Consider the following 115343-nt stretch of genomic DNA (forward strand, 5'->3'; position numbering starts at 1 on the left):
GCTAACTCATCGCTCGGTTAGTGTGCGTGTGGCAGTGCAGCAGGATATGGAAAGCGCTTTCGAGCGTCTTTACGGTAGCGGCAAGACGTCGATGGGGGAAATTGTCGGCGACATCGAAACCCTCGAGGAAGAAGGTGCGAGCGACGATGTGCAGCATCTTAAGGATCTTGCCAGCGAGGCGCCGGTTATCCGTCTGGTTAATTTAATTATTGGCCATGCGCTGGAGGCGCGCGCATCCGATGTTCACATCGAGCCATTCGAAAATCGTCTGATCGTGCGTTACCGGGTAGACGGGGTGATGCACGAGGTAGAGTCGCCGCCGCGGCGCTTGTCCGCTGCCGTCATATCGCGGATTAAAATCATGGCAAGCATGGATATTGCGGAACGGCGTCTGCCACAGGATGGTCGTATCAAATTGCGAATTCAGAGCAAGGAAATTGATTTGCGTGTTTCCACTGTGCCTACCATGCATGGTGAGAGCGTGGTTATGCGGATTCTAGACAAGAGTGGTACTACCCTAAATTTTGCCGCGCTGGGGTTTGATGATGATGTGCTCAAAGTATTCATAGATGTATTGCAGCAACCCCATGGCATTATTCTGGCCACCGGCCCTACTGGTAGTGGCAAAACTACCACGCTCTACACCGCATTACAAACGTTGAACAAATCGGATGTGAAGATACTCACGGTGGAAGACCCGGTTGAATATCAGATGGAAGGCGTAAACCAGATTCAGGTCAAAGCACAGATCGGTCTTACCTTTGCCAACGCCCTGCGCTCTATTGTGCGCCAGGATCCAGACGTTATCATGATCGGCGAAATCCGCGATTTGGAAACGGCACAAATTGCCGTACAGGCCGCGCTTACTGGTCACTTGGTGCTGTCCACCCTGCACACTAACGATGCTGCCAGTACGATCAACCGTCTACTCGATATGGGCATGGACGATTACCTTCTGACATCCACTGTGATTGGCATTCTTGCGCAGCGCCTGGTGCGCACATTGTGCGAACAATGTCGTCAATTGCGAATTGTGCTGCCCGAAGTGGTCGATGAAATGGAGTTACATCGCTTTACCGAAGCGCGTCCGATTGAACTTTATCATGCGGTTGGCTGTCCACATTGTGGTCACACTGGCTATATTGGTCGCGTCAGTATTGTGGAAATACTTCCGATGAGTGATGGTATTCGCAGTTTAGTGATGCAGCACGCAACTGCGGGGGAAATACGCAAGCTGGCAATCGATCAAGGTATGAGAACCATGTTTGATAATGGTTTGCGCAAAGTGATGGCAGGAGTTACGACCATTGAGGAAGTATTGCGCGTGACGCGGGAGGCTTGATTTTGCCGGTGTTTCAATACAACGCAGTTAGTGCAGACGGCGAAGCGCTGGAAGGCGAGATGGAAGCCCGTACTAATGAAGCGGTCGTAGATCGTTTGCAGGCTATGGGCTATATTCCGATTCAAATTGAACTAGCGCAGCTGGAACGAACTGCCGGAAACACCTCATTCGGATGGCTACGCTCCAGTCGAGTGAGTCAGGCAGAAATTGGCGTATTCACGAGTGAAATTGCAACGTTATTACATGCAGGTTTGCCACTTGATCGCGCATTGGAAATTCTGGTCGAGCTATCGGAAAACGATAAAGTGCGTAACCTGCTGACGCAGGTACGCGACGATGTGCGTGGTGGTGCTTCGCTTTCCGCAGCGATGGAAGCGCAGAAAGGCGTGTTTTCCCGTTTCTACCTCAATATGGTGCGTGCTGGCGAGGCTGGGGGCGCACTTGGTCCGGTGCTGACGCGTATCACTGAATTCATGGAACGCGCCAAAGCACTCAAGCAAACTGTTACATCTGCATTAATCTATCCCGCCATCCTGATGTTAGTGGCGGCCAGTTCGGTGATGATGTTGTTGATATTCGTTGTGCCGCAGTTTTCCCTGATGTTTCAGCAATCCGGTAAAACCCTGCCGCTGCCAACGCAAATCGTCATTGCCGCTGGTGACTTTCTACGCCATGACTGGTGGATGTTGCTGATTGGTGCGCTAGCCATTTATGTGCTGCTGCGACAGCAAATGCAAAACCCTACCAGCCGCTACCGCTGGGACGGCATTTTTCTGCGCCTGCCGCTGGTAGGCGACCTGGTGGCCAAGATCGAGGTGGCCCGCTTTAGTCGCAGCCTAGGTACTTTGCTAGGCAACGGAGTGACTTTATTGAACGCGCTCTTTATTATCAAAGAAACCTTAAATAATAGCGTCATGGCTGAAGGACTCGATAGTGTGGCGAATCAGCTCAAGCAAGGGTTGGGGTTGGGCAAACCAATGATGGAAACGGGTTTGTTTCCCAAGCTTGCGGTTCATATGGTAGTCGTTGGGGAAGAAACGGGCCAGCTTGAAGAAATGCTGCTGCGCGTTGCAGATGTGTATGACAATGAGGTGCAAACAACGGTCAAGCGCATGTTAAGTCTAATGGAGCCGGTACTGATTTTGGGGCTGGGGCTGTTGATTGGCGGTATCATTATGTCAATTCTGCTTGCCATCCTCAGTGTCAACGACTTGGCGATGTAATCAGAGATTGAGAGCCCGACTACATGGCGTGCTTAGCATTGTCGTAGCCCATCATAAGCAATGATGTGGTCAGGAAGCATGGGAAACATAGGAAAATAGAAATGGTACATTTTTGGAGAGAGATATTATGAACAGGATGAATCGGGTACGCCGGGAAACAGGATTTACCTTGCTCGAGTTGCTGGTAGTGCTGGTAATTCTAGGCCTGCTGGCTGGCTTGGTGGGACCAAAAGTAATGGATTATCTTGGTACATCGAAAAGCAAAACGGGTAAGCTGCAAATCGAGCAGCTTGGACAGAGTCTGGAATTGTTCAAGCTGGAAGTAGGACGCTATCCCACTTCACAGGAAAGTTTGTCGGCATTGATCGAGTCACCCACTGGTGCGACCGGTTGGAACGGACCTTATATTAAGGGATCGAAAATGGTGCCAAAAGATCCGTGGGGCAACGATTACCATTACGCTTCGCCGGGACAGCACAACAAAGATTTTGATATCAGTTCACTTGGCCTTGATAATCGTGAAGGTGGCGAAGGCGAAAACAAGGATATCAATAATTGGGGCGAATAAAATCGCGTGCCAGCGCCGGTTTTACCCTGCTTGAATTACTGGTGGTGCTGATGCTAATGGCGATGGTATATGCCTTGGCGGTACCGATGATCTCTGCCGGCCTGCCCGGCACCGAACTAAAGGGCGCGGCGCGTCAGCTGGCGGCTGGCTTACGTCAAGCGCGCAACCAAGCAGTCACGCGAAAAGAAGAATCGACATTGACACTGGATGTTGAAAAGCGAAATTTCAAAGTGAGTGGCGACCAGCGCCGCTATGCCTTGCCTACAAAGTTGGAGATCAGCCTGTTTACAGCGCAGTCCGAACTACTGCCCGACAAAGTCGGTGCGATTCGCTTTTACCCGGATGGAAGCTCCACCGGCGGTCGTATCACGGTAACATCGGGTGTCCGCAAATACGATATTAATATCGATTGGCTGACCGGCCAAGTCACCATTCTCAATTAAGAGCTGTATGTGAACCTGGACGATTTGGAAATTTTGGCTGTATCTAATGTAAGCGGTCGTTGATATGACATTGCATCATTATAAGACCGCGAAAATATCCAGGTTATTTGCTGACAATCCCCTTCGGCATGTATAAATTCAGTCGTGGTTTTTCTTTGCTTGAAGTGCTGGTGGCATTTGTAATTCTGGCACTGATATTGGGCGTATTGATGCAGATTTTTTCTGGCGGCTTGCGTAATGCCAGTCGTGTTGACGAATATCAGCAGGCAATGTTGCTGGGTCAAAGCAAGTTAGCATCGATTGGCATCGAGACACCATTGAAAGTAAGTGAGAGCAATGGCGAGTTTGATGCCTTTTACCGTTGGCATGTCAGTATTCGACCCTATCCCGTGGCTCCAACACAGACGAGCGACCAGACTGGATTGCCAGTGCCGATTTTGCCTGTGTCACTGCTGGAAGTGGAAATCCAGGTGCTATGGGGCGGCAGCGACCAGCCGCGTTCGGCCAGCCTTAAAACGCTGCGACTGGTGAATGGAGTTGCGTTGTGAACCAGGACAAACACAGAATTACCGGCTTCACCTTGCTGGAACTTCTAATCGCCATGTCTTTGCTCGGTTTTATCCTGGCCTTGCTGTTTGGTGGCATGCGTCTAGGCGCACGCAGCTGGGATGCCGGCGAGATACGTGCTGAAAATTCGACACATTTGGCTTTGCTGCAAGGATTTTTGCGGCGTGAATTAAGTCAGGTAACTCCATTTCACTGGAAGAAAAAAGCAGATATGAATCTGGCGTTCATCGGTCAGCCAGACAATGTCAAGCTGGTGGCTCCGATTGCCGTGCGATTGGGTACCGGTGGTTTGTTTCTGATCAGCCTGGAGTTGGTGCAGGAAAATGATGTTGGCCAACTGGTAATGAGGCGTGCTATTCCAGAGGCAGACAGTATTGATTTTACCGCATTGGAAAATGCCGAAAAAATCGTGCTGGCGGACCATGTGGCGGAATTAAGCTTTGCCTATTTTGGTGCTGAAACCAAAGATGCCGAACCACAATGGCGGGACCAGTGGGGAAATCGGGATACTCAACAGCGGTTACCCTACCTGATTCGTGTTCGGGTCAAGTTCAGTAATGGCCGTGTTTGGCCGGATTTAGTGGTCGCACCGTTGATCGGTTCTGATACTGGCTGTATGTGGGACAGCTCTACCAATCGATGCGTGAGTGAATGAAGGCCGTGATCAACAAAAAACATCAACATGGTATTGCATTGGTGCTGGTATTGTGGGCAACCACACTGTTGACGGTAATTGCTGCCAGTTTCGCTTTCAGTATGCGTACTGATACGCTGCTAGCCCAGAATTTAGCAGCTGCAGCACGCGCCCAGGCGGTGGCTGATGGTGGCATGCAGCGTGCGTTCTACGAAATGTTCAAACCGGCCAGCGATCTGCAGCGATGGAAGGGCGATGGCGTGCCACATCAGTGGGAATTCGGGGGTGCCAAGCTTAACATCACGCTCCTGGATGTGTCCGGTAAAATTGACATTAACAGTGCATCGGACGATTTGCTGAAAGGCTTGTTAAAAAGTGTCGGCCTTAACGATGAAGAAAGTAATGTCCTGCTGGATGCTATTGTGGATTGGCGCGACGGTGATGATTTGCCGCGTCCTAAAGGTGCCGAGGTTGCGGAATACAAAGCTGCCGGGTTGAAATACCGCCCGGCTAATGCACCGTTTGAAACGGTTAATGAATTGCAGCGGGTATTGGGCATGACACCCGAGTTATACGCAAATCTGGCAGATGCACTGACTGTAGATTCACATCAGGCGGGGATAAATGCAGCCATTGCGCCAAGAAAAGTTTTGCTTGCACTACCCGGTGCTAATGTAGCGCTGGTTGACGCTTATCTTTTAGCACGTCAGGAGGCCTTGCTCAAAAATTTACCGCCACCGCCGTTTGCGCCGGCTGCCGCTGCTGTAGCGGGTGATGACGGTTCCGTGTATAGTGTTCGTGCCGAAGCGGCATTACCAGATGGTACAGTGTTCATACGTGAAACTGTGGTAAAAGTTGATCAAGGCACCGTTCGTAAGTTCGTTTTTTTTTCCTGGAAGGAAGGGGAAGCGACTCCAAAGCCAATCGTTGAAGAACAAGCAGCTATTAACTAATAGATTGTGTGTGATTAATCCACTTTCCATTTGCGCGGAGCGATGAGTAAGAGAGCTGATCGCGCAATTTCCATCAAAATTAATGATTGCCTAAACATTCCAATATGGAATGTTGTATATCCATTATCAACGTATGCTTTCTGAGGGTATTTGAAGTTCAGGCGAAAAACTCAAATGACAGTGCCTTGATGGATACATTATTCTAAATTCTAATTTTTTATAATTAAGTATAAAGCTTTGATTGAACTTAACGATAATTAGCTAACTCCAACCAATCTTTGGGTGCGTCGTTGCGTATCCATGTACTTAGTAACTGCACCTTAGAATAACCCGATGCTGATAAAGACAGAGCGAATTATAGTAACAATTGATTATCATGCGCTTCTTCTGTCATTAAGGCAGAACACATTACTCTTAAGCCTCTCTTTGCCAGGATGAGAGGAACGCTACATGCGCACTGCAGTTTTACATGACAAATAAAATTCAAACTGCGCGCCAGTCGCGCTTTACTTTTGACAAAAATTCTCCACTTGGGCACTTTTGGCGTTGGTGGTCGGGTGAACTCATTGCGCTCGTGCCGCAATGGTTGCGGCAATCCAGTGCAAACGCCGCTAATGGACTGCTGATAGAAGTTACTCCTCAAGCCGTTATATTGCGGCGCTGGCTGAAAGACAGCTTGACCGTGCAAGGTCGAGTCGATAGGCAATCTGGCGAGCATGATACCCAAAGCATTGCCTTTCAGGCACTTTTTAGCAAGCTACATAAACGCGATGAGCAGGTTGCGTTGTGTCTCACTGATACTCAATGCCTAGTCAAACAGGTCGAACTGCCTCTGGCGGCAGCTAAGAATCTGCGCCAAGTGCTAGGTTTTGAGATGGATCGCCATACCCCATTCAAAGCTGAGCAAGTTTATTTTGATTTCCGTGTGTTGCGTGTGGAAAACCAAAAAAACCAGCTTGTCGTGAAGCTGGTGGTTGTACCACGCTCAGCGGTGGATGGCGCGCTTGACCTGCTGGAGCGTTGGGGTGCGCCGGTCAATGCCGTGTATGTTGCTGGCATTGCTGTGCCGGACGGAGATGCCATCAACCTGATGCCCACTGAGCGTAGCACTACCCAACCTTCCAAGTTGCGTGGAGCCAATGCTGGGCTATTGCTGCTAACGTTGATACTGGCAATGATCGCCATAACCATCCCAATCTGGCAGAAGCGACAAGCCGTGATTGCGCTGCTGCCGATAGTTGACCGCGCCAAGCAGCAAGCGAGAGAAACCGACGCGTTGCGGCGTGAACAAGAGAGGCTAGCCGCAGAATTCAATTTCATGCTAGATAAAAAGCAGGCAGCCCCGCCACTAGTAATCTTGATGGACGAATTGTCTCGCCTGTTGCCGGACGATACCTGGGTACAACAATTCAATCTCAAAGGTAAGGAACTGCAAATCCAGGGGGAAACCGGCTCCTCGTCGAAATTGATCGCCTTGATTGAGAGCACCAGGATTTTGCATGACGCCAACTTTCGCTCGCCGCTAACCAAAGGAAATATGCCAAACAGTGAGCGTTACCATCTGGCGGCAGAAATTAAGGCAGTGGCGACTGCCGAAGTCATTATGCCCGCGCCCAAACAGTCTGCATTACAACCACCATCGCCCGCTATCGAGCCTGAATCAGGCAAATTCGATAACGGCGCTAGTAAGTCAGAACAATCTATATCTGAATCCAGCAAGCTTGAAGCGGAGAAATTTAATTCGCCATTGCCGCTACGAGTCCCAGCCCTTAAGCCAGCGCCGCCAGCTTCGAATACGCCAGTTAAACAGGCAATAAAAGCGGCGCCATATTCAAAGGCTCAACCCTGATGCGTGCCCTCACTAAAAATCAAAGTCGTGGCTTGGCCATTGGGTTGTTAATATTGTTCCTGACGATTGGTGTGTTGCTGCTGTTCATCCCGATTAACATGTTGCATCGCCATTACGATCAGTCGCTGGATAGTCTGGCCGATTACATGGGACGTTACCGGCACGTTGTAGCGACCCATGCCGAAGTTCAGTCGGCACTCGATCAGGTGAAGCAAAAAAATGGTCGCCAACATTTCCTCAGAAATACCGGCGTCGCATTGGCCGCCTCGGAAATTCAGGAAACCGTAAAAAACCTGATCGAGACCAATGGGGGCAAACTGGTCAGCATGCAGGTGGTGCCATTCAAGGATGACGGCGGTTATCGCCGTGTTACGGTCAACATCCAATTTACCAGCAACCTGCCCACGCTGAGAAAAATTCTTTATGCAGTAGAAACAGTTCAGCCCTATTTGCTGCTTGACAATGTCAGCATACGCTCGCAGGCCAATGCTTTGAATAAGGGCGCACCCGTGACAGAGCCGGAACTAATAACGCAGTTTGATGCATCTGGCTATACGTTGGTAGCAGATAGAAAATGAAATTGCCCTTCGAACCTCGCCATTTCACAACCCTATTATTGTTGGCGTTGATCTTATTTCTGACAGGGACGATTGGCACCGAACTTGGTTGGGGTAAGCGCGTCAACCTGCCCGTGCCGCCGCCAAAGCCGCAAAAAATCAGGCCGGCAGTGCTGCCATTACAGTCGGAGTTCGCTTTGCGGTCACTGGACAAATCCTATACGGAGATATTGGCACGGCCACTGTTTGTTTCAAGCCGCCGCCCACTGCCGCCCAAGTTCGTGCCTGGTCAGCGTTCGGCATCGTCTGCGTCTACTCGCCGCTCACTGTCTCTGTCGCCGCCGCCATCCCTGCCGCTTGTGCCTGTTGTGATAGAGCCTCCCAAACCAACCATGCGCAAAGGGCAGTTTATCTTGGACGGCATCATTATTACCAAGGACAAAAACATTGCGTTGTTACGAGAAGTCGCTTCTCGCAAGATGGTGCGTGTCGAGCTGGGCCAAGAAATCAACGGCATGCAAGTTGAAAAATTGGAGCGTGATAAAATCACCTTCAAACAGGGTGATGAGCACGAGGAAATAATATTGAAAATTAAGACAGTGCCGGGGCCGCCAGGAAAGTCTGGAAGTCCGCATCCGGCGCAACTTGCCGCACCCGCTGTGCCACTGCCTGGAGCGCCAGTTGCAGCTCCGGAGCAGAACGTAGGTGATCCACGGTCTGTTTTTGAACGCCGCCGTGCATTGCGACAACAACCGCCGGAATAACAAACAAATTTTATTGAGAAATCAATATGCTATTACAAAGAAAGAGAACGGCATGAATAAAACTTACCTGCGTTGGATACTGGTTATGATTACGCTCCCTGTTTTGGGAGGGTGTGCTACTTTTTTCAAGACGTTCGAAATGAAAAAAAGCGATGAAAAGAAAAACGAAGGGATCGTGAAGCCATTCTTTGTTACGCAGAATATTAGCGATGCGGGGACCAAGAACAAAAAAGAGGAGAAACTTGTCGTTGTCGATGGCTCGGAGAAGGTCAAGTTGTATCCCGGTACTGGCGTATTTGTCAATGCGCCGGTGCCGCCAGTTGCAAGCGTGGCCAAACCAGCTGCAGGAGACGAAATGATGCTCAATTTCGAGGGTGCTGACTTACGCGAGGTTGTCAAAGCAATTGTCGGCGATATATTCAATGAAACTTACATCATTGATCCCAAGGTGCAAGGAGTAATCAATTTACATACCAGTAGCCCCCTTCAGCGAAAGGATTTACTGCCAACACTGGAAACGCTGTTGCGCATGAATGGGGCAGCGATCATCAGGGAAGAAGGGATTTACAAAGTGGTGCCAGCTGCTACTGCCACGCGCGGTTCAATCACCCCGCAATTAGGAGACGACAAGGTGATATTGCAAGGTGGCCGCGGTTACAGTGTTCAGATCGCGCCGTTGAAATTTATCGCCGCCAAGGAAATGGTAAAGATTCTTGAGCCATTTGTTACTGAAGCGAATGCTGTGCGTATTGATGAAGCCCGCAACCTGATTATTCTTTCCGGTACCGAACGCGAATTAAAACATTTACAGGATACCATCGCCATGTTCGATGTGGATTGGCTGTCTGGTATGTCAGTCGCCTTGTTCACATTGCAAAGTGTTGATGTGAAGACTGCCGTAGCTGATCTCAATAAGATTTTTGGCGCTCAGGCGCTAAGCCCGTTGGCCGGCGTTGTGAAACTGGTACCCATCGAGCGCCTTAATGCTATTCTGGTTATCACCCAGCAACCCAAATATCTGGAGCAGGCCAAAATTTGGATTGAACGTTTGGATCACACGGGCGGGGTCGGTGGCGGTATGCGCTTGTTCGTTTATCCGGTACAGAATGGAATGGCTGAGAAACTGGCGGCATTGCTCAACAATGTTTTCAGCAAATCAACAGCCTCAACTTCGCTCCCACCTGCACTTGCCCCTGGCTTGGCTCCGGCAGAGGTAAAGTCGACAGAAACTCCCGCGGATGCAACTCCGGAACAGCAAGCGGCGGCTGGCGATAGTGTCGCGGTTAAGGGGGACGTTCGCGTGCTCGCCGACAAGGACAATAATGCCCTGTTGATTCTGGCCTCGCCAGCCAATTACGAAAAAATAGAAACCGCCATTCGCAAGCTTGATGTGCCACCGCGACAAGTTTTAATTGATGTCACCATCGCCGAGGTAACGCTAACAGGTGATTTGAAATTTGGCCTGGAATGGGCCTTTAATAATGGAAGGCACGGCAGCGGCAAGCTCGATACTGGCGGCCCCGGGATTAGTGCGTTGGCTCCTGGTTTTTCCTATATATTGAGTAATTCAAACGTGGCAGGAGGGGTGGCCTCTGCGCTCAATTTGTTGGCAACTGATTCGCGCGTCAAGGTGATTTCCTCGCCGCATATAATGGTTACCGACAATCAGACCGCCAAGATCCAGGTTGGAGATCGGGTGCCAATTACCAGCCAAACCCAATCTGTTTTAGGCTCTGCCACAGGGCTTATTGCCTCAATTCAATATATTGATACCGGAATTTTGTTAACGGTTACGCCACGTATCAATGCCGGTGGCCAAGTTACGATGGAAATTAATCAAGAGGTTAGTGCGGCCTCAATAACCACAACATCTTCAATTAATTCACCTACCATCAGCAAACGCGCGGTAAAAACCACGGTGGTGGTTAAATCCGGCGAAACGATGGTATTGGGCGGATTAATTACGGATAACAAAACCGTAGCAAGTAGCGGATTGCCATATCTATCGAAAATTCCATTTATCGGTGGATTGTTTGGTGCTCAGACTTTTAATAATACCCGCACCGAACTGGTCCTTCTGATTACACCGCGTTTGGTGGCTAATAATCAGCAGGCGCGTGATGTTAGCGAAGAATTCCGAAAAAAACTTAGCGGATTAGGGGATCTTTTGGAAAATGTCGGAAAATCTAGTGACGTGCCAAAGAAGCCTGCCGGATTGAATGAGCTTCTGGAAAAAGTTGGGAAGCCTGGCGACATACCCAAACAAATGGATAAGCAAGTTAAATAAATTTATTTTCTCAGGTAGCTTCCTGTTTGCATTAAAAAACTTTGGCGTGCCCTAAAGTATTTCTACGCCTTGTCGTAAAGCGATAGGTATGATGAACAACAAGTAATGGCCGGGAAAATCCATTTATCCTTCGATAAGCTCAGGATGAATGGAGTGCAGGACGAACGGATTTATTTGTTAGCGAGCGATTGAAAATTGATTACACACTTTATCTCACATAGAATACTAATTATTGTTGGATACTGGAGCCATATACAATTCAGTAGTAACAAATATAAAGGAGCTAATTCTATTTATCAACCTCCACTTGTTGTAAAAAAGAGACATCCTGATAAAAGAATTTAGATTGTTCTTGACAGCATATTAACGCAAAGGTGACTATAGTCAAAATAAAAAACTATAGATATTTTGGGTGAGCTTTTGAAAAAACGGATGTGCGGAATGGTTTGTGAATTGCAGAGGGGGGCGGCAGCGCTTATCTTGAGTATGGGAATGATGGGTTGTGCGGGATCGGGTGGTGGCTTAGCTCAGTCCGTACAGGTAGAGCCGCAAAAGATGGTTGCCGATCTGGCTGCTGCTCGCTGGGAAGCATTAATAAAAGGGGACTTTGCCAAGGCATATAATTACCTAAGTCCGGGCTCGCGTGAAGTTATGTCGCTCGATGTATATAAAGCTAAAATTCGCGGTGGCAATTGGAAAAAAGCAAATGTAGATTCTGTTTCTTGCGAGCAAGACCAGTGCAAGGTGTTAATGGCAATTGAGTATAGCTACCGTGATATTAAATCACTTGAGACCCGTCTGGACGAGAAGTGGATGCGTCAAGACGGAAAATGGTGGTACGTCCAGCGTAGATAATTTGTAGTTATGGAGTTAATTGTAGTTATGGATTTAAATAGGAGGATTATGTGTATAAAAAATCACTTGTAAAATGAAACAACTATGATATACAATAACATCGCAGTAATTTCTAAAGTCGACTGTAGTAATTATTGGAGTAATACTTTATAAAAGTAATAAAAATCTTTTCTTGAAGTCAAGCTTCAAACATTTCGTAACAAAATATAAGGAGTCTAGCGATAATGCAAAAATTTAAAAGAAAATCACTGTATCTTGCTTTGGTAGCAGCGGTAAGCTCGGTTGGTATTGCGAATACAGCAAGCTCTGCAGTACATGTAAATTCAAATGGCTTGGGTCAGGTTTTGATTTACCCTTACTATACCTCACGCGCTGGAATGGACACTTATTTGTCCGTAGTGAATACTACAAGCTCTGCCAAGGCCGTAAAAGTTCGTTTTACCGAGGGTAGGAACAGCCGCGAAGTACTTGACTTTAACCTCTATCTGTCAAAGAACGACATGTGGACCGGCGCAGTTGTGAATACGGCTAACGGTGCAAAGCTTGTAACTGCCGATAAATCTTGCACTGCCCCAGCGATTCCTGCTGGCGGCAAAGAATTCGTGAATTTTGCATATTCAGGTGCAAATCTTGAAGGTATTGTGGGAAGTGGAGGGGATGGTGAAACCACTTCGCTGGATCGTACACGTGAAGGCTATTTCGAAATTATTGAAATGGGCACTATTACAAACACAGCGATCGAAGCGGCGGTAACACACGTAAGTGGCGTGCCTGCAAATTGCGCAGTAGTTCAGACCGCAACCATGGATATGGGAGTGAGCAGTACAGTTATTGTAGGTGGGCAATCGGCTAGAGCCAATCCGTCAACCGGTGGCTTGGCAGGAACAGCCTCCTTGGTGAACGTTGCAGGCGGAACCGATTTTGGCTATGACCCTGTTGCTTTGGATGCTTTCGCTCCAACTAATGTGCAAAATATATGGAATCCACCGGGCAGCATTTTACCGGATATGAGATTTGCAGATCACACTGGTGTTGTATTCAATGGCGGGAACACTGTAACAAGCTCTTGGAGTAGTGGTGAGGATACTGTGAGCTCGTTGCTGATGCACAACAATATCATCAACGAGTATGTTCTGGATGCGGCTACTCTGTCTGGCACCGACTGGGTAATTACAATGCCGACTAAACGGTACTATGTTCCTGTCCATAACCCGGCATTGTCAACAGATGCAACTCAACTTTTCAGCCCATTTACCCATAAGTTCTGGCTTGGTGGTGCGTGCGAGCCTGTTTCCATTAGCTACTGGAACCGCGAAGAAGGCAATGTCCTTATTCAAGACTTCTCTCCACCACAAGCAATCGGCGGAACATCGCTATGCTGGGAAAGTACTGTTATGACATTCAACAATAGCGCCGTGTTGGCATCCGCCAACGGAGTTAATGTTCCAGTTAACTTCGACAATGGCTGGTTGAGGATGTCTTTCTCCGCTACCAACGTGTTGGTCTTCAATGGACAAGACGATGCGAATGGCGATCATCATAACGATGCGTCGCATTCGATGACGAGTTTAGACGACGATACTTATTTCGGATTGCCTACCGTTGGTTTCATGGTGCAAGATTTTATTAACCAAAATGCGGCGCCTGGAATTTTGGCAACATATGGCGGCAATTTTAACCACAAATATACGGTTTCTATATCTGAGGCTAATTAGTATTTGGTGTGATTCAATGCGCTGCAAGTGGGCGTGTTAATTAAGATGAGAGCACGGAAGAAATTCCGTGCTCTTGTTTTTTGGTCGGGCCGTACCACATAAGATTCTTTGTTTATTCAGACAATTTACAGATTATCAATGTAAATATTGTGTACAATTGCCATCTGTCCCCCGATTATGACCATTTGGCGTAATAGACTCGTTATTATTATCCGAGTGTTATATAGTCCAAATGTAGTCAGATTTTTTGTTTTGAGATGGGTGCTTCTCTAGAACTAGAAAAGGTCACTAATTAATACCTAAAAATAATATTAATAGCCTGAACAGTACCAGGAGCTTTAAATGAGTAAAACGGAACAGCTACGATATTACTGAACAAATAAATTGAACATATGTATGATTGTTTTAAACGAATCTTTTGTTGTCATGTGCTGAAAATGTTTCCACTTTATGGAATACAGCGCCCTCACGAAAGAATAACTAATTCCATTATATGGAGGGTAGTATGAACACGAAATTAATTAATACAAGAAGTGTAGTAATGGGTTTGGCTTTGCTGACGTTCAACGTAGGGTCAGTTTGGGCAAGCTCGATAACCTTAAATGGGGTAGCGGGGAATTCATGTGATTATTCTATCGTTTCCGTCGATTCCAGTGGCAATCTGACGGCTACGTGTGTTGTAACATCACCCACATTAACGCCAACGTGCAGTCTGGTTGCGTCGCCATCTACAATTAGTGCAGGTTCAGGATCAATATCTACGTTGACTGCAAGTTGTAGCCCCGCCGCCACTTCGTATGCATGGACTGGAGTCGGTACAACTAACTTTACATCTGGCGGCACCGTTACACCAACAGCAACCACCACCTATACGGTGAGAGGTGCTAATGGAGATGGATCGGGAAATACTGCTTCAGCGACTGTGACAGTCACGACAACGCCACCGCCGTCGACAGGTGGTGGCGGGCAAGCTCCAACGTCATCTTCACCTCTTGCAGAAATTAAACGATGGAACTATGCTTTTGAAACTGTTAACAAATATCCTTTCCATGATTCGAAACAATCACCAGTGGCGTATATGGCGTACAATAAACTGATACAGTCAAATAAACCTACAATAATTTTCTTGCCGACTTCTTGGTAAAATTCAGCCTGGCCTGAAAGAGTTTTCGTGCATCCCCTCCCCCATCAGTGAAGATGGGGGAGTTTTTTATTTGCAATTATTTATAGAGGTTGTAAGGATAATGAGATATATGTATTTAAAACATTATGCGGCGCTAGTTGTGATGGTTTGCTGCACTGCCCCAGCATTAAGCGAGGAGCAGCAGGTATTAGTCGAGTCCAAACAGGCCCAAGTTACTAGCTTGGACTTTGAAGCAGAACTCATGCGTATTCCGATCGAACATCGCGCGGAAGTGCTGGCGAGCAAGACCCGTATTGCTAAACTACTGGAAAATCTGCTAATTAACAAGACGCTAGCCGTACAAGCGCGGAGCGCCGGTATTGATCGAGAGCCCTTGATCAGCAAGCAAATAGAGCTAGCATCTGACAAGCTTCTGGCGCAGGAGCATATCGCTCGGGCCACCAAGGCGGTTACGATACCAAACTTTGACGCGCGTGCTCGCGAGCTTTACCAGGTAGATATTGAAAAATATACTTTGCCAGCGAAAGTACATGCCTCACATATTCTTGTAGACACCAAAGCTAGAACACCGGAAGAGGCGTTGCAACGCATTCGACAAGTCCGTGAACAGGCACTTGACGGCAAAAAATTTGAAGAGTTAGCCTTGGAGTACTCAGATGATCCAAGTGCTAAAGGGAACAAGGGCGACCTTGGTTTTTTTGAAGAGGGGAAAATGGTTAAGCCATTCTCAGACGCGGCTTTTGCTATTAACTCCCCGGGCGATATCAGTGAACCGATAAAGACAATTTTTGGCTATCACATTATCCAGCTTCATGAAAAACAACAAAAACAGGTGCGTTCATTTGAACTGGTAAAGGAAAAAATAATACAGGGGGAGCGCGAGAAATATCTTAACGAATTCCGCTCAACTCTTTTTGGAGGCATACTCACTGACCCATCGCTGAAATTAAATGAAGAGGCCGTCAATCGCTTTTGGACAAACCTTGATTCGAAATCTAGCGATGTTAAACCATTAGAAATAAACAAGCCTGAGGCCGTAAAGCATTAACCCATGCAGATCAGAAATCTGTGGCCATATCGCTGGCTACTGCTTAATTTCTTATCACGAGAGATTAAAAGCCGATATGTAGGCAGCGTCAGCGGAATTTTCTGGGCACTACTACACCCGTTGGCGCTGCTGGCGGTGTATGCGGTGGTGTTCACGGCTATTTTCAAGGTGAAATTTCCTGAGCTGGAAGGCCACAGCTTTATCCTGTTTGTTGCGGTAGCGCTGTGGCCGTGGTTATGCTTTCAGGAAGGTACGCAGCGTGGTGCGCTGGCAGTACAAAATGGTGGAGGCCTTATCAAGAAGGTCGCTTTCCCGCACGAGCTGCTGGTGTACGGTGCTGTTATTTCCACTTATGCTGTCCATGTGGTCGGTTTTTTATTGGTGATTGCGGTGCTTGCGCTCACCGGCAATGATCTGTACTTCTCATCTCTGCCATTGGTATTGTTGCTATTTTGTATGCAGCTACTATGTACCAGTGGCCTAGCGCTGATTCTTGCTGCCTTGCAAGTGCTGCTTAAGGATGTTGAGCACTTTCTTACGCCGCTGTTCATGATCTGGTTCTACGCTACCCCCGTTCTATATCCGGCAAGTTTGGTGCCGCAGCAGATACAACAGATCATTGCATTGAATCCACTATCTTTTTTTATTACCAGAATTCGTGAGCTATTGATGACTGGCAATAGTCAGATTGGCTGGAAGGATGCGGTAATGCTGGCTGGTAGTGCGTTGATTTTTTTGGCCGGGCGCTGGTTCTTTAATCGCTTGTCACCCTATTTTGAGGATTTCATTTAGTCCCTATATTTAAAATTGATCACAATTTGTACGCTATCAATCAGTGATATTTTCTGAAAGACAGTTGGTTCTTGCATTACGGGAAACTAGTTTCATTGAATAGTTAAGATTACGAATTCCGCCAAATTTGCATTTCCCCTTAACTTGTTACCGACACGAATATTGTGCGAATACCTCTTATCAGCCTAACTAACATCGGCAAGAATTATCCCAGCGTAGCCACTGGTGGGAACCGGTTGCGCACGATTGCTGCCTTGCTGTTCAAGCGTGGTGAGGTGCCCCATTTCTGTGCACTACAGGGGGTCAACCTGGAACTGAAAGCAGGCGAGTCGCTTGGACTGATTGGCGAAAATGGTGCTGGTAAATCCACGCTGTTGAAAATCATTGCCGGGGTGGTCAAGCCCTCCACTGGCCAAGTGGTGGTTAATGGACGTATCGGTGCTTTGCTGGAACTGGGCAGCGGGTTCCACCCCGAATATAACGGCTTGGAAAACATCCATCTGGCGGCCGCGCTGATGGGTATGAGCAACGCAGAAATCGACAGCAAACTGGATTCCATAATTGAATTCGCCGATATTGGTTCCCATATTGCGGAACCGATCAAGCATTACTCGTCGGGCATGGTGGTGCGGCTGGGTTTTGCCGTAGCAACCGCCATGCAACCGGATATTTTGATTACTGACGAAGTGCTGGCTGTGGGCGATGAGTCGTTTCAGAAAAAGTGCATTCGCTGGATCGAAGGTTATTTGAGTCAAGGCGGGACATTACTGTTGTGCTCGCACAGTATGTTCCATATTCAGACGCTGTGTCAGAAGGCAGTATGGATTCATGATGGGCAGTTGCATATGTACGGCGACAGTTTTGACGTTACGCGTGAATACCTGACCTACCACGAAGAAAAGAATAGCAAAGCGGCGCATTTGGAACGTGTGGTACAGCCAAGTGGAATATACACAATTCGCAAATTTTGGTTGGAGAATGATGTGGGTGTGGTAACTACGGTGGCTGAGATGGATGGCGTATTGCGTATTTGTGGTGTGGCACATTCTCCCGATGATCGGCCGCCAGTGATTCTGTTTGGTATCGTTCGAGTCGATGGAACGCCAGTTTACGGTACTCATTCAAACGAAACAGCGTACCTTCCAAATAAAATTGCGCCCTCGCAATATGGTTTTTGTATTCGTCTTTCTAATCTTCAGTTATTGCCAGGAAAATATACCATTCGCGCTCATGCAATGGATCCTGAAGGATTGCGACTCTTTGATACCGTGACTACTTCGGTGCGAATCACCGGGCAGACCCGCGATTATGGCTTATGCCGTTTAGAACATGAGTGGATGCCCGCAAGAGAGGATTTTATTGCCATGGAGGATAATTAAACTTGAGTGCAGGAGCTGTGTTTGTCACTTCTGCCACATTTTTATTTTGGAATAATGTAAAAATAATGACCTTGTATGATTATTCTGGCTATTCAATACGGATATGCTGAAAATACTGTGGTAGATGTTCATTGAGAAGCTGGTCAATTTGCCCGGCTTTGGGTTGGTAGATAAAAGGACGCCGTGGATAGATTCGATCATTCATCCACTGAATCGACCAATTACTTGTGGTAACAAGACACTGCCTGGCAAAATCTTTTAGTTCAAAACGTTGTTCCAGTTCCAGGCAGCCGGATAAGAAAATATCCACATAGGACTGAACAATGGGATAGCGTCTGTTCGCTGTAGCAATGGTGTCTGGTTTATTGACGTAAATCCAGGTTTGTCCGGGCGACAGTGGAATATCTTGCTTAAGTAATGAAAAGTTTTCGGATCCCACTGCTAATCGACAATAAGAAAATTCTCGCTTATCCATAGTGCTGATTTCTGTTACATCAATAGTATAAATGGCGGCATTCAGCGCACTCTCTTTACTTTGTACCACACCCAAAAAAGTGGTGCTAAACCCAACCCCGCTACCTTTAGTAAACCAGCCACGTTGATACCCATTGACTTTAACGGGATAAGAAATATTGGCATTAGGCGTCGTTCGTCGACGCGATTCATCTTGCATCAAGCTGCCATAGCCAATAATGTATTGCATTTTTGCAGGGTCAGGCGCGGCATTACAATTACCACTATGGTTTTCAGCCAGTTTTTTTAATTCATCATCCGCCATGATCAGGGTTTCTTGAGCAGGCTTTTGTATGCCTGCCCCTTGAGGTTGCCGAACGTCATATTCCTGAGATTTATTCATAGGTGTTGCATTTGCGCTGGTTGCAAATAGGTATATTGTTAATGTCCAAAGCAGTGCAGGGGAATTTGATTTATTCATAAACTTTCGTCTTTGTTAATTAAAGGGCCAGATTTTTAATCTGTCTCCGCACTTTGAAGTTTAGCTAAAATTGTTTGCGCTTGTAGAGGAGGCTACGAACTTATTCGTATTTTGGTTATTTGCTGTTCATTATCCAACAATCGATGGGTGAGGGTCAGCACAAAAATTCTTTGTTGCTGACTACCGACGGTATTTTGAAGTTGCCAATTTAAATAGTTTCGCTCCATTTTTTCTATTGCATGCATTACAAAAATTGCCTACAGTGAATTAGAATGGTCAACCAGTCTGACCGGATTTTTACTGTGTGTGCTACTGCACAGCGCTGCTACCATTTGCTGGCTCATTATTGAAACTGCTGCATATCGGAAATTGACCAAGTATTATTTAGAACCCTTACCTGTATTGGCTTTCTCTATGATTGGGTAATGATTTTTATTTGATAATAAAAAATTTCAATCATGCCAATACTCGGAAAGCGTAAAGACTCCTGGAGATAATTTATGTTGGTAACGTTCACATCCAAAGCATATCCTGATATAACCATGTTCGGTGAGGCAGCGCTACACTTGATCAAGATGATGGGGCACAGTGGCGTAGTGCCCAGCGCTATCATGGCCGAGGATGTCCCTGCAGCACTTGAGCGCTTGAAAAATGCTATCCAGTCGGACAGTAGATTGCCGCCCCCGGCAAAGTCTAGCGATGTCCAGGATAAAGAATCCCATGAGCAAAATGTGAGCCTAAAAAACCGGGCTTTACCTTTGATTGAATTACTCTCAGCGGCCGCCAAAGAAAAATGTGATGTGATGTGGAAAACAATATAGGTGTTACGGCACTTTTCAGCTGATCAGGGATATCTTTTTTTCAGGCTTGATATTTTCAATGCTGACTTCAGTAGCATGAGTAATATATAAGATATGCGTTTGCAATCTGTAAATAAACTCGGGAATAGCAAATCGCAGCAAATTATATGCCAAAAAAATATAGTGAATTGACCATTCCATATTGAAACAAGCAAATATAATTTTTATTCAGGTGGTTATAAACTGCTCATTGCTTATTCTGGTTGCCACATATTTATGTTTTCCCCGTGATTTTTGAAGTTCAGGAGATGTGAAACGATGAACCTTGATACCTATTTTTCGACACCTGTTTGGTGGGATAAGCTGGATATTGATGCTGATGCCATTTTTAATTTTTGTCATCGATTGAAGCAATCCGATCCACGTGGACATGATGTTAGTAATGTTGGGGGGTGGCAATCCAAAGAGTTTTACTATGGTGACCATCCGGAATTAACTCCTTTATTAAATGAAATTTTACGTAGGTCAAAAAAATGTTTATCTGATTTTGGATATGATGAAGTAAATTTTGAAACTTATATGGATAATGTATGGGTAAACATTAATAAGTTAAATAATTACAATAAAATTCACATTCATTGCTCATCGTTTATATCTGGTGCTTATTACGTTACCGACTCTAATGCTCAAATAGAGTTTTACAGGAATTTTCAAGAGCAGTATTCCATAGAATCTCTAGCGCCCATTTCAGAGCTTAATGCAATTAATGCGCCAAAGTTTTCATATCCGGCAAGAAAAAACCATCTAGTAATGTTCCCGTCCTGGTTGCCCCATTCAGTCGAGCCAAATCAGGAAGACATTGAAAGAATATCAATATCTTTTAATATAAGAATAAGAAAAAAGGAACGGCAGGATAAAAGTTGAATCCGAATTCAATGCAGTTAGATGTCCAGGTTGGGTTTGTGGATAATTTTCAGAGCATCCGCCACAGTCGAATAGAGCAACATTATTTTCAGTTCGCGTTTCATGCGCGTGTTCGTCAGGCGGCGTGATTCATTCATGAACGAAAGCAAGGTTTTTGGCAAGGTCTGTTGTGCCTGCTCACGGCTGATACGTGGCGCATGCGGTAAACCAAATGCATCTGCCACACTATCAAAATAGTCCCCCATCTTTAGTTCGCTGTCATCACTGGTGTGGTACACCCGATTCGGTTTTGCATGGCGTAATGCCGCAGTCACGATACGCGAGAGATCGTCTGCATGAATGTGATTGGTATGGCTATCTTCTGCTGCCATGATTACTGGTGTGCCTTGCTGCAAGCGATGCAGCGGTAGCCGATCCGCCGCATAGATACCTGGTACACGTAGGATAATGGCACGCACGTTGGTGCGTTTTGCCCAGCTGCGAATTTTATTTTCCGCGTCCACTCTGCGCTGAGCGCGCGCAGTTTGCGCATTCAGTGTATGGGTCTCCGTGACTGACTCCCCAGCGCAATCGCCATATACCCCGCTAGTGCTGATATATAGAATACTCCCAGGTAGTGTGCCGCGCGATAAAACGGCTAGCAAATTGCGGGTGCGAGTATCGCTTTGGCCAGTATTCGGCGGCGGCGCAAAATGCAGCACGGTGTGCGCCAGCCCGGTCAGTCGACGCAGGCTACGTGCATTATCCAGATCGCCCGGCAACGGGGTGATGCCTGCCGCGCGTAATTCAGCGAAACGTGCAGTATTACGTAGCAGTCCAAACAAGCGGTAATGGCCGTTTAACAGGCGCGCAACCCGCATGGCGATATCGCCGCAGCCAACAATCAAGATTCGTTTCATTGCATGATTATGCGTTAAAATTGCCGCTTTTGCGCATGTGGCAAACGAGATATACATGGCATTCAACGTTCTTATTAAACCAAGCGATCATAGTTTCATCATGGAAGCCGACGAAACCATCCTTGAGGCGGGACTGAGGCATGGCTTTATTTTGCCTTACAGTTGCCGGGACGGCGTATGCGGGACATGCAAGGGTTTGTTGCTGCAAGGCACAGTGGATTACGGCAAGTACGAGGACAGTATATTGAGTGAAGCAGATAAAGCAGAGGGTATGGCCCTGTTTTGCTGCGCCAAACCTACGTCCGATCTGATTATTGAGTGTCGTGAAGTGAATGCTGCAAAAGACATTCCGGTGAAAACCCTGCCCTGCCGCGTACACAAGTTGGAACGACTTGATGACGTAATGGTGCTTTACCTCAAGTTGCCTGCCAACGAGCGTTTGCAGTTCCTTGCGGGACAATATATCGATATTCTTATGAAAGGCGGTAAGGCGCGCAGCTTCTCACTGGCCAATGCTCCACATGATGACGAGTTTCTGCAGCTACATGTGCGAAACATTTCAGGTGGCGAGTTCACAAAGCATGTTTTCATGCAAATGAAAGAGCGTGACATCCTGCGTTTCAAGGGGCCGCTAGGTTCTTTTTTCCTGCGTGAAGATAGCAGCAAACCTGTGGTGTTTGTCGCCAGCGGCACCGGCTTCGCACCAATCAAGTCTATCATCGAACATGCACTGTACGTTGGGGTGAAACGTTCTATGCATTTTTATTGGGGGGCGCATAAATTGAGTGGTCTCTATATGCTCGATAAAGCCAGGGAATGGGAAACTCATGGCATAAAATTTACACCGGTCTTGTCGGAAGCGTTGCCAGCGGATGAATGGCAAGGCAGGACGGGCTTCGTGCATGAGGCTGTACTCGAAGATTACCCCGATTTGTTCGGCTACCAAGTGTATGCCTGCGGTGCACCAGTAGTCGTGGAAGCAGCACACCGTGACTTTACGACCTTGCGCGGATTGCCCAACGAGGAATTCTTCTCTGACGCGTTTACTCCCGCACCCAAAGCTTAATTTTCAGGCACTCGCAAGGGCACGCCATAAATCCAAGTTCCTATTTGTGCCCTTTTTCTTGAGGGTTGATGTTGGCAACAAATAAATTTGTTGCCAACATCATGAACACTTAGCTCTAGCTTGCGAATACGCCGAACGTATTGATTATCCCGGATTGTCGCGGGTAATATCATTCCACATGAATTGGCTACGGTGCAGCTGTGCGTACACATCCCCCTTGGCAAGCAATTCCTGGTGAGTGCCGATTTCAACAATTTCGCCTTTTTGCAATACAACAATTCTGTCGGCTTTTTCAATGGTGGACAAACGATGAGCAATTATCAGCGTGGTACGCCCCTGCATTAGGGTTTCTAGCGCAGCTTGTACATGACGTTCAGATTCGCTATCCAATGCGGATGTGGCTTCATCCAGAATAAGAACAGGTGCATTTTTGAGAATAGCGCGAGCAATGGCAATGCGTTGGCGCTGTCCGCCAGACATGCGTACCCCCCTTTCACCCACCAGTGTTTGCAAACCTTGTGGCATTTCACTAATAAATTCCATTGCATGGGCGGCCTGCGCGGCGGCAATGATTTCTGTCTCCGGTACTTTGCGCATCTGGCCATAGGCAATGTTGGCTGCAACGGTGTCATTGAATAGCACCACATCTTGACTTACCAGTGCGATATTAGCGCGCAGGCTGGCCAGCGTAAGCTCCGCAAGGTCATAACTGTCCAGTGTGATGTGTCCGTTATTCGGGGAATAGAAGCGCGGCACGAGGTTGGCCAGAGTGCTTTTGCCACCGCCTGAGGCACCAACCAGCGCGACTGTCTGCCCTGCAGGAATTTCCAGGTTAATGTCACGCAATGCCAATTTTTCGTCTTTCTGATAAGAAAAGTTTACATGTTCAAATTTTAGCCGGCCAGAGGCGTGAGTAATTAATTTCTTGCCGGTATCTATTTCACTTGGCGTATCAAGCAACTCAAACACGCTTTCTGAAGCCGCCAGTCCGCGCTGCAAATGCTCACTGACGCTGGCGAGCCGTTTTAGCGGCGGGGTCAACATCAACATGGCTGTAATAAAGGAAAGGAAGCCACCCACCGTGGTTTCATCGCTGCGCGATTGCTCGGTAGCGAGATAAACGATGGCTGCAAGTGCCACTGCTGCCACCATCTGCACGATGGGTATGTTGGCGGCGGCGGCGGTGGCCTGTTTCATGGTGTGACGGCGTACCCAGTTAGCCTGGCTGCTAAAGCGCTGGCTTTCATATTGCTGTCCACCGAAAAGTTTAACCACCTTGTGCGCGGTCACACTCTCTTCAATCACTTGGGTGATGTCTCCCATCGCGCGTTGCGAATTGCGGCTGGTTACACGCAAGCGGCCGCTGATGGTTTTCATGATAAAGATAATGACAGGCGCCATGATCAAGCTGAGTAGAGTGAGCTTCCAGTTGAGGTAAAAAAGCCAGCCCAGCAGTCCCGCAATCATGAGGGAATCACGGATACCAATGGTCACTACGGTTGTAGCGGCAGCTGTTACCTGGGTTACATCAAAGGTCAATTTTGAGATCAGGTTGCCAGTCGTATGGTCATCATAAAAGCGCGCAGGCAGGGAAAGCAACTTGCTGAACATTTTATCACGCAAGTCCATCACTACCTTACTTCCCACCCAGGTGATAGTGTAGGTGGCAACAAAAGTAGCCAACCCGCGAACAAGAAAAATCGCCAAGATGAACAGAGGGATCAATCGGATGATAGTTTCATCTTTATGCACGAATGTGCCGTCTAGCATGGTTTTGAGCAAAACCGGCAGTAGCGGCTCAGTAGCCGCAGCCACCACCATGCCAAGGATGGAAAGTGCAAATATACGCCAGTAGGGTTTGATATAGTTGAGCAACCGCAAATAAAGCTGTGAACTGGTCATATTTATAGCGCGTACGCTAGGTTTGCAGTGTTATTAAATTCTTTTCGACCTGATTTGCATTGCACCGCAAGTTGTCACTCAGTTTCTGAGGCGGGTATGCATAAATAGTGTGCTGCGAGAGAGCCGGCTGATAATGGACCTAAGAAATACTGGTACATTGTTTCAACCATTTTATGGCCGGCTATCATTCGCTTACCGTAAAGAGCAGTCGTTTTGCTGCATTTCCTCCCACCTTATCAGCTCTTGCTTTCTGCATCGGTGTCAAAGAAAAGAAGCGCATGCAGACTTGCGTGCGCCCAGTGGGGCAAACCCGTAAACTGTGAATGATCAGCCCTGTTCAATAAGTTAGGGCTGCATTAACATGTCTACCTACATTAATTTGGCTTGTTAATGCCTGGTGTAGGAAAAGGCCAAATCGCAGCCGGGCGCACCGATGCCGGAGTTGAAGCTGAAGGAGCCGGAGCTGTCTTAACTTGGACAGAGGGTTTTTTTTCAGGAATGGCTGTTTTAGCCGCAGGCTTCTTGGCTGCCACTGCTGTTTTAGCCGCAGGTTTCTTGGCTGCCACTGCTGTTTTAGCCGCAGGCTTCTTGGCTGCCACTGCTGTTTTAGCCGCAGGTTTCTTGGCTGCCACTGCTGTTTTAGCCGCAGGTTTCTTGGCTGCCACTGCTGTTTTAGCCGCAGGTTTCTTGGCTGCCACTGCTGTTTTAGCCGCAGGCTTCTTGGCTGCCACTGCTGTTTTAGCCGCAGGTTTCTTGGCTGCCACTGCTGTTTTAGCCGCAGGTTTCTTGGCTGCCACTGCTGTTTTAGCCGCAGGTTTCTTGGCTGCCACTGCTGTTTTAGCCGCAGGTTTCTTGGCTGCCACTGCTGTTTTAGCCGCAGGTTTCTTGGCTACCACTGCTGTTTTAGCCGCAGGTTTCTTGGCTACCACTGCTGTTTTAGCCGCAGGTTTCTTGGCTACCACTGCTGTTTTAGCCGCAGGTTTCTTGGCTACCACTGCTGTTTTAGCCGCAGGTTTCTTGGCTACCACTGCTGTTTTAGCCGCAGGTTTCTTGGCTACCACTGCTGTTTTAGCCGCAGGTTTCTTGGCTACCACTGCTGTTTTAGCCGCTGGTTTCTTGGCTGCCACTGCTGTTTTAGCCGCTGGTTTAGCTTTCTGTACTGCTGCCATTTCAACCTCCTTTGGTAATCAAAGTTCAAAGAAATACAACACTAACAACTACTACCTTCCCCAGTACACACTGAATACAGCGTGGTAACCGAAGTCTGTTAATCCCAAGATAATGCGCCCCCTGTCTGATATTCGGTAACGCGCGTTTCGAAGAAGTTTTTCTCCTTCTTGAGATCAATTATTTCCGCCATCCACGGGAACGGATTACCAGCTCCTGGATATAGCACATCCAGCCCGATTTGCTGACAACGGCGGTTGGCGATAAAACGTAGATATTCTTTGAACATGGATGCGTTCATGCCAAGCACGCCACGTGGCATGGTGTCCTCGGCATAACGGTATTCCAGCTCCACGCCTTGCTGCATAAGGCCGCGAATTTCTTCACGAAATTCAGGTGTCCACAGGTGAGGGTTTTCCAGCTTGATCTGATTGATTACATCCACACCGAAATTGAGGTGCATGGATTCGTCGCGCATGATGTACTGGTACTGTTCGGCGGCACCGGTCATTTTATTCTGACGACCAAGCGCTAAAATTTGCACGAAGCCGACATAGAAGAACAGTCCTTCCATGATGCAGGCGAACACAATCAGACTGCGTAATAATTGGCGATCCGTTTCTGGTGTACCTGTCTTGAAGTTCGGATTGGTCAGGGTATCGATAAAGGGCAGTAAAAATTCATCTTTTTCACGTATGCTGGAAACCTCATGATACATGTTGAAAATTTCGCCCTCATCTAGACCCAGGCTTTCAACGATGTATTGGTAGGCATGTGTGTGAATCGCCTCCTCGAACGCCTGGCGCAGCAGGTACTGGCGGCATTCAGGGTTGGTGATGTGGCGGTAGGTGCCGAGCACGATGTTGTTAGCTGCGAGACTGTCTGCTGTGGTGAAGAATCCAAGATTGCGCTTAACCATGAGGCGTTCATCATCGGTCAGCCCGTTGGGGTTCTTCCACAGCGCAATATCGGCGGACATATTGACCTCTTGCGGCATCCAGTGGTTGGCGCAGGCGGAGATGTACTTCTCCCAAGCCCATTTATACTTGAATGGCACTAGTTGATTAACGTCTGCATTGCAGTTGATGATGCGCTTGTCTTCCACGCGTATCCGTCCAGCTGAGCTGGACGCAATGGTATAGTCATTCATTGGCATGACTCGCATTCCGGGTTGTCAATTGCGCACATCTGCACCGCATTCAGTTCGCCAGCGCGCGAGGTAGATTTCTCCGTAGAAGTCGCGCCCATTGTGCGTAGATAATATGTAGTCTTCAGGCCGCGCAGCCACGCCAGCTTGTAAGTTTCATCGAGCTTGCGCCCCGACACGCCAGCCATGTAGATGTTCAGTGATTGTGCTTGGTCAATCCATTTCTGGCGCCGTGCTGCCGCTTCTATTACCCATTGCGGCTCAATCTCGAATGCGGTTGCATACAGGCTGCGCAATTCGGCCGGGATGCGATCAATTTTGGCAAGGCTTCCATCAAAATATTTTAGGTCGGCTATCATCACCTCATCCCACAGTCCCAATCGCTTGAGGTCATTCACCAGATATTCGTTGATGACGGTGAACTCACCGGATAGGTTCGATTTTACAAACAAGTTCTGGTAAGTAGGCTCGATGCAGGCCGATACGCCAATGATGTTTGATATAGTCGCAGTAGGCGCAATGGCCACGCAGTTTGAGTTGCGCATGCCGTACTGCCTGATGCGCGCGCGCAGTTTGCCCCAGTCCATGCTGGCGGACATATCTACCTCCACATGCCCGCCGCGTGACTGACGCAGGAGTTCCAGCGTATCCTGCGGCAATATGCCCTGATCCCACAGGCTGCCATTATAGCTCTCGTAGCGGCCTCGTTCTTCGGCCAGTTCTGTGGATGCCAAATAGGCGTAATAGCACACTGCTTCCATGGAGCTGTCGGCAAATTCGACTGCTTTTTTCGAGGCATAGGGTATCCGCAGTTCATGCAGGCAGTCCTGAAACCCCATGATGCCCAACCCAACCGGGCGGTGTCGGAGATTGGAGTTGCGCGCCTTTTCAACGGCGTAATAGTTGATGTCGATTACGTTGTCCAACATACGCATGGCCGTGGTAATGGTGCGCTTGAGTTTTTCATGGTCAAGCTGGCCGAATGCGTTCAGATGCGCCTTGAGATTGACCGAGCCAAGGTTGCATACCGCGATTTCGGATTCAGAAGTATTCAGCGTAATTTCAGTGCATAAATTAGAGCTATGCACTACGCCGACGTGTTGTTGTGGCGAGCGTATGTTGCATGGGTCTTTGAAGGTGATCCACGGGTGGCCGGTTTCAAACAGCATGGTTAGCATTTTGCGCCACATGTTGGCTGCCGAAATTTTTTTGAATAGGGTGATCTCGCCGTTTGCTGCTTTGGCCTCATAAGCTATGTAGGCACGCTCGAACTCCGTGCCGAATTTGTCGTGCAGGTCGGGGCAGGTTGATGGCGAAAACAGTGTCCATTCCCCGTCTTCCATGACGCGTTTCATGAACAGGTCGGGTATCCAGTTAGCTGTATTCATATCATGGGTACGACGGCGGTCGTCGCCCGTATTCTTGCGCAACTCAAGAAATTCCTCGATATCCAGATGCCATGTTTCCAGATAAGCGCATACCGCGCCCTTTCTTTTGCCTCCTTGGTTGACTGCCACGGCAGTGTCATTGGCGACTTTCAGGAACGGCACCACGCCTTGTGATTTGCCGTTGGTGCCCTTGATGTGCGCGCCCATAGAACGTACGGGTGTCCAGTCGTTGCCAAGGCCGCCGGAGTATTTGGCCAGAAGAGCGTTTTCCTTTACCGCTTCAAAGATACCCGCCAGGTCGTCCGGAACGGTAGTAAGGTAGCAGGAAGAAAGTTGCGAACGGATCGCCCCGGAGTTGAACAGGGTAGGCGTTGAACTCATGAAATCGAAGCTGGACAGCAGATGATAGAACTCGATAGCGCGTGCATCGCGGTCACTCTCCCTGAGCGCCAGACCCATAGCCACGCGCATAAAAAATGCCTGTGGCAGCTCGATGCGGTTTTCATTTATGTGCAGGAAGTAACGGTCATATAGGGTTTGCAGGCCAAGATAGCTAAACTGCAAGTCACGGCTTGCAGTTAGTTCATTAGCCAATCGCGGCAGGTCAAAATTCGCCATGTCACGGTCAAGCAGTTCGGCCTCAATGCCGCGCTTAATAAATGAGGGAAAATATTCAGCATAACGCGTTGCCATGTCGGCGTCTTCGCCAATAACATCACAGCAAATGTTGTTCAGCAGCAGGCGAGCGGTAACGAAGCTATAGGCCGGGTCATGTTCGATCATCGCACGAGCGGCAAGGATGGCACACTTGCGTACCTCTTCAACGGGTACGCCATCATAAAGATCACGTAGTGTCAGCTTTAGAATCGGGTCTGCACTTACCGCGTTGCCGAGTCCTTCACAAGCTGCCGTGATCCGTGCCGCAAGTCTTGCCTCATCCAGCGGGCGAAGCACACCCTTGTCGTTGACTTGAAGAACATGTGCAGGCGCGATTTTTTCCTTGGCCCGTTCACGCGTGCGTTCCTCGCGGTAAAGCACGTAGGAGCGGGCTACATCGTGTTCCCCGGAACGCATCAGAGCCAGTTCGACTTGATCCTGTATATCTTCGATATGCAGCGTCCCGCCGTACGGGTGGCGGCGCAACAGCGCATTAACTACAGTTTCGGTTAATTGGTTAACCAGTTCGCGCACGCGCGCGGATGCTTCGCCGTTTACGGCGATAAATGCCTTGGTCAACGCAATGGAAATTTTAGTTGCTTCAAAAGCAACTACGGAACCATTGCGGCGGATCACCTTGTGTTGGTCAAAAGGAATGCTGGCAGAAGTCGTGGCGTCGTCGGAAATGACGTGTGCCGACACTGGAGAGGAGGACAAACCTAACATAATAATTATCGCTCTATTTAGTGATTAGACCGTATCAAAACTACTATATATAGTATTTAATCGATTTTACAGTAGCGATTGTAGTAGGAAGCAATTAAACAAACAAGTATAAAAAAGCAAGAACAGCACAACGTGTTTCAATCAGAGCGAATATAGTTATGTATTCCATATTGCTACTCGCTTTCAATCACTCCCTTGCAAGATAACGCGGCCAGTCAAATTCATGCCCAGGATCTGTCTTCCGTCCCGGTGCAATGTCTGAGTGCCCTGCAATTTCACGAATCGGATAGGCACGTTTGAGCACTCGCGTCAGCCGGATTAGTCCAGCATACTGTTGATCGCTGAATGGCAGGAAGTCTGTGCCTTCTAACTCTACGCCTATGGAAAAATCATTACAGGCCGTGCGTCCGTGCCACATAGATACACCGGCATGCCAGGCGCGCTTGTTGCAAGGCACGAACTGAGTAATCTCGCCCGTGCGCTGTATTAAAAAATGAGCAGAAACTCTCACCCCTTTGAGTTGAGCAAAATAGGGATGTGCATCCGTATCAAGAGTATTGGTAAATAACTGTGCAATCGCCTGGCCACCGAACTCACCCGGTGGCAGGCTGATATTGTGAATCACCAATAAGTCTATGGTGGTACCAGACGGACGAAAATCACAGTTGGGCGAAGCAAGACGGCGCATACCGCTGACCCATCCATTTGCGCCAACTTTCACTGCTTATTCATCCTTATCGGTGATGCCCAACCGGTCCATGCGATAGCGTAAGGCGCGAAAAGTCACTCCCAGCACCTTGGCCGCAGCTGTGCGGTTGAAATTGGTCTGCTGTAATGCCTCTAGAATAGCTGCGCGTTCGACGCTATCCAGATAATCGGTAAGCGGGTATTTGCCAGCTACACTTGGTTTGGCGGTCATTCCAGAAAAATCAGTGGGCGTTAGCTGCAAATCGGCTGGCACGATAATGCCGTCCGAACATAATGCAAGGGCGCGCTCGATTATATTTTCCAGTTCGCGCACATTACCCGGAAAATCGTATTGTTGAAGTGCCTTCAAAGCTGACGATGCCAATTCGACTTTCGCATCACCACACAAACGAGCTAAAAAATGGTTGGCGACCTCGGTAATGTCATCGCGCATTGCGCGCAACGGTGGCATAAGCAAGGTAATCACATTCAAACGATAATACAAATCCTGACGGAATTTCCCCTGCTGTACTTGCTCTGCCAACGCGTTGTGGGTGGCGCTGATGATACGCACATCCACCGGCTCTTCCTGCGTAGCGCCCACCTTACGCACTTTTTTTTCCTGGATTACCCGCAACAACTTTACTTGCATGGAGAGAGGCAGATCGGCCACCTCGTCTAGGAATAGAGTGCCGCCATTGGCAGCTTGAAATAAACCCTCGCGATCCTTTTCTGCACCGGTGAATGCACCCTTGCGATAACCAAAAAATTCGCTTTCCATGAGCGTTTCCGGGATTGCACCGCAGTTTACCGTGATGAAGGGTTGGTCGCGCCGAGCACTTTTTTCAACGATCAGTCGCGCAGCCAGTTCTTTTCCACTACCTGATTCGCCACTGATATGTACCGGTGCCTGGCTACGTGCCACCCGATCGATCAGGTCGCGCACCTTTTCCATGGCCGGGGAGAGTCCCAGCAATGTTCGCACGCCTTTCCGTACGGTGGCAGACGGTGGCGGCAGTTTGAGCACAGCATTGACCAAGGCACGCAACTGAGTCAACGCAACTGGCTTGGGGAGGTAATCGAAAGCGCCCGCCTTAAGTGCAAAAATCGCATTTTCCATGTTGCCATGCGCGGTAATCACCGCGACTGGCACATGCATGTTACGAGCAATAATATATTGCACCACCTCCAGTCCTTCTCCATCCGGCAGACGCATATCTGTCAGACATAGCTGATATGTTTTAGTATTTAATTGTTGCAAAGCTTCTTGCACATTACTAGCGCGGTCAACCTGCAATCCCATGCGTAGCAGCGCCAACTCGATCAACTCCAATATATCCGGCTCGTCATCCACTACCAAGACGCGCGCAGTGCTGGCCTGTCTATCAACGTTCATTTTGATCTCCAAACACAATACGGAAACAGGCACCGCCATTTGCTGGCTGCCTATATTCAAGCGTTGCCCCGTTAGCCTCGCATAGTTCGCGTGCAATATATAGGCCTAAACCGGTGCCACCGGCCGTCATGGTAAAGAAAGGCTCAAATAATTGTTGAACGGTCTCGGGGGCAACTGGAGGCCCGTCGTTCAGAATTTCCAGTATCGTCCTCCCATCATTGGAGCACCATGCACACAGTTGCACACTGCCTGCCAGCTTGCTGCAATAACGCAGAGCGTTGCGGCATAAATTCCACAATACTTGATCGAGATGGCCAAGATCAAACCTGATTACGCAAGCTGAGGTAATCTTAATTAAAAATATCTCCTGCGACACGCCTTGGGTATGACGCAACCCTTCAATATAGAGGGGCAGTTTTTCTGTTAAATTATAATCTTCACTTTGCACCCTGTCGCGCCGGTTCAACTGCAGGACATCTTCCACGATGTGGTTCAACCTTGCGGCATTGTCCATAATGATCTGAAACAAACGAGTCTGCCCCGGATCGTGCTTCTCTTCTTGTAGTAGTTCAGTTGCGTAGCTAATAGCCGACAGTGGGTTGCGCACCTCATGGGCAATGTTGGCGGTCAATCGTCCCAGTGCTGCGAGTTTGATCTGCTGAGCCTGCGCCTGAACGCGTTGCATATCCTCAAGAAAAATTATCGCGCCCCAAAATCCCTCGCGCTCTACTGGCAGGAAACGCACACGCACCTGATGATTGGTTATAGGTAAACGTAATACTTCATGTCCACGCCCCTGGTGCAGCCGCCAAACGGCGAATCGATCTGCCAGTAGAGGCGCACAACTTTCCAGCGTGGCATTGTCAGTATTTGAAAACGTGTACCCAAGCAAACGCTCCACACCAGGATTGTACTGCTTGACCATTCCGCTTTCATTCACCACCAGCACGCCGTCTGGCATATCCTGAATCACCAGTCTGTTAGTTTCCGCCATGTTGGCCAGATCTACACCGCGCAGAGCGGCCAAATTTTCGCTGGCAATGGCATACTTGGCCATGGTATGTGCCAGCCAGGCAACGGCAAAATAAGCGGTGCTCAATAATCCGGCCTGCATATATTGGGCTACCGCCGCATCTTGGGTAAGCACTGCATAAGAATGCTGCAATAACACTGCAATGCTGGCAAGTGCCGCGAAAAACAGAGTAATCTTGCCACGGCTGATCAATCCTGTAGCGGTCAGTGATACTAGTAGCAACACGCCTAAACCGCTTTGTATGCCCCCGCTGGCGTGCGACAAAACTGTTATGCAAACAATATCTGTTCCCACCTGAAATGCCAATTGCAAGTCAAATCGTGGCCGACGTAACTTGATGGTTAGAAGCGAGATCAAGGTCATTACGATGTATACGAGACTGGTGCGAAAGAACAGCGATGGAGCGCTTGAACCTAACGACAGGGCATCACCAAAAATGCTCACCAGAAATACAAATAGTCCGCTCAGGGTCAGCCGGTACAGATTGAAGAAGTAAATTGAGCGCCACATGGCGTCCGGTGCTGGCGCAGAATAAGATCTTAGGCGCAATGGATGCCACGTGGAGAGGGGTAGGTTATCCCACATCAAAACTCATCTGGTATTAGAGATTATTCAGGTTCGTCAGTGTGTGCATGGCGATGCACCTCACTGCAATAATGTTTGTGATCGACCATAATGCTCTCACCTTTAGGCAGATGCACACCGCAGTGCGCACAACGCACCATATTTTCTCTGTGCTTTGATGTATCTTCACCCAGTACATCTTTTTTTGGCATCTGCTTGCGATAGTACTTGAGCAGCAAATAGATAACTATGAAGATAACAATTACAATTAATATGCGACTCATCCCACCTTAACTCCAAAAAAACCGCTCATGAGCAGAAATTAAAAGGTAAACAGGAATCTCCCCGTTTTATGGGGAAGCAACCGTCATGCTATCAGCTCCTCTATGACTGGCGATCAATCGCCGGATCAGGAGCAATGAGGATAAACCCAGCAGGTCATTAATAGAGGTATGATCTTCATTATTGTAGCAATATGGATATATTGCGCGTACTCATTGGGTAAGCTGGATAATGTGATAGTCATGTATCTATAGATACTGCCGTTGAAAGTTAAGAATTCAGGCGGTGTGAATATCGATTGCTTTCGATATCGTCGTTCTGAAATCTATCTGCTCACACTTTCGTATTGTGCCATAGCTTTTCGATTTGAGCCTGTGTTGGGCTTTTGGGTAAAAATAAATCCCAACAATTGCTTTCTATCCGAGCTGAGTTTGCTTACCATTACTCCTTGCTTTTTGCCAAGCGTAGCAATGCGATTTTCAGAGGTGAATCTTGCAATTTTACGGTGAAGTCAACCAGCTGCTGACGTCCTATGGTGCTGAGCGAGGTGGAGCGAGGGGGGCGTGTGTTGATCGGTAAGGCAACTTGCACCCTAATCTGAATTCCAGTAATCTCGTAGCCCCCGTTTTGGAATAACTGGGTAAATCCTGGGGCAAGTTGACGTAATTTTGCTGCCACCGTGCCATTATCTGCGGCAATAACGAGAGTTTGCTGGTCAATTTGCATTACATGGCTAGTGCGTACCAGGGAGGATGGTGCGATCTCTTCATAATGCCGCTGCAATGCGAGAAGTTCGTCTACCTTATGTGATAGTTGGCGCAACTCTTGGCTGGCATTGAAATATGAACTTAATCGATTTGACACAATATCAGGTTAATTCAGAAATGGAATCACGAATATTATTCTGATTTTCATGGCTTGTAAAAGTTCGTAGCATCTGCGCGGTAACAATGCGCCATCAGGAATTCGTGTTGTTTTTAGAGTTTATGTTGACGGGATTTTTCACTGTTAGGGATGGATTATGGTCAATAAAAAACTGCTCTACTTCCAGTGAATGGAGTTTTAATGCTGAGAAACATTTTTAATGGTGGTATAGGCCCGAGATATTTGGAGGGTATTCAGATTACCAAGAGCATTATGATAATATAATAAAGGTTGATCATGGCAATAGATAATCTTCAAGTCTGCGCAGGTTGTAAGTCTGCTGGTATCTGTTGTGCCGGTCATACTAGTGGAAGTTGTTGAGGTGAACAGATTAGCACTGCTTTGCTTGGTTTTCCCATGATTGTAGAAGTGAGATATTCAAAAGTGTCGCATACAAGCATTTTTTTGAAACGTTGAGAATCGATAAACATTGGGTTTTGTACAAGGGTGAGGTGGCACTTCACCCTTTTTGCTTGGTGTAACTGACAATGAATTAAAGCTTAGACATTTAAATTCAGCATTAAAACCCAAAATTAAAATCTCAGAATTGAAACCTAGAAAAATTAAAAAATGATTTCTACTTTATTAAAAAGTGTTTTTGGCAGTCGTAACGATCGCCTCCTCAAACAATATCGCCAGACAGTGGAGACGATTAATGCTCTTGAGGCCGAGGTGGGAAAGCTTTCAGATGAGGCATTGCGTCTTAAAACTGACGCTTTCAAGCTGCGCCTTGACCAAGGCGAAGCACTGAATATATTGTTACCCGAGGCATTCGCCGTGGTGCGTGAAGCGGGGCAGCGCGTACTGCAAATGCGCCACTTTGACGAGCAGCTGATCGGCGGCATGGCACTGCACCACGGTAAAATTGCGGAAATGCGCACCGGCGAGGGCAAAACTTTGATGGCGACTCTGCCCGCATATCTCAATGCGCTTTCAGGTCAAGGCGTGCATGTGGTGACGGTCAACGACTATCTGGCGGCACGTGATGCTGAATGGATGGGTCGGCTGTATCGCTTCCTTGGATTGTCAGTGGGGGTAATTCTTTCGCAGATGGACCATGCCGACAAGCTGGCTGCTTACAATGCAGATATAACCTACGGCACCAACAACGAATTTGGCTTCGATTATTTGCGCGACAATATGGCTACCCATGCGGGTGAGCGCTTCCAGCGCAAGCTGAATTATGCCATCGTGGATGAGGTGGATTCCATTCTGATCGATGAGGCGCGCACCCCGCTGATCATTTCTGGCCAGGCTGAAGACAATGTGGACGTCTATGTCCGCATGAACAAACTGGTGCCGCAGCTTGTGCGTCAGCAAGAGGAAGATGGCCCCGGCGATTACAGCGTTGATGAGAAAAACCGTCAGATTTTGTTGACGGAAAGCGGGCATGAACATGCTGAAGAATTACTGAGTCAAGCAGGACTCTTGCCTATTGGGGGCAGCTTGTATGACCCAGCCAATATCATGCTGATTCATCATCTGTATGCTGCGTTGCGCGCGCACGCGCTGTATCTTCGCGACCAGAATTATGTAGTGCAGGACGGCGAAGTGATTATTGTAGATGAATTTACTGGTCGCATGATGTCAGGAAGGCGTTGGTCCGAAGGCCTGCACCAAGCGGTAGAGGCCAAGGAAGGGGTAGCTATCCAGAAGGAGAATCAAACACTAGCCTCCATTACCTTCCAGAATTACTTCCGTCTATATGGCAAACTGGCCGGCATGACCGGTACGGCAGATACCGAAGCGTTTGAGTTTCAGCAGATTTACAGTCTGGAAACCGTTATTATTCCGCCGCACCTTCCCACTATCCGTAAGGATATGATGGACAAAGTTTATCTTACGACGAGTGAGAAATATCGAGCAGCAATTTTGGATATTCAGGATTGCTACAAGCGTAACCAACCTGTGTTGGTTGGCACTACCTCGATTGAAACATCGGAACTATTGTCGCAATTACTGGAAAAAGAGAAGTTACCCCACCAAGTTTTAAACGCCAAGCAACACGCGCGCGAAGCTGAAATCATAGCGCAAGCGGGAAGCCCAAAGATGATTACGATCGCTACCAACATGGCCGGGCGTGGCACTGACATTGTGTTGGGCGGCAACGTGGAAAAGCCAATCGAACTGATGCGCATGGATGAGAGCTTGGATCATGCCACACGTAATCAGCGTATCGCCCAGTTGCGTGCTGAATGGCAACCGATACATGACCAGGTTGTGAAGAGCGGTGGTTTGCATATCATTGGTACCGAGCGCCACGAATCGCGTCGTGTGGATAACCAATTGCGTGGCCGTGCGGGTCGTCAGGGTGATCCCGGTTCAAGCCGTTTTTATTTATCGCTGGAAGATCCGTTGTTGCGGATTTTTGCCTCCGACCGTGTCGCAGCCATCATGAACCGTTTCAAGCTGCCCGAAGGTGAAGCGATTGAGCATTCTTGGGTCACCCGTGCCATTGAAAATGCACAACGCAAGGTCGAAGCGCGAAATTTTGACATGCGCAAGCAGATTCTTGAATACGACGATGTCGCAAATGAACAACGTAAGGTAATCTATCAGCAGCGCAATGAGCTGCTGGAGAGCGTGGATATTTCCGAAACGATCAATGCAATGCGCGAAGGGGTAATGCAAGACATCATTAGTGAATACATCGTGCCGCAGAGTATGGAAGAGCAGTGGGATGTCCCGGGGCTGGAGAAGGTATTGGCTGCCGAATTTCAATTGATCCTACCGCTTACGCAATGGCTGGAACAAAATAAGCAGCTCGATGAAACTGGCTTGCGTGACCATGTAGTGCAGGCTGCTCAGCAGCAGTATCAGGCCAAGGTGGAGCAAGTTGATGCGGAAATGATGCATGGATATGAGCGCATCATTATGTTGCAAAGCGTGGATACCCACTGGCGTGAGCACTTGGCAGCGTTAGATCATCTGCGTCAGGGCATCCACCTGCGTGGTTATGCACAAAAAAATCCTAAGCAAGAGTATAAGCGTGAAGCATTTGAATTGTTTTCCAGCATGCTTGACTCAATCAAGCGTGATGTCACGCGGACACTGATAAACGTTCGTATCCGCAACGAACAGGATATTGAAGCGGTAGAAGCACCTCACGCCCCGGAAAATGTGCAGTACCATCATGCTGATTACGAAGAGGCCTTGGCTACGGAGGACGGTGATGCAGAACACAAACCATTTGTACGCATTGACAAAAAAGCCGGACGCAATGATCCATGCCCCTGTGGTTCTGGCAAAAAATACAAGCAGTGCCACGGCAAATTAAATTGATGTAGTTATTATTGGTGGGAGATCACGATGACGATGGATGACCTGATTTTGCAGACCCTGCGTAACTCCACGCTGACTGAAGAGTTGCGAGATGCCGAGATTGAAGAATTGGCAAATATTATTACGGTGCATGAATACAACGCGGGTGAATATCTCCTTCAGCCTGGTAACAGCACGCTCAGAAATACACTTATGATCCTTGCTACAGGTGAAGTTGAGGCGACCGCCACTCTTGGTGGAGAAAAAGCGACCTTGCATCTGCTACAGCCCGGTGATTTGGCGGGTATTATCACGTTTGTTGGTGGAAGTGCCGCGCAGATCAGTGCTACTGTGGTAGCCAAGACAAACAGCAAGATGTTATTGCTAGACCGTTCCCGTCTAGAGTCTTTTCTCAGCACAAATCCCGCCATCGTGTACTACGTAATGCGCGGTGTCGTGCGTCATGTGCACGGCATTGTGAGGCGCATGAATATGCAATCCGTAGAAATGAGCAACTACATTTATCAACAAGGTGGTCGCTACTAGCGACCGAATGGTTTAATTGGGAAATGTTTTCATGCAATATATTGTTCAGCTCATTATATGAATATCCACACTGCTCATTCATATTTTTACTTGGTAAATAATGCCATGCTCTCATCGTACGAATTTATGGAACGTATGGGCTACAGGCATGCCAGTTAATCTGCAATCTCCTGTTTCAAGTGCTCTGTTGCCTGTTAAAGGTGTGCTACTGGGCACGGCGGAAGCGAACATCAAGAAGTCCGGGCGTAAGGATTTGTTACTCATGCACCTGACTGCGCAAGCCACGGTGGCTGGAGTATTCACGCAAAATCGTTTCTGTGCCGCGCCGGTTATTGTGGCACGCGAACATCTGGTTGCGAACAAAAGCGTGCGCGCACTTGTGGTTAACACGGGAAACGCTAATGCTGGTACCGGTGAACAGGGGTTGGCTGCGGCTCGTGCCACCTGTGCCGAAGTAGCCAATCTGCTGGACTGCGAGGCAGAGCAGGTGCTGCCGTTCTCTACTGGTGTAATCATGGAGGCGTTGCCGCTATCACGGCTGGTCTCAGGACTGCCAACCTGCGTTGCCGAACTACGCGAGGATAATTGGCTTAATGCCGCGCAGGCCATCATGACCACTGACATCGTTGCTAAAGCGGTGTCCAAACAAATCACACTCGATGGTGTAACTATCACTATTACCGGCATCGCTAAAGGTTCCGGCATGATCCATCCCAACATGGCTACGATGCTCGGCTATATTGCCACCGATGCGGCGGTGGCGCAGCCGCTGTTGCAACAGTTGGCGGCTCACGCCAGTGATGCTTCGTTCAACTGCATCACCGTGGATGGCGATACATCTACTAATGACGCACTGATGGTGATCGCCACCGGCATGAGCAGTGCGCAAGCAATAATTGATGTGAAAAGTACGGCATTCGCGCAATTGCAGGCGGCAGTTACGGATGTTGCCATATTGCTGGCGCAAGCCATCGTGCGTGATGGTGAGGGTGCGACCAAATTTATCACTGTCCAAATTGAAGGGGGCAAGAGCGTGGCGGAGTGCAAGAAAATCGCCTATGCCGTGGCACGCTCCCCCTTGGTCAAGACTGCATTTTTCGCTTCTGATCCCAATCTTGGGCGCATCCTCGCTGCTATTGGTTATGCCGATGTGCAGGATCTCGACGTGCATCGTCTCAAGCTATATCTTGACGATGTGTTAGTAGCTGAACATGGTGGACGCGCCGCCAGCTATATTGAGGAAGATGGTCAGCGCATCATGCAACAAAGCGACATTACCATTCGGGTCACGCTAGATCGCGGCACGTCAGTTGCCACAGTATGGACTTGCGATTTCTCTTATGACTATGTCAAGATCAATGCCAGTTATCGCAGTTAGGGCGATATAAGATCCGATGCAGTCCAATAAAGCCTGATCGTAGCTGGGCGGTCTGAAAAAAAGCCGAAACGGTGACGACCATATTACCTTGATCAGCCTCACCAATTTCCTCGCGCCGCAAATAGCCCAGTATGCGCACCGCGATGTCGGTCGGGCTGCGATAACCTTCTGGTGCATTGGAATAGGCGCTTAGTGCCTACTCGTTCTTGCAATCATGGAACAAATTCACATTGTGATTGATGCCCTTGGATGTGTCGGCCATCAATACCGCCAATCCTTGGCACCCTCTGTCCGACAAACTCGCGCGCCCTGATAGGTCGCCACGACTGAGGGTAATAATGTGCCGGTGAATTCTTCGACTGGAATAGGCTGACGCAGCGACACGCCCTCCGGGTCGTGTGGGGGATGTTGCGCCTGCGGGCGCGTCGAATTGGTCGTGCCCAGATCGATGTCCCAGGCAACAATGGTTTCATCAGGTATCTTGCTCATGCGTCCTCTCCACTGCCCAATTCTCGCTCGATCTGCTCGATGCTCGGCAGGCTGGTTTGCAATTCGGCAGGCAACGCTTCTACGAGCTGATATTCGGCTCCGCCTATCGGTTTATTCGAATCTCGCAGCGCATATTCGGCAACCACGCGGTTCTGGCTCTTGCACAGCAGCAGGCCGATGGTGGGATTATCCTGTTCGGCCTTCATCTGGGAATCTACCGCGCTCAGATAAAAATTCAGTTGCCCGGTGTGTTCGGGTTTGAAGTCCCCCGCCTTGAGTTCCACCACGACATAGCATCGCAGCTTGAGGTGATAAAACAGCAAGTCGATGAAGAAATCGTCACCGCCTACTTCGATATGCACCTGCCTCCCGACGTAAGCGAACCCGGCACCCAGCTCAATCAGAAACTGGGTAATGTGCTGGACGATGGCAGATTCAATGGCGCGCTCTTCGGCATCCTCGCCCAGACCGAGGAAATCCAGCCGGTAGGGATCTTTCAGCGACTCACGCGCCAGATCGGAGTGCGGACGAGGTAATTGCATCGCGAAATTGGAGACCGCATTGCCGGTGCGCTCACGCAAGCGCATTTCAATCTGAATCACTTAAACATTACGTGACCATTTGTGCTCAATGGCCTTTGCTGCATACCAACGACGCTCATCCCCTGAGCGCAACTTATCTAGCAGAGCCAACTGATGATACCAAGGCAATTGTGCAAGCACCCCTTGCACAAATTCACTATCCGGCCATGCCTCGGCAAACGCACGCATGTATTTGAGATTACGCGGGAAAAACCCCTTCATGTCGGGAAATGCCGTGCGCAGATCATGCGCCAGCCGCTCGATCACTTTGGCACCCCAGCCCTGTTTGGCCTGCCGCTCCAAAATGTCGCCCCCGATCTGCCAGTAAAGCAGTACCAGCTCGCGGTTCATCACCAGCGACGCACGCTGCTGGGCAGTGTGGATACGGGTCTTCAGGTCGGCCAGCCAGTCGCCGTAACCATTGGGAGGTTCAATCAGTGCTGCTGGAATGTCGGTATTTTTGCTCATAGATTTACCTCGAAAAGCGATGCGGCGAGCGGGCTATCAGGTGCAATATAAGGAACAATAATTTCTGTTGTCCATGCGATGACCAAGCGATTGCGTGCGCAGCCAACCATGCAGCGCGATACGCTCTGTGGAAAACGCTTTCTGCACGCCGCTGATAAAAATACGCAATGGCTTCATGCCAAACGAACTTTTCCGGTGAACAAGTTGTGCGTCATGCTTTGTTTGAGTGACCGGGTTTTTGCGAGCTCCATCTTGAGGACTGCGATCTCAGTGTCGAAGGGTGATTTCGTAGGTAATTCGTTGCTTACCATTTTCCTATTCAGGACCATAGACTCTTTACTTATTACTTGAAAACCCACCCCAATCACCCTCCGCGCGAACAACTCGCTAGTAAAAATATTTCAATTCCATGAAGCCCTGTTTGGAAACGAGTAGGGCTTTTTATGGAGCGTTATAAAACGTGAAGTGCTGTTGATGTGGGTGCCGCTGAGCAATCCCCACTTCGCTCCTTACGGTAGGAAAATTAGATTAGTCGGATCACGCCACTCTCGATAGTGAACTTGCCGGTACGACTGAGCCTCTCCAACTCGGATTCAAGTCCTTTTCGCACATTGCTGCCGAGACGCTGGAACCCTTTGGCCTTGGCGAACTCGCGCAAGAAATCATCCAGTGGTGCCATTCCACCCAAACTACCAAGAAGTAACTCGATTTGTCCATGATCGAAGTCATCGGGATCGGGATTGGCAGCAAAGCCACCAAATTCACTTTGGTTGCCGCTACCAGCTATTAAGTCGGGTGCGTCAGATACTAGGGCTTCCTGTTCCTGCACTTCTTCGACATTAACCCCTTGTTTAATCATGGCGTCCAGTTCATGTACGAGCGTCATGTCGGACACGGGCTGTTCATCCGCATTTGCCTCTGGCGGTATCTCTAGCTCTGCCAGACGTGTAAACACCGGCCTCATAGACAGTTCTTTGTCACGGTAGAAGGCGCATCCTCGGATGCGAACGAACTGCCAGCCCAGCCTCTCAAGAATGGTTTGGCGATCCATATCCTTGGCTAGTTGTTCCATCGGGTGATAACGGTCGCCATCACATTCCACAGCAAGGCGCTTGCCGCCACCTTCAACAACTATATCGATCCTGAAATAGCCAACCTGCCATTGTGTCTTGACCTTAAATCCAGCGTCGGTCAGGCGCTTTAGCACTTCTCGCTCAAACGGTGATTCGGTGTTCCCTTCTTCCTGATTAAAAGCGCGAAGCGAGGCCAGTGGATCTTTGACGTGCTGGAGTAGTTTGAATCTAAGATCATCGATATTGAGGTGTAGTGCAGGATCGAAGGAGTGTACGACCCATAGCTGATCTTTTGCTCGGCTCACCGCCACGTTGTACCGCTTTTTGGTTTGCTCAAATGCGCCTACACCCACGGTCCGCAACGTTCCTACAACAGACGAACTATCAACCATGGATAGAAAGATAATGTCACGCTCGTCGCCTTGAAACTCGCCAGAGATACCGGCCTGAATACGGCGTTTTTCGATTTCTATGCCTTCAACTTCTTTATGCAGCATGGACTGTATGAGCACCGCTTGGTCGTTACCCAGCATGGAGATGATCCCGATGGACTTGCCCGCGTACATGGGGTGCCGAATCATCGCCTTGATCGTAGCAATGATCCGTTCCGCTTCGGCCTTGTTGGTATCGCCTTCCCGTATGCCACCATCCACGCGGCAGGCCACACATGCTGGCTTGATGTTAGTCGAGTTGGATTCCCGCAAAGGAAGAATCTCACCGTCATAGGAAAGCTTGTTGCTGAAAGCTATGATCTCTGGGACACAACGAAAATGCTCGACCAGTCGTACCCCTTCGCCGAACGACTGGCGTCCGATGTCATAGATTGAGGACATGTTATCGAACAGGTGCGCGAGCGGAATGTCCTTAAGCATCGATTTTATGAGGTTGTTCAAAATGGCCTGGCCCTTGCCCACGCCCAGCGGGGTCACCTGCTCATGGTCTCCGACGATGATCACTTGCTTGCCCATGTAGAGCGGAATCAGCGCATTGAGATCGGCCTGACTCGCCTCGTCGATGATGACCACATCGAATCGTGTTGTCCGTGGATCGAAGCTTTCTGCCATGATCGAAATCGGCATAATCCAGACTGGCACGGCATCCACACACTTCTTCATCAACTGACGTGCTTCGGACTGAAGTGTTTGACGCCTATCAATCTGTCTAACTGAGCGGAGGAGCCTCATCGTGTCGCTCCAACCCACCAATGCTTGCCGAATCGTGTGATTACCTTGAAGCCGCTCAAGTTGCTTTCCCCATGCCTTGGCGTCAATAAGACGCAGGGTTATCTGACGTAGTATGTCACGAATTTTCTCGATCTCTCGTTGCAGCTCCTGTGCGTCGAGCTTGTCTCGTTCGGCGAGTGTGTCGTGTAACTGACGCCAAACCCAAGCCGAAACAAAATCTCCGGGCACCTGCCCTTGATGATGCGGTGATACTCGATGAATGATGTGCTCTGCCCAACCTGGAGCAACCAATAGTAGCTTTTCGGCCAACGCATCACGCTCCACAACCAGCGGTTTCACGGTATGAAGCCGCCTATTGATCCGGCACGAATTATTCATGAAGCCGCGTAGGCGACTTTTGGGTCGCGGAAATAACGGCGCACGCGTTCGGGGTTTTGCTCAAGCATGATCATGTGATCAGTCGCAGCAGCTCTGAGTTTTGCCTTGGTGCGCACTGGCACCTTTGAAGTGATGACGTGTTTGAGATCCGCATTCAGTCTTTCTTCGGGGTTGAGTTCAGGGCTGTAGCTGGGCAAGTAGAACAACTCGATTTTCTGTGCGTTCTCGGCAGCCCAAGCCTTTACAGGTTTGCTGTGATGAACTCTCAAGTTGTCCAGTATCAGAAACACCTTGCGGTCTGTATCCTTGATGAGCGCCTCCAGAAATTCAATGAGCTTGTCGGAGTTAAATGCCTCATCAATAATCATCCAGCGCGTTTTACCCTGATTGGTTACCGTCGCAATCATCGATAGCTTGTGGCGCGTGCCGCCTACTGCGAACGTCACAGGTGTCTTGCCCACCGGCGCATAGCTCCTGCCTCTGACATCCGTGTTGACTAGCGCCGTCTCGTCGCCCCAGTGAATTTCCGCACCTTCTGTTTTTGCTCTGGCTTCAATGGCCGGATATTGTTCATCAAGCCAAGCCTGGACGGCTTCAGGCCGCTGCTCGTATGCTTTTTTAATGGGTTTTTGTGGTGTAAAACCCCAACGTGCCAAGTAGTTGCCTACTGCCCGAATAGACAGCTTGATACTGTGCGCCAGCTCAATGTGCTGGCGCACAGCGGGCCTGCTCCATAGCGCAAAATCCATCTTGAGTTGTTCGGGGCGTCTGTCGCAGATGGTTTGTTGAATCGCCAGCTCTTGGCTAATCGTCAAGCGACGTCCACTGCCAGGTTTTTTACCCCGAACGCCGGGCTTGAGTGCCCCCGAACCTTCAGCCTTATACAACCGCAGCGCCGTATTGACTGCCGTCCAGCTCAGTCCCGTTTGCACCACGATCTCCATCACCGCCATGCCTTTGCGGTGCATACGTATGACTTGCTTGCGTCGTTCATGCAGTACTTCTCGCGACTGCTTGCGGGCATCTTCTTTTTCCATACTCCATAGACATCGAAAACCAATAAAAATTCATTTATAAATCGTGCCGGGTCTATAGCGTATTCCAGCGCAGCCGAATAGCCTTCTGCATTTCGTGAACGGACTGCGGCGATAATACGGCCAATGCAACCCCTGTCTGGAGAAGTTGGATCAACTTGAGCTGATAGATCAGCGAGCCGATCAAACCCGGCTTCGCACTCCTTGATTTTCCGCCGACCCGCTTCGGCGACCAACAGGGGCGGAATCACAGATGATGCAAGGCGTTCGATCAGCAGATACTCGGAGACCTGACTTGCTTCACGTGGGAGAGAGGCAAGCAGATCGTCTAGCCTCAACCCCTCTGCCTTGAGCTTGATCCCGAGTGGTTCCCATACCGTCGAATGCCAAGCAAGGCAACGGCGAATCTCAGGAATCAAAGCACGACAAGCGAGTTCTGGTGCTGCACTCATCGCCTTGAATAGGGAGCTGATGTGCTGACCGATCAGTGTGTTCCACAGGTCTTCAAGTTCAAGGCGCATGGATTCCAACTCGGCGAGGTATCCAATCGCCTCGAAGTGGGTGCGGTGATTTGGCTGGCCTGCAGTGACTGAAACCGTATTGATAAACTGACGCCACTCGGATCGAGTGGCAAGCTGTAGGAATCCAAGTTTTCCGCCAGTGTCGATATGCTTGCAAATTTCCACCACGATTTGTCGTTGCTTGTGGATCGGCAAGGTCTCTGAGAGCCGTGGCCGATGATGGAGCACCAACGCATGTTTTGAATTGGCTTCTGACGCTTTCTCGATGTTGGTGATTAGTCGTTCCCATACTTCCATTTCAGTGCCACCATGAATACCAGCGACAATGGCGTAGGGCCGCCATGATTGACGCTTTATGTCGCCAGCGAACTCAGCCTCAAGTTTATTGGCGAGCGTTTCCACGGCGTCGCTGCCGTTGCCGCCAGATTGCCATTTATCTGAACCTACCGTTAGATCACAGGTCAGTAGATGTTGATACTCCGAAACCATGACCTGAAACTGTCGCTCGGAAGGCAACTCGGCCATTTCTGGCAAGGGGTGTCTCGCATCCTGTTCTTCTTCTGCCGAATGCGATGTACCAAGGGCATAGAGCCGCACTAGCTCTTGCTCGGTGAGGCTTGGACTGGCTCCCAGTTTGATTGGAGCGGGGATCCATCCGTGCACATCACGATGGTTTGTAACGAATCGAGCCGCATCGGATGGCGAGAAATGCCGGTCGCCGACAACAATCTCACGATATTCGTTCTCAAGCGCCTCTCGGAGCTTATGGTTTAGTTTTTTGGATTGACGAAGCAGTTTCTTCCGTTCATCTTCAAGCTGAGTGGCCGTATGCAGCAAGGTGTCGCTGGTATCGCTGGTCAGCCGCTTGGTGATAGAGCTGATTGAGGACCCCAGTTGCCCCTCGCATCGTTGTCGCTACCCAGTACCGATACGCACAATGGCTGGAGCTCTTTTGGAACTTCACCTAGCAACACCCTAAGTGCTTTTGCGGTCTGGGCAGTAACCAGAATCGATTTGCCCTGTGCCAATAGGTGGCCTATCAGATTGCCGATGGTGTGGGTTTTGCCTGTTCCTGGGGGACCTTGAACGAGCACCGAGCCACTGTGATTCAAGCGCCGAATGATCTGAAGTTGCGCATCATTAGCTTCCTTGGCCAGCAGAATATCGTCATCGTTAAAAACAACAGGCGGGATTACCGCTGCTTGTTCAGTACCACTTCCAGAGCCACCCAACCCTTCGCTCAGTCCAGAGCCTTCCCACGAATCCATCGTCCCGGTTATTTGTGCGAGCGATGACGGAAACATACTCCGGTGGTCGATGTCGTCGATGATCGCATCGACGGCGTTCGCAATGCCAGCTACCCGCTTCCGTAGCAGGAGAACTGGATCACGCCATAACCGAGGCGTTGTCGAGGCAGCCTCCGTAGAGGGCTTATTCAAAAACTCGCCATTGAGGGGCGAGACTGTCTGAATAAACGCCTTCAGAAAGGCCTCAGTATCCTCCCAACCCAATGGGTGGTACCCAGAACTTTCCAGATCGCTCTTGCGGTTCTGGAGTGTGGCTGGCGCAATGTCCTGGAGGTCAACAAACAGGCTGCCATACAACTCGGCTTCACGATCAGTCTCATGGATCGTGAATTCAGGAACATTAGGATCGAACCGAAGCTCAATACGCTTCAGTAAAACGGGATGATCAATGACGATCAGACCATCAACCCCAGAAGTTGTCTGCCAAGAGAAATGCCCATCAGCCACCAGCAGCTCAAGTTGCTCGCCATCTTTTTCAATAGTCGAGTAAATGTCGTAGAAGACCTCGAAAAATCGCATTGCCTTGCGAGCCGCTAGCTCTGGAGCAACCCATGCATTCCGTAGTTCGATCCAGTCAGCGTAGTCCGAAACACGTTGCTCATCATCATCGAACAAAATGGTGATTGTCTTATCATCATCGTCGGTGGCGTTCAGGCTCTCAGCATAGGCCACCGCTTTCGACGGATCGTCCCAATTAGGTAGCAACCATGAGGTAATCGTTTGTGGCGGAGCGGGGCAACGTGTGGTTGTGGGCCGCTTAATGCGAAGCAATGTATCTGGGATTTCTGGCGTATTCTCCACTCGCACAGGTCGAAAGACCTGCATGGAAGGGTGGCTCGGCATATCCGCTAGCCTCACGACCTTTGGTTGCTCGCCGAGAACCCTTACTGGTCTGAACCGGAGTTGATTTGCCTCTTTCAGAAAATGATAAAGCTGGCGAACCTTGCTCTTGATTACATTACTCACTCCCGTACCTCCTGTGCCGCAGTACGCCAATTTTTGTACGGAGTATTGGGCATGGCAACCGCTCGGAATAGCATTGCATCAATCACTCTCATTGTCTCTTGACCTTGTCGGAAGGAACGGGGGCAAGCACGAGGCCCACCCGCTCGCAATGGTTCAGAATAATCACTTCCATTATGTTCGCGATGGAGCAGCGATCATTAGTTTCCCGTCGGTGAAATTTGGACGGCGCGAGTGCGGTAATGTACTGTAATGTCCAGCATAATCCTACCGTTTAATTCCACCACCAGAGAAGTGAACAGATGGCACGACACTACACAAACAAAAATTTCTTCCAGCAAATGCCGAGTGCCCTATTTGCAGCGCAGCCGGGTATGACATGAGTGGCTTCAATTCCCTCACCTCGGCCCTGACACTAAAAAACCGATTCAGGAATGGGTTGTATGGGCATAGCAGCAAAGTTGGGACATTCCCAGCTATTCTCGTGCTTTTGAAAATATCGCCCGCACTATCATTGCGGGCGGTTATAACATCCGATGCAGTCCAACATAAACGATAAGCCCGCAGATATGCGGGCTTATCGTTTATGTAGCGCCAATAGCGTCACGGTGAATGATGGGCAAGCTGTGACGACTGTGTCGATTTATCCAAATAGACTGAATCGTTTGGTCACTCCAATATTGAACCCATAGCTACGTTGTTACTGATCGCGTGTAATTATTTCGCCCTCAAGAGCCATCGCTATTTCTGTTGGAGTCGGAAACAAATTACGATAGATAGCGTACATTGAGCTAATCATCACGGGCAGTAAAACGAGCCAGCCCAGCATCACTGGCATGGTGGCAATCATCATGAAAAGTAACATCATCCCGCCATACAACGACAGCGGGAGAATATTCCGTAGACAGGCTAACAGGCTGGTTTTCAGCGCGTCAATAGGCGACATTTTCTCAAAGATTATCAACATTGGAGCAAACTGCATCGACATCAGTAGCACGCTGAACAAGGCCATGCCCAACATCAGTGCAATGCCCGCGCCCGTAGCGGCTTGCGCTAGTATTTCTGGGTTGTTCACTGGCTTGCCGCTCATCAGGATACTTACCAGAGTAGCGCCGCCGGCGAGCATCATTACGCCTAATATCAGCATTTGGCTAATCAAGCTGATACCGCCTAATGTGACTAATTGCGAAGTATTGTTGTGAAATCCAGCAAACAAATGCGATAGCTCTAGTTCTTTGTCATGCTCCAGCGCATGGCAACCACACATATAGCCCGCGAGTAGTACTGGGAATAGTAGTGTGGCTAAAGGATCGCCGATCACCGGGATGGTGGAAATGCCGAGTAGCCCGGTTACCCCGATGGTTGCTAGAACCACCCACAGTACCGGACTTTTTTTGAACAGCCAGTAGCCCTGCTTTATCCATAGCCAGCCATTGGCAGCATTTACTTTGCGTGCTTCCATTTTTGCCTCGCTATAGCCAAATAACATTACTGTTCGCGGCGATGTGCCGTTGCAGAATGTATTTAAATTGATCTGGATTGTGTGCGTGTATCAGTTCATTTTCACGGGGCAAGTACATATCGTACAGGCGCGACAGCCAGAAACGCAGCGCTGCTGCACGTAAGGCAATTGGCCAAGCAATATATTCTTTTTTTTGCATTGGCCGCACCGCATGGTAGGCCTGCAACAGGGCTTGAGTGCGCGCCTCGTCCAGAATACTGTCTACGCCCATGCACCAGTCATTTACGGTAATGGCCACATCGTACAAGAGGCTATCGTTACAGGCGAAATAAAAATCGATCAGGCCGCCGATACGTGCACCCTCAAACAGTACGTTGTCGCGAAATAGGTCAGCGTGGATCACGCCTTGCGGTAGCGCGGCAAGCGTGTGTTTCTCGTGGAATGCGACTTCGCTTTCCAAGAGCGCTACGTCGGGCGGCGATAGAAACGGTGTTACCTGTGGCGCGGCACGCGCACGCCACATTGCATCATGTGCGTTGGGCATGGTTTCCGCAAAGTTCTGCGCTGCATTGTGTAATCGGCCCAGCATCCCGCCTATAGCGGCACAGTGGATCACCTCTGGATTCATCAACGACTTGCCTGACAAACGACTGACAATGCACGCAGACTTGCCATTCAGTTCGCTTAGGAATTGGTTATGCCGATTGGCTACTGGGCTGGGGCAAGGAATGCCGTGACGGGCCAAATGAGACATCAGATTGAGGTAGAACGGCAGTTCGCTGGCAGCAAGTTTTTCGAACAGCGTCAGCACGAAACGACCATTGCTGGTAGTGACAAAGTAGTTGGTGTTCTCGATACCCGAGGCGATACCTTGCAATTCCAGTAATTGGCCTAGCGAATAATCGTCCAGCCAAGAGATAAGTTCTGGCTCAGTGACACGGGTAAAAACTGCCATATTTCGGAACTCGTATCAGAATCTATGGATAACCCAGCGGGGTGGACGAAAACCTGGATCCAGATTTTGATAATGTGAAAACTTGCCATCGCCAAGGTCATCCACCAAATAATAGGGTGGTCCAACTTTCGGGGTAATCTTGATCATATAAAGTTTTCCGCCCATCCGGAATTCTTCAACGGTCTGTTCAGCCGGCTTGGTGGGGGTAATTTCGTTACCTAGAGCAGCGTCCGGTTCGTCGTCATCAACGGGCAATTTGGGCAACTGGAGTGGCAACGGCAACAGATTAGCGTCATGGGCGTTGCCATCAAGCGGGGGCGGCGGTGGCAATGGTTGCAGACCGGGCAGCTGAAGCGGTGCGGCGGAGGCTGCGCTGAGCAGGCCGCTCAGGAATAAGGTGATAATCAGGCGCATCATATTCCCTCGGAGATTTTCCATGGCTGCATTCTAGCCGATAAGAAAGAAAAAGACTTCTTAAAACGTCCCATTCCTTGAGCTTGTTCCTACATCTTTGCGCCCTTCACAGGTTCAACTGCATTTCACGCTCAGCCTCGGAAAGCTCAAAGCCGCGGGTTTCATAATGATTGAAAATGGCGCTGACTACTTCTGCTGAATTATCGATCACCTGAATCAGGTCCATGTCCTGCGGATTGATCATGCCTTCGGTGAGCAATGTTTGTCGGAACCAGTCCAGCATGCCGCGCCAAAATTCACTTCCCACCAGAATGATGGGAATGCGGCGTGTCTTGCCGGTTTGCACCAGAGTGAGTGCTTCCATCAGCTCGTCCAGCGTACCGAAGCCGCCAGGCATGACTACATAGGCACTGGCAAATTTAACGAACATGACCTTGCGCACAAAAAAGTGCTGGAAAGTCTGGCTGATATTTTGGTAGGGATTATTGTGCTGCTCGTGCGGTAATTGGATGTTCAGCCCTACACTGGGTGACTTGCCATAGAATGCGCCCTTGTTGGCCGCTTCCATAACGCCGGGTCCTCCGCCCGAAATAACGGAAAAACCCGCATCGGATAGCAGCCGCGCAATTTCTTCGGCTTTTTTGTAATAGGGATGATTCGGCTTGGTGCGTGCGCTACCGAAAATGCTGACGGCCGGCTGGATGATATTCAGTCGGTCAGTGGCAGATACGAATTCTGACATAATGCCGAATACACGCCATGCCTCTTTTGAATTCCATACTTCCGGTAATTTCGAAGAAGGCAGTTTGGACTGATTGCTCATGATTAAAGAACCCTTTTACAAAAAATGAAAACATTGCTGCTGGTTGATGGCTCGTCTTATCTTTATCGCGCATTCCATGCCATGCCTGACTTGCGCAGTCCGCATGGTGAGCCAACCGGGGCCATCTACGGTGTGCTTAACATGTTACGCCGCTTGCGCGCCGATTACCCAGCGGATTATAGCGCCTGCGTATTCGACGCTAAAGGCAAAACCTTCCGCGATGACTTATATGCCGACTACAAAGCGCATCGCCTTGCAATGCCAGAGGCTCTTGCCGCGCAAATTGCACCACTGCATCAACTTATCGCCGCCTCCGGCTGGAATATCCTGACGATTGACGGAGTGGAAGCGGACGATGTAATCGGTACACTGGCGCAGCAGGCAACAGTAGGGGGTGCACGCTGCATTATCTCCACTGGCGATAAAGACCTTACGCAACTCGTAAACAGCCAAGTGCAACTCGTTAACACCATGAGCAATGAAACGCTGGACGAAGCGGGTGTGCTGGCTAAATTCGGCTTGGCGCCAGAACATATCATCGATTACCTTACCCTAACCGGGGACACGGTAGATAACGTGCCCGGTGTACCTAAGGTTGGCCCCAAGACTGCTGTCAAATGGCTAAGCCAATATGGCACGTTGGATAATTTAATGGCACATGCACACGAAATTTCCGGGGCGGTGGGGAACAATTTGCGTAATGCACTGAACTGGTTACCGCGAGGCCGCATGCTAATTACCGTAAAGTGCGATGTTGAATTGCCCGTACATTTTGATGAATTGGTGGCGCCACCACAAGACAGCGTGCAACTTCGTAGCTTATTTGAACGTTGTGGTTTCAAAAGTTGGCTACGCGAACTTTCACATGCCGCACCTTCGCCCTCAGCAAAACAAACTGGGGAAGAGGATGGGATGCGGCAAGCCAGCATGTTTGCCGAAGAAGCACGTGTGCCTGCCCCGGTGCATTACGAAACGATCTTGACGGAAAAGCAACTCGACACTTGGCTGGAAAAAATCCTACGGGCCGAATTAGTGAGCATAAACACTAAAACCACCGCGCTGGACATGATGACCGCGCAGCTGGTGGGTATCTCATTTGCCATCCAACCCCATCACGCAGCTTATCTGCCGCTGGCCCATCATTACCCCGGGGCACCGGATCAACTCAGCCGTGAGCATGCGCTATTAAAACTCAAGCCGTGGCTGGAAAGCGCACAACACAAAAAACTGGGGCACGATCTCAAATATGATCAACACATCTTTGCCAACCACGCCATTCAGCTTGCGGGCATTGCAGAGGACACATTATTGCAATCTTATGTATTGGAAAGCCACAAATCGCACGATTTAGACTGCCTTGCGCTTCGACATCTCGGCGTGAAGACCATCAGCTATGCCGAAGTCGTGGGCAAAGGTGCTAAACAAATTTGCTTCGATCAAGTGGACTTGGCAATCGCTACAAACTACGCAGCAGAAAACGCTGACATCACTCTGCAACTCCATCAAGCACTTATTCCGCAGATCACGATGCAAGGTCGGCTGGATGAGGTGTACCGCAATATAGAGCTACCCGCACGGCAAGTGCTATACATCATGGAGCGTAATGGCGTATTGATAGACAGCGTCAAGCTGGGGGGACAGAGCCGCGAACTGGGCGAGAAACTCATTAACATTGAAACGCAGGCATACGCGGCGGCGGGGCAGCCATTTAATCTCAATTCGCCCAAGCAAATCCAGGAAATCCTGTTCGATAAACTCGGCCTGCCGGTTAAGAAAAAAACGCCCAGCGGCACGCCCTCCACTGACGAAGAGGTGTTGCAGGAACTGGCGCTGGATTATCCGCTACCCAAACTGCTGCTCGAATATCGTGGCATGGCGAAACTTAAATCCACCTACACCGACAAGCTGCCGCAAATGGTGAATCGCGAAACCGGGCGCGTGCATACCAGCTACTCGCAGGCTGTGGCAGTGACAGGACGATTGGCTTCCAGCGATCCCAACTTGCAGAATATCCCTGTGCGCACAATGGAAGGACGCCGCATTCGTGAAGCGTTCATCGCCCCGCCCGATAGCCGCATCGTCTCTGCCGACTATTCGCAAATCGAATTGCGTATCATGGCACATCTGTCCGGTGATCAGGGTTTGCTCAGGGCATTCGCGAATGCCGAGGATATTCATCTCGCCACTGCGGCAGAAGTTTTTTCCACTCCGCTAGATGCAGTGAGCAATGAACAACGGCGTTATGCCAAGGTCATCAACTTCGGCCTTATTTACGGCATGTCTGCCTTCGGCCTGGCTTCACAACTTAATATCGAGCGTAGCGCCGCGCAGCAATATATTGATCTCTATTTCATGCGTTACCCCGGCGTGGCCGACTACATGCAGCGCACGCGCCAGCAAGCTAAACAGCAAGGTTACGTGGAAACGGTGTTCGGGCGCAGATTGTGGCTGCCAGAAATTAATGGTGGCAATGGTATGCGCCGTCAAGCCGCTGAACGTGCCGCCATTAATGCGCCCATGCAGGGCACCGCAGCAGATTTAATCAAGCTGGCAATGGCCGCAGTGCAAAATTGGATAGAGCGCGAACAGTTGCATACTCGACTTATCATGCAAGTTCATGATGAACTGGTGCTCGAAGTGCCGGAGAATGAATTGGCGCTAGTAAAAGAAAACCTGCCTGGGCTGATGTGTTACGTGGCCGAGTTGAAGGTGCCGCTTGAAATTGGACTTGGTGAAGGCGAGAACTGGGAAGCAGCGCATTGAACGGCTTCGTTGTTGCTTGGCATGATGGGCTTAAGAAACCCCCCAGCGCCTGCACAGTTCAAGATTTTTTCGACCCCATCTGATTCCAGCCCGTCTTGCTCATCGCTCTTTATAATTGAGCTAACCTTCTCCATTATGCGTTTTTCGCGTAAGTAGTAAATAAAGAACCCAAAGCCAACAATTTTTGCTGCCGGTTGGGCACAAAATTTGTGAATTTTGGAGGACTTGCAGGTCAGGTTGACGACCAAACTGCTTTCCGATACATTCAACGCGTATGAAAAAGTGCGTTTAGTTTTGCTATACGCCAGCTCATCCCGCCATGAATTGGGCATCCTTCACTTCAAAGTCGGCTTGATTTGAGTCCTTGCACAGCCGCTGCCAGAAAGGTCTCAGCCATGTTTTCTTCTCCCACGCAGCGCGCCAACAGACGCAAATTTCTTGTTTTTTCAGGCACGTTTTTGGTACTCGCTGCCATCGGCCTGTTTTACAGCTATTCACGTCCCGCAATCTACCTGGCCGGCGCGCGGGTTCACATCAACCCCGGTGCGGTTCAGGTCGAAGCGGCCGTGTCCACCGGCGGCACGCAAGGCGCCAATGTTCCGCGCTCGCTCTTGAACGAGCTGCAAGTGCTGACCAGTCGCCCGCTGGTCAAGGCGGTGCTGGAAAAAATGCCCGATACACAACGTGACACCGCTTCCCGGTTGGGAGCGGACCCGGTTGCCGCCTTGCAAGCGGGGCTGCAGGCCAAGGTGGCCGAGGGTACGGATGTGGTCGAGGTGACATCACGTGGTCCCGATGCTGTACTTGCCGCCACGCTGGTCAATGAATTGGTTGTTGCCTACACCGGCCAGCTGCACGATGCCTATGCAAAAACCTTAGGCAGCTCGTTGGCCCAGATCAGTGACGAAGTCGCCCAACTTACCCAAAAGGTTCAAACCCAGCGCCGTCAGATGGAAGATTTTCGCCTGCGCCATAACATTGTCTCCTTCGAGCGCGAAGAAAACGAAGTTTTGGGCCGGATCAAGGGCCAAACCGAAGCGCTCAACAAAGCCCAGGAAAAATTGGCGATTGCTGAAGGCAAGCTGCGCGCGATGACCGAATCTGCAACCGCTGGCAGACCCATTGCAGCGCCAGTGCGAGCCAATGCCACGCTGGAAAATCTGGAGCAGCGCGCATCCCAGGCTCGCGAAGAGCTTAACGAGATGGGTCGTGGTTTCACGCCTGCATATTTGGCGATGGACCCACGCGCACGCGCGGTCAAATATCGTCTGGCCGAGCTAGAGCGTCAGATTGTCAACCAGCGGCAAATCAATGGGCAGGTGGCGCAATCGGACCAGAGTTCGGCGTTGGCTGACGCGCGTGACGAGGTCAACGCAGCGCGCGATACCATTGCCCGCATGACACAGCAGGCATCAGGCAACCGTGGTGAACTGCAGCAGTTTGCCTCCCGCTTCAATGAGTTTCGCACCATGCGTGATGAACTTGCGCCGCTGGAGTCGCTGCTGCGCGACGCGATCCAGCGCAATGCACGCCAAGAGGCGGGTGAGGCCTCGCGCAGGCCATCCGTGCGGGTGGTGGAGCCCGCTTTTGCACCGCGTGAGCCGTGGCAGCCGCAGTACGCGCGCGATGCGGCCATCGTGCTGGGCGGCGCATTTTTGCTGGCGCTGCTGGCGATGTGGGTGGTTGAACTGTTCAACCGGGTTGACGCGCCGCCCACCTGGGTCGTGTCCCAGCCATCGCCTTATCCGTCACCTTACCTTGGCAATCCGAGCTACGGCTTGGGATATGACCCGGGGCAGGCCAATGTGGCTGCGCTGGCGCACCGAATGCCGCTTGCGGTGGAATACGACGGGCGCGCGACGATGCTGCCGCCCGTGATCCACCCGCGCGAGTTGCTGCAAGAAGAGCTGGCAGGCATCCTGACCAATGCCTCGCCCACCGTGTTGCTGTTTGCCCACCTGCTGCTCAGGGGAGTCAGTCCGGAAGAGGCGGTCGCACTGCGCGGCAGCGATGTCAATACGGCGGCGCGGACACTGCACGTCGCAAGCATCCATGAAGGCAACGATTTGCGAACTGCAGCGCGCGACATTCCGCTGGACAGCACCTTACATGAGGTGATCGTCAATACTTTAAAAATCACCCCGGCAGGCGACGCGCAACCGTTGCTCGGCGATGCGAATGCCAAACCGGTTGCGCTCAATGATTTGACGACAGAACTGCTTTACGCGGCTCATGATGCGGGAGTCGACCAACCCGCTGAAGTCACGCCGGACGCGCTACGCCACACCTGCGCCGCCTTTCTGGCCCGTCAGGGCATTCGCATGGCAGACCTCGCCCGCGCGGTCGGACAAATGAGCACAACGCAGGCGGCCATCTATAGCGCCATGGCACCCGCCGGAAAGCGGTTGGGGCTGGAACAAGTGGAGCGCTTAATGTTAGCGGTGCGACAGGCCGCCTAGATTCGCTCGCTTTGCTGGGCAAAGGCTCTGGTGTCAAGTATCAAGTACATAGCAAATTCTCTCTATCATTCGAGAGCTATATGCCTGTTTATTTCTGTTGAGGTTGGAATCGGATTTAAAGTCGGTTTCATACACCCGTGATATGAGTTTGCTGATATTGAATCTGTCAACTGATTCTGAGAGCCCGCCAAGCCAAGCATGAGCGAGGCAGCTGGCAGCGCGGATGTGGGGTTAGAACAGGTGATGGAGTAAATTGTTATGTGAGCGGTGAGATGTTGGGCTTCATTTCATCCGCCCAACCTATTCAGCACAACTTTGCGCGCTACTTAACACAAGACACGTGGCTGACGCCGTTTTCGTCACCGTAGTTGGTGATGCCGCCCTCCAGGTTGACGATAAACTGGAGGCCAAAAACAGTGCCGGGCGTGGATGACCAAACGTCGTACAGCGTCCAACCCTGAGAACGTAGTGCTGAAACATTACTGCGGTAAGCAATCTCATGACGAATACCTAGCGTACTTCCATCATACCGAGTGAGTGCGACCAGTTCATCTTTAGTTGGCAGACGCCATTTATATCCCAGTGCCGTGGATGATGAGCAGATATTTATAGCCTCAGCCAAGGTGACGGGAGTAGCTGTAATGGGTGCCCAAGTGAGCCCTCCATTGATGATGTAACCAGGAGGTAATTTTGCTGGTGCCGCGCTTGGCACCTCCGGTTTTTTTAGCGTATCCGCCCACGCCACGTTCAAAGTTAACAACAAGGCGGTCAAAGTTATGATTAGTTTTTTCATGTGGCGATAGTACGCTTCATGCACACTTAGAACAAGTATGTATGCATCAAAGAGTGGGGGCCATCGCCCCGCTGCTGCGTTCGGCGCCATAGGTTTTGACCAGATAGTCGACGATTGCAGGGATATCTTCGTCTGCAATCTTCGCGCCAAATGGTACCCTCATTTTCTTGACGGTGGCCTCCCAATAGCCGCGCGGCGAAGCGGACGGCTGCGACTGGATGAAATGAACCGAGTGGCAAGTTATGCAATTGCGTTGGGCCAGCAGGTAGCCGGGTAGTTCGCTCGGCTTGAAGACGGCGGTTTCGGGCGGTAGCTGGATATCGAGGGCAATTGCAGAGTAAGGTGCAAGGGCACTCGCCACCAGCAGCATGCGAATCAGGGCGTATTTCATGCACTTTTTCTTAAACAGCAACGACGTGGGTCGACTCGACCACATTGCGCATATAGCCACCCGAGTTTACCAATGGGCTGAGCGGCTGGCCCTGACCGATCCAGTTGACCGCCCGCACCAGAAATTCGTGGTTCCCTTTGTGTTTTGGCGTGAACGCCACGCTCCATTCGCGAAAGGAGTACCTGCCCAGATCCTTGCCCAGTTGAGCGGCCTGCCAGTTCTTGCCGCCGTCGGGCGAAAATGCAACCTCGGTCACGCCGTACCCGCCATCAAAGGCGATCCCGCGCACGATGACCTGGCGTCCGTTCTTGATTTGCATGCCGTTGGTCAGGCTGGTCACGAACGAGCGTACGTTCATGCGGTTGATCGGCGTAGTCTTGACGGACTCTTTTCCCGGCTCGATGCAGGCGCACGGATTATCCGGAATGCGATAGGCCTTGCTCATCCAGAATCCATCGAATACCTTGCCGGTTACTGTAATGTCGGACAGGTGTTTCACCCAATAAGTGCCGTAGTAGCCGGGGACGACCAGCCGCACGGGATAGCCATTCAGCAGAGGAAGGTCGGCGCCGTTCATTTGCCACGCCAGCATGACTTCACCGTCGAGCGCGTGATCGATATTCAGTGCCTTGATGAAATCGGGCACATTACCTAAGGGCGGCGCGTCGAGGCCATTGAATACGACCTGCATCGAGCCTGCTTTTAGGCCCGATTTTTCCAGCACCTTGCGCAGCGGGATGCCGGTCCAGCGCGCGTTACCCATGGCACCGTTCGAGAGCTGGCCACCGTTGACGCGCGGTGTAAAGTGGCCCCGGCTGTTACCGGAACACTGATTGACAGCGACCAGATCGACCGCATCGGCCATTTGCTTGAGGTTGGCAAGCGACAAGTCGAGCGGTGTATTGACGTTGCCGCCGATGCGCAACCGATAGTTCGACGCATCGATCGAGGTGGGGATGCCGCTCCAGTGATAGCGTACGAAGAACGCGTCATTGGGCGTAATCACCCCTTCGTTGAATACGCTGAATGGGGTTTCCAGCTGTGGCGGGCGAGCAGTGAGCACGATCAGCGGACGCTTTTGCGGGTATGCGACGAGATCACGCTCACCATTTTCGAACGGCAACGTGACGTGACCGGATTCTCCAGCAAGCGCCGTCAATACCGTGCTGCCGAACGAGGTTGCAGCGCCCAAGGTACCCGCCTGCCTGAGAAGCCTGAGAAAGGCGCGCCGCTGTAATGCAGCCGCTGTCAACACCAAAGTAGGCTTCACCATGCTGATCTCCGTTATTGTTATTCAATCGGTCAACGCACATTGCCGTTGCCGAGTATAGCGAAAATCTCGATTTCGGCTCTAGGGGATTTGTAATGGGCAATGCGATCGTGAGCGCTGCTATGTTATTTAGTATGGCGCTTGGCCTGCAAGCACCTTGGCAAGTGAACGATATTTCGTTTGCCGCCAAGCTCGGTAGGTGGGATATCTGCATGACATACCTCCGAAATGAATTGCACATTAACTTGGCGGATGTGAGGAATGGCAGTATCGAATTGGCGTGGGCAAATAGGTGATGGAGTAGATGGTGGCGAGGGGTCAGATGTTGGGCTTCATTTCATTCAGCCAAACCGGGCTAGTATGAAGTAGAAATAACTTAAGAGTCCTCAGGAGGAGATGGATCATAATGTCCGATACTGATGCTGTTCTCCGAGAATTTTTTTAGAAAATCTCTGTACCGAAGGGGAAACCACGAACTACCTACCCATGGATGACGGGAGATGAACGCCTCCCCCATACTAGCAAGCAACATGAATTCAAAACGAAGTAACTGACCCTGTCGATTTCCATAAATAATCCGGCTGAGTTGGTCATCCTTGTACGGATCAATGCATTGGTCTACTTGTTCCAGTGAAGTAAACCCAAGGCGAAGCAGGAGACGGACGGTCCAGTCATATGAGAAATCTGACATTCTTCCGTCCGAGCCTAGTTTCTTATCTAAGTACGACTTTATAGAATTTGGGGTTATTTCGACGGCCTGCAATTTATCAGCGGAAATTAGATCAGTGACGCGCGAAGTTAGGTCACGATCTGCGTCCTGTATAGCCTGAAATTCTCGATCTGCAATTTCTAGTAGACCAGCCAACGTCATAAAGCGTCGCTTGATATCCCGTGGAATTGTAATTGAAGATTTATACTGAATATCATGCTCAATCTCTGCCCATGTGTGCTGCAAAATTGTTCGCACCTGAACCTCAATCTTCGCATTTTCAAATCGTTGGTACTCAGGTAGCGATGTTCGAACGTTACCAAGTTTAATGAGATAGTGAACACTTTGGTAACCAAAGCGTTCCTCCTCTATAAGACTCTCGCCCTTGTCAAAGTGTTCAATTACTGAAAATTCCTCGCGCAACATCTCATCGATTTCTTTGATAGTTCGCGGGAAGAATGTGATTATTCTTATCGCCGCTTGATCAGATATTTGCTCCAGTGGCTGCGGATACATAGGTTGATTTGGGCCATTCTTGGACGGTTTTGCAGCCTTGCGACCAAAACTAGCTGGATCTTTAGCGCGTGCCTCGATGGAATGAATTTTAATGTAGCGACGCTTAAGTGCTTCTTCGGCAATTCTCTTTGAAGACGCGGCGAGTTCAGAATAAAAACCCATCACATGCATGTACTCGACGACAGCTACTTGTTCGTGCCTAGAAAAATCAAACTTCTCAGGTTGTTCTTGCTTAGGATTGCCCATAGATAAATTAAGCCTCACTTAAACTGCACGAATATATGGGGAAGCAATCAACATTGATTTTCCATGATCTAGACCAAGACATTCGTCTTATCAACTGCATTCATTGGTGATGCGCGCGAACTCTGCCACTCCTAGGTTTTCCGCGCGCAATTGCGCATCTATTCCCAATCGGACGAAATCATCCTCCGTCAAATAGGCCTTGAGCGTATTACGCAGGGTCTTGCGCCGTTGCCCGAAGGCTGCGGCGACAATTTGTGCAAATAATTTTTCGTTTTGCACCAGCACTTCGCTTGCTGGCAGCGGGATCATGCGCACAATGGCAGAATCCACTTTGGGTGAGGGCCGAAAAGACTCCGGCGGAACGTCGAGTAACTTTTCCATGTGGAAACGGTATTGCAGCATCACCGACAAGCGACCATAGGCAGGGGTTGATGGTTCGGCCACCATGCGTTCTACTACTTCGTTCTGCAACATAAAGTGCATGTCGTGTATGCGCTCGCAGTAGCCTGAGAAGTGGAACAACAGCGGCGAAGAAATGTTATAGGGCAGATTGCCGACAATGCGCAAGGGCGCGGGCAATTGCGCCAGATCAAATTTAAGTGCGTCTCCCGCATGGATGATTAGCTTCTCCTGCGGGTAGTCTTTTTCCAGGTGAGTGATAATGTCGCGATCGATCTCTACTACATGCAGTTGATTAAGTCGCTGTAGTAATGGGCGAGTCAGCGCACCTAGGCCGGGACCGATTTCCACCATGATATCAGCGGCTTCCGGGCGGATTGCGCGGACGATGTCGGCTATGATTTGCTCATCCACCAGGAAATTTTGACCGAATCTTTTACGTGCTGTATGCATTGGTGTACCAGGAAATTCTCATTCCTGTGAAAGTGGAAATCCAGTCAAAAAACTGGATCTTTGCTTTCGCGAGGATAACGACTTCTAGATCAAGGGAGGGCTGGATCATACAGCCCTCCATGTTGGGCCATATCTGCCGCCATCTTGATAGCTTCAAGCAAGCTGCCTGCCTCAGCGCGCCCACTTCCGGCCAGTTCCAGCGCTGTACCGTGATCTACGGAAGTACGAATGATGGGGAGGCCCAGCGTTACATTCACACCCCGCCCGAAGCTGGCGTATTTCAATACCGGCAGCCCTTGATCGTGGTACATGGCCAGTACGCAGTCGCATTGTGCAAGCCGTTGTGGGGTGAAAAGCGTGTCGGCGGGTAAGGGTGCGCTAACATTCATGCCTTGCGCGCGCAACCGATCCAGCACCGGAATCATGATGTCGATTTCTTCGCGTCCAAGATAACCTCCCTCACCTGCATGAGGATTGAGTCCGGCAACCAGAATGCGAGGCTTGGCAATGCCGAAACGCCGCGTAAGATCACATTGAATAACGTGCAGCACATTTTCCAATAATGCAGGTGTAATAGCGTCGGCTACTTGCCGCAAAGGTAGGTGAGTAGTGGCTAGCGCCACACGCAGGCCGCCGCCCACAAGCATCATTACTACTTGTTCGGCATGCAACTTTTCCGCTAGAAATTCGGTGTGTCCAGTGAAAGGAATGTCGGCATCATTAATGATGCCTTTGTGTACAGGCAAGGTGACCATGCCAGCGAATTCTCCCGACTGGCAACCTTGCATCGCGCGAATTAGCAGATTGAGAACATAAGGACTGTTGGCTGAGTTTAGCTGGCCCACCTGAACGGGTTGTGCCGTTGGCACATGCAGCACGCGCAAATGACCGAATGGCAGAGGCAATATTTGCTGCGGATTATAATCATGCCATTGAATATTTAGCCCAAGCAGCGCTGCGCGCTGTTGCAGCATGTGCTTGTCGGCCAGCACCACCAGTGCTTGCTCATGTTGGGCCAATTGCAAACATAGGTCGGGGCCAATGCCAGCTGGCTCCCCGGCGGCAACAGCCAACAACGCGGCCTGCGCCATCAGAGTGCTTGTTCGAGTCGATACTCGATGGTAGCCCCGTCGCGTAACTGGCGCAGCCAGTCCTGATACGCAGCATCGGATTTATCGGCACGTATCGCCATTTGCGCCTGTTTCTTTTTCTCTTTCACACTTACATCGGTGCTGCGGCGGTCCAATACCTGAATCAGATGCCAGCCGAAGGTAGACTGCACAGCGCCACTCATCTGTCCGATTTCCAATTGATTCATCGCGGCCTCAAATTCAGGCACCGTATCACCGGGTGAAATCCAGCCCAAATCGCCGCCCTTCGCGGCACTGCCGTCCTCGGAATAAAGTTTGGCCTGCTTGGTAAAGTCAGCGCCCTTCTCTATTCGCTGCTTGATGACCAACAGACGGCTCTTGGCTTCATTTTCTGGCACCAGTTCGCTGGTTTTGATCAAGATGTGACGTGCTTCGGTCTGTCCGATGACGATTGAATTCTCTTTGCTGCGTTTCTCAAGTAGTTTGAGGATGTGAAAACCGTTAGGGCTACGAAACACCGGGCTGGTCTCGCCGGGGGCCATCTTTCTCAATATTTCCATAAAAATGGCAGGCGTACGATCAGCTGATCGCCAGCCTAGATTACCGCCCTCTAAGGCGTCCTTGGCATCAGAAAATCCTGCAGCCACCTGAGCGAATTCCGCGCCACCGCGCAATTGTGCCAAGGCTTGATCGGCACGTTGTCGGGTAGCCTGGATTTTATCGGCACTGGCCTGCTCCGGTACCAGTACCAAAATGTGTGCTAAATGGAATTCCTCACCCTTACCTAATTGCTTGGCCTGGTTATTAAGGTAATTATCGACCTCGCCCTCGCTGATCACCAATTTACTGTCCACTTCGCGCTCACGCAGACGAGCATAAATAATTTCGCCTCGAATTTCCTCTCGAAATTTTTTGAAGTCCACGCCTTCCTTTTCCAACTGAGCGCGAAACTCGGTCAACGAGGGGAATTTATTTTCCTTGGCGATGCGCTGCATGGTTTTGTCGAGCTGAATATCATCAATGCGGATGCCGGTTTCTTTGGCAAACTGGACTTGCAACATTTCCGTGATCATGCGTTCTAGTAACTGTTTTTTCAACATATCTATGGCCGGTAACGCAGTGCCCTGTTTTTTCAACTGGCGCTCTACGATGCCGAGCCGGTCTTCAAGTTCGTAGCGGGTAATCGCATCGTTGTTTACCACAGCGACAATCTGATCGATCAATACAGGCCCTGTTTGTACCGTGATTTTTTTTGTTATATCAGGGGTTTGTAAATCAACGGCAGGTGGTAAGGTTGGATTCTGCGACGATAGTTTTTTTGCTGTGCCGGGGGCCGGCACATCAGTTGCAGGGGTTGCAGGAGTTATAGAGGGTGCAGGAGTTGTAGAAGGTGTAGTCTGAGTTGGCGCTTTGATTTTTTTTGTTGTACCGGAGGTTTTCTGCAAGCCAGCGGCATAGACGTTTGCCGTGCAGGCTAGTGACAGAAGGAGTGCCAGCATCAACTTGATATGCAGCATAATGATCTTTTTCCTAAGTGAAAATTTGTTAACGCAATCCCTGCTCTGAACTTACAACTGGGGCTTGGTTCAATTTTGTAAAGCCGGCAATGCTCTGACGCAATGCATTCAATGGGTCGGAGCCTACCCTGACCAGACCATTTAATTCCAATTGTGCGAAGATACCGGTTGAAAGTTCATTGGTGGCAGTGGCAAAACGTTGTACCACCAGTCGTGCTGTCCAACAGCTTTCATTATACTCGAGCCCGGTCAGCAGCTCCAAAATACGGTTATCTTGTAGGGAATAATTCCAGCGGGCCATCGCACTCCAACGTCTCGACAATGGCCACTGGGTGGATATGTCCACCTGTCTCAGGCTGTCACGCGTAAAGCGGTAACCTAGGTTGAGGACCTTCCCACTTTCCGGCTGGTAACGTGCTCCCACGTTTAATTTTTCTTCGCGCGCTTGGTTGGGGTTGTACTGGAAAGCGCTGTTCAGTGACCACTTCGGTGTAATTCGGCCTAAGATAGCAAGCAAAATGTCTGATTTGTTGTTGGTCGCTACCTCGGGGGCCACTAGATTTACGAGTGGGGTCTTAAAGCTGTAGCGTTGGCCTATGGCTACGCGCAACCGCTCCGCGCCGGTATTCGCCTCAAGCAGGCGCGAGGTAAGCGACAGCGTAACTTGTTTGGCATCACCAATGCGATCGCTACCAAAAAAACGATTTTCGGTGAACATCTGGGCAAAGTTGAAGTCCGCCTGGGCTGTGTCGAAATTCGGCACCAGGTTTTGATTGCGGTATGGGATGTATAAGAAATAAGCGCGCGGCTCCAGTGTCTGCACATAATTCTGTCCGCCAAGATTCCAATCACGTTCCAGCACCACGCCGCTGTCCAGGCTGACAATTGGCAAGGTACGGTTGGTATCGGGTAGCGCCCCCAAATTGTTTGCACCCAGCGAATAATGAGTGTAGTGCACGCCAAATTTTGGAGTCACATAAAACGAGGGCGTGGCTATCAGCGGGTAGCTCACGCTGGGATACATTACTAGACGCTGCCCACTAACGGCAGTGGGATGGCTGAAATTTACAAATTCTCCGGTAAACGCCATATTTGACCCAGCCACCGGACGGAGCGCGCCCAAGGTTATTTGCGGCAAGCGGCGATATGGCTCCACCACTGGCGCGGCCGGATCCTGCAAGGTTTGATAGCTCTGCATCCGTGCCGCTGCATTCCACCAGCCCCCGCCATAGGACAGTACGCCTTCACGTACCAGATTGGTTAGTGACGTACTGCTTATTGTGTTCGACAGATCACGGAAATAGGCATGATCTGATACATAGTTGAAGTTTGTCGATGCGTTAAACCCATAACCCAGATTTTGTACATGCTTGAGTGATGTCCGCAAACGGGTGCTGTTAGTAAGCGCATCATTGGGTAATATGTCCACATGAGCCTCACCAGCATAATTTGTGCCCATGTAACGTAATTCGTTATTAAGCATCAGGCCCCGCTTGGCCATGGCGCGCGGTGCAATGGTTGCATCACGGTTGGGCGCAATATTCCAGTAATAGGGCAGCGTCACTTCAGTACCACTCTTTGCGGTACTACCGAACACCGGACCAAGAAAACCCGATTGACGTTTGTCACTGAGCGAAAAATCCATCCACGGCATATACAAAATAGGCACACCCAGAAACTCCACCCGGGCGTTGCGTGCCACCCCCACTTGGCGGGCGCTGTCAATTTCCAGCTGACTTGCCTTTAACATCCAGTCGTCATTACCTATGGGACAGATGGTATATGCCACATTCTGTACGGTGTATTTTTGCCGGCCTTCCATATGCAGGATATCGGCGCTCCCGCGCGAATTGTTGGCGGCCAGCTGAAATGCCGGTTTTGTCATATCGCCGATATTTGTGTCCAGATTAAGCTTTACATGCGGGCCCTGCATTTTGATGCCGTTCTGCTCTACGCGCACCGCGCCATCGGCAACCAACTCTTTGCTGAGTTGCTGGTATATCACGCGATCGGCAAAGATAGCCTGCCCGCGCTTGCGTACCTCGACCTCGCCGCTAGCAACGATCTGGTTTTCAGTCTGACCTTCCACGCGCTGTGCCGAAATAAAAGCTGGGGTCTCTTCGTCGCCTTTTGGCAAATTCATGAAAGTACGATCGAGTTTCAGCAGCAATACTTCGCCTTCGGCATAAACCACAGGCATAAAAGCATAGAGCAAGGAAAACGCAACGAGGTTAAGGCGAAAATGCATTGAGCAGGGTCGACAAATTAAGGTGCTAAAATCGCACAAATCCACGATTTAGGCAATCCAAAATCAATAATGAAACGTCAACAACAGATTAAAACATGGCTGCATAGTAAATTTCCCGATAGTTTATTCGATATTTCACCCGCTTCTGCCGATGCCAGCTTCCGCCGCTACTTTCGCGCTACTTTCGTCGACCGAACATTGATAGTGATGGACGCACCGCCTCAACATGAAGACTGTTGTTCGTTCATCCATGTCGCTCAACTGTTTGGTGCAACAGGTGTGCATGTGCCGCAGGTGCTGGCACAGGATCTGGAACAAGGCTTTCTGTTGCTGACTGATTTGGGCAGCACTACTTACCTGCAAGCACTTAATGCCAGCAATGCACACGAACTATACGGTGCCGCCACTGATGCGTTGATCACTATTCAGCTAGCGAGCCGTGAATTTGAATTGCCACCCTACGATAAGGCACTGCTTATGCGCGAAATGTACCTGTTTCCGGAATGGTATGTCGCTAAACATTTGCAAGTTATGCTGGACGAGAAACAAAACGCGGCATTAGAAACCGTATTTCAGCGCATTCTTCAAAACAACTTGGCACAGCCGCGTGTGTTTGTTCATCGTGATTACCATTCACGTAACTTGATGGTTAGCACACCTAACCCGGGTATTTTGGATTTTCAGGATGCGGCCTATGGGCCAATCACTTATGACCTGGCTTCGCTGTTTAAAGACGCTTATATTCGCTGGGAAGAAGCGGAAGTGCTGGACTGGCTAATTCGTTATTGGGAAAAAGCGCGCAAGTCCGGGCTGCCGGTACACAGTGACTTTTCGGATTTTTTTCGGGATTACGAATGGATGGGCGTCCAGCGGCATTTGAAAGTTCTGGGTATCTTTGCGCGGCTATATCACCGGGACGGCAAGGACGGTTACCTGAAAGACTTACCGCTGGTGATGGATTATTTGCGCCGCGCTTGTGAACGTTACGTGGATTTAAAGCCGCTACTGCATATACTGGATATCCTGGAGAAAAAGCAACCAGTCGTGGGATACACCTTTTGAAAGCCATGCTGCTGGCCGCTGGACGTGGTGAACGCATGCGTCCTCTCACCGATCACACCCCCAAGCCCTTATTGAAAGCCGGCGGCAAGCCGCTCATTGTGTGGCATATCGAGAATATGGCAAGAGCGGGCATCTGTGATCTGGTAATAAATCACGCCTATCTCGGCAATCAAATCGAAGCTGAGTTAGGAGGCGGGGGTCAGTTCGGCATACGCATCCACTACTCAGCGGAGAATCCCGTCCTTGAAACGGCAGGGGGCATTGCTAATGCGTTGCCTTTATTGGGTGATGCGCCGTTTGCCGTTATCAACAGCGACATTTATTGCGACTATGATTTTGTTCAACTTCCCGAACTCGCAGCTACACTCAGAGCAAGCGGCGATACTGCACATCTGGTGTTAGTCAACAATCCTGTGCACCATCCCAACGGGGATTTCGGTTTAAGCAGTGGCAGAGTAGTCAATAATGCACCCGCATTTACCTTCAGTGGTATAGGAATTTACCAGCCCGGCTTATTCGCAAATATCCCACGCGGCACCATTGCACCTCTTGCGCCGCTATTACGCGCCCAGATTGCGTTAGGTAAGGTGAGCGGCGAACATTACCGGGGCCGCTGGCTGGATGTGGGAACGCCGCAACGCCTTGAAAAACTCGACAACGAATTACGTTCACAGCACAATGCCGCTCATGTTTAATACCTCTCTTTATGCCAGCCGTCGTAGCCGTCTTATTAGTCAGATGCAGCGTGGCGTTGCTGTAATTCCTACCGCACCGGAAGTATTGCGCAATGGGGATGCGCATTATCCTTATCGTTTTGATAGCCACTTCCACTATCTTACCGGCTTTGATGAGCCGGAAGCCGTACTCGTACTGATTGCTGGTGCCGTCCCGCAGTCCATCCTGTTCTGTCGCGCGAAAGATATAGAGCGCGAAATATGGGATGGTTTTCGCTACGGGCCAGACGGTGCGAAAGAAAAATTTGGTTTCGACGCTGCATTTCCCATCGCACAGCTGGATGAAAAGCTCACCGGACTGATGGGCAACCAGCCCGCACTGTTCCATCCGCTTGGCGCCCATGCCCCGTGGGACGACCGCATTCTTGCGCTGCGCGCCTGTGTGCAGGCACAGGTGCGCAGTGGCATAACCGCGCCCAATGAGATTCATGACATACGCATGCTGCTTGATGAAATGCGTTTAATTAAAGATAGCGATGAACTTGGCATCATGCGACGTTCCGCCACTATTTCGGCCGCTGCGCATATCCGTGCGATGCGCGCCACCCGCCCCGGCAAAATGGAATATGAGATCGAGGCAGAGCTGCTGCATGAATTTCGCAAAAACGGTGCGCAAGCGCCTGCCTATACCTCAATAGTTGCCGGCGGTGCCAATGCCTGCGTATTGCACTACATCAGCAACAATGCACTATTACAAGACGGCGAATTATTGCTGATTGATGCGGCCTGCGAAGTCGATGGCTATGCTGCAGATATCACCCGTACCTTTCCGGTAAATGGTCGTTTTAACGGTGCACAAAAAGACGTCTATGAGTTGGTATTATCTGCACAGATCGCCGCCATTGCAGCCGCACGTCCCGGCGCACACTGGAACGAGCCGCATGACACTGCCGTGTGCGTGTTGGCGCAAGGCTTTGTCGACCTTAAGCTATGCCATGGCAGCGTCGAGGCTGTGCTCGAAAGCGGCAGCTATAAACGCTTCTACATGCATCGTACCGGCCACTGGCTTGGCATGGATGTGCACGATGTCGGGACATACAAACTGGACAATAATTGGCGCGCGCTGCAACCCGGCATGGCACTTACGATCGAACCGGGCTGTTATATCCGTCCGGCAGAGGATGTGCCGCAAGCATTCTGGAATATCGGTATCCGCATTGAAGATGATGTGGCCATCACCGCACAAGGCTGCGAAGTGCTGACCGAAGCCGTACCCAAAGCTGTAACGGCCATTGAAGATTTGATGAGACAGCCATGAATGCACATTGCGACATCGCGATAATCGGGGGTGGCCCGGTTGGCACCGCATTGATGCTCGCATTGCGCGACAGCGGGTTGCAGATTGTCATGCTGGAAGCGCGCAAAATGGAACACGTGAGCGCTGACCCGCGTGCCTTAGCGTTGTCCAGTGGTAGCCGTCAGTTACTGGAGAGACTCGGTGTATGGAAGGGGATTACACAAGTTTCGTTAATCAAGACCATTCATGTTTCACAGAAAAATTCTTTCGGCCGCACCCTGTTACGTGCCAAAGAACTCAAAGTGCCGGAACTGGGCTATGTGCTGCCCTACACGGCGCTGCAAAACGCATTACAAAGTGCTTTAAAGGGGAGCAAATCAACTTGTCTCACTGGCGCCGTTGTTACGCAACTACAAAGCACATCGAATGGGGCATCCATTCACTATCAGCATGCAGGGATCGACCACCAACTTGAAGCGCGTTTAGCAGTGGTAGCCGATGGGGGAAAGTTGCTGGAAGCCGCTCATCCGCCGGAGATTCGCGATTACGGTCAAAGTGCCGTCATTGCACATGTCACCTGCACCCATCCGCAGCCGGATATTGCGTTCGAACGCTTTACTATGCAGGGACCGTTGGCATTGTTGCCGTTCAGGGACGGTTATGAACTGGTCTGGACTGCGCCACATGAAATGGCGCAAGAAATACTGCGCTGGAATGATGCCGCTTTTCTTGCCCAATTGCATCAACACTTCGGTGATCGAGCTGGTAAATTTTTAACTATTGGGGAACGCGCCTGCTTCCCGCTGCGGCTCAAACGCGCGCCCAAAATCACGCTGCCGCACACAGTATTGATTGGCAATGCTGCACAGACGTTGCATCCCGTGGCCGGGCAAGGTTTCAACATGGGGCTGCGCGACGCGTGGGAATTGGCGCAAGAAATTCTCAATTGCGCACCAGAGACACTTGGTTCTGATGCTATGCTTACCAACTATCGCAAACAACGTCAATTTGACCGCCAGGCCGGTATACATTTCACCGATGGTCTGGTGCGTCTTTTCTCCAATGATCTGTTGCTGCTTAAATCAGGACGCGCGGCTGCACTTACGTTACTGGACTGTCTGCCGGGCGCGAAAAAATTCGTAGCAAGACGTATGATGTTCGGAACCAACGGATAGAACCATGTCTGCCCAGCTGGGGAAGCGCTGATTAACTCGCGTTTCAGAATTTAACAAATTTAAAAATCAATTGGTTACGCGCGAAATTCCGCGAAATTTTGAATTAATCAGCGTCTCCCTATTGATCCGGCACGAATTATTCATGAAGCCGCGTAGGCGACTTTTGGGTCGCCGAAATAACGGCGCACGCGTTCGGGGTTTTGCTCAAGCATGATCATGTGATCAGTCGCAGCAGCTCTGAGTTTTGCCTTGGTGCGCACTGGCACCTTTGAAGTGATGACGTGCTTGAGATCTGCATTCAGTCTTTCTTCGGGGTTGAGTTCAGGGCTGTAGCTGGGCAAGTAGAACAACTCGATTTTCTGTGCGTTCTCGGCAGCCCAAGCCTTTACAGGTTTGCTGTGATGAACTCTCAAGTTGTCCAGTATCAGAAACACCTTGCGGTCTGTATCCTTGATGAGCGCCTCCAGAAATTCAATGAGCTTGTCGGAGTTAAATGCCTCATCAATAATCATCCAGCGCGTTTTACCCTGATTGGTTACCGTCGCAATCATCGATAGCTTGTGGCGCGTGCCGCCTACTGCGAACGTCACAGGTGTCTTGCCCACCGGCGCATAGCTCCTGCCTCTGACATCCGTGTTGACTAGCGCCGTCTCGTCGCCCCAGTGAATTTCCGCACCTTCGGCTTTTGCTCTGGTTTCAATGGCCGGATACTGTTCAACAAGCCAAGCCTGGACGGCTTCAGGCCGCTGCTCGTATGCTTTTTTAATGGGTTTTTGTGGTGTAAAACCCCAACGTGCCAAGTGGTTGCCTACTGCCCGAATAGACAGCTTGATACCGTGCGCCAGCTCAATGTGCTGGCGCACAGCGGGCCTGCTCCATAGCGCAAAATCCATCTTGAGTTGTTCGGGGCGTCTGTCGCAGATGGTTTGTTGAATCGCCAGCTCTTGGCTAACCGTCAAGCTACGTCCACTGCCAGGTTTTTTACCCCGAACGCCGGGCTTGAGTGCCCCCGAACCTTCAGCCTTATACAACCGCAGCGCCGTATTGACTGCCGTCCAGCTCAGTCCCGTTTGCACCACGATCTCCATCACCGCCACACCTTTGCGGTGCATACGAATAACTTGCTTGCGTCGTTCATGCAGTACTTCTCGCGACTGCTTGCGGGCATCTTCTTTTTCCATACTCCATAGACATCGAAAACCAATAAAAATTCATTTATAAATCGTGCCGGGTCTATAGGTAATCAGGTTTATGACAGTCGGCCAGTAGCTGGCCAATTAAATAAGATGAGGATGCCGTCTTTGCTATGGTGATGTTCATTACTTTTCAAAGTTGCGCTATTTCCTGCTATGCCTGTTTAGGCAAAATTAATTACACTCGTTGATCACTTGCCTAAATAAAATCCCCCCACAAAGTTTGCAAAGTAGCTATTCCCGCCACCGCAGCCGTCTCGGTACGTAGCAAGCGTGCACCTAAACGGATAGAAATAAAACCAGCTCGCTGGGCAATCTGGACTTCGTCCGCACTGAAACCACCTTCCGGCCCAATCAACAGGGTCGCTTTCCCTTGCGGTTTCGGCTGCTCATGCAATGTTGTCACGGCTTCCGGCAACAGGATAAATTTGCTGCCCCGCGCATCGCCTATAGTGGCAATCCACGAGCTGAATTCTAGTGGAGCATGAACTTTAGGTAACATGTTTCTGCCACATTGTTCACATGCTGCAATGGTGATGCCATGCCAATGTTGGGTGCGTTTTTCAGCGCGGTCTCCAGTTAGCTTTACCATGCTACGTTGGGTCTGTACTGACTGTATTTCGGTAGCACCGAGTTCAGTGGCCTTTTGTATTACCCAGTCCATTTTTTCGCTACTACACAACGCCTGTGCCAGTACGATATTTAATGGAGACTCGCGGTTGACCGTGCAAACTTGTAGTTTCTCCAGCACTACTTTTTTGCCTTCGATTTCGCAGATGCGGCCATGAAGTTCATTGCCGACACCATCAAATACCCGAACTCCATCATTAACGCGCAGGCGCAAGACTCGACTGGCGTGATGTGCGGCAGCTTCTGGCAGCTCAAATTTGGTATTTGCATGCAGTGGTGGGGGACAATAAAAGCGTGGTGTAGTCATTGATCGATCAGGTATAAATGGTCTGCATGATAATATAACGGTCATCTGTAAAAACTCAAATTCAAGTTAGACGAGGTATTTTTGGTTAACCCCAAGCTAAAATACTTAAACAATATTTTAAAATGAAAAAAATCGGCCGTAATGATCCTTGTCCTTGTGGCAGCGGTAAGAAATATAAGCATTGCTGCCAGCCAAGCGGGGAAGTTCCTATGGCAAAAACGCACTCATCAGATTTATCAATCCCCCAAATTATCCAGATCGCACGGGAACACCATCAAGCTGGACGTTTGTCTCAGGCAGAAGCTATTTATCAGAAAATACTCCAAGTAGAGCCAAACCATCCGGATGCGCTGCATTTATTAGGGCTGATAGCCCGTCAGGGAGGAAAGAACGGGATTGCTGTTGGACTTATTAGCAAGGCTATCCGTATAAATCCATCCAATCCAATTTATTACATTAATTTGGGGAATGCGCTCAAGGACCAAGGTCAGTTGGAGGAAGCCATCCTCAATTATCGTCAAGCGCTTTCAATTAAGCCGGATTTTGCCGAAGTGCACAACAATTTGGGGAATGCCCTCAAGGAACAAGGTAATTTGGAAGCGGCGATTGAGAGTTTCCGTCGGTCACTCGTATTGAAGCCCGATTTTGCCGAGACGCACAGCAATCTGGGAAATACGCTCAAGGATCAAGGCCAGCTGGAAGAAGCAATAGCATGTTACGGCCAAGCACTTCTGCTCAAGCCGGATTATGCTGAGGCATACAATAACTTGGGAACTGCTCTCAAGGCACAAAACAAGCTGGATGCAGCAATCGGAAGTTACCGGAAGGCAGTTTCGCTCAAGCCGGATTTTGTTGATGCGTATAACAACTTGGGAAATGCGCTCATGGCACAAGGCAAACTGGAAGCGGCAATTGTGAGCTTCCACCAGTCGCTCTTAATCAAACCGGATTATGCCGAGGCGCACAATAATTTGGGGAACGCGCTTAAAGATCAAGGCAAATTGGATGCAGCGGTTGAGAGCTTCCAGAGAGCGCTAGCGTTCAAGCCGGATTTTGCCGAGGCGTACAGTAACCTTGGGCTCGCGCTTCAGAAACAAAGTAAAATGGATGAGGCGATTGCCTGTTACAACAAAGCGCTTTCAATCAAACCGGATTATGCCGAAGCGTACAACAATCTGGGACTTGCGCTACAAGAGCAAGGTAAATTGGATGGGGCGGTTGACAGCTACCACAAAGCACTCGCGCTCAGGCCGGTTTATCCCAAGGCTCATAGCAACCTGCTTTTTACCCTGAGTTTTTATTCCAAGTGCTTGCCTGATAACCATCTCGCAGAAGCACGTCACTATGGCAATCAAGTGATGGCAAAGGTCCAACCGTATACAAGTTGGCTTGTTTATCCAGAAAACACAGTGGGACGAGGTATGCTGCCTCTGCGGATTGGCCTGGTTTCTGGAGATTTTAGAACGCATCCCGTTGGTTTTTTCCTGGAGAGTATTCTCGCGAATTTGAACCCTGCTCGAGTAGAGCTGGTTGCATATTCGACGTCTCCACAAGAGGACGAACTCACCGCCCGCATTCGGCCTTGTTTTGTTGCCTGGAATATGATTGTGGGTCTTAGTGATGAGGCTGCGGCCCGGAAGATTCACGATGATGGGGTTCATATTCTCATTGACCTGACAGGGCATACTGCCAGCAATCGTTTGCCGATGTTTGCACTGAAGCCTGCTCCGGTGCAAGTAAGTTGGTTGGGCTATTTCGCTACCACCGGGTTGCCGACGATAGACTATCTTCTGGCAGACCCGGTATCGGTGCCGGAAACTCACCGGGAGCACTTTACTGAAACAGTGTGGTATCTGCCAGAAACCCGGCTTTGCTTCACCCCACCTGCAAATAGAGCAGGGCTGGAATTAACCCCCTTGCCGGCAGTGCAGAATGGCTATATCACTTTTGGTTGTTTCCAAAATCTTACCAAGGTAAATGACACTGTGCTGGCTGCATGGGGACAAATTTTCCTTGCCTTGCCAGAAGCTCGACTGCGGCTGCAAAGCAGTCAGCTGAATTGCTCAATCGCGCGCGAATCTCTACAGCATCGGTTCGTTCAAGTCGGGATAATGCCGGAGCGAGTAATAATGGAAGGATATGTTCCTAGAGAGGATTATCTCGCGGCATATGCTAACGTGGATATCATTCTGGACACATTTCCTTATCCCGGGGGCACTACAACCTGCGAAGCGTTGTGGATGGGGGTGCCTACCCTGACCCTCGCCGGCGGCACATTGCTCGCCCGCCAAGGTGCCAGCATGCTAACCTGTGCCAGTCTGGAAGATTGGATTGCCAGCGATGAAGGTGACTATGTAAACCGGACTCTGTTTCACGCCACTGACATTAATCGTTTGGCGCAACTGAGGTCAGGATTACGGCAGAAAGTGCTTGCTTCGCCACTTTTTAATGCCCCACGTTTTGCCCTGCATTTGGAGGATGCATTGCAAAAAATGTGGCAACAAAAGATGTACTCGGAAGCTGACCCTAAATGAACTGAGATGCATGCCAGAAGCAGATATCCCACAAATACTTAAGGTTTATGATCCCGTTAAAATGTTCTGATGTTTAATAATCCACCTGGATCTGAACTTTTCTGCATTGTTTTTGTCCCTACCCTTAAATAAGTGCCGACAACCTAAAGTTCAATCTATTTGAGGACTTAACCTATGTTATTCACATGCTAAACACATTATTCCGTGCTGAATTAGTCTACGTAGCGTGTATAATCTTCAGTTTTAATATTTCTTGAATTTGTGAGCCAACCTCCTTCCTTCACGGGTGAGCGCTTTTTGCCCGTGTGCACCGGTGAAATATGGTATGAACATTGGCACCGCTATGCCTTGGCACGCCAGCTAAGTTCACATTGCACAGTTTTGGATGTGGCCTGCGGTGAAGGCTATGGTGCCGCCATGGTGGCTGAAACCGCATATCAAGTGGTGGGTGTTGATTTATCCGTTGAAGTAATTCAGCATGCCAAAAACAATTATAGGCATCATGCTAACCTGCAATTCGTTACGGCTTCATGTGAATGCTTGCCGTTTTCAGATGCGAGCTTTGACTTAGCAATTTCCTTTGAAACAATAGAGCACATTGAGAAACAGAAAGAATTTATTTCTGAACTCACGCGTGTTTTGCGCCCAGACGGGGTATTGATCCTGTCCTCTCCGAACAAGCGCTTGTATTCCGATGCACATGATTATCACAATGAATTTCATGTGCGCGAATTGTATCGAAATGAGCTGGAAGAGTTACTGCGCGTGAGTTTTCCGCATATATTCTGGCTTGGCCAAAAATTATTGTTCCATTCCGCCATTTGGCCAGAAAACCAGGCCTGCGTTATGACAGAATATTTGGTTAACGACGATCGGCAAGTTACTGTAGTCAGCCATCCTTCTGTCGAGCCAATGTATTACATCGCAGTCTGTAGCCGTAACCCCTCTATGCTGCCCACCGCGCTCAATAAACTTTCTTTGTTTAGTGACAGCGCCGAAATGGTTTATCAGGATTATGCTAAACAAACCAGGCGCGTGATGGAGCTGGATCAACTTCTGAAAGATCGCGAGTATCTGATTGTTGAACGTGATAATTTTCTTTCGCTTCGCACCCAGCAAATGGAGGAACGCGAACAGCTGATCGCTGAACGTGATGCACTTCTGGACATGCGCACGGAACAATTAAGTGAACGTACCGAAGAATTGAATACACGCACCGAACAATTGAATGAACGTACTGGACAATTAAGTGAACGTACTGAAGCATTAAATATTTGTACCGATCACTTAAATCAACATACTGAAGAAATAATCAAACTTAATGCGCTTCTAACACTACGCAACGAACAAATTACTGAACATGAGCGTTTGAATGTTGCGCTCAACCAGCAAATTGACTATCGCGCCAGTTTGGTCTGGTGGCTGAAGTCGCCGTTACGCTTCCTCAAACGTGCCATCAAAGGGAATTCTTGAATTAGCATGTTACCCCCAGCAATCGACATTATCATCCCGGTCTACAATGCATACGATGACTTGCAGCGCTGCCTCGACAGCGTGCTTCGCACCACTATGCCCCATCATCGCATCATCATGATCGACGATTGTTCAACGGATAGCCGCATCGCCGACTATTTTGAGACGCAGCGTAGCAAAGCAGACAAACGTCTGTGGCTGCTCCAGAACGATACAAATCTCGGCTTTGTCAGCACCGTTAACCGTGGTATGACGCTCAGTCAAAATGATGTCGTGTTGCTCAATTCCGATGCCATCGTTACCTCGGGCTGGTTGGAAAAACTTTGCTGTTGCGCTGATTCAGATCCGCTTATCGGCACAATCACCCCGTTTTCTAACAACGCCGAAATTTGCTCGTTCCCGAACTTTTGCCAAGATAATGCGTTGCCGCAAGGAATGAATGCAGAGGACGTCAATCGCGCCATTGAGGCAGCCGCCCTTCGCGTTTATCCTGACATACCCACCGGGGTCGGATTTTGCATGTTTATTCGGCGTCGCCTGCTTAATAAAATCGGCCTGTTCGATGCTGATACGTTCCGTCACGGTTACGGCGAGGAAAATGATTTCTGCATGCGGGCGTTGGCAGCTGGATGGCGCAATGTACTGTGCGACGATACTTTCGTCCAGCATGTCGGCAGTTGCTCTTTTAGTACGAAAAAAGAGACGCTGGTTGAAGAAAATATGCAGCGTTTGCTGGCTAAGCATCCAGACTATATGCAACGTGTAATGGCTTTCATCACGGCCGATCCAATCAAGCCGATCCGTCAGTTGGCACAGTCGTTCCTGGCACTCACCGGAGCGGCTGGCGATAAGCCCGGCATCCTGCATATCATGCACGGCCGTAGCGGCGGCACGGAGCAGCACACTCGTAGCTTGATGCACAGTGACGGCGAGGACTACCGCCATTATTTGCTGGTAACCATGGATGATGTCTGGCAACTTAAGGATGCCAACAGCGGTGAATTGCTAACTTATCAATTCAACCGGCAACCTGACCAGCTGTGGACGGATTTTTTGGCCAGCCTGTGTGCCAGTTTTCGTATCCATTTATGCCATGTACATCATCTGGCCGGCTGCAGACCGGGCTTGCTGGAAGCGATGCGCAACCTTGGAATTCCATTTGGCTTCAGTGTGCACGATTTTTTTCTGGCTTGTCCGACTATCAACCTGCTCGACGCCACAGGAATTTATTGTGGCAGCGAAACTGATGCATCGCGCTGTCAGAATTGTCTTAGCGCCCAGCCAGATTTTCGTGGCATTGACATCGTTGCTTGGCGCGCAGTGCATGCGGATTTCATTGAGCAGGCAGTATTCGTGATTGCTCCCAGCGACTTGGCTGCTGAGATGTTCCGTAGCTATTTTCCGCGCGCTGATGTTCGCGTTATCCAGCACGGCGTCGATTTGACCGCCAACCGCGTTAATGCTCTGACATCGGCGCTACTGTTGCCGAAGGATGCGTATCAAAGTATCGGGGTATTGGGTGCGATTGGCCCGGTCAAAGGCGCCCGCCAACTGGAGCGCTTAGTAGCACGCAGCCGCGAACGCAAGCTGCCATTTCGCTGGGTTGTGGTCGGTTATATGGATCGCCAGTTTCAGCCGTATCAGACTGCCGATACCTTATTGACAGTGCATGGCCAATACACGCCAGATCATATGGAAGACTTGCTCGACCATTATCGAATTAATCTGGTGGTGTTTCCATCTGCCGGCCCGGAAACTTATTGCTACACCCTGACCGAAGCTTGGATGGCTGGACGACCCGCATTGGTGCCTCCGATCGGCGCGCTGTATGAGCGTGTGCAAACGAACGGTGCCGGTTGGATCATGCAAGACTGGTGTGATACTGATGCTATTTTAGATGACATCATTTCGATATTACGGCCGGAAAATAGTACCGATTTTGTGCACAAGCAAACGCAAGCGCGGGCAGTACCGGTTACCTCGGTACGCGACATGGCTAACGCTACCGAAATGGTTTACCACGAAGTTTTGTCGCGACAAGTCGTCAAATTTGCTGCGCCGTTGCCGCAAACCACCCTGTACACCGCGCTGCAAACTGCGCTGGGAGTGGCTGCCGCCGACAAGCACCGTGCCCTATCAATGGGGCAGCACTGGTTGCTGCGGCTTGCACATCTCGGCCTGCGTTTGCGCTATACATTGCTTGGTCGCTGGCTATATCGCATCATCCCGGTCCGATGGCAACAAATCCTGAAGCAACGACTGTTGGCATAGATATTTTAAGGTGGCTGTCCCTGAGCAACGCCTATAAATGTGGTGTATTTATTAGCTTTTCGCGATGTTCAAGCAATGTGGAATTTGCAAAAATTTGATCTACAGCGTACAAATTTCTTGCAAAATAAAACCACGTCAATTGGAGCAAACTCCCGTTTATTTGACCTCAGAATCAATGGTAATGACGATGTCTTTTTGACCAACTTTCACTGGCTTCGAAAACCCCTCCAGATCTTTTGCGCTCGAAATTACATTCCCCGATTTTGATATGCGCGCACCGACGATAACATTCGTCACAGAAGATAAGTTTAAACCTGGCACCATCGACATGCTGTCATCCAGCGTGAAATCAAACGGTAGATCCTTCACTGTCTTGCGTAAAACGGCCAACGGCGGTTTGCGCCCACCTTCCACAGCCCGGGCGAAAATAAAAACGGCGTCGGTATCTGCGATTCGCGCCTTGAAAGCAGGGTCAAGACGTACCGTTCCACTCACTGACCCTTTTGCAACGTTTGACTGGGTCGCGGCTCTGTTACCAGCCGGAGCGACAACTACCGGAGGCAGTCCGGCCAATCCACGTGCTTCATTGACACTGGCGCTGACCGAGGCCACCACAGGAGAATCTGCCGGTAACAAATTGAGAATTTTTTCCCACCATTTAATGGCGTCTGAGTAGTCTTTGCGTTCGAAAGCCGCAGAACCTGCCAGAGACAGCGCTTTGAGGTTATCAGGATCAATTTTCAGCGCCTGCCGGATTATTTTTTCTGGCTCACCTTGTAGGGTCTGCTTGAGCATGGCCAGCATATCGGCGTGATCGGCCAGCACAGAGGCGTTGTTCGGTTGCAGTGCTACAGCACGAGCGTAAGCGGCACTGGCATCCTGATAGCGATTGAGGGCGGTGTAGGAGCGAGCAAGCATCACCCAGCCCTCGGCATTGTCCGGTTCTGTCTTTAGCCGTTCCGCAAGCCACGTCACCATTGCCTCAAATTGCTCAGGTGTAGCTGGATGTGCTTCGTCCATGGCTGTTGTCGGGATTTGCGGCTTTAATCCGGCTGGCGTACCCAGCATGAAATATAGAGAAATCGCTAACAAAGGTACTGAAATTATCAACGCTGCAATCGCCGCATTACCCCAGCGGTTATCCGTTGATGGCGCAATAGCGATTTCGGCGGCGCCGGAATCTTCCAGCACGCGACTTTCCAGATCGCTCCGCGCGTTTTGGTATTGAACCTCATTCAGTGTCCCGGCTGCCAGATCTGCGTCTAATTCGCGTAACTGATCACGATAAACAGACAGATTCACCTCTGAATGCGTGGTGGATATTGAGCTATTCCCTCTTCTCAGTAATGGAAGCACCAGAATCAGCAAAGTAACAGCAATCAGAACGCCCACTATAAGCCAAAACGTGATCATGACTGTCCCTCGCCTCTTTTTCCAGACAACAACGAGGCCGCGCGGGCATGCTCATCTGTGCTCAGGGCGGGTGCCTGCTGCATCATTTTGCGGCGCTGGCGCAGAATAACAATGAGTACGCCCACCCCCACTACTAGTAGTAGAAGTGGCCCGAACCAGAGCAACCAAGTGGTTGATTTCACCAGTGGGCTGAACAGAACGAATTCACCATAGCGCTTTACCATGTAATCTAATATTTCCTGCTCTGATTGTCCTTGCCGCAGTTTTTCGCGCACTTGATTTTTAAGGTCAACCGCGAGTTCGGCATTGGAATCGGCAATCGTCTGGTTCTGGCAGACCAGGCAGCGAAGATGTGCAGACAGATCCATAACGCGTTTTTCCAGTACAGGATCATCTCTCGTAATCATCGCCTGATCAGCATGAGCCAGTGGCATTAAAAGCAACAGTACAAGAAAGAGAAGTTTGCTATGCACCGTTCAACTCCTTAACTAGAGGAATTAGTTTGTTCTGTATGAGTTCAGGCGTGAGCGCCCCGATAAATTTGTGGCGGATGAGACCTGATTTGTCGATGACGAAAGTTTCCGGCACACCATAGACGCCCCAGTCAATGCCAACGTTGCCTTCTCGATCGTAGGCTGACAGGACATAGGGGTCACCTGAATTTCTTAACAAAGTTAGGCCATCATCGCGATTGTCCTTGTAATTAAGGCCATAAATTGGCACCAAATTTTGCCGTCCCAACTCTACTAACAGAGGATGCTCTTGACGGCAAGTTACACACCACGAGGCCCAAACGTTAAGCAGCCAAACTTTGCCACGTAAATCTTCAGGCCCAATCGTTTTATCAGCGTTATGAAGTTGTGGCAGCCGAAATGTGGGTGCTATCTTGTTGATCAAGGGCGATGGAACTTCCCTGGGATTAAGTGTGAGTCCGATCCACAAGAAAATAACGAGAATAATAAAAACCCCAAGAGGAAGAAGAAAGCGGTTCATTGGTTCCCTTTCAGCGCTGCGTGGGTGGCGTTAATGGTAAGCGATAACGACGATCGCTTACCGCCAGCAAACCGCCAAGCGCCATAAGTAAGCAGCCGCCCCAGATCCAGTTAACCATCGGTTTATGCTGGATGCGCATAATCCACTCATCTCTACTGACTTGTTCGCCAAGTGCAACGTAAAGGTCGCGGAACAGGCCCGTGTAAATGGCCCCTTCGGTCATGGCTGAATCCTGCATGGTATAAAGACGCTTCTCAGGATAGAGCGTGTCTATCTTCGCTCCATCCAGTGTTACCTCCAGAGTGCCACGAATTCCGCTGTAATTCGGCCCTTTCATTTTCTCCATAGCAAGCAAACGGAAGACATAACCGTCCAGCGTGGTCGTGTCACCTACACGCAGGCGCATTTCGCTACTGGTTTCGTAGCCCTTAACCAAGGTTACACCGAGAATAAATACACCAATTCCAGCGTGGGCGAGCAGCATGCCATAGGTGGCACGCGATGTGGCGCGCAACGTTGCCCAAGCGCCCGCGCTGGCTGATTCGCGCACCCGCGTAACCAGATAAGCCACGCTTGTGAGCAATGCCCACATCCCCAGCGAAGTCCCGGCTACCACTGGTGCCGTCCAGTGGCCGAACCAGGATGGCACCAGCATTCCCAAAGCCACGCTGACAATGAACCATGGCCCAAGGTGTTTCACTATTTTTGCCATGCTCGCTTGCTTCCATGGTGCGCGTGGCCCGATACCCATCAAGAAAACAGCGACGGCCATGATCGGCGCAAACACTGCTTCAAAATAGGGCGGTCCGACCGAAATTTTACCCAGATTCAATGCATCTAAAAATAACGGATAGAGCGTGCCAAGGAATACCGCACCAGCGGCAGCGACCAGTAGTACATTATTCACCAGTAGCATCGATTCGCGTGAAATCAATCCGAATCCGCTGCCCAGCCCAACTTTCGGCGCGCGCCACGCAAATAGTACAAGCGACCCGCCGACTACCACACTCAGAAATGCCAAAATGAAAAGTCCACGCGCCGGATCTGTAGCAAAAGAATGCACGGAAGTCAGCACTCCGGAGCGCACAAGAAAGGTTCCGAGCAGGCTTAAGGAAAAAGCGATAATAGCCAGCAATACTGTCCAGTTTTTGAAAGCACCGCGTTTTTCTGTTACCGCCAGGGAATGGATCAGTGCAGTGCCCACCAGCCAAGGCATGAATGAGGCATTCTCAACTGGATCCCAAAACCACCAGCCGCCCCAACCCAGCTCATAATAGGCCCACCAGCTACCGAGCATTACGCCAAGCGTGAGAAACATCCAGGCTACTGTAGTCCATGGCCGTGACCAGCGCGCCCAAGTTGCATCAAGCTTGCCGCCGATCAATGCGGCAATGGCGAAGGAAAAGGCCACCGAGAAGCCTACGTAACCCATATACAGCAAGGGCGGGTGGAATATCATGCCCGGATCTTGCAACAAAGGATTCAGGTCGCGGCCATCCATTGCAGCGGGCAGCAGGCGTTCAAAAGGGTTGGAGGTGAATAGCGTGAAAGAGAGGAAACCCACACTGATTAGCCCCATCACGCCTAATACGCGTGCCAGCATTTCTTCCGGCAAACGCTTGCTGAATATCGTCACCGCCAGCATCCACCCGCCGAGCATCAGCATCCATAAAAGTAACGAGCCTTCATGTCCGCCCCACACCGCAGCGATGCGGTACTGAACCGGCAATAGTGAGTTGGAGTGGGCGGCAACGTATTTAACCGAGAAATCGTTGGTAACAAAGGAGTAAACGAGGCAGCCGAAGGCGATAACGATGAAGGCCAGTTGTCCGCGAGCTACCGGGCGAGCGAGTGCCATCAGCTGCCGATTACCGCGCAAACTGCCCGTTATAGGTAGTACACCCAGTATTAGCGCCAGCACGAGCGCTAGCATGAGGGAAAAATTACCGATCTCGGGTATCATTTTTCTGCCCCTTGTCCGCTATAAACGCAACCAACCGCTATCCATGTATTTGATTCAGTCTTGCCCGGTGTTGGTAGTTTGTTCATCAACTTCAACGTTTTCAATTCCTTCAACTTGTTCTCCAATTCTTTCATCTTGCTCATCTTGATCTGACAATGCTCTTAAAAGAGATCTTGAAAACTCTTTTGTCCTCGTAAAGATGAGAATGACAAAGTCAGACAAATTCAGAATTTAATAGATGCGTCCTTATAACTCCTGCATCGTATGCTCCTCAGGACGCGACACAACTTTTAATTTTAACATGGACATTCTAGTTTTTTTGAAACAACTTCGAGTAAGACCACTATTTAGTGGTCAAGGTGTAAGTGTCTCTTGTGCCATTGTCTCTTGAAATACTCAAGGAGATATGTTTGCCTTAAGGTTAATATCGTAATCCACCGTCAGCGGTGCGTGGTCACTAAAGCGCTGATCCATATAGATGTTGGCTGATCGAGCGGACTGTGCAACACCCGGCGTGGCAATGTGGTAGTCAATACGCCAGCCCACGTTTTTTGCCCAAGCCTGGCCGCGATTTGACCACCATGTGTAAGCTTCCAATTCGGGATGCAGGTGACGGAACACGTCTACGAACCCAACTTCATTAAATAGTTCAGTAAGCCAGGCACGTTCTTCTGGCAAAAAGCCGGAGTTCTTGCGGTTGCCGCGCCAATTTTTCAAATCTTTTTCGGTGTGGGCTACGTTCCAGTCGCCGCATAACAATACCTCACGTCCACTGGCGTGAAGTTCACGCAGATGCGGCATAAAGGCAGCCATAAACTGAAATTTTACCGTCTGACGCACCTCACCGCTGGAACCGGAGGGAAGGTAAAGCGACACGACACTAAGGTTACCGAACCGTGTTTCAATATAACGTCCTTCGCTGTCGAATTCAGGAATGCCCAACCCTTCCATTACTGTTTGTGGTTTTTGCCTGCAATAGATGCCCACGCCGCTATAACCCTTTTTTTCGGCATAGTGGAAATAGCCGTGGTAACCATCGGGCGCTAACATTTCTAGCGTCATGTCAGCGGCTTGTGCTTTGAGTTCCTGCACACAGACAATGTCGGCATCTTGCTGTGCCAGCCATGGCAATAACCCTTTGCTGCAGGCTGAACGAATTCCGTTGAGGTTAATGCTGATGACGCGCACTAAAATTCTCCATAAGCAAAGCTTGTAATTATAATGGCGGCACGTCTAAATTTTTGATCTATCTGTCATGTCTAATTTTCGCCAGGATTTCATCCGTTTCGCCATCAAGCAAAAAGTATTGTGTTTCGGTGAATTCAAAACCAAGGCTGGCCGTTTATCGCCCTATTTTTTTAATGCAGGTTTGTTCAACGACGGTGAATCGTTGAAACAGCTTACGCAGTTTTACGCAGAGGCCATTCTATTCTCAAAGATTCCCCTCGATATGTTATACGGCCCCGCTTATAAAGGTATTCCGCTCGCGGCGGGAACGGCCATTGCTCTAGCAGAAAAAGGCCGCAATGTGCCGTACTGCTTTAACCGCAAGGAAGCCAAAGGCCATGGTGAAGGCGGTAGCACGGTGGGAGCGAAACTGCAGGGAGGTGTGCTGATTATCGATGATGTGATTTCCGCTGGTACCTCAGTCCGAGAATCCATAGCCTTAATCCGTGCGGCGGGTGCAACGCCTTGCGGGGTGGTCATTGCATTGGATCGCATGGAGCTGGGACAACAAACAGAGCGGAATGAAGATGAACTTTCCGCAGCACAGGAAGTAGAGCGCAACTATGGTATTCCGGTGGTGTCAATTGCTACACTGAACGATTTGCTCGGTTATTTGCAGGATAATCCCGCGATGGCGCAGAATCTGCAAGCTGTACAATCTTACCGTGATCGTTATGGGATAGAACGTAAATAAGATGAAAATTTTTAGTGTATGTCTGGTATTGATTGTAGTCGTCTTCAGTACAGCAGTTGAAGCGAAACTATATAAATGGGTGGACGACAAGGGTGTGACCCATTACGGCGAAGTTATTCCTCCAGAATATACTAACAAAAGTAATGTGCTATTAAACGATAAGGGGCGTTTAATCAAACGAAACGAGGAAATAAACAATACGGAGCGGCGTACCAATGAGGAGGATGATGCCAAGAAACGTATTGATAATGAAGCTAAACTTGAATTAAGTCGCAAAGACAAAGCGTTATTGAACACTTTCAGTAATGAGAAGGAAATTGACCTGGCTCGCGATCGCAATCTGCATCAAGTTGAATCACTTATCAGCAGCATACAGTCACTGCAACGAGCAGCCCGAGAGAGCTTGAAGAATTATCAGCAGGAAGCAGAGGGAATAAAGCGCGCTGGCAGAAAGCATCCCGTTTCATTGCAAGTCGACATTACTGAGGGCGAGAATAAATTAGCTAAATTGCAATTAGACTTGGTCAAGGCTCAAGAAAAGGCAGCTTCGGTTAAAGCGAGTTATGAAGCCGACAAGATGCGCTTCCGTGAGCTGAATGGAAGCACCAAGAAATAAGTCAAGGGCGTCTTAAAATTTCCTATGTTCCGCCCGAATTTGTTGCATGACAGGGCCTTTCAGGCAAGGGTTGGCCGGGAAGATAGCCGGGGAAGACGAGCCATTATTACAACTCCCAAGAGAGGTGACGGGTAAGAAATAGCAGATTAAATCGAGTCCCACCTTGATTCGTTCTATTTGCGCTGCCATGTTTATAAACCAATCCGATAGAATTTTTAGTGTTTTATCGGGGTCTACTTTACGTCAGCTATGAATCAAAGTTGCTGATTCCACTAGTCCTTACAGCGATGGTCGCAGTAGTCGGCTGGATCGTTGTACATCATTTGAGCGCCTCGCGAGACCGAGAAAACAAACGTCGAGAGAAGCTCACAGAATTTTTGATTGATGTATACCGCCGAATCGAAAAGTATCCATGTCGCCAATTATCACCAGACAACGCCGCAGATTTTGAGTCGGCGATTGCCGATATTCAATTGTTCGGCTCACCTCATCTCGTCCAGCTTGCCCAAAGTGTAGCGGAGGGTATTCCGAAGTCAGGTGTTGCTCAAGCAGACCGGCTGTTACTTGAGCTCCGTAAAGTCTTGCGCAAAGAACTTGGGCTTGAAGAAGTACCAGGCAAAACCGTCTATTTGCGTATCACTGAGCGGAAAATTTCTCATAGCTAACGAATAAGGTTAGATCGTGCGAGCGAAGCCATGATCTGAACCGTTTGTTGGATAAGCCCGGTACTTAAGTGTGGGTCGGGCCTTATTAAGACAAATAGGGTCAGACATTCGCATCCTTGTATTCACGGAAATTCATGTTACTCGGATGAAGAGGATATCCATTAATCAATCTTTGTGGCAGGAAGAGAGAGAAATTATTCAAGTTTCAAAGATTAGCTAAATGGTGGACAGCATTGTTACTTGCATTTTCGCCATGGCTTTCTGTTCAATCTGGCGTATGCGTTCGGCTGACACGCCAAATTCATTTGCGAGATCGTGTAACGTAACCGTGTTGCCCTCGCGAAGCCAACGAGCTTCAATGATGCGACGGCTGCGTTCGTCCAAGCTCGCCAGTGCGCGGGTTAAGCCCGTGCTTTGCTGCATTTCAAGTTGTTTGTGCTCAAGGACGCAAGATGGCTCGCTATCTGCCGCAGATGCCAAGTAGGTGATAGGCGCAAAGCTATTATCATCTTCCTCGTTTGTAGCTGGCTCCAGCGCCACTTCGTGACCATTGAAACGAGCTTCCATCTCTAACACTTCGCTTGTGCTGACCTTCAGTTGCTGGCCAATTACACTGGCTTCTTGCGGTTTGAGTGATCCCAACCCCTGCTTCATGCTACGCAAATTGAAGAACAGCTTGCGTTGAGCTTTCGTGGTTGCAATCTTGACCAGGCGCCAGTTGCGCAGAATATATTCATGCATCTCAGCGCGTATCCAGTGCAGTGCGAACGATACTAACCGCACACCATGATCTGGGTCGTAGCGTTTGACGGCCTTCATTAGGCCGATATTGCCCTCTTGGATTAAGTCTGCTTGTGGTAAGCCATAACCAGCATAGCCGCGCGCCACGCTGACTACTACACGTAGGTGCGAGACGATAAGCTGGCGTGCCGATTCCAGGTCATTATCGCGGTTGAAGCGGATTGCCAAGCCTTGTTCCTCTTCTTGCGTAAGTAATGGGAAACGATTCACGGCTTGTATATATTGGTCTAAGCTACCCACTGTCGAGGGTGTCGGCAACGTCAAAGTTTGATTCATGGTTATAATCTTCTAATGGTTATCATCATAAAGTATAAATTTTAGCACTCAATGTCCTTGAGTGCCAAATCGTCTATAGATTAAATTGGTGAACAGGCTGCCTGGCTTCTAGTCACGTCAAATTTGTTCTATAAGCTCAACTCAAATCAAACTTAGTCGAGTTGACTTATAAAGTCATTCGCAGATAGCTAAGGCCTGAAGCACAGGCTATCGGATTGAAAGTGCAGGTGACGTATCAAAGCGTGCCGCTGCCAACGATCACATCACGATGCCGGAGAGCAACCCAGGATGCGTCGCTTCTTAGCTTTCAAAAGCCACGCGTAAGATATGCTGCTTGAAACCGTATTGGTAGCAGATTTTATAATACTACCTGACTCGTGGGCAAACTCAGGGCCCGCTCCGACCATCTATAACCCGTTGTTCACCCAGCGACAGTGGGCATCAATTCGCTGTTGAATCCGTTGGATTCTACTGTTGCCAACCTACCTCACAGTAAGGTGCGGGTCAATTTACGAATCTTGGGAGTGAATTAAGCCTGTCAAAAAAATAGCAGAAACTTGATCTAGATCAAATCGACTTTAATTTATCCGCGTAGATTCGCGATCATTCACTACCCGATTTTTGCTTCCATAAAAATCCGTATATTCAGGGTGTGACTGACTGTGGTATGTACTGAAAAATTAGTTTTTGCGGCATGAATTATTGTTGTTTTTTTGTTTCAAGTTAAAGTGGTGAATGAAAATTACTCGGATTGATGCCTTAACATAAAGCCGAGAAGATAATTTAATTTAAATTAACATAGGGGTGACTAAATGATGGAAATCAAGAACAACATAGGCAGGCGCAGCTTTTTAAAGCTGTCTGCCACCGCCGGACTCGCTGTAATGGCCAATAACGCCTTTGCAGCATCACCATTTCTGAAGCCGTATGTCGTTGACAACCCTCTGAAGTCCTACCCGAATAGAGACTGGGAGAAGGTTTACCGGGACATGTTCCATGTTGACAGCGAATTTATATTTCTGTGTGCGCCGAATGACACGCACAACTGCCTGCTTAAGGCCCACGTAAAGAATGACGTGGTCATCCGCATCTCGCCGTCCTACGGCTACGGAGATGCCGAAGATATGGATGGAAACCGTTCCAGTCACCGCTGGGAGCCGCGGATCTGTAACAAGGGCATGGTCATGAACAGAAAGGCCTATTCTGACAGACGGCCCAAAGGCGCGATGGTCAGAACCGGCTTCAAGGCTTGGGCAGAAGCGGGTTATCCGCGGACGGGCGCAAACGGCTTCCCGGATCAAAAATATCTGCAACGCGGCAAAGAACCCTTCATCAAACTGCCCTGGACCGAGGCTTACGCATTGGCAGCAGGCGCATTGGAGAACATTGCCCGGACCTATTCCGGTGACAAAGGTGCTGCGTTACTGACGCGCCAAGGCTATGACCCCGAGATGATTGCGTCGATGCACGGCTGCGGCTGTAAGACCATGAAATTCCGGGCCGGGATGGCCGCCTTGGGCGTGTTAAGAATCTATTCGCTCAAGCGGTTTTCACAAGGATTGGCGCTATTGGACGCCTATGTCAGAAATATCGGACCCGACGAAGCGAGTGGCGCCAAAGTATTGGACAGCTATTCCTGGCACACCGATCTGGCGCCCGGATGTCCGATGGTGACCGGTCACCAGATGCTGGATTACGAGTTCATGGTCTATGAGCACGCCAAGCTGATTGTCTTCTGGGGAAACAACTTCGTCTGTACCAAGATGCCTGACCTTCATTGGGTCAGCGAGTCGCGGCTCAAAGGCTGTCATATCGTCGACATCTCCATTGATTACCACGCGACCTCGAACAAGGCGGATGACGTCATTATTCTTCGGCCCGGTACCGATCCGGCGCTGGGTCTGGGGGTGTGCCATCTGCTCATCAAGAATAATCAGTATGACGAGAATTATCTGAGAGCCAATACGGACATGCCGCTGTTGATCAGAACGGATAACTGGAAAAACCTGAAGGCTTCGGACATTATCGCGGACTACAAGCTGGCGGACCTGACGCACCATCTTAAGGTGATGAAGCCCGGTGAAAGTCCGACGATGCCGCCGGCGTTCCAAGCCACGGCCTTTGTTTCGGAAGAAATCCGCAAGTTCTGGGGCGACAATGTAGTCTGGGATAGAAAGACCAACAAAGCCGTACCGCTGACCCGGGATGAATGCGGCGCGCGCTATGCGGCGAAGGGCGTCGACTCGGCCTTGACCGGCGATTATGAAGTGACCCTGGTCGACGGCAAGAAGATCAAGGTTACGACGGTATTCCAGTTGCACAAAGAATACCTGGAGGAATACACGGCCGAGAACACCTCGATCATGACCGGCGTTCCAATGGAAGCCATCGTTGACCTGGCCAACCTGTTCCACAAGCACAGAGGGCAAGGCATTATCAGCACCGGTGCGGGAACCAATCACTACTTCAATTCGACCCTGAAGGATCGTGGCTTCATGTTGTTATCGGCCCTGAGCGATAACGTTGGCCATATTGGCGGATGTACGTTTGGTAACTACGTGGGTAACTACCGGCAGTCCGTCTTTGGCGGGTTTGGTCAGTACCTTCTGGAAGATCCGTTCAATCCTGAACTGGATGGCCGTAAGATGGTCACCAAAATGGCTCACTATACCGATGACGAATCTGCCCATTACTACAACTATGGCGATCGGCCCTTAAGGAACGGAACCCGGTTGCTGACGGATCCTGGCCATATGCCGGCACCGACCAAGGTTCTGTGGCAAGCGAACTCCAACTCCTCACTGGGCAATGCCAAAGGTCACTACGACATGGTCGTCAATACCCTGCCGAGATGGGAAGCGATATTTTACAGTGACTGGAACTGGACTGCCTCTTGTGAATATTCCGACATCGTCTGGGGTGTGGACTCGTGGTTGGAAAACAAGCATACCGACATGGCCTGCTCCTGCTCCAACCCGTTCCTGACCGTTTCCCCGATCACCCCGCTGAGGCGGTTCCAGGATACCGTAGGCGATGCCGAAGTGCCTGCCGGAATCTTCAGAGCCTTTACCGCGCTGACCGGTGATCAACGGTTTGCCGACTACTTCAAGTTTGTGGGCACCAACCCTGCCGGCAATCCGGCGGATCGGGATTCCGAAGTTTATGGTCAACGGGTTCTCAACGCCGGCTCCGCCACCCGCGGGATGGTTTTTGCTGAGATCCGGGAAAAAGCCAAGCGAGGCGTTCCGACCATCTTCATGGCCAGAACCTATCCGAGAATCAGCGGCTGGGAACAAACGGCTGAAGGCGGCGGCTTGCCTTGGTACACCAAGAGCGGTCGGTTGGAATTTTACATGGATGACCCGCGGTTGATTGATGGCGGCGAGAATCTCACCGTCTATCGCACCCCGATTGATTCAAGCCACTACGAGCCGAATGTCATCGTCGGTAACAGCCGCGCGTTTGCATTGATGGAAACCCCCGAGATGCGTGGTCTGGAAAGAATGGGCAACAGCCTTAAAATTGCCGAAAACCGGCAAGGGCGGAACGTCATCCTGACGACCAAAGAACTGATGGCGACCACCCATCCGCTGCGGCCGCACGGCTATGAGTTCTGCTTCAATTCGCCCAAGTACCGGCACGGCGCTCACACCACCCCGATTGATACGGACTTGATGACCCTGTGGTGGGGACCGTTTGGCGACATCTACCGTCATGACAAGCGTCAACCGTCCGTGGGTGAAGGATTCGTGGACGTTAACCCGCTCGACGCCAAGCGCTTCGGTATCGATGAAGGCGACTATATCTGGGTGGATGCGGATCCCGGCGACCGTCCTTACAAAGGCTGGAAAGAAGGTACACCGGAATACGCCCTGGCCCGGTTCATGGTCAGATGCAGATACTTCCCCGGTATGTCGCAAGGCTCCATGCGGATGTATTACAACGCCTATGCCGCCACGTATGGCAGTATGGAAGGTGCGCGGACCCGGGCGGATGGATTGGCGAAGAGCCCAAGGACCAACTATCAAGCCATGTTCCGCTCCGGAAACCATCAAAGCTGCACCCGCGCGTGGATCAACCCGACCAATACCACGGATACCGTGGCCAACAAGAAGGTCTTTGGACAGGAAATTATTATCGGGATGCAGAATGACGTCCACTGCGCCAATGGTTCTCCCAAGGAATCGTATGTGAAGATCGAGCTGGCTGAAAAAGGCGGCGTCAACGGGGGTGTTTGGCATATTGCCGCTAAAGGCTACCGGCCGACCTATGAGAGCCTTCAAATGAAGACTTATCTCCAGGGCGGGTTTACAAGCAGATAATTACGCCTCCAGGGCGGTTTTATCAGCAGATAATGACGGGTGTGCAGCCGCCGCCCTGAAGCAGGGCGGCGTTCTTGAAATTGTGAAATAATTTTGTAAATGGAGATCTACAATGGCAAAAGTTAGAAATTGGCAACTGGGCAGGGAAATGGATTACCCCTACGAAGAAAACAGGCCAGGTCGGCAAGTATCCATGTTATTCGACTTGAATAAATGTATCGCCTGTCAGTCTTGTACCATGGCGTGCAAAACGACCTGGACGGCTGGTAAAGGCCAGGAAACGATATTCTGGAATAACGTGGAATCGAAGCCTTATGGATTCTATCCGCTTGCTTGGGATGTGAAGGTTTTGGCCCTCCTGGGAGAACAGGCGCAACCCTGGTCAGGCAACAAATACAACGGCACGACGATCTTTGAAGACCTGGGCATGAATCAACGGATCAAGGGTTATCTGCCCGATGAAATGGACTATGCGCATCCGAACCTTGGGGAAGATGAGTGCCTTAAAATCCTGGATGGTGAAGGGGATTATATCAAGGGTCCGACGCATAAGAACTGGGGTTTCTTCTTCCCGCGGATATGTAACCACTGTACCTTCCCCGGTTGTTTGGCAGCGTGCCCGAGAAAGGCGATCTACAAGCGGCAAGAAGATGGGATCGTTTTGATTGATGCGTCCCGCTGCAGAGGATACAGAGAATGCGTTGCAGCTTGTCCTTACAAAAAGTCGTTCTACAATGACACCACACGGACCGGTGAAAAGTGCATATCGTGCTATCCGAAAGTAGAGGCTGGGTTGATGACGCAATGCGTTACTCAATGCATCGGAAAGATCCGTCTCTTTGGTTTCAAGTCAGCCGATTACGATAAGATCACCAGCAAGCAAGTCCGGGAAAACAACCCGATCGATTTCCTGGTGCACGTGAGGAAGATTGCACTGCCGATCTATCCCCAGTTCGGTACCGAGCCAAACAACATGTACTTGCCGCCTGTCCATGTTAACCCTGATTTCCTGGCCCAAGTATTTGGCCCCGGCGTTGAGAACTCCATCAAGCAATACCGGAATGCTGGCAAGGACAAGGAGCTTCTAGCCGCGTTGTTACTCTTTGGAACGACCGAACGGATCTGCGACACGTTCAAGCTTGAGGGTAATGAGACGGTTGGTTATGATCCACAAGGAAAAGAGATTATCCGGGTTCCCTTGACTGAACCTGTTTATATCAGGCAGGTCAAGAACTTGAAGACCGGCGCATTTCTTACCAATAACTCATAAGGGGCGGATGATGAAAAAACTATTAATAGCCGCGTCACTTCTGATGATCCCGGTTGCGACTCCTGCTTTTGGGAGTGATGCTGCGCACGGGCCAGCGCACGATTTGGCGATTCCAATTATTGCGGTTGATAATCCTGGCCAGTATGGGGGCCACGCGTTTCATGGTTCCTTCAAAAGGCTCCCACCCGTTCGTCTGGATGGGGGGGAAACGTATAATGAGGGCGTCATCAAGTCCAAAGCAGTCAAGGGAGAAATCCCGATGGACCCGTTGAACCGGACCTGGCATCAGGAAGATCCAGTCAGGGAAACCTCTTATAATCAGTACAATCAGAGCTGGGAGCACGCCCCGGCCACGATCTGGAGTGATGCTTCGGCCACTGAAGTTCCCATGGGGCCGCAGAACCTGGTGATGCCGGGTTTGGTCGTGGCTTCCGTGCCGCTGGTGAAGATCAAGTCTATCCATAATGACAAGGATATTGCCTTCTTGTTAACGTGGTATGACTCAACCAAGTCTGAAACAGAAGTAATGGAAGACAAGTTCTCTGATGCGATCGCCATTATGTTCCCGGTGAATGCGGGATCGGAGCCCTCCTTCATGATGGGTGACGAAGAGAATCCTGTTCACATTGTTTACTGGAAGGCCGCCTGGGAAAGAGATATCGAGTTTGGATATCAAGACGTCAGAGATGCTTACCCCAATTACAACTATGATATGTATCCGGAAGTGATCCCGGCAATTGGTCAAACAATTGATACCCCTATCAGACGTTATAATGAAGGTCAAAGGCAATATTTGGCGGCCTTTAAGCTCAGAAATCTCAGCAGAGTTGACCCTGAGAGGTTAACACCGGTGGAAGAGCTTAATGCTGTTGGCTTCGGAACATTGACGCGGCAGGCCACCAATAATGCAACCGGCAATGGCGTCAGACGGTTTGGCTACTGGTCGGTTGTCATCAAACGTCCTTTAAACTCCGGTGATGTTCAGGACTCCGTGCTTAAGCCTGGATCCAAGACCATGATGGCGATCGCTGCCTGGGATGGCAAAAATCACAATAATGGCGCTGGCGGCAACAGGGGGCCACGCAAGAACTATTCAAACGGAGGCTGGATACCGCTTGAAATTGAATAGTCGTAATTGATTGACATGAGGGGGGCGGCGTTAAAACGCCGCCCCACTTTTTATTTAAGGGGATAGAATGTTAACGACGAAATCGGAAACAGAGTTGGCCCTCGCGAGGGCAGATGTTTACAGGTTTTTATCAATGGCCTTTGTCTATCCAGACAAAGATAGACTCGCCACGTTGCACGAACTTGCCTCCGATATGGATAGTTCAATCAGCCTGCTTCCTTATGATATGAAGGAAGAGTACCAGGCCTTTACCAGTCTGATCGAGACCGTCGACGTGACCGCGCTCCAGCCGGATTTTACCGAGATGTTTTTAACCCGTATGTTTTGCCCGTCGAGTGAAACCACCTATGGGAAAAACAGTTTCAACCAGCCGAATATTCTGGGCGACATCAGTGGCTTCTATAAAGCCTTTGGCTTTGTCATGAAAGACGATGCCGGGGTTTCATTTGATCAGATAACCGTCGAGCTTGAGTTCATGAGCTTTCTGGAATTAAAGATCGCCTATGCCCTGGATCAGGCGATGGAAGAGAATATCGATATCTGCCTGTCGGCGGAAAGAAGGTTCCTTGAGCAGCATATCGGGAAATGGACGGGCGTGTTCGGTGAAAATCTGGCGGCGAGAGCGAATGAAGCCTATTACCGAAACCTGGGCCTGTTGTTATCAAAATTCATGGGGTCGGAACTTAAATTCTTTGGCATTGAAGTGGACAGCAGAATAAAAGAATTGCCCAAATCGGATTATGAGGGGCCGGTGGATTGTCCTCAACAGACCGGCACCGAAATGGATGAACCTTTGCCTCTTCATTAGAGGAGTGTTATTCGTGTCATTTAAATTGTGTATAGTAGTAGGGTGCTCAGTTGTATGTCGTGCTTATGTCATTTTGTAGATCTTTTTTTGAAAAAAATGTATCGTACTGTCCGATCGCTGAATTAAGGAGTTATTCATGGACAATGGCAATGTGATGGGAAGGCGCAAATTCTTTAGCAGATTTTTTCCTGCTCTTACAGAAACGATCGTTGAAAAAACTAAAGACGAGACAAAAATATCGACCAATTCGAGCGTTATCAGACAAACGCCTACCCTCGATAAGATCGAAGTGGCGGAGGGAGTCCAGGAGGATGTCGGAAGAAAGTACCCTTGGGTCGGGATGTGACCTCATTTATGGATATGAAGGGGTCGCATGCTGAGAAAGCTACATATAATAAAGTCAAAATGGGTTGTCAACCTTGAGCAATGTGTTGGCTAAGATGATTATTGAAATAATTGTTTAGTCATTAAATAACCAGAGAGCGATTGAAGATGGGGTGATCAACCCCATCATGAAGATAATTATTTATATCACGAGAATGTTTAAATGACGAAAACTATTGAAATAAAGAACATGAGAGACACCCGGACGGTGGCTGCGCCAGCGAAGGACTGCGGATATTTTCATGGCTGTCAAACATGTGACGAAAATGATACGTGTAAGCTGGACCGTGCTGCTCATAAAAAATGGTTGATTAATAAGCGGATGGCGGATATCAAGTACAAAGTTCTTGTCGGTAGTAACAAGGGCGGCGTGGGCAAAAGTACCACCACGGTTAACCTCGCCTGTGCCTTGGAAAAACTGGGTTACAAGGTTGGCTTGGCGGATGCCGACCTTCATGGGCCAAATATTCCAAAGATGCTTGGGATTGAGAATGTAAGACTTCGCGGGGATAAAGACGGCATCGCCCCGCACATCATGCCTGCGGGGTTAAAGGTTGCGTCTTTGGGTTTGTTGATAGAAGACCAGAACGAGCCAGTTGTCTGGAGAGATGCAGTAAAGTACGAATTTATCATTGAACTCCTTGGGAATATTACCTGGGGGAAGCTCGACTTCTTGATAATAGATCTACCACCCGGCACGGGGAATGAACATATTACGATCATGGATTTTATTCCCAATCTGGATGGGGTTGTTGTTGTAAGCACTCCGCAGGATGTTGCGCTTCTTGACGCAAGGAAAATGATCTCTTTTGTAAAAGAAAGAAATACACCCATTATCGGAATTGTTGAGAACATGAGCGGTTTGATCTGTCCACACTGCAGTGGTGAGATTGACGTATTCAAGAAGGGCGGAGGAGAACGGGTCGCGAGTGAACTGGGCGTGCCATTTATTGGCGCGATCCCGCTCGATAGCGAGATAACCATTTGTGCGGATAAAGGAGTCCCCGTTGTGCAGGCTTATCCAGAATCTCCTTCAACCAAGGCATTTATGGCGGTTGCCGAAAGATGCGCGATATTTTTAGGCGCTCATCCAGAACAGGAGAGCGGCGGCGGGGCTGCGCAGTTTAGAGAGGTTGCGAATGTAACCGCAGGTGCTACAGTTCAAACAATAGTGAGTTAAGGATGAATATTCATGCTGTTCGCCGGTGGCATGGTCTTGTTGGAGCGGTCATCGTATTTTTTTTAGTCTATCTTTTAGTGTCCGGATTAGCTATAAATCATGTTGAGATACTTAAATTAGATAAACGGGAAGTAAGCTATCCTTGGCTAATGCGCTGGTACGGGATTCATGTTGCTGATCCAACTCAAGGGTATTTGCTGGGTAAAAGCTATTTTTCTTGGGATGATGAAAAATGGGTTTTAGACGACAAATTATTGTCCAGTAGCGCGGGGCAACCAGTTGGAGCAGTCGAGGTTAGGGGTATTAATTATGTTGCGACCGCCGCCGCTCTTTATTTGTATCAATCGGATGGACAGTTGCTAAATAAGCTGGAAAAACAATCGCTACCCGCTTATCCAATTTTGGCGCTTGGTAAAATGGGTAGCAATGTCATGCTGCAAACTCCCTCTGCCGTATTTGCTAGTGTTGATGGCCTGACTTGGGAAAAATCAAGTAGTACTGGAATGACGTTGTCTTCTCTACAAGACCTTCCTGCTGATGTTAAGCGTCGCTCGGCTGACATTCTTGAATCGGGCATACCGCTACAGCGTATATTGCTGGATGTGCATAGCGGCCGTATTTTTGGGCGTTATGCGATATGGGTGATGGATATTGCGTCGCTTGTATTGTTTGCATTGGGTTTAAGCGGGTTTTGGCTTTACTGGAGGCTAAGGTAACTAGAGTTAAGCGGTTTTTTATATGTTTTTGTTTGCAGATGATTTTTATTGGAAAAAGGCAAATTGGCACGAGAACACTGGCTTCATTATTGTAGTTATTGATCCGGCTAGGATATGTTTGAGCTTATTTGCCAGTTAAACCACACAGTGACGGCACCTTCCACTTCAAATTTCACTTGGCCGTATCAATAAAATTGGCTGTGTTCGTAAATCATATTGCTAGCTCATTTGGTGAGCCACTTTGACGTGCATACTATGTGTCACGGTACATGTGCACCGGTTCATGCAGGAGGCAGAATGAGAAAGCTGGAGCTGAAACGAATCACTGCCGCGTTGCGGCACCTGACGCCCGATCAGCGTAAGAGTGTAGCGGTTGAATTGGCAGCGCTGGATGCGCAGTCGGCATCGACTGTGTTTATCGAGGGGCGCTTCGCATGTGGCGCGACGTGCCCACATTGTAAGTCTATGCACGTGATTCGGAACGGCCACGCCAACGGATTGCAACGCTATCGTTGTCGGGAGTGCTGCAAGACGTTTAGCGCCCTGACCGGCACCCCGTTGAACCGGTTGCATAAGCGCGGCAAGTGGCTTGACCAGGCGCAGGCACTGCACGACGGTCAGACGCTGCGAGAGACTGCCCGTGCCTTGCGAATTCACCTCAGCACCGCACACCGCTGGCGGCATCGCTTTCTGGCGGCACCCAAGACCGTCCAGCCGCAGGCACTGACTGGCATTGCCGAGGCTGACGAAACGATGTTTTTGCTGTCGTTCAAGGGAAAGCGGAGTGGTTTGGATCGCAAGGCACGAAAGCGCGGCGGGAAAGCCACCCAGCGCGGCCTCTCGCACGAACAGGTGCCGGTGCTGGTTGCTCGTAATCGTGCCGGTGCAACGATGGATTGTGTGCTGAAGGCAATGGACATGGCAACGCTGTCTGTTGCGCTGAAACCGTTCTTGACGAAAGATGTTGTACTCTGTACTGACGGTAGCAAGGCGTTTGCCGGCGCAGCACGTAAGTTGGGCATCGAGCATCACGCTGTCAACCTGTCAGCAGGCATCCGCGTCGACGGGGCTTGGCACGTGCAGAATGTCAACGCTTATCACAGCCGGCTCAAAGCCTGGGTACAAAAATTTCGCGGTGTGGCCACGTGTTACTTAGACAACTATCTCGGCTGGTTTCGTGCCCTCGACCGTGAAATAGGCAATAGACCGAAACCCCAGCAGTGGCTGGCTATGGCGATCGGTGAAACGGTCTAACAACATGATTTATGAACACAGCCATAAGATTAAAGTCATGCGAACTTAAATTCGGCGTGTAAATTTAGTACATTGCTGGGAGCTCGTTTATCCCGATTTATAACCTATTGTGTCTGCTTTTTCTTGCATCGTCTTTATATATGCACTGTCGATCCGAACATTAACCTGAGGTGCAATTTATTTGCAGGACGAGTTTTCTGAACATAGATATTGCAGCAAAGTCACATTAATATGATGTCGTATTGCTCTTGGCTATACAAGTTTTCCACCTGTAGTGACACCGGTTTGCCGATAAGATCAGAAAGCTGAGCCAAGCTTTGTGATTCTTCGTCGAGAAACAGGTCGATGACCAGTTGCGAAGCCAGGATGCGATATTCACGAGCGTTAAATTGGCGCGCTTCGCGCATAATTTCGCGCACAATTTCGTAGCATATGGTCTGCGCGGTCTTTACTTCACCTCGTCCATTGCAAGTGTGGCAGGATTCGCACAGTATGTGAGCCAGACTTTCGCGCGTGCGTTTGCGCGTCATTTCCACCAGCCCCAAAGCGGAGAAACCGTTTACGGTGATACGGGTGTGATCGTTTGCCAGCGACTTTTTGAATTCTTCCAGCACGGCATCACGGTGGCCTTGGTTATTCATGTCAATAAAGTCGCAAATGATGATGCCGCCCAAATTTCGCAGGCGTAACTGACGCGCGATGACTTGTGCAGCATCCAGATTCGTCTTGAAGATCGTGTCGTCAAAATTACGCGAGCCAACGAAGCCACCGGTGTTAACGTCGACCGTGGTGAGCGCTTCGGTCTGGTCAATGATGATATATCCCCCCGACTTGAGATTCACGCGGCGCGACAGCGCACGCTCAATTTCCTCTTCTACTCCATACAACTCAAATAGCGACCGTTCGCCGACATAGTGCTCCAGCCGCGACATCGCACTGGAGATAAAATCCTGTGCGAAAGCAGCCATTCGCTGATAAGTTTCGCGTGAATCCACCAAGATGCGCGTGGTGCCTTCGTTAACGAAATCGCGCAACACGCAGAGGCTAATGTTGAGTTCTTGGTACAATAAAAAAGGAGCTGTAGATGTTTTCGCCAGCTCTTGGAGCTTGATCCACAGTTTGTTGAGATATTCCATGTCAGCGAGCAACTCTTTGTCTGTCGCAGTCTCCGCCATGGTACGGATGATATAGCCGCCGCTGCTATTATCAGGCAGTAACTGTTGCAGCTTGGTGCGCAGTAGTTCGCGTTCGACTTCATTCTCAATACGTTGCGATACGCCGATGTGCGATTCCTGCGGCATAAACACCAGCAGACGTCCGGCAATACTGATTTGAGTGGAAAGTCTGGCGCCCTTGCTGCCGATGGAGTCCTTAATGACCTGTACCAGCAGGCTCTGCCCCTCATACAGCATTTTCTCGATGGGCTTAGCAGCATCGCTGTTATTACGGTTTTCCCAGATATCCGCAACATGCAGGAAAGCAGAGCGTTCCAGCCCAATATCGATGAAGGCGGATTGCATGCCCGGCAGTACGCGTTTGACGCGCCCGACGTACACATTGCTGACTATTCCCAGATGACTGTCGCGCTCAATGTGGAGTTGTTGCACTATTCCCTGTTGCATTATTGCAACGCGGGTTTCCTGCGGGGTAACATTGATAAGAATTTCGTCATTCACAGAATGGGATAACCGAATATTTGCAGCAGCTCAGCCGTTTCGAACAGGGGTAGGCCCATTACACCTGAGTAGCTGCCGTTTATGTGTTGTATGAATGCCGCAGCGTAACCTTGGATGGCATACGCACCCGCTTTATCTAGCGGTTCGCTGGTGAGGATGTAGCGCCGAATACGCTCTTCGCTAAGCGTGGCAATAGTAACTGTACTGACCGACAAACGTATTTCCGTACGTTCTTCGAAGGTAACCGCGACCGCACTCAATACTTGGTGTTGACGTCCAGAAAGAATACGCAGAGTGGCCGAAGCCTGTTCACGACCTTGCGGCTTGCCAATAATCTTGCCGTCCAGAATAACGCTGGTGTCGGCCGCCAAAACCGGAAGTGGGGGTAAGTTGCGGAATTGCAGAAACTTCCATCCGGCATTCACTTTCTCCTGACAAACCCTTCGCACATAAACTTCCGGTGACTCATCTGTGTGCGGAGTTTCGTCCACATCCATCTTGCGGGATGAGTTAGAACGTAACAACAGTGTTTCAAAATTAATCCCAATCTGCTTCAGCAGCTCTCGGCGACGCGGGCTTTGCGAGGAGAGGTAAATGCGTGGGTGGGAAATCATGGCTCTTTAAAGTCCTGTATTAGCGGGTCGCATCATTCACGATGATAAGGATGATTGTGCAACAAGCTGTGGGCGCGATACAACTGTTCCGCCAACAATACTCGTACCAAGCCATGCGGCAGTGTCATCATCGACAGCGCTAGTAGCTGCTGCGCACTATTTTTAACGGACTCGTGCAAGCCATCCGCGCCCCCAATGATGAAGGCCACATCGCGTCCGCTGCCCAACCAACCTTGCATTTGTTGCGCCAGCTGTTTGGTGGAGGACTGAACGCCGCGTTCATCCAACGCGATGCGCAGCACCTCCTTCGGCAGGGCGGTTAATATACGCTGCGCTTCTGCCTCCATCATCTGTCCTATGCTCTTGCCGGTAGTTCGCGGCTCCGGCTTTATTTCTATAAGTTCGATTTGGGCCTCGCGTGTCATGCGCTTGGTATACTCGGTGAAGCCTGCGGTAATCCAGGCAGGCATCTTGTGCCCGACCGCCACCAGCCACAATTTCATTTTGGGTCGCTAGCCGCCTTAGGCGGCAGATGCCTCATACTCCATAGTTCTTCCAACTGGTAGTAGGCGCGCACTGCAGGCTGCATAATATGCACGACCACTTCGCCGAGATCAACTAGCACCCACTCCCCGCTTTCTTCACCTTCTATGCTGAGGGCTGGCTCGCCGCGCAATTTAAGTTGCTTGGATACATGGTCGGCTAAGGCCCTGGTTTGACGTGGTGAGTTGGCACTGGCAATCACCATGCGCTCGAATAGTTGACTCTTTTTGCTGGTATCGAGGACGTTGATATCATTGGCCTTGATATCTTCCAATGCGGTCACTACGGCCAGGATTTTTTCTTCAATGGTTAGCATGTTAGGTATATAGGTGATGTAATTGAATGTAATCGGCTACTACGTCTGGTAGCAGGTAATGTATGTTTTTTTTTTCGGCACAGCGTTTACGAATATCAGTGGCGGAAATTTCCAGGGCAGGCATATCCGCCACCAGAATTGCCCCTGCAGGCGAGTCACATAGAATGCGGGGCGACGGAGCGAGGCGTGTCCTGTATTCATCGCGCAAAGCGTCATTAGCCCCATTTATGGTATTGCCAAGTGGGTGCCCGACACGCTGCATGACCACTATGTGCGACAGTTCAAACAAGCTTTTCCATTCATGCCAAGAGTGTAACAGCAGGAAGGCATCGCCGCCCATCAACAAACACAGCGGCTGTTGCATACCGTGCTCGGCACGCAGCGCAGTAAGCGTATCCACCGTATAACACGGATCGATGCGATAAATTTCGCGTTCATCCAGCACGAATGCCGCGTTGCCTTGCAATGCCAGACGAATCATATCCAGACGCTGTATTGCGCTAGCGTGCGGCGCATTGCGGTGCGGCGGCGTACCGCTGGGAATGAAGTGTATTGCAGCCAGATTACATTGCTCCAGTGCTTCCTGTGCCAAGCGCAGATGACCATTATGGACAGGATCGAACGTGCCACCCAAGATACCGATGGGGGCCTGGTTCACAGGTTATAGCACCAGCCGGCGAACATCCGACAATACTTTGCCAAGATAACTCGTGAAATGCACTGCCTGCGCACCATCGATTACGCGATGATCATATGACAGCGACAGTGGCAACATTAGCCGTGGCACGAATTCACTCTCTTTGAATACTGGCTTTATGCTCGCCTTGGACACACCCAGAATGGCTACTTCTGGCGCATTAATAATAGGCGTAAACGCTGTCCCGCCGATGCCGCCCAGACTGGAAATAGTAAAACAGCCACCTTGCATGGCAGTTGCGGGGAGTTTTTTCTCCCGTGCCTTGGTGCTAATCTCGCCCAACTCCTTGGCCAGTTGAACTATGCCCTTTTGATCTACATCACGTAATACGGGCACCATCAGACCATCCGATGTATCCACTGCCACGCCGATATGAAAATATTTTTTCAGCACCAAGTTTTCACCGCTAGCATCTAATGATGCATTGAAATCCGGGTATTGTTGCATAGCTGTCACCACAGCCTTGAGTAAGAAAGCCAGCGGAGTAATTTTTATTCCCTGTTTTGTGTATTCCTCGCCAAGCTCCTTGCGGAAAGCTTCCATCTCAGTGATGTCAGCCTCATCGTGCTGGGTAATATGCGGAATGGAGACCCAGTTGCGATGAAGATTAGCACCAGAAAGCTTTTTGATGCGCGAGAGCGGCTTGGTTTCGATGGCACCGAACTTGGAAAAATCCACTACCGGCATGGCTGATACGTGTAAACCACCGCCACCCGTACCACCTTGCGGTTGTGCAAGCGCAGTTTTAACGAAGCTCTGCACATCATTTTTGGTAATGCGTCCTTTTTCTCCGCTACCTTTTACTCGCGTAAGATCAACCCCCAGTTCGCGCGCAAAATGCCGAATGGATGGACTGGCATGCGCCTTACTTGTAAGGTTGTTTGGCAAACTAGTTGGCGTGACAGGCACTGCAACAGGAGTTGCTGCAGGTGGATTTGCAGCTTCTTTTACTGAAGTCGGTGGGGTGGTGGGGCTAACCACAGCGGACGTTACCGTTGTATTGGTTTCCATCAATAAAATCAGTGTACCTTCCGATATTTTGTCGCCCACTTTAACGCTAACATTCTTCACCACCCCATCAAATGGAGCGGGTACATCCATCGTAGCCTTGTCAGTTTCCAGAGTAAGCAAGGACTGCTCAGCCTTGACCGTATCACCAGCTTTTACCATTACTTCTATTACCGGCACATCTTTAGAATCACCGATGTCCGGCATCAGTACTTGTTTGATTTCTGCCACGCGTGTCTCCTGCCCGCTTAGATCGTAGTTGGATTCGGTTTATCAGGATTGATATTGTACAGTTTGATTGCCTTGCTGACTTCGCTCATGACTACCGTGCCTTCGTCAGCCAGTGCTTTCAGCGCGGCGACTGCTATATGATAGCGATCAACTTCGAAGAAATGGCGTAGCTTTTTACGCGTATCAGAGCGGCCATAACCGTCCGTGCCCAACACTTTGTAATTGCCTGGCAAGAAGGCACGAATCTGATCAGCGTAGCTTTTAATGTAATCGGTTGCAGCAATTACAGGTCCCTTGCGCTTGCCCAAGCATTGCTCGGCGTAGCTTACGCGCGGCGCAGCTTCGGGATGCAGCATATTCCAGCGCTCACAATCCAGCCCATCCCGACGTAATTCATTGAAGCTGGTTACGCTCCAAATGTCGGAGACTACGCCAAAATCCTTCACCAATAATTCAGCTGCTGCGATGACTTCGCGCAGAATAGTCCCGCTGCCCAGAAGTTGCACCGTGGGTGTCGTGGCGGATTGAGCTTTACCTTCGTCAAACAAATATATACCCCTGATAATGCCGGTCTCCGCACCCTCCGGCATGGCCGGATGCGCGTAATTCTCATTCATCACAGTGAGATAATAGAACACGTCCTCTTGTTCCTGATACATGCGGCGCATGCCATCCTGAATAATCACCGCCAGTTCGTAAGCAAAGGTCGGGTCGTAGGACACGCAGTTAGGAATGGTCGCCGCCATCAGATGGCTGTGGCCGTCTTGATGTTGCAGGCCTTCGCCATTCAATGTGGTGCGCCCGGCCGTTCCCCCCAGCAGAAAGCCGCGTGCGCGCTGGTCGCCCGCCGCCCAGATCAAATCGCCGACACGCTGAAAGCCAAACATGGAATAGTAGATATAGAACGGCACCATCGCTACACCATGGTTGGCGTAGGCAGTGGATGCGGCAATCCACGACGACATGGCGCCAGCTTCATTAATGCCTTCCTGCAAAATCTGTCCGGCCTTGTCTTCCTTGTAGAACATCAGCTGATCGGCATCCTGCGGTGTATATAGCTGGCCAACTTGAGAAAAAATGCTGAGCTGGCGGAACAATCCTTCCATGCCGAAAGTGCGTGATTCGTCCGGCACGATGGGCACCACGAGCTTGCCTATATTTTTATCCTTCACCAGAATGCCCAGCATGCGTACAAAAGCCATGGTGGTGGAAATCTCACGCTCTTCGGTGCCTTTAAGCAACACTTCAAAGGCATCCAGCCCTGGTATTTGCAAAGGCTTTGCCACTATTTTTCGATTGGGGACTGTGCCCATGGTTTTGCTGCGCTCGCGCAGATAACTCATTTCCAAACTATCATCGGGAGGGCGACAGAATGGCAATTTGCTGAGCTGATCATCGGTCACTGGAATATTGAAGCGATCTCGGAATTTTCGTAAAGCTTCATCACCCACTTTCTTTTGCTGGTGAGTGATATTTTGAGCTTCACCGGCTTCACCCATGCCATAGCCCTTTATGGTCTTGGCCAGAATGACGGTGGGTTGTCCCTTATGGTTTGCTGCGGCCGCGTAAGCGGCAAAAACTTTATGCGGATCATGGCCGCCACGATCAAGATACCAGATTTCATCGTCCGACATATCGGCGACCAGTTCCAGTAACTCAGGGTATTTGCCGAAAAAATGTTGGCGCACATAGGCGCCATTTTTGGATTTATATGTCTGATATTCGCCGTCTACCACTTCTTCCATGCGCTTCAGCAAAAGTCCTGTCTTGTCCTTCGCGAACAAACGATCCCATTTCCCTCCCCACACCACCTTGATAACGTTCCAGCCCGCGCCACGGAATACACCTTCCAGCTCCTGAATGATCTTACCGTTGCCGCGGACAGGGCCATCCAGTCGTTGCAGGTTGCAGTTAATGACAAAAATCAGATTATCCAATTTCTCGCGCGCGGCCATTGAAATCGCGCCCAGCGATTCCGGTTCATCAGTTTCACCATCACCGAGGAACGCCCATACCTTACGTCCTTCGGTACTGGCAATGCCTCGATACTCCAGATAGCGCATGAAACGCGCTTGGTAAATAGCCATCAGTGGGCCCAAACCCATGGAAACAGTGGGGAACTGCCAGAAATCGGGCATCAGCCACGGATGCGGGTAAGAAGATAAGCCGCCGCCATTTACTTCTTGGCGGAAATTGTACAATTGCTCCTCGCTGAGGCGCCCTTCAAGAAAAGCGCGTGCGTACATGCCGGGCGATGCATGTCCCTGGAAATAAACCAGGTCACCGCCGTGATTTTCAGTCTTGCCATGGAAAAAGTGGTTGAAGCCCACGTCATACAGCGTGGCCGCAGAAGCGAAAGTAGCAATGTGGCCACCCAGTTCAGATGACTCGCGATTGGCGTTTAATACAATAGCCATTGCGTTCCATCGCGTCAGGGCACGAATGCGATGCTCGAGCTCATAGTTGCCGACTGAGCGTTGCTCCTTGTCGAGCGGTATGGTGTTCAGGTAAGGCGTGATTGTACTAATCGGCAAAGCAATACCAGCCAACTGCGCTTTTCGGACTAGTTGGCTGATCAGGTAATGAGCGCGTTCCGCGCTTTCATGCTCCAGCACCGAGTCCAGTGCGTCCAGCCACTCTTGTGTTTCCTGTGGATCGTTATCAGGTAAATCTGCCATATATCTACTCTCTATCACTCGTTGTTGTTGGTCGGTGCATTACGCGCACTAAGCTGTTTATTTTGTGATGGCGCAAGCACGCGCTATCTGCCTATATGCATATCAGAAACGCACTGTATCGTCTCGTTCTCCGTTACCACCCATTCCACTTTATGGTCGGTGGCTTCCTGCGGTATACCTTCAACCAGCTGGATAGCAAATGCCCCGGCAATCAGCGCAGGGCGGCAGCTTTGGTTCGCAGCCTTAATTCGCGCCAGCAGTTTGTCATAAAATCCGCCGCCGTAACCTAGTCGCGCACCGTTGCGTCCAAATGCCACGCCCGGTAGCAAGATAAAATCCACTTCCTTTAAAGTATCCATTCTGGCACAGCGCTCAGCCAACGGTTCGCGTATACCCCACTGGCCGGGTGCCAAATCATGCTGCAAGTTGGTCACGCGATAAATATCCAATTCTTTCGTGGCGCGGTTCACCTTTGGCAACAGCAAGCACTTGTCATCGCACAATGCCTGCTGCACCCATTTTTCGGTGGAAAACTCTGCGCCGAAGCTCATATAAGCCAACACTGTATTGGCCGTGCGATAAGCATTCAGGTTGGCGATGCGCTCCGAGATGGCATGGCTCAAGCATGCCCTCTCAGCGGCGGTCAATTGTTCACGCTCTGCAATTATACGTTGTCTGATGGACTGCTTCATAACCTGTATTGTCATGGGTAAATCATCTTTGGTCATACATTCAAGTGGACGGTATCTTCTAAAATATCGACGGTAACTTCACAGCACTTGTTCAAAGTTTTCTCAGTGAACGCGGCAAACCGTCACATGTTGACTCGAATAATCCGTCAAGGAATTCAGGTGAGTTTTTGGAATGCCATCCAGAATGCGAAAATTATTCACCACCATATAAACTATAACCGCGGAACATGGCTCTGCCGTGAACGGCATCCACGATACCGAATCGTTCCAGCATGAACTCACTAAAGATAGCTGCTACGGATTTTATGGATAAGGACAAATTCAAATTTGCTCGCGCTTGTTACAATTTCACCGTCAGCTCAAGAATAGTTTGTATGCCGGGTTATCACTCTCATCCCAATAGCGATAACCGAGATTATCCAGGAAAATTCGCAGTGGTTTCTTATCATGATTTGGCACTTGCATGCCGATCAGCACGCGGCCGTAATCCGCACCATGATTGCGATAGTGGAACAAGCTGATATTCCAGCTATGGTTCATGCTATTGAGAAAAGTCATCAATGCACCAGGGCGTTCCGGAAATTCAAAGCGAAACAGGATTTCGTCCTGCAAACCAGGCGCGTGTCCTCCTACCAGATGACGTACATGCAGCTTGGCCATCTCATTGTCGGTGAAGTTCAGTGTGGGCAGTTTATGTTTCCCCAGCGTGGTAACAAGCTTGGTGGTTTCAGACTGATCTTTCACCTGCACTCCGACGAACACATGCGCCTCCTTGGAGTTCGCATAACGGTAGTTGAATTCAGTGATGTTACGGTGGCCCAGCAATGAACAAAATTTGCGAAAGCTGCCAGGAGTTTCCGGGATGCTCACAGCCAGAATAGCCTCGCGCTTTTCACCGAGCTCTGCCCGCTCCGCGATGAAACGCAAGCGATCGAAATTCATGTTGGCACCGCTAGCAATTGCCACCAGCGTTTTGCCCTTTAGTTTTTCGCGCTCCGCATACAACTTTGCACCAGCAATAGCCAGCGCTCCGGCAGGCTCAAGATTGGTGCGGGTATCTTCGAACACATCCTTGATTGCTGCACAAATGGCGTCGGTGTCCACCAGTATAATTTCGTCCACCAATTCGCGGCATAAACGGAAAGTTTCCTGTCCGACTTGTTTCACCGCCACGCCATCTGCGAACAAACCGACATGCTCGAGCTTGACGCGCCGACCGGCCTTAATCGAGCGGCTCATGGCATCGGATTCCACGGGTTGCACGCCAATAACTTTGATCTCTGGGCGCACTGCTTTGACGTAAGCGGCAACGCCTGAGATTAGGCCCCCGCCACCGATGGGCGCGAAGATAGCATGGATAGGCTGGCTATGCTGCCGCAGTATTTCCATACCGATCGTTCCCTGTCCGGCGATTACGTCGGAATCGTCATAAGGATGAACGAAGGTAAGCTTGAGTTTCTGCTCCAGCTCCAACGCATGCAGATAGGCATCAAAATAAGAATCGCCATGCAATATTATTTTTGCGCCGCGGCTGGCAACTGCCTCCACCTTAATCTGTGGCGTGGTCACTGGCATGACGATGATGGCCTTGCAGCCCAGCTTCTGCGCCGACAGCGCCACGCCCTGCGCGTGATTACCAGCCGAGGCAGCAATGACACCGCGCTTAAGCTGCGCCGGCGTCAACTTCGCCATCTTATTATAGGCACCGCGCAGCTTGAAAGAAAATACCGGCTGCATGTCTTCACGCTTTAACAAAACGTTGTTGTCGATGCGAGCGGACAAATTAGGCGCAACATCCAATGGGCTTTCAACAGCCACGTCATAAACGCGGGCGGTGAGAATGCGGTTCAAGTAACTTCGCATGGCTTATTCATGAATTAATTTATGAGCAGATTATGATGCAAGACTAGCAGGAATTGTGTGCAACCCGAAAGAGTTTCCGTAATTCCTCTACCAATTTTGGTCGTCATTCATGTAGTCCCTGTTTCCATCCTATCGCTCGCAAGATTATTGCGTGCATATCCAATTAGAACCCACAACGCCTTGAGCTGAATTGATGCCGAGCAAAGGGACTAATCGAAGGGTCATGCGATCTTCTCGCGTAAATCAAGAGTCACTGCTTGCGTAAAACGTCTTGTGTCATGCGCTGCATGGGCCGTCAATGCGACTTCCAGGAATCCGATATCGTTACTCGCAGTGTGCACGTATTTATTCATTTATACTCTTTCTGCGTGGTTGTCTAAGAGGCTACTATGCTAACGTAATTGGACTCTCAAACAATCTTACAAAAATGATAATAGTAGAACCGCATGATTCTAAAATTGCAAAATAGTTGCCGTTTACTCGTCCTCTTTACCGTAGCCTTATTTCTGGTCGCTTGCACCACCCCAATACCTGACAAAAACAGCAAGCACATTCCACAACAGAGTGATCGTAATTTGCTCAGTCAGCTTGGTAAATCAGATATTGATCGTTTGGCTGATGTGGAGATGCGTGAAAACACCCAAATCCTGAGTATGTTAATGACAAAATTATACAAGCGTAATCCGCGCGAACTCAGAAAAAACACCACAGCTACCGCAGAAGATGCGGTGAAATCAATATTCGAAAACCAGCATGGCTGGCGGTTCAAGGAAATCGGCGACGCGCAGGGCTCCTATGCTATTCAACAGGCGTTCCGGCCTGACTATGAAGGTGATCGGGTAATGTCGTTGATCGTAGGCCTACAAACGATGTTGATCAAAGCACATGGCGGAAAAACTGAGTTCTATTTTACCGATACCATTGAGCCACAAAATATCTTTAATGCCGCGCGTAACGTCGAAATCGTCGTGTGGCAGCTCTCCAATACACGTGATGACAAAGGACAACTTAAATTATTAACCAATGAATTGAATGACCACGAGCGTAATCTCAGCTTTGAACGTGAGTTCGGGAAAATTATCGGTAGCCTGGATTTGTTCGCAATTACGTTATCGGAAAAATTGCAGCGCGTCATTACACGCGTGGTGCAGACTTTATCTACAGCATTGTTCTTGCCATTTTGACCTTACCCATCGTTAACGCCCCACCGCCTATAGATTCGGCCCATCAATAGATTAACTTCATTTGCAATGACTGAGTATCTGGTGATTCAAAGCATGTGGTAAGACCTATATCGGTTGGTACATACGGAAATATCCACTGTATTGCATGATCATGGCGACAACTAGAGTTCGCACGGTGCTCTATATATGGCTACCGCTGTAGAGATACATTACAACCCACAACGTCATAGCTGTTTATGATGTGTGCTTGCCCGAGGTAAGTCCTAGTGCATGTGTGCTTCGAGGTACTCAAACCTCAACAGTCGTATCAACACGATTCCTTGACAAATGCTTGATGGTAAAGCCGGTATTTACCAAGCTGCAATTGGTAAATCAGAGATTAAATTTGTGACATGGTAATATTATATAGAGCCATAAGACCACAATAAGGTGCACTAATGAATCAATTTAATAGTATGTTTTTAGCGGGACTTTTACTGTTGTTACAAGCATGTGGGGCGACCCCGCCACTGGGGGCGAGGCATCAGCCCTCTGGTTTAAATACTCAGTTCAATAGTGATCAATTGGCGTTTTCGGATTACGTGGCAGATAGCCGCGCAATGATTACAAAAGTACGTGCGGGAAGTAATGTGACCGAGTTGGAAAAGGTAGTCAATGGCAATGTTCCTTTTGAATTAAAGCCAGCAGAAAGTTGCCCAAAAGGACGTGAAAAACCATATCGACGTGGTGTTCTGCTTACCCATGCCTTGACCGATGCGCCTTATTCCATGCACTCACTGGCCTCCTTTTTTCAGGAAAATTGTTTCCGGGTAATGGCGGTGCTGTTGCCCGGGCATGGCACACAGCCCGGAGACTTGCTTGATGTAACGTGGCAGGAGTGGGCGAAGGCGGAAGCCTATGGTACCGATAAGCTCGCCGCTGAGGCTGATGAAATCTATCTGGCTGGGTTTTCTACTGGCGGCACGCTAAGTGTTTACCAAGCATTGGGAGACAATCGGGTACGTGGATTGTTCCTTTTTTCTCCCGCGCTGAAAGTTACTCCAATGGCTTCCTTGGCCACTGTTCATAAAATTTATAGTTGGTTGATGCCATCAGCAAAGTGGGTCAGTATTATGCCGGACAAGGCTATTTACAGATACGAATCGTTCCCCAAAAATGCCGCTGCCCAGGTATATACGTTGATACAGAAAGTACAAGCTCAGTTGCATAAGCACGAGGTAAATATCCCCATATTTACCGCTGCAAGTCAGGACGATACTACCGTTTATACCTCTGCCACTTTAGATTTTATGGCCCACGCGCACCATGAATCCAATAAACTGGTACTTTATACTGCTGATACCAAGAAAATTCCGCCAAATATTCCAGCAGGAAATTTGGAGTTGGTAAACAGCATTTTTCCTGAGCAGAAAATATTAAGTTCTGCGCACACGTCGATGACATTGCCTTCAGAGGATGCCTACTATGGAATTAAGGGGGCGTATTCAAATTGCATACACTATTATCCAGATGATATTAAAAAATATGATGCTTGCAATCAAAATCCTGAACAAGATTTGCAGGGCGAATTAACTGAGGAAAACCTTAAAGCCGGTACACTGCGCCGTTTAATGTATAACCCGAATTTTTCAACGCTTAAAATTTCCATGAAAAAATTTATTGATGGTTTGCCCTGATCGTTGCATAGGGCGGACAGCATCTTATTTGTGTATTCGTTTAGGATTGCTGCAAAGGTTGGCAGCGGGTTTCCGGTAAAATTAGCTGATGGTTTCAGAATTCGAGTTGATCCGTCATTTCTTCACCCGTCTCACGCCCGGCGCGGTGTTGGGCGTGGGCGACGATGCCGCGCTTCTACATGTGAGGAGTGGTATGGAGCTGGCAGTGTCAACCGACATGCTCGTGAGCGGGACACATTTTTTTCCGGATGCTGATCCTTTTTTTCTTGGTCACAAGGCGCTGGCAGTAAACCTGTCCGACATGGCGGCGATGGCGGCGCAGCCGCGTTGGGCGACTTTGGCTTTGTCACTGCCCGAGGTAGATGAGACGTGGCTGGAAAAATTCAGCGCGGGGTTGTTTGCGTTGGCAGATGAACATCACGTAGAGCTGATTGGCGGCGATACCACTCGTGGGCCGCTTAATCTATGCATCACTATTATGGGTGAAGTGCCGCCCGGGGCGGCGTTGCGTCGTTCGGGTGCGCAGGTGGGTGACGATGTTTGGGTGTCCGGCGTATTAGGTGATGCTGCGCTGGCATTAGCGCATATGCAAGGGCATATACAATTGGCTGCGAAGAATTTTGCGGCCTGTGCTTTGGCGTTGCACCAACCCAAGCCGCGTGTGGCACTTGGGCTGGCACTCCGCGGCGTGGCGCACAGTGCAATAGATATTTCCGATGGACTGCTGGCAGATCTCGGTCACATACTGGATTGCTCTAACGTTGGTGCCGAAATTGCATTCGATGCTCTGCCAATTTCCTGCGCACTGCAACTTTTTCTTGAGCAGCCGTTGGGCAAGCGCTGTTTACTGGCCGGGGGCGATGATTATGAGCTTTGTTTTACGGCATCCGTTGCGCATCGTTCCGAAGTTGAAAAAATTGCCGCCGATCTCGGTTTGCTGCTGACACGCATTGGCATCATCACGGCGGAAAAGAAGTGCACAGTGCGCGCTGCGGATGGCAACATTATCAACATTGAGGAATCAGGCTATGACCACTTCCGCTGATTTTCGCGTGCAACCTTCATGGCGCTTTATCTTTAGTCACCCCGCACATTTCCTTTCCTTCGGTTTCGGCAGTGGGCTGTTTCCCGGATCACCGGGCACGGCGGGCACATTGGTTGCTTTCCCGATTTATTGGTACCTTGCAGAACGCCTAACTGATGCGCAGTTTATCCTGGTGTTAATCTTGGCCTTCGCTGTGGGTGTATGGGTGTGTGAGAAGACCGGAAAGACGCTGGGCGTACCCGACCACGGAGGAATGGTGTGGGATGAGATTGTAGCTTTTTTGCTGGTGCTGATTTTTACACCCGAAGGTTTTTTTTGGCAACTGCTGGCGTTTTTACTGTTCAGATTTTTCGACATAGTTAAGCCACCGCCCATTCGTCACTTTGACCGGACATGGCACGGAGGTCTCGGCGTCATGTTCGACGATATTCTTGCGGCGGGCTACACGCTATTGAGCTTGGCGCTGGTGAAAAGTGCGCTGTTGTGAAGAGCATCCTTGATATTGGATTGGTAACTGTTCTATTTCTACTCGGGACACTCAATGCAGCTTACGCTGAAGAATTTTCAGCCAAGGTTATCGTCGTAATAGATGGCGATACTGTGCTTATATTGCGTGGCAATAAGCAAATCAAGGTGCGGCTGGCCGGAATTGATGCGCCGGAAAAAATGCAGGCATTCGGTGAAAATTCCACGCAATCGCTGGCCGAGCTGGTACTACATAAACAAGTGCGCGTGGATAGCCAGGCAATGGATAGTTATGGCAGGATGGTGGCGCAGATCAAAGTGGACGAATTGAACGTTAACTACGAACAGGTGCAGCGCGGAATGGCGTGGGCGTATTCTCGTTTTAACAGGAGTAAAACATTACTCATATTGCAGAATGGTGCTATGGAAGCTAAGCGCGGGTTATGGGCGCAGGCCGATCCGATCCCACCGAAGGAATGGCGCAAGACGCATGCAACGTCTCAGCAACAATATGGCGTGCAGAATGATATCTGCGGCAGTAAGCGATATTGTTCACAAATGAGCTCTTGCAACGAAGCGAATTTTTATCTATCACATTGTAATGCCAGATCTTTAGACAAAAATCACAATGGAGTGCCGTGCGAAAATTTGTGCGGTGCTACAAAGTAATCGTTTCCCAACTGCACCCTACTACATCGCAGCGCAAGGCATTCCCTGTCTCGTGCCAATCTCCTAGTACCCAGCGCTCGCAATTATGGCCATCTACCGTATGCAGGTGACGCTTTAGCCGATGAGTGTGTCCATGGATCATGCGCGGATAATGATGCTGACGTAGCATGCTTGCGACTGCATCCAGATTGACGTCCATGATATTTTCATTCTTGTGTTTTTTTGCCTTTTCGCTCCGTGCACGCAGTTGCGCAATGGCGGCTTTGCGCTGCGCCAGCGGCTGATCAAGAAAGTTCTGCTGCCATATGGGTTCATGGACTTGTTTACGGAAATCTTGATAAGCAATATCGTCAGTGCACAGGAGGTCGCCATGGGTGAGCAACGTCGGCGTGCCATATAGGTCGAGCAGCGTAGGGTCATTTAGGAGCGTGGCGCCGCTCGCTTGTGCGAGTTTCTGGCCCATTAGCAGATCGCGATTGCCATGCATCATGCTGATGGCGGTGCCGCTAACGGAAAGTGCGTGCAAAGCATGGGTAATCTGGCGATTAAATGGGTCGTCGATGTCATCATCGCCGGCCCAGTATTCGAATAAATCACCGAGGATAAAGAGTGTGTCGGCTCCAAGCGCAATCTGTTGAATAAAGTGCAGAAATACCTGCATGCTGCGCGGTTGTTCCGCGCACAGGTGCAGGTCAGAAATAATTAAACTGTAGGCCACGGAATGAATGGAGCCCTGAAGGACTTAAAATAAATTTGCTATAAAAGCGTTGGGGCGGTTCATGTTTCGCCGTGTCATTGGTTATTCAATTGAAACGCGACGAAATTTTTGCCCGCCCAGCTATTTTTTGCTTCGAGACTTCAAGTTCGGCAGACTTGTTTAATCTACCGTTCTGTAAGTTATTGCACTACTTCCGCTTTGGTGAGGACTACATCCTCCAGCGGCACGTCTTGGTGCCCCGATTTATTGTCCGTCTTGACTTTGCGGATAGCATCCAACACTTCTATGCCTGACACCACTTTCCCGAATACGCAATAACCATAACCTTGGTTATTGGGTGCAGTGTAGTCGAGAAAGATGTTGTCCTTTAAGTTAATAAAAAACTGTGCTGTGGCAGAGTGCGGATCGGAGGTACGTGCCATGGCGATAGTATATTTATCGTTCGTCAAGCCATTCGCTGCCTCGTTTCGAATGGTTGCCTTGGTAGGTTTTTCTTTCATGCCGTGCTCGAAGCCGCCGCCTTGGATCATGAAGCCATCGATTACACGATGGAACAGCGTATTATCATAAAATCCGCTGTTCACGTAGTCGAGGAAATTTTTGACGGTGACAGGCGCTTTTTCAGCATCCAGT

Annotated in this window: 100 protein-coding genes and 1 pseudogene (2 of these 101 cut by a window edge); 49 read left to right on the forward strand and 52 right to left on the reverse strand. The window is 49.9% G+C overall.

Annotated elements, in window-relative coordinates; translation table 11 throughout:
• The 13 genes from gspE to MKZ32_RS00590 form a co-directional block, all read left to right on the forward strand.
• Positions 1-1342 carry the 3' portion of a type II secretion system ATPase GspE gene (gene gspE / locus MKZ32_RS00530; RefSeq protein WP_239795468.1) on the forward strand. It extends 428 nt beyond the left edge of the window, so the window shows 1342 of its 1770 coding nt (coding positions 429-1770); the start codon falls outside the window, past its left edge; the stop codon is at positions 1340-1342.
• Positions 1343-1350: 8 nt separating this feature from the next.
• Entirely contained in the window at positions 1351-2565 is a 1215-nt protein-coding gene (locus MKZ32_RS00535) for a type II secretion system F family protein (protein WP_239798064.1), read from the forward strand.
• A gap of 127 nt (positions 2566-2692) precedes the next feature.
• Complete coding sequence (gspG, locus tag MKZ32_RS00540) at positions 2693-3133, forward strand: type II secretion system major pseudopilin GspG (protein WP_320412253.1); 441 nt, start codon at positions 2693-2695, stop codon at positions 3131-3133.
• Positions 3121-3576, forward strand: coding sequence for a GspH/FimT family pseudopilin (locus MKZ32_RS00545; RefSeq protein ID WP_239795469.1), 456 nt, complete (start codon positions 3121-3123; stop codon positions 3574-3576). Before gspG ends, MKZ32_RS00545 begins: the two co-directional genes overlap by 13 nt.
• Before the next feature lie 128 nt (positions 3577-3704).
• A complete protein-coding gene (locus tag MKZ32_RS00550) occupies positions 3705-4124 on the forward strand; it encodes a prepilin-type N-terminal cleavage/methylation domain-containing protein (RefSeq protein ID WP_239795470.1) in 420 nt (139 codons plus the stop codon).
• Complete coding sequence (locus MKZ32_RS00555; RefSeq protein WP_239795471.1) at positions 4121-4798, forward strand: prepilin-type N-terminal cleavage/methylation domain-containing protein; 678 nt, start codon at positions 4121-4123, stop codon at positions 4796-4798. Before MKZ32_RS00550 ends, MKZ32_RS00555 begins: the two co-directional genes overlap by 4 nt.
• A 5-nt stretch (positions 4799-4803) precedes the next feature.
• Positions 4804-5730 carry a type II secretion system minor pseudopilin gene (locus MKZ32_RS00560; RefSeq protein ID WP_239795472.1) on the forward strand — a complete coding sequence of 309 codons (927 nt, stop codon included), beginning with the start codon at positions 4804-4806 and terminating at the stop codon, positions 5728-5730.
• Between the two features lie 469 nt (positions 5731-6199).
• Positions 6200-7579, forward strand: coding sequence for a PilN domain-containing protein (locus MKZ32_RS00565; RefSeq protein ID WP_239795473.1), 1380 nt, complete (start codon positions 6200-6202; stop codon positions 7577-7579).
• Positions 7579-8157, forward strand: coding sequence for a type II secretion system protein GspM (gspM, locus tag MKZ32_RS00570; protein WP_239795474.1), 579 nt, complete (start codon positions 7579-7581; stop codon positions 8155-8157). Before MKZ32_RS00565 ends, gspM begins: the two co-directional genes overlap by 1 nt.
• On the forward strand, positions 8154-8900 hold the full coding sequence (locus MKZ32_RS00575) for a hypothetical protein (RefSeq protein ID WP_239795475.1): 747 nt from the start codon (positions 8154-8156) through the stop codon (positions 8898-8900). The genes gspM and MKZ32_RS00575 overlap by 4 nt, the downstream gene beginning before the upstream one ends.
• Before the next feature lie 52 nt (positions 8901-8952).
• Positions 8953-11187 carry a type II secretion system secretin GspD gene (gene gspD, locus MKZ32_RS00580; protein ID WP_239795476.1) on the forward strand — a complete coding sequence of 745 codons (2235 nt, stop codon included), beginning with the start codon at positions 8953-8955 and terminating at the stop codon, positions 11185-11187.
• Between the two features lie 441 nt (positions 11188-11628).
• Positions 11629-12042, forward strand: coding sequence for a hypothetical protein (locus MKZ32_RS00585; protein ID WP_239795477.1), 414 nt, complete (start codon positions 11629-11631; stop codon positions 12040-12042).
• A gap of 224 nt (positions 12043-12266) precedes the next feature.
• Positions 12267-13757 carry a hypothetical protein gene (locus MKZ32_RS00590; protein ID WP_239795478.1) on the forward strand — a complete coding sequence of 497 codons (1491 nt, stop codon included), beginning with the start codon at positions 12267-12269 and terminating at the stop codon, positions 13755-13757.
• Positions 13758-14384: 627 nt separating this feature from the next.
• On the opposite strand, the gene MKZ32_RS00595 is transcribed toward MKZ32_RS00590, so the two are convergent.
• Complete coding sequence (locus tag MKZ32_RS00595) at positions 14385-14624, reverse strand: hypothetical protein (protein ID WP_239795479.1); 240 nt, start codon at positions 14622-14624, stop codon at positions 14385-14387.
• A gap of 386 nt (positions 14625-15010) precedes the next feature.
• Between MKZ32_RS00595 and MKZ32_RS00600 the strand changes: the two genes are divergently transcribed.
• The 3 genes from MKZ32_RS00600 to MKZ32_RS00610 all read left to right on the forward strand — a co-directional run bounded on the left by MKZ32_RS00600 (position 15011) and on the right by MKZ32_RS00610 (position 18120).
• A complete protein-coding gene (locus MKZ32_RS00600; protein WP_239795480.1) occupies positions 15011-15949 on the forward strand; it encodes a peptidylprolyl isomerase in 939 nt (312 codons plus the stop codon).
• Between the two features lie 3 nt (positions 15950-15952).
• On the forward strand, positions 15953-16741 hold the full coding sequence (locus MKZ32_RS00605) for an ABC transporter permease (RefSeq protein WP_239795481.1): 789 nt from the start codon (positions 15953-15955) through the stop codon (positions 16739-16741).
• A gap of 164 nt (positions 16742-16905) precedes the next feature.
• Positions 16906-18120, forward strand: a complete 1215-nt coding sequence (locus MKZ32_RS00610; protein WP_239795482.1) for an ABC transporter ATP-binding protein — start codon at positions 16906-16908, stop codon at positions 18118-18120.
• An 88-nt stretch (positions 18121-18208) separates the two neighbouring features.
• On the opposite strand, the gene MKZ32_RS00615 is transcribed toward MKZ32_RS00610, so the two are convergent.
• Positions 18209-19054: a gamma-glutamylcyclotransferase family protein gene (locus MKZ32_RS00615; RefSeq protein ID WP_239795483.1), complete on the reverse strand. Its 846-nt coding sequence runs from the start codon at positions 19052-19054 to the stop codon at positions 18209-18211.
• Positions 19055-19554: 500 nt separating this feature from the next.
• Here MKZ32_RS00615 and MKZ32_RS00620 point away from each other — a divergent pair, with 500 nt between their 5' ends.
• Together MKZ32_RS00620 and MKZ32_RS00625 are read left to right on the forward strand one after the other, a co-directional pair.
• On the forward strand, positions 19555-19875 hold the full coding sequence (locus MKZ32_RS00620) for a DUF1840 domain-containing protein (RefSeq protein WP_239795484.1): 321 nt from the start codon (positions 19555-19557) through the stop codon (positions 19873-19875).
• A 297-nt stretch (positions 19876-20172) separates the two neighbouring features.
• Positions 20173-20778, forward strand: a complete 606-nt coding sequence (locus tag MKZ32_RS00625; RefSeq protein WP_239795485.1) for a TIGR02466 family protein — start codon at positions 20173-20175, stop codon at positions 20776-20778.
• Between the two features lie 17 nt (positions 20779-20795).
• Here MKZ32_RS00625 and MKZ32_RS00630 read toward each other — a convergent pair whose 3' ends face one another.
• Positions 20796-21677: an SDR family oxidoreductase gene (locus MKZ32_RS00630; protein ID WP_239795486.1), complete on the reverse strand. Its 882-nt coding sequence runs from the start codon at positions 21675-21677 to the stop codon at positions 20796-20798.
• A 55-nt stretch (positions 21678-21732) separates the two neighbouring features.
• Between MKZ32_RS00630 and MKZ32_RS00635 the strand changes: the two genes are divergently transcribed.
• Positions 21733-22743, forward strand: a complete 1011-nt coding sequence (locus MKZ32_RS00635; RefSeq protein WP_239795487.1) for a CDP-6-deoxy-delta-3,4-glucoseen reductase — start codon at positions 21733-21735, stop codon at positions 22741-22743.
• A gap of 144 nt (positions 22744-22887) precedes the next feature.
• Here MKZ32_RS00635 and msbA read toward each other — a convergent pair whose 3' ends face one another.
• The 9 genes from msbA to MKZ32_RS00680 all read right to left on the reverse strand — a co-directional run bounded on the left by msbA (position 22888) and on the right by MKZ32_RS00680 (position 34556).
• Entirely contained in the window at positions 22888-24645 is a 1758-nt protein-coding gene (gene msbA, locus MKZ32_RS00640; protein ID WP_239795488.1) for a lipid A export permease/ATP-binding protein MsbA, read from the reverse strand.
• Between the two features lie 374 nt (positions 24646-25019).
• Positions 25020-25814: a histone gene (locus tag MKZ32_RS00645; RefSeq protein ID WP_239795489.1), complete on the reverse strand. Its 795-nt coding sequence runs from the start codon at positions 25812-25814 to the stop codon at positions 25020-25022.
• Positions 25815-25912: 98 nt separating this feature from the next.
• On the reverse strand, positions 25913-26962 hold the full coding sequence (locus MKZ32_RS00650; protein WP_239795490.1) for a ribonucleotide-diphosphate reductase subunit beta: 1050 nt from the start codon (positions 26960-26962) through the stop codon (positions 25913-25915).
• The gene (locus MKZ32_RS00655; RefSeq protein WP_239795491.1) at positions 26959-29730 is read right to left on the reverse strand and encodes a ribonucleoside-diphosphate reductase subunit alpha; all 2772 of its coding nucleotides are present in this window, start codon (positions 29728-29730) and stop codon (positions 26959-26961) included. Before MKZ32_RS00655 ends, MKZ32_RS00650 begins: the two co-directional genes overlap by 4 nt.
• Positions 29731-29917: 187 nt before the next feature.
• Positions 29918-30451 carry a 1,6-anhydro-N-acetylmuramyl-L-alanine amidase AmpD gene (ampD, locus tag MKZ32_RS00660; protein ID WP_239795492.1) on the reverse strand — a complete coding sequence of 178 codons (534 nt, stop codon included), beginning with the start codon at positions 30449-30451 and terminating at the stop codon, positions 29918-29920.
• 3 nt (positions 30452-30454) lie between these two features.
• Positions 30455-31813, reverse strand: coding sequence for a sigma-54-dependent transcriptional regulator (locus MKZ32_RS00665; protein WP_239795493.1), 1359 nt, complete (start codon positions 31811-31813; stop codon positions 30455-30457).
• The gene (locus MKZ32_RS00670) at positions 31803-33356 is read right to left on the reverse strand and encodes a sensor histidine kinase (protein WP_239795494.1); all 1554 of its coding nucleotides are present in this window, start codon (positions 33354-33356) and stop codon (positions 31803-31805) included. Before MKZ32_RS00670 ends, MKZ32_RS00665 begins: the two co-directional genes overlap by 11 nt.
• A gap of 98 nt (positions 33357-33454) precedes the next feature.
• A complete protein-coding gene (locus tag MKZ32_RS00675) occupies positions 33455-33694 on the reverse strand; it encodes a PP0621 family protein (protein ID WP_239795495.1) in 240 nt (79 codons plus the stop codon).
• Positions 33695-34133: 439 nt separating this feature from the next.
• On the reverse strand, positions 34134-34556 hold the full coding sequence (locus MKZ32_RS00680; protein ID WP_239795496.1) for a DciA family protein: 423 nt from the start codon (positions 34554-34556) through the stop codon (positions 34134-34136).
• Between the two features lie 630 nt (positions 34557-35186).
• Here MKZ32_RS00680 and secA point away from each other — a divergent pair.
• From secA to argJ, 3 genes are all read left to right on the forward strand, one after another.
• Complete coding sequence (secA, locus tag MKZ32_RS00685) at positions 35187-37898, forward strand: preprotein translocase subunit SecA (protein ID WP_239795497.1); 2712 nt, start codon at positions 35187-35189, stop codon at positions 37896-37898.
• 27 nt (positions 37899-37925) lie between these two features.
• Positions 37926-38423: a Crp/Fnr family transcriptional regulator gene (locus MKZ32_RS00690; RefSeq protein WP_239795498.1), complete on the forward strand. Its 498-nt coding sequence runs from the start codon at positions 37926-37928 to the stop codon at positions 38421-38423.
• 148 nt (positions 38424-38571) lie between these two features.
• The gene (argJ, locus tag MKZ32_RS00695; RefSeq protein ID WP_239795499.1) at positions 38572-39801 is read left to right on the forward strand and encodes a bifunctional glutamate N-acetyltransferase/amino-acid acetyltransferase ArgJ; all 1230 of its coding nucleotides are present in this window, start codon (positions 38572-38574) and stop codon (positions 39799-39801) included.
• A 261-nt stretch (positions 39802-40062) separates the two neighbouring features.
• Here argJ and MKZ32_RS00700 read toward each other — a convergent pair whose 3' ends face one another.
• From MKZ32_RS00700 to MKZ32_RS00750, 11 genes are all read right to left on the reverse strand, one after another.
• Entirely contained in the window at positions 40063-40290 is a 228-nt protein-coding gene (locus MKZ32_RS00700; RefSeq protein ID WP_239795500.1) for a hypothetical protein, read from the reverse strand.
• Positions 40287-40892, reverse strand: coding sequence for a PDDEXK nuclease domain-containing protein (locus MKZ32_RS00705; protein ID WP_239795501.1), 606 nt, complete (start codon positions 40890-40892; stop codon positions 40287-40289). The genes MKZ32_RS00700 and MKZ32_RS00705 overlap by 4 nt, the downstream gene beginning before the upstream one ends.
• A complete protein-coding gene (locus tag MKZ32_RS00710; protein WP_239795502.1) occupies positions 40893-41339 on the reverse strand; it encodes a DUF1016 N-terminal domain-containing protein in 447 nt (148 codons plus the stop codon).
• A gap of 523 nt (positions 41340-41862) precedes the next feature.
• Positions 41863-43935, reverse strand: a complete 2073-nt coding sequence (locus tag MKZ32_RS00715; protein WP_239795503.1) for an AAA domain-containing protein — start codon at positions 43933-43935, stop codon at positions 41863-41865.
• A gap of 35 nt (positions 43936-43970) precedes the next feature.
• Positions 43971-45011 (reverse strand): IS630 family transposase, encoded by a 1041-nt coding sequence (locus tag MKZ32_RS00720; RefSeq protein ID WP_239795504.1) that lies wholly within the window; start codon positions 45009-45011, stop codon positions 43971-43973.
• Positions 44918-46366 carry a hypothetical protein gene (locus MKZ32_RS00725; RefSeq protein ID WP_239795505.1) on the reverse strand — a complete coding sequence of 483 codons (1449 nt, stop codon included), beginning with the start codon at positions 46364-46366 and terminating at the stop codon, positions 44918-44920. Before MKZ32_RS00725 ends, MKZ32_RS00720 begins: the two co-directional genes overlap by 94 nt.
• Positions 46367-46386: 20 nt before the next feature.
• The gene (locus tag MKZ32_RS00730; protein WP_239795506.1) at positions 46387-47802 is read right to left on the reverse strand and encodes an AAA domain-containing protein; all 1416 of its coding nucleotides are present in this window, start codon (positions 47800-47802) and stop codon (positions 46387-46389) included.
• A 697-nt stretch (positions 47803-48499) separates the two neighbouring features.
• Complete coding sequence (locus MKZ32_RS00735) at positions 48500-49261, reverse strand: BPSS1780 family membrane protein (protein WP_239795507.1); 762 nt, start codon at positions 49259-49261, stop codon at positions 48500-48502.
• A 10-nt stretch (positions 49262-49271) separates the two neighbouring features.
• A complete protein-coding gene (locus MKZ32_RS00740; protein WP_239795508.1) occupies positions 49272-50216 on the reverse strand; it encodes a homoserine kinase in 945 nt (314 codons plus the stop codon).
• Positions 50217-50231: 15 nt separating this feature from the next.
• Positions 50232-50654 (reverse strand): DUF2782 domain-containing protein, encoded by a 423-nt coding sequence (locus MKZ32_RS00745; protein ID WP_239795509.1) that lies wholly within the window; start codon positions 50652-50654, stop codon positions 50232-50234.
• Positions 50655-50736: 82 nt separating this feature from the next.
• Entirely contained in the window at positions 50737-51453 is a 717-nt protein-coding gene (locus tag MKZ32_RS00750) for an LOG family protein (RefSeq protein ID WP_239795510.1), read from the reverse strand.
• A 24-nt stretch (positions 51454-51477) separates the two neighbouring features.
• On the opposite strand from MKZ32_RS00750, the gene polA reads away from it, so the two are divergent.
• Together polA and MKZ32_RS00760 are read left to right on the forward strand one after the other, a co-directional pair.
• Entirely contained in the window at positions 51478-54216 is a 2739-nt protein-coding gene (gene polA / locus MKZ32_RS00755) for a DNA polymerase I (protein WP_239795511.1), read from the forward strand.
• Between the two features lie 395 nt (positions 54217-54611).
• Entirely contained in the window at positions 54612-56675 is a 2064-nt protein-coding gene (locus MKZ32_RS00760) for a GumC family protein (protein ID WP_239795512.1), read from the forward strand.
• Between the two features lie 322 nt (positions 56676-56997).
• Here MKZ32_RS00760 and MKZ32_RS00765 read toward each other — a convergent pair whose 3' ends face one another.
• Genes MKZ32_RS00765 through sorA form a run of 3 tightly spaced genes read right to left on the reverse strand, consistent with a single transcriptional unit; the run spans position 56998 to position 59132 of the window.
• Positions 56998-57468: an Lcl domain-containing protein gene (locus MKZ32_RS00765; RefSeq protein WP_239795513.1), complete on the reverse strand. Its 471-nt coding sequence runs from the start codon at positions 57466-57468 to the stop codon at positions 56998-57000.
• A 46-nt stretch (positions 57469-57514) separates the two neighbouring features.
• On the reverse strand, positions 57515-57859 hold the full coding sequence (sorB, locus tag MKZ32_RS00770; protein WP_239795514.1) for a SorB family sulfite dehydrogenase c-type cytochrome subunit: 345 nt from the start codon (positions 57857-57859) through the stop codon (positions 57515-57517).
• A gap of 10 nt (positions 57860-57869) precedes the next feature.
• A complete protein-coding gene (sorA, locus tag MKZ32_RS00775; protein ID WP_239795515.1) occupies positions 57870-59132 on the reverse strand; it encodes a SorA family sulfite dehydrogenase catalytic subunit in 1263 nt (420 codons plus the stop codon).
• Between the two features lie 92 nt (positions 59133-59224).
• Between sorA and MKZ32_RS00780 the strand changes: the two genes are divergently transcribed.
• Positions 59225-59425 carry a hypothetical protein gene (locus MKZ32_RS00780; RefSeq protein WP_239795516.1) on the forward strand — a complete coding sequence of 67 codons (201 nt, stop codon included), beginning with the start codon at positions 59225-59227 and terminating at the stop codon, positions 59423-59425.
• A gap of 80 nt (positions 59426-59505) precedes the next feature.
• On the opposite strand, the gene MKZ32_RS00785 is transcribed toward MKZ32_RS00780, so the two are convergent.
• The 5 genes from MKZ32_RS00785 to MKZ32_RS00805 form a co-directional block, all read right to left on the reverse strand.
• Complete coding sequence (locus MKZ32_RS00785) at positions 59506-60600, reverse strand: GTP pyrophosphokinase (protein WP_239795517.1); 1095 nt, start codon at positions 60598-60600, stop codon at positions 59506-59508.
• Positions 60601-60690: 90 nt separating this feature from the next.
• On the reverse strand, positions 60691-61452 hold the full coding sequence (rsmA, locus tag MKZ32_RS00790; RefSeq protein WP_239795518.1) for a 16S rRNA (adenine(1518)-N(6)/adenine(1519)-N(6))-dimethyltransferase RsmA: 762 nt from the start codon (positions 61450-61452) through the stop codon (positions 60691-60693).
• 89 nt (positions 61453-61541) lie between these two features.
• Positions 61542-62543 (reverse strand): 4-hydroxythreonine-4-phosphate dehydrogenase PdxA, encoded by a 1002-nt coding sequence (pdxA, locus tag MKZ32_RS00795; RefSeq protein ID WP_239795519.1) that lies wholly within the window; start codon positions 62541-62543, stop codon positions 61542-61544.
• On the reverse strand, positions 62543-64060 hold the full coding sequence (locus MKZ32_RS00800; protein WP_239795520.1) for a peptidylprolyl isomerase: 1518 nt from the start codon (positions 64058-64060) through the stop codon (positions 62543-62545). Before MKZ32_RS00800 ends, pdxA begins: the two co-directional genes overlap by 1 nt.
• Positions 64061-64088: 28 nt before the next feature.
• The gene (locus MKZ32_RS00805) at positions 64089-66308 is read right to left on the reverse strand and encodes an LPS-assembly protein LptD (protein ID WP_239795521.1); all 2220 of its coding nucleotides are present in this window, start codon (positions 66306-66308) and stop codon (positions 64089-64091) included.
• A gap of 69 nt (positions 66309-66377) precedes the next feature.
• Between MKZ32_RS00805 and MKZ32_RS00810 the strand changes: the two genes are divergently transcribed.
• The 4 genes from MKZ32_RS00810 to MKZ32_RS00825 are packed head-to-tail and all read left to right on the forward strand — an operon-like array spanning position 66378 to position 70516.
• Entirely contained in the window at positions 66378-67370 is a 993-nt protein-coding gene (locus MKZ32_RS00810; RefSeq protein ID WP_239795522.1) for an aminoglycoside phosphotransferase family protein, read from the forward strand.
• Positions 67371-67375: 5 nt separating this feature from the next.
• Positions 67376-68065 carry an N-acetylmuramate alpha-1-phosphate uridylyltransferase MurU gene (gene murU / locus MKZ32_RS00815; RefSeq protein ID WP_275584306.1) on the forward strand — a complete coding sequence of 230 codons (690 nt, stop codon included), beginning with the start codon at positions 67376-67378 and terminating at the stop codon, positions 68063-68065.
• A complete protein-coding gene (locus MKZ32_RS00820; protein WP_239795524.1) occupies positions 68058-69362 on the forward strand; it encodes an aminopeptidase P N-terminal domain-containing protein in 1305 nt (434 codons plus the stop codon). The genes murU and MKZ32_RS00820 overlap by 8 nt, the downstream gene beginning before the upstream one ends.
• On the forward strand, positions 69359-70516 hold the full coding sequence (locus MKZ32_RS00825; protein WP_239795525.1) for an FAD-dependent monooxygenase: 1158 nt from the start codon (positions 69359-69361) through the stop codon (positions 70514-70516). Before MKZ32_RS00820 ends, MKZ32_RS00825 begins: the two co-directional genes overlap by 4 nt.
• Before the next feature lie 140 nt (positions 70517-70656).
• On the opposite strand, the gene MKZ32_RS00830 is transcribed toward MKZ32_RS00825, so the two are convergent.
• Both MKZ32_RS00830 and MKZ32_RS00835 read right to left on the reverse strand, forming a co-directional pair.
• Positions 70657-71697, reverse strand: coding sequence for an IS630 family transposase (locus tag MKZ32_RS00830; protein ID WP_239795526.1), 1041 nt, complete (start codon positions 71695-71697; stop codon positions 70657-70659).
• Positions 71698-71908: 211 nt separating this feature from the next.
• On the reverse strand, positions 71909-72646 hold the full coding sequence (locus MKZ32_RS00835; RefSeq protein WP_239795527.1) for a 16S rRNA (uracil(1498)-N(3))-methyltransferase: 738 nt from the start codon (positions 72644-72646) through the stop codon (positions 71909-71911).
• Between the two features lie 122 nt (positions 72647-72768).
• Between MKZ32_RS00835 and MKZ32_RS15580 the strand changes: the two are divergent.
• From MKZ32_RS15580 to MKZ32_RS00855, 4 genes and pseudogenes are all read left to right on the forward strand, one after another.
• Positions 72769-72840: pseudogene (locus MKZ32_RS15580) on the forward strand (SEC-C metal-binding domain-containing protein); the annotation flags it as partial.
• A 15-nt stretch (positions 72841-72855) separates the two neighbouring features.
• Positions 72856-75180 carry a tetratricopeptide repeat protein gene (locus tag MKZ32_RS00845; RefSeq protein ID WP_239795528.1) on the forward strand — a complete coding sequence of 775 codons (2325 nt, stop codon included), beginning with the start codon at positions 72856-72858 and terminating at the stop codon, positions 75178-75180.
• Between the two features lie 261 nt (positions 75181-75441).
• Positions 75442-76653 carry a class I SAM-dependent methyltransferase gene (locus MKZ32_RS00850; RefSeq protein ID WP_239795529.1) on the forward strand — a complete coding sequence of 404 codons (1212 nt, stop codon included), beginning with the start codon at positions 75442-75444 and terminating at the stop codon, positions 76651-76653.
• A 6-nt stretch (positions 76654-76659) separates the two neighbouring features.
• Positions 76660-78924 carry a glycosyltransferase gene (locus MKZ32_RS00855; RefSeq protein ID WP_239795530.1) on the forward strand — a complete coding sequence of 755 codons (2265 nt, stop codon included), beginning with the start codon at positions 76660-76662 and terminating at the stop codon, positions 78922-78924.
• Between the two features lie 156 nt (positions 78925-79080).
• On the opposite strand, the gene ccmI is transcribed toward MKZ32_RS00855, so the two are convergent.
• The 6 genes from ccmI to MKZ32_RS00885 form a co-directional block, all read right to left on the reverse strand.
• Positions 79081-80337: a c-type cytochrome biogenesis protein CcmI gene (gene ccmI / locus MKZ32_RS00860; protein ID WP_239795531.1), complete on the reverse strand. Its 1257-nt coding sequence runs from the start codon at positions 80335-80337 to the stop codon at positions 79081-79083.
• Positions 80334-80810 carry a cytochrome c-type biogenesis protein gene (locus MKZ32_RS00865; protein ID WP_239795532.1) on the reverse strand — a complete coding sequence of 159 codons (477 nt, stop codon included), beginning with the start codon at positions 80808-80810 and terminating at the stop codon, positions 80334-80336. Before MKZ32_RS00865 ends, ccmI begins: the two co-directional genes overlap by 4 nt.
• Positions 80803-81330 (reverse strand): DsbE family thiol:disulfide interchange protein, encoded by a 528-nt coding sequence (locus MKZ32_RS00870; protein ID WP_239795533.1) that lies wholly within the window; start codon positions 81328-81330, stop codon positions 80803-80805. The genes MKZ32_RS00865 and MKZ32_RS00870 overlap by 8 nt, the downstream gene beginning before the upstream one ends.
• Positions 81331-81340: 10 nt before the next feature.
• The gene (locus MKZ32_RS00875; protein WP_239795534.1) at positions 81341-83293 is read right to left on the reverse strand and encodes a heme lyase CcmF/NrfE family subunit; all 1953 of its coding nucleotides are present in this window, start codon (positions 83291-83293) and stop codon (positions 81341-81343) included.
• Between the two features lie 54 nt (positions 83294-83347).
• Positions 83348-83515 carry a hypothetical protein gene (locus tag MKZ32_RS00880; RefSeq protein ID WP_239795535.1) on the reverse strand — a complete coding sequence of 56 codons (168 nt, stop codon included), beginning with the start codon at positions 83513-83515 and terminating at the stop codon, positions 83348-83350.
• Positions 83516-83689: 174 nt separating this feature from the next.
• Entirely contained in the window at positions 83690-84481 is a 792-nt protein-coding gene (locus MKZ32_RS00885; protein ID WP_239795536.1) for an exodeoxyribonuclease III, read from the reverse strand.
• Positions 84482-84548: 67 nt separating this feature from the next.
• On the opposite strand from MKZ32_RS00885, the gene pyrE reads away from it, so the two are divergent.
• From pyrE to MKZ32_RS00900, 3 genes are all read left to right on the forward strand, one after another.
• Entirely contained in the window at positions 84549-85214 is a 666-nt protein-coding gene (gene pyrE / locus MKZ32_RS00890) for an orotate phosphoribosyltransferase (protein ID WP_239795537.1), read from the forward strand.
• 1 nt (position 85215) lies between these two features.
• Positions 85216-85830 carry a DUF4124 domain-containing protein gene (locus tag MKZ32_RS00895; protein WP_239795538.1) on the forward strand — a complete coding sequence of 205 codons (615 nt, stop codon included), beginning with the start codon at positions 85216-85218 and terminating at the stop codon, positions 85828-85830.
• A 287-nt stretch (positions 85831-86117) separates the two neighbouring features.
• Positions 86118-86495, forward strand: a complete 378-nt coding sequence (locus MKZ32_RS00900) for a hypothetical protein (protein WP_239795539.1) — start codon at positions 86118-86120, stop codon at positions 86493-86495.
• A 216-nt stretch (positions 86496-86711) separates the two neighbouring features.
• On the opposite strand, the gene rpoH is transcribed toward MKZ32_RS00900, so the two are convergent.
• Positions 86712-87572, reverse strand: a complete 861-nt coding sequence (gene rpoH / locus MKZ32_RS00905; protein WP_239795540.1) for an RNA polymerase sigma factor RpoH — start codon at positions 87570-87572, stop codon at positions 86712-86714.
• A gap of 812 nt (positions 87573-88384) precedes the next feature.
• Between rpoH and MKZ32_RS00910 the strand changes: the two genes are divergently transcribed.
• The 8 genes from MKZ32_RS00910 to MKZ32_RS00945 all read left to right on the forward strand — a co-directional run bounded on the left by MKZ32_RS00910 (position 88385) and on the right by MKZ32_RS00945 (position 98635).
• Positions 88385-91894, forward strand: coding sequence for a molybdopterin-dependent oxidoreductase (locus MKZ32_RS00910; protein ID WP_239795541.1), 3510 nt, complete (start codon positions 88385-88387; stop codon positions 91892-91894).
• A gap of 112 nt (positions 91895-92006) precedes the next feature.
• On the forward strand, positions 92007-93164 hold the full coding sequence (locus MKZ32_RS00915) for a 4Fe-4S dicluster domain-containing protein (protein ID WP_239795542.1): 1158 nt from the start codon (positions 92007-92009) through the stop codon (positions 93162-93164).
• 7 nt (positions 93165-93171) lie between these two features.
• Positions 93172-94293 carry an ethylbenzene dehydrogenase-related protein gene (locus MKZ32_RS00920; RefSeq protein ID WP_239795543.1) on the forward strand — a complete coding sequence of 374 codons (1122 nt, stop codon included), beginning with the start codon at positions 93172-93174 and terminating at the stop codon, positions 94291-94293.
• 67 nt (positions 94294-94360) lie between these two features.
• On the forward strand, positions 94361-95101 hold the full coding sequence (locus tag MKZ32_RS00925; protein WP_239795544.1) for a TorD/DmsD family molecular chaperone: 741 nt from the start codon (positions 94361-94363) through the stop codon (positions 95099-95101).
• Positions 95102-95237: 136 nt separating this feature from the next.
• Positions 95238-95447, forward strand: a complete 210-nt coding sequence (locus MKZ32_RS00930) for a hypothetical protein (RefSeq protein WP_239795545.1) — start codon at positions 95238-95240, stop codon at positions 95445-95447.
• A 201-nt stretch (positions 95448-95648) separates the two neighbouring features.
• Complete coding sequence (locus MKZ32_RS00935) at positions 95649-96665, forward strand: Mrp/NBP35 family ATP-binding protein (protein WP_239795546.1); 1017 nt, start codon at positions 95649-95651, stop codon at positions 96663-96665.
• A gap of 2 nt (positions 96666-96667) precedes the next feature.
• Entirely contained in the window at positions 96668-97381 is a 714-nt protein-coding gene (locus MKZ32_RS00940) for a PepSY domain-containing protein (RefSeq protein ID WP_239795547.1), read from the forward strand.
• Between the two features lie 297 nt (positions 97382-97678).
• Complete coding sequence (locus MKZ32_RS00945) at positions 97679-98635, forward strand: IS1595 family transposase (protein ID WP_239795548.1); 957 nt, start codon at positions 97679-97681, stop codon at positions 98633-98635.
• A 221-nt stretch (positions 98636-98856) separates the two neighbouring features.
• Here MKZ32_RS00945 and rng read toward each other — a convergent pair whose 3' ends face one another.
• The 10 genes from rng to MKZ32_RS15330 form a co-directional block, all read right to left on the reverse strand.
• The gene (gene rng, locus MKZ32_RS00950) at positions 98857-100311 is read right to left on the reverse strand and encodes a ribonuclease G (protein WP_239795549.1); all 1455 of its coding nucleotides are present in this window, start codon (positions 100309-100311) and stop codon (positions 98857-98859) included.
• Positions 100308-100925, reverse strand: a complete 618-nt coding sequence (locus MKZ32_RS00955) for a Maf family protein (RefSeq protein WP_239795550.1) — start codon at positions 100923-100925, stop codon at positions 100308-100310. The genes rng and MKZ32_RS00955 overlap by 4 nt, the downstream gene beginning before the upstream one ends.
• Positions 100926-100957: 32 nt before the next feature.
• The gene (rlmH, locus tag MKZ32_RS00960; protein WP_239795551.1) at positions 100958-101428 is read right to left on the reverse strand and encodes a 23S rRNA (pseudouridine(1915)-N(3))-methyltransferase RlmH; all 471 of its coding nucleotides are present in this window, start codon (positions 101426-101428) and stop codon (positions 100958-100960) included.
• Complete coding sequence (gene rsfS / locus MKZ32_RS00965) at positions 101425-101784, reverse strand: ribosome silencing factor (protein WP_239795552.1); 360 nt, start codon at positions 101782-101784, stop codon at positions 101425-101427. Before rsfS ends, rlmH begins: the two co-directional genes overlap by 4 nt.
• A gap of 1 nt (position 101785) precedes the next feature.
• A complete protein-coding gene (gene nadD / locus MKZ32_RS00970) occupies positions 101786-102442 on the reverse strand; it encodes a nicotinate-nucleotide adenylyltransferase (protein ID WP_239795553.1) in 657 nt (218 codons plus the stop codon).
• Between the two features lie 3 nt (positions 102443-102445).
• Complete coding sequence (aceF, locus tag MKZ32_RS00975) at positions 102446-103720, reverse strand: dihydrolipoyllysine-residue acetyltransferase (protein WP_239795554.1); 1275 nt, start codon at positions 103718-103720, stop codon at positions 102446-102448.
• A 17-nt stretch (positions 103721-103737) separates the two neighbouring features.
• Positions 103738-106398 carry a pyruvate dehydrogenase (acetyl-transferring), homodimeric type gene (aceE, locus tag MKZ32_RS00980; protein ID WP_239795555.1) on the reverse strand — a complete coding sequence of 887 codons (2661 nt, stop codon included), beginning with the start codon at positions 106396-106398 and terminating at the stop codon, positions 103738-103740.
• Between the two features lie 83 nt (positions 106399-106481).
• Positions 106482-107105: a 5-formyltetrahydrofolate cyclo-ligase gene (locus MKZ32_RS00985; protein WP_239795556.1), complete on the reverse strand. Its 624-nt coding sequence runs from the start codon at positions 107103-107105 to the stop codon at positions 106482-106484.
• Between the two features lie 339 nt (positions 107106-107444).
• Positions 107445-108953, reverse strand: a complete 1509-nt coding sequence (ilvA, locus tag MKZ32_RS00990; protein ID WP_239795557.1) for a threonine ammonia-lyase, biosynthetic — start codon at positions 108951-108953, stop codon at positions 107445-107447.
• 221 nt (positions 108954-109174) lie between these two features.
• Complete coding sequence (locus tag MKZ32_RS15330) at positions 109175-109306, reverse strand: hypothetical protein (protein WP_275584235.1); 132 nt, start codon at positions 109304-109306, stop codon at positions 109175-109177.
• Between the two features lie 93 nt (positions 109307-109399).
• Between MKZ32_RS15330 and MKZ32_RS00995 the strand changes: the two genes are divergently transcribed.
• The 5 genes from MKZ32_RS00995 to MKZ32_RS01015 all read left to right on the forward strand — a co-directional run bounded on the left by MKZ32_RS00995 (position 109400) and on the right by MKZ32_RS01015 (position 113992).
• On the forward strand, positions 109400-110137 hold the full coding sequence (locus tag MKZ32_RS00995; RefSeq protein WP_239795558.1) for a hypothetical protein: 738 nt from the start codon (positions 109400-109402) through the stop codon (positions 110135-110137).
• 437 nt (positions 110138-110574) lie between these two features.
• On the forward strand, positions 110575-111813 hold the full coding sequence (locus MKZ32_RS01000; RefSeq protein WP_239795559.1) for an alpha/beta hydrolase: 1239 nt from the start codon (positions 110575-110577) through the stop codon (positions 111811-111813).
• 88 nt (positions 111814-111901) lie between these two features.
• On the forward strand, positions 111902-112858 hold the full coding sequence (gene thiL / locus MKZ32_RS01005; protein ID WP_239795560.1) for a thiamine-phosphate kinase: 957 nt from the start codon (positions 111902-111904) through the stop codon (positions 112856-112858).
• Complete coding sequence (locus tag MKZ32_RS01010) at positions 112842-113345, forward strand: phosphatidylglycerophosphatase A family protein (protein ID WP_239795561.1); 504 nt, start codon at positions 112842-112844, stop codon at positions 113343-113345. Before thiL ends, MKZ32_RS01010 begins: the two co-directional genes overlap by 17 nt.
• Positions 113342-113992, forward strand: a complete 651-nt coding sequence (locus MKZ32_RS01015; protein WP_239795562.1) for a thermonuclease family protein — start codon at positions 113342-113344, stop codon at positions 113990-113992. Before MKZ32_RS01010 ends, MKZ32_RS01015 begins: the two co-directional genes overlap by 4 nt.
• Here MKZ32_RS01015 and MKZ32_RS01020 read toward each other — a convergent pair.
• Entirely contained in the window at positions 113982-114710 is a 729-nt protein-coding gene (locus MKZ32_RS01020) for a UDP-2,3-diacylglucosamine diphosphatase (protein WP_239795563.1), read from the reverse strand. The two genes, MKZ32_RS01015 and MKZ32_RS01020, sit on opposite strands and share 11 nt — an antisense overlap.
• Before the next feature lie 179 nt (positions 114711-114889).
• A protein-coding gene (locus MKZ32_RS01025) for a peptidylprolyl isomerase (RefSeq protein WP_239798066.1) crosses the window boundary here: on the reverse strand, positions 114890-115343 show its 3' portion. The gene runs 41 nt beyond the window's last position; the window shows 454 of its 495 coding nt (coding positions 42-495); the start codon falls outside the window, past its right edge — the gene reads right to left on this strand; its stop codon occupies positions 114890-114892.

Origin of the sequence: Candidatus Nitrotoga arctica (genome assembly GCF_918378365.1) — a bacterium.
Lineage (GTDB): Bacteria > Pseudomonadota > Gammaproteobacteria > Burkholderiales > Gallionellaceae > Nitrotoga > Nitrotoga arctica.

What these genes read in the sequence shown, in the direction of transcription:
- gspG (WP_320412253.1), top strand. Translation starts at nt 2,693, where the DNA reads ATGAACAGGATGAATCGGGTACGCCGGGAAACAGGATTTACCTTGCTC.
- MKZ32_RS00550 (WP_239795470.1), top strand. Translation starts at nt 3,705, where the DNA reads ATGTATAAATTCAGTCGTGGTTTTTCTTTGCTTGAAGTGCTGGTGGCA.
- MKZ32_RS00565 (WP_239795473.1), top strand. Translation starts at nt 6,200, where the DNA reads ATGACAAATAAAATTCAAACTGCGCGCCAGTCGCGCTTTACTTTTGAC.
- gspM (WP_239795474.1), top strand. Translation starts at nt 7,579, where the DNA reads ATGCGTGCCCTCACTAAAAATCAAAGTCGTGGCTTGGCCATTGGGTTG.
- MKZ32_RS00575 (WP_239795475.1), top strand. Translation starts at nt 8,154, where the DNA reads ATGAAATTGCCCTTCGAACCTCGCCATTTCACAACCCTATTATTGTTG.
- gspD (WP_239795476.1), top strand. Translation starts at nt 8,953, where the DNA reads ATGAATAAAACTTACCTGCGTTGGATACTGGTTATGATTACGCTCCCT.
- MKZ32_RS00585 (WP_239795477.1), top strand. Translation starts at nt 11,629, where the DNA reads ATGGTTTGTGAATTGCAGAGGGGGGCGGCAGCGCTTATCTTGAGTATG.
- MKZ32_RS00590 (WP_239795478.1), top strand. Translation starts at nt 12,267, where the DNA reads ATGCAAAAATTTAAAAGAAAATCACTGTATCTTGCTTTGGTAGCAGCG.
- MKZ32_RS00600 (WP_239795480.1), top strand. Translation starts at nt 15,011, where the DNA reads ATGTATTTAAAACATTATGCGGCGCTAGTTGTGATGGTTTGCTGCACT.
- MKZ32_RS00605 (WP_239795481.1), top strand. Translation starts at nt 15,953, where the DNA reads ATGCAGATCAGAAATCTGTGGCCATATCGCTGGCTACTGCTTAATTTC.
- MKZ32_RS00615 (WP_239795483.1), bottom strand. Translation starts at nt 19,054, where the DNA reads ATGAATAAATCAAATTCCCCTGCACTGCTTTGGACATTAACAATATAC.
- MKZ32_RS00620 (WP_239795484.1), top strand. Translation starts at nt 19,555, where the DNA reads ATGTTGGTAACGTTCACATCCAAAGCATATCCTGATATAACCATGTTC.
- MKZ32_RS00625 (WP_239795485.1), top strand. Translation starts at nt 20,173, where the DNA reads ATGAACCTTGATACCTATTTTTCGACACCTGTTTGGTGGGATAAGCTG.
- MKZ32_RS00630 (WP_239795486.1), bottom strand. Translation starts at nt 21,677, where the DNA reads ATGAAACGAATCTTGATTGTTGGCTGCGGCGATATCGCCATGCGGGTT.
- MKZ32_RS00635 (WP_239795487.1), top strand. Translation starts at nt 21,733, where the DNA reads ATGGCATTCAACGTTCTTATTAAACCAAGCGATCATAGTTTCATCATG.
- msbA (WP_239795488.1), bottom strand. Translation starts at nt 24,645, where the DNA reads ATGACCAGTTCACAGCTTTATTTGCGGTTGCTCAACTATATCAAACCC.
- MKZ32_RS00645 (WP_239795489.1), bottom strand. Translation starts at nt 25,814, where the DNA reads ATGGCAGCAGTACAGAAAGCTAAACCAGCGGCTAAAACAGCAGTGGCA.
- MKZ32_RS00650 (WP_239795490.1), bottom strand. Translation starts at nt 26,962, where the DNA reads ATGAATGACTATACCATTGCGTCCAGCTCAGCTGGACGGATACGCGTG.
- MKZ32_RS00655 (WP_239795491.1), bottom strand. Translation starts at nt 29,730, where the DNA reads ATGTTAGGTTTGTCCTCCTCTCCAGTGTCGGCACACGTCATTTCCGAC.
- MKZ32_RS00665 (WP_239795493.1), bottom strand. Translation starts at nt 31,813, where the DNA reads ATGAACGTTGATAGACAGGCCAGCACTGCGCGCGTCTTGGTAGTGGAT.
- MKZ32_RS00670 (WP_239795494.1), bottom strand. Translation starts at nt 33,356, where the DNA reads ATGTGGCGCTCAATTTACTTCTTCAATCTGTACCGGCTGACCCTGAGC.
- MKZ32_RS00675 (WP_239795495.1), bottom strand. Translation starts at nt 33,694, where the DNA reads ATGAGTCGCATATTAATTGTAATTGTTATCTTCATAGTTATCTATTTG.
- secA (WP_239795497.1), top strand. Translation starts at nt 35,187, where the DNA reads ATGATTTCTACTTTATTAAAAAGTGTTTTTGGCAGTCGTAACGATCGC.
- MKZ32_RS00690 (WP_239795498.1), top strand. Translation starts at nt 37,926, where the DNA reads ATGACGATGGATGACCTGATTTTGCAGACCCTGCGTAACTCCACGCTG.
- argJ (WP_239795499.1), top strand. Translation starts at nt 38,572, where the DNA reads ATGCCAGTTAATCTGCAATCTCCTGTTTCAAGTGCTCTGTTGCCTGTT.
- MKZ32_RS00700 (WP_239795500.1), bottom strand. Translation starts at nt 40,290, where the DNA reads ATGAGCAAGATACCTGATGAAACCATTGTTGCCTGGGACATCGATCTG.
- MKZ32_RS00710 (WP_239795502.1), bottom strand. Translation starts at nt 41,339, where the DNA reads ATGAGCAAAAATACCGACATTCCAGCAGCACTGATTGAACCTCCCAAT.
- MKZ32_RS00720 (WP_239795504.1), bottom strand. Translation starts at nt 45,011, where the DNA reads ATGGAAAAAGAAGATGCCCGCAAGCAGTCGCGAGAAGTACTGCATGAA.
- MKZ32_RS00735 (WP_239795507.1), bottom strand. Translation starts at nt 49,261, where the DNA reads ATGGAAGCACGCAAAGTAAATGCTGCCAATGGCTGGCTATGGATAAAG.
- MKZ32_RS00740 (WP_239795508.1), bottom strand. Translation starts at nt 50,216, where the DNA reads ATGGCAGTTTTTACCCGTGTCACTGAGCCAGAACTTATCTCTTGGCTG.
- MKZ32_RS00745 (WP_239795509.1), bottom strand. Translation starts at nt 50,654, where the DNA reads ATGGAAAATCTCCGAGGGAATATGATGCGCCTGATTATCACCTTATTC.
- MKZ32_RS00750 (WP_239795510.1), bottom strand. Translation starts at nt 51,453, where the DNA reads ATGAGCAATCAGTCCAAACTGCCTTCTTCGAAATTACCGGAAGTATGG.
- polA (WP_239795511.1), top strand. Translation starts at nt 51,478, where the DNA reads ATGAAAACATTGCTGCTGGTTGATGGCTCGTCTTATCTTTATCGCGCA.
- MKZ32_RS00760 (WP_239795512.1), top strand. Translation starts at nt 54,612, where the DNA reads ATGTTTTCTTCTCCCACGCAGCGCGCCAACAGACGCAAATTTCTTGTT.
- MKZ32_RS00765 (WP_239795513.1), bottom strand. Translation starts at nt 57,468, where the DNA reads ATGAAAAAACTAATCATAACTTTGACCGCCTTGTTGTTAACTTTGAAC.
- sorB (WP_239795514.1), bottom strand. Translation starts at nt 57,859, where the DNA reads ATGAAATACGCCCTGATTCGCATGCTGCTGGTGGCGAGTGCCCTTGCA.
- sorA (WP_239795515.1), bottom strand. Translation starts at nt 59,132, where the DNA reads ATGGTGAAGCCTACTTTGGTGTTGACAGCGGCTGCATTACAGCGGCGC.
- MKZ32_RS00780 (WP_239795516.1), top strand. Translation starts at nt 59,225, where the DNA reads ATGGGCAATGCGATCGTGAGCGCTGCTATGTTATTTAGTATGGCGCTT.
- MKZ32_RS00785 (WP_239795517.1), bottom strand. Translation starts at nt 60,600, where the DNA reads ATGGGCAATCCTAAGCAAGAACAACCTGAGAAGTTTGATTTTTCTAGG.
- rsmA (WP_239795518.1), bottom strand. Translation starts at nt 61,452, where the DNA reads ATGCATACAGCACGTAAAAGATTCGGTCAAAATTTCCTGGTGGATGAG.
- pdxA (WP_239795519.1), bottom strand. Translation starts at nt 62,543, where the DNA reads ATGGCGCAGGCCGCGTTGTTGGCTGTTGCCGCCGGGGAGCCAGCTGGC.
- MKZ32_RS00800 (WP_239795520.1), bottom strand. Translation starts at nt 64,060, where the DNA reads ATGCTGCATATCAAGTTGATGCTGGCACTCCTTCTGTCACTAGCCTGC.
- MKZ32_RS00805 (WP_239795521.1), bottom strand. Translation starts at nt 66,308, where the DNA reads ATGCATTTTCGCCTTAACCTCGTTGCGTTTTCCTTGCTCTATGCTTTT.
- MKZ32_RS00810 (WP_239795522.1), top strand. Translation starts at nt 66,378, where the DNA reads ATGAAACGTCAACAACAGATTAAAACATGGCTGCATAGTAAATTTCCC.
- murU (WP_275584306.1), top strand. Translation starts at nt 67,376, where the DNA reads ATGCTGCTGGCCGCTGGACGTGGTGAACGCATGCGTCCTCTCACCGAT.
- MKZ32_RS00820 (WP_239795524.1), top strand. Translation starts at nt 68,058, where the DNA reads ATGTTTAATACCTCTCTTTATGCCAGCCGTCGTAGCCGTCTTATTAGT.
- MKZ32_RS00825 (WP_239795525.1), top strand. Translation starts at nt 69,359, where the DNA reads ATGAATGCACATTGCGACATCGCGATAATCGGGGGTGGCCCGGTTGGC.
- MKZ32_RS00830 (WP_239795526.1), bottom strand. Translation starts at nt 71,697, where the DNA reads ATGGAAAAAGAAGATGCCCGCAAGCAGTCGCGAGAAGTACTGCATGAA.
- MKZ32_RS00835 (WP_239795527.1), bottom strand. Translation starts at nt 72,646, where the DNA reads ATGACTACACCACGCTTTTATTGTCCCCCACCACTGCATGCAAATACC.
- MKZ32_RS00845 (WP_239795528.1), top strand. Translation starts at nt 72,856, where the DNA reads ATGGCAAAAACGCACTCATCAGATTTATCAATCCCCCAAATTATCCAG.
- MKZ32_RS00855 (WP_239795530.1), top strand. Translation starts at nt 76,660, where the DNA reads ATGTTACCCCCAGCAATCGACATTATCATCCCGGTCTACAATGCATAC.
- ccmI (WP_239795531.1), bottom strand. Translation starts at nt 80,337, where the DNA reads ATGATCACGTTTTGGCTTATAGTGGGCGTTCTGATTGCTGTTACTTTG.
- MKZ32_RS00870 (WP_239795533.1), bottom strand. Translation starts at nt 81,330, where the DNA reads ATGAACCGCTTTCTTCTTCCTCTTGGGGTTTTTATTATTCTCGTTATT.
- MKZ32_RS00875 (WP_239795534.1), bottom strand. Translation starts at nt 83,293, where the DNA reads ATGATACCCGAGATCGGTAATTTTTCCCTCATGCTAGCGCTCGTGCTG.
- pyrE (WP_239795537.1), top strand. Translation starts at nt 84,549, where the DNA reads ATGTCTAATTTTCGCCAGGATTTCATCCGTTTCGCCATCAAGCAAAAA.
- MKZ32_RS00895 (WP_239795538.1), top strand. Translation starts at nt 85,216, where the DNA reads ATGAAAATTTTTAGTGTATGTCTGGTATTGATTGTAGTCGTCTTCAGT.
- MKZ32_RS00900 (WP_239795539.1), top strand. Translation starts at nt 86,118, where the DNA reads ATGGTCGCAGTAGTCGGCTGGATCGTTGTACATCATTTGAGCGCCTCG.
- rpoH (WP_239795540.1), bottom strand. Translation starts at nt 87,572, where the DNA reads ATGAATCAAACTTTGACGTTGCCGACACCCTCGACAGTGGGTAGCTTA.
- MKZ32_RS00910 (WP_239795541.1), top strand. Translation starts at nt 88,385, where the DNA reads ATGATGGAAATCAAGAACAACATAGGCAGGCGCAGCTTTTTAAAGCTG.
- MKZ32_RS00915 (WP_239795542.1), top strand. Translation starts at nt 92,007, where the DNA reads ATGGCAAAAGTTAGAAATTGGCAACTGGGCAGGGAAATGGATTACCCC.
- MKZ32_RS00920 (WP_239795543.1), top strand. Translation starts at nt 93,172, where the DNA reads ATGATGAAAAAACTATTAATAGCCGCGTCACTTCTGATGATCCCGGTT.
- MKZ32_RS00925 (WP_239795544.1), top strand. Translation starts at nt 94,361, where the DNA reads ATGTTAACGACGAAATCGGAAACAGAGTTGGCCCTCGCGAGGGCAGAT.
- MKZ32_RS00930 (WP_239795545.1), top strand. Translation starts at nt 95,238, where the DNA reads ATGGACAATGGCAATGTGATGGGAAGGCGCAAATTCTTTAGCAGATTT.
- MKZ32_RS00935 (WP_239795546.1), top strand. Translation starts at nt 95,649, where the DNA reads ATGACGAAAACTATTGAAATAAAGAACATGAGAGACACCCGGACGGTG.
- MKZ32_RS00940 (WP_239795547.1), top strand. Translation starts at nt 96,668, where the DNA reads ATGAATATTCATGCTGTTCGCCGGTGGCATGGTCTTGTTGGAGCGGTC.
- MKZ32_RS00945 (WP_239795548.1), top strand. Translation starts at nt 97,679, where the DNA reads ATGAGAAAGCTGGAGCTGAAACGAATCACTGCCGCGTTGCGGCACCTG.
- MKZ32_RS00955 (WP_239795550.1), bottom strand. Translation starts at nt 100,925, where the DNA reads ATGATTTCCCACCCACGCATTTACCTCTCCTCGCAAAGCCCGCGTCGC.
- rlmH (WP_239795551.1), bottom strand. Translation starts at nt 101,428, where the DNA reads ATGAAATTGTGGCTGGTGGCGGTCGGGCACAAGATGCCTGCCTGGATT.
- rsfS (WP_239795552.1), bottom strand. Translation starts at nt 101,784, where the DNA reads ATGCTAACCATTGAAGAAAAAATCCTGGCCGTAGTGACCGCATTGGAA.
- aceE (WP_239795555.1), bottom strand. Translation starts at nt 106,398, where the DNA reads ATGGCAGATTTACCTGATAACGATCCACAGGAAACACAAGAGTGGCTG.
- MKZ32_RS00985 (WP_239795556.1), bottom strand. Translation starts at nt 107,105, where the DNA reads ATGACAATACAGGTTATGAAGCAGTCCATCAGACAACGTATAATTGCA.
- ilvA (WP_239795557.1), bottom strand. Translation starts at nt 108,953, where the DNA reads ATGCGAAGTTACTTGAACCGCATTCTCACCGCCCGCGTTTATGACGTG.
- MKZ32_RS15330 (WP_275584235.1), bottom strand. Translation starts at nt 109,306, where the DNA reads ATGAATAAATACGTGCACACTGCGAGTAACGATATCGGATTCCTGGAA.
- MKZ32_RS00995 (WP_239795558.1), top strand. Translation starts at nt 109,400, where the DNA reads ATGATTCTAAAATTGCAAAATAGTTGCCGTTTACTCGTCCTCTTTACC.
- MKZ32_RS01000 (WP_239795559.1), top strand. Translation starts at nt 110,575, where the DNA reads ATGAATCAATTTAATAGTATGTTTTTAGCGGGACTTTTACTGTTGTTA.
- thiL (WP_239795560.1), top strand. Translation starts at nt 111,902, where the DNA reads ATGGTTTCAGAATTCGAGTTGATCCGTCATTTCTTCACCCGTCTCACG.
- MKZ32_RS01010 (WP_239795561.1), top strand. Translation starts at nt 112,842, where the DNA reads ATGACCACTTCCGCTGATTTTCGCGTGCAACCTTCATGGCGCTTTATC.